The organism is Burkholderia sp. E168m22, assembly GCF_001319805.1.
GTDB classification, from domain to species: Bacteria; Pseudomonadota; Gammaproteobacteria; order Burkholderiales; family Burkholderiaceae; genus Burkholderia; species Burkholderia orbicola.
The window spans coordinates 57,510-169,918 of sequence record NZ_BBSK01000022.1 but is presented as its reverse complement, the minus strand read 5'-3'; the positions used below and the strand labels follow the sequence as shown (position 1 = coordinate 169,918).

Genomic DNA, 112,409 nt, shown 5'->3' with positions numbered 1-112,409 from the left:
CGGCCGCGCGCTGCTGCACTACACGCTTGCCGCGTTCGACGCGTGCAGCGAGTTCGCGCAGACGCTGGTCGTGCTCGCGCCCGACGACTCCCATTTCGATGCACGCCGCTTCGCGGGCCTGCGCTTCGCGGTGCGCCGCTGCGGCGGCGGCTCGCGGCAGGCGTCGGTGCTCAACGGGCTGCTGGAACTGGCCGAATTCGGCGCGACCGACCACGACTGGGTGCTGGTGCACGACGCCGCGCGCCCGGGCATCACGCCCGAGCTGATCCGCACGCTCGTCGCGACGCTTAAGGACGACCCGGTCGGCGGGATCGTCGCGCTGCCGGTGGCCGACACGCTCAAGCGGGTGCCGGCCGGCGGTGACGCGATCGCGCGCACGGAGTCGCGCGACGCCCTGTGGCAGGCGCAGACCCCCCAGATGTTCCGCATCGGCATGCTGCGCGAAGCGATCCTGCAGGCGCAGCGCGAAGGGCACGACCTGACCGACGAAGCGAGCGCGATCGAATGGGCCGGCCACACGCCGCGCGTCGTGCAGGGCAGCCTGCGCAACTTCAAGGTCACGTACCCGGAAGATTTCGCGCTCGCGGAGGCGATCCTCGCGCGCCCCGCGAACGCTTCCTGACTTTCCCCCCATCTCAAACCGGATTACGCATGGATTTCAGAATCGGACAAGGCTATGACGTGCACCAGCTCGTCGAAGGGCGCCCCCTCATCATCGGCGGCGTGACGATTCCGTACGAGCGCGGCCTGCTCGGCCACTCGGACGCGGACGTGCTGCTGCATGCGATCACCGACGCGCTGTTCGGCGCGGCGGCGCTCGGCGACATCGGCCGCCATTTCTCCGACACGGACGCGGCGTTCAAGGGCGCGGACAGCCGCGTGCTGCTGCGCGCGTGCGCCGAGCGCGTGAAGGCGGCCGGCTTCACGATCCAGAACGTCGACAGCACCGTGATCGCGCAGGCGCCGAAGCTCGCGCCGCATATCGACGGGATGCGTGCGAACATCGCGGCGGATCTCGGGCTGCCGCTCGAGCGCGTGAACGTGAAGGCGAAGACCAACGAGAAGCTCGGCTATCTCGGTCGCGGCGAGGGGATCGAGGCGCAGGCCGCCGCGCTGCTGGTCAAGCAGGGCGGCTGACGGGCCGTCGCGGTGTGCGGTTCGCGCCGCGCGCCGGGCGCCGTGCCGCCGAAATGAAAAATGCCACGCGAATGCGTGGCATTTTCGTTTGCAGCAGGCGCGGCTCACGGCCGCGCGGCCGGATCGCTTATTCGCCTTCGGCGGCGATCACCTGCGCGGCGGCGTTGATCACCGACGCGATGCGGCCGACGTCGCGCAGTTGCGTGACGGTCATCCCTTGCTCGTTCTTCAGCAGCGCATAGTGCGACTTCACGCAGAAGTGGCACTTGCCGACGATCGACGCGGCGAGCGCGTACATCTCGAACTTGCGCTTGTCGACGCCGCCGTGCGTCGCATACGCGCCCATCCGCAGTTCGGCGCGCTGCGTCTTCAGGTCGGCGTCGTCGGCCATCTCGACATACGGATACCAGGTGTTGTTCATCCCCATCAGCGCGGCCGCCGTCAGCACGGCGTTCGTCTCTTCGGGCGACAGCACGCCGGCTTCGCGGATCGTCTTCACGAGCACCGTGCTCTTCGCCGCGATGGCCGCCGCCAGCGCCACGCCGACCGCGTCGGTGCCTTCGAGCGACGAGCGCGAGATCGTGCCGTCGAGGTTCAGGCGAATGTCCTTCGCGTAGTCGGGGATACGTGCCTTAATCGAGTCGATGAATTCCATTGATATCTCCTATGGGTTGGCCGTTAAAAAAGCCCGCAGGCAGGACGTGCGCCGCGGGCTTCGTGCATTGCTACGCTTACAGCGTGGCGCCGCCGACTGCGCGGTTGCACGGGCAGAGTTCGTCCGTTTGCAGGCCGTCCAGAATGCGCAGGACTTCTTCCGGGCTACGGCCGACGTTCAGGTTGTTCACCGAAACGTGCTGGATCGTGTTGTCCGGATCGACGATGAACGTTGCACGCAGGGCCACGCCGGCTTCCTTGTCGCGCACGCCGAGCTGGTCGATCAGTTCGCCCTTGACGTCGCCGAACGAGTAGTGGTTCAGCTTGTCGAGATCCTTGTGTTCACGGCGCCATGCGAGCTTGACGAATTCGTTGTCCGAGCTGCCGCCGAGCAGGACGGCGTCGCGCTCTTCGAACTGCTTCGTGAGCTTCGCGAATTCGACGATTTCCGTCGGGCACACGAACGTGAAATCCTTCGGATAGAAGTAGATGATCTTCCACTTGCCCGGGAACGACGCTTCGGTGACGGTCTCGAACGCCGACTGGCCGTTTTCCTCGTGATTATTGAAGCCCGGCTTCGCGGCTACGACGGTGAAAGCTTCGAGTTTATCGCCCACGGTTTTCATGCGGATACTCCTGTGTGAGTTGGGAAGAAGACTGAGTCAAGCTACCTCGGTGCTGCAACGATGATGTGACAGCATGGGTAAAACTATAACACTATTGGCAAGTCGCTTCAATAGATTTTGACTAACGACTCTCATAGCTTTTGTCAACCGCGTCGATAGTGTGACGCGCAAGATGCGTGCGCGAACGCGTCACGCGGTCGCACGCGCCTTGCCGGCACCGGGGAATTCGAGCGTGACTTCGAGGCCGGCGTCCGGGTGGCGGTTGCGCAGGCGCAGCGCGCCGCGGTAGCGGCCGACGAGCCGCAGCACGATCGCCATCCCGAGGCCCGTGCCGTCCGCCTTGGTGCGCGCGGTGTCGACGCGGTAGAACGGCCGCATCACGAGCGGCAGTTGATCCTCGGGGATGCCGGGGCCTTCGTCGCTCACCGACAGCTCGACGCGCGCATGCGACACGCGCGTCTCGAGCGTGATGCGCGAGATGCCGTCCTGCTTGCTCTGGCCGTATTTGCGCGCATTCTCGACGAGATTGCCGATCACGCGGCGCATGTCGGTTTCGTCGGCTTCGATGATCGCGCTCGGCGCGAGCCGCGTGCGGATCTCGACGCCGTCCTCGCCCGACACGCGCGCGGCGACTTCGTGCGCGATCGACGACAGGTCGACCGGCTCAGGCTTGCGCTGCGACGGGCGCGCGTAGTCGATGAAGGCCGCGATGATGCGGTCCATCTGTTCGATGTCGTCGACCATCGCGTCCTTGGTCGCCTGGTCGGACGGGCTCATCTCGGTTTCGAGCCGCAGCCGCGCGAGCGGCGTGCGCAGGTCGTGCGAGATGCCCGCGAGCATCAGCGCGCGATCGGCCTCGAGTTGTTCGAGGTCGCGCACCATCTGGTTGAAGCTGCGGTTGGTTTCGGCCGCGACGCCCATCCCGCGCTCGGGCAGCGGCTCGGGCGCCTGGCCCGAACCGACCTGGCGCGCGGCGAGCGCGAGCCGCGAGAACGGCCGGTTCACGAGGCTCGTGATGAACGCGGAGCCGAACAGCGACAGCGCGAGCGCGAACAGCCCCCAGCCGGCCCACTGCAGGCCCGTGACGTTGTCGAGCTGGTCGCGGTCGAGCGCGACCCAGTAGTCGTCGTCGTCGATCTTGAAGCTGATCCACACGCCGGGAATGTCGTTGACCGACTGCGCGATCACGGTATCGTCGCCGAGACGGCTGCGGATGTCGTGTTCGATCAGGCGATTCAGCGATTCGTCGGGCTGCAGCTTGAACTTGTCGGTTTTCTCGCGCGGGTACACGCGCACGCCCTCGTTGCTCTCGAGATCCTGCAGCAGCGCGCGCCGCAAGTCGGGATCGGAATAGAGCAGGGCGGTGCGCGTGAGCTTCACGACCGCGACGAGCTGCAGCGCGACGCGCTGCGCACGCGGCTCGCGCTCGATCACGCGAAAGCTCTGGAACCACGCGGCGAGACTGACCGAGATCAGCAGCGCGATCAGCAGGAAGGTGCGCCAGAACAGCCCGCCGAACGCGAGCTGCAAAAGGCGCCGGTCGATACGCATGGGACGGGCCGTGGACGGGGCGAAGCCGGGAAGGAAAAAGCTCAGGCGGCGCCGTCCGGGATGAACACGTAGCCGAGGCCCCAGACGGTCTGGATGAAGCGCGGGCTGCCCGGATCGGGTTCGATCAGCTTGCGCAGGCGCGAGATCTGCACGTCGAGGCTGCGGTCGAACACTTCGTATTCGCGGCCGCGGGCGAGCTCCATCAGCTTTTCACGCGACAGCGGCTGGCGCGGATGACGCGCGAACACTTTCAGCACCGAGAATTCGCCGGTGGTCAGCGGAATTTCCTGGCCGGATTTCGTCAGCGTGCGCGTGGCGAGATTCAGCGAGAATTCGCCGAACTCGAACACCTCGGTGGTTTCCGACGGGGCGCCCGGCAGTTCGGCCGGCGCCTGGCGGCGCAGCACCGCGTGAATGCGCGCGACCAGTTCGCGCGGGTTGAACGGCTTCGGCAGGTAATCGTCGGCGCCCATCTCGAGGCCGACGATGCGATCGACGTCCTCGCCCTTCGCGGTGAGCATGATGATCGGCGTGCGGTCGTTGCTGCCGCGCAGCCGGCGGCAGATCGACAGGCCGTCCTCGCCGGGCAGCATCAGGTCGAGCACGAGCAGGTCGAAACGCTCGCGCACCCAGAGCTTGTTCATCGCGGTCGCGTTTTCCGCGACGTAGACGTTGAAACCCTGTTCGCCGAGATAGCGGCGCAGCAGATCGCGCAGGCGAGGGTCGTCGTCGACGACGAGAATCTTGGAGGGGTTTTTCGTTTCCATGATCGGCATCTTATCGCGAATGGGAATTGACGCACGGCCGGGGATTTTCGTGCGTTACAGTCGGTTACAAAATTTACCCGTAGTGTCGCGCCGAGTAAAGGCAGGCTATAGAGATTCCTTTACTCGAAGCCGAAATTCGGTAGATACTCCCCTGCACTCCATCTTTCATCTTTGTACACCCGAATTCCGCAGGGTTTTTCAAGTACCAGAGGTAACCGGTTGCCGCGTGACGAAGGGAACAAATCGACCAAAGAAGCGAGGACGGTCATGCGATCTGCCCGGATTGCACTGATGCTGACGATCGCGCTTGCCGGTCCGTATGCGTCGAACTTCGCGTATGCGCAGCGCCCCGAGCAGGGCGCATCGTCGCGCAAGCTGCCGCGCGGCAAAGCGCCGCAGCCCGATCGCGCCGCCGATATGACGGTCCGTTCCGCCGTGCCTCCCGATCTCGAACAGCGCCGCCGCGACGGGCACATGACGCCCGAAGAGCGGCACCTGTTACGCCAGCACATCGAAGACGCCGTTCGCGAGTTGTACAAGCGCTGACGCGTGCCGTCGTTCGCCTTGCGCGGAAATCTCCGCGCGGAAAGAATTCGTAGCACTTTTTCCGTCAACTTTCGGCTGCCGAATGCCGTTGTACGGGCATCCGCACCGCCGGTGCGTTCCGGGAGTCCATGACGATGAAAGCGAACGCTGCCGCACCGGCGCCGTCGCCTGCCATGCAGTCGCCGCTCGATGCCGACGACGCGCTGTTTTTCCTGAGTCGCACCGGTTTCTCTCCCGCGCCCGCCGAGGTCGCGCGCATCGTCGGCATGACGCGCGCGCAGGTCGTGGCCGACACGCTCGGCAGCGCGCGACACGAACCCGTCACGACGTGGCCCGACTGGCTCGCCGAGCCGCCGCCCACGCGCGCGCAGCGTCAGGCGCTGACGCCCGACATGCGGCGCGACGAGCAGCGCGAGCGCAATCGCCGCTACGATGCGTTGCGGGCGGCCTGGGTCAACGAGATGGTCGCGACGCCGTCGCCGCTCACCGAACGCATGACACTGTTCTGGCATGGGCATTTCACGTCGGGGCAGGACAAGGTGCCGTACCCGCAGACGATGGCCGCGCAGAACGCGCTGTTTCGCCGCGAGGCGCTCGGCAACTTCGGCACGCTGCTGCATGCGGTCGCGAAGGACCCGGCGATGCTCCAGTATCTCGACGGCGCGAGCAATCGCAAGGGGCGGCCGAACGAGAATTTCGCGCGCGAGGTGATGGAGCTGTTCACGCTCGGCGAAGGGCACTACACGCAATACGACGTGACCGAAGCCGCGCGCGCGATGACGGGCTGGACCGTCGATCCCGACACGCTGCGCTTCGTGGTGCGGCCCGAATGGCACGATGCCGGCGACAAGACCATCCTCGGCGAAACCGGGCCGTTCGACGGCGACGACTTTCTCGACATCCTGCTGAAGCGGCCGGGCACCGCGCGCTTCATCGCCGGCAAGCTGTGGCGCGAGTTCGTGTCCGATACGCCGGAGCCCGGCACGCTCGATGCGGTGGCCGAACGGTTTCGCGCGAGCGGCTACGACATTCGCGCGGCGCTCGCCGCGCTGTGGTCGACCGACGCGTTCTGGGATCCGCGCAACCGCGGCGTGCTGGTCAAGTCGCCGGCGGAATTCGTCGTCGGGTCGGTGCGGCTGTTCGACGTGGCGTACGGCGATCCGCAGATGCTCGCGGACACCGTGCGCACGCTCGGGCAGAACCTGTTCTATCCGCCGAACGTGAAGGGCTGGCCGGGCGGCGCGCTGTGGATCAACAGCACCACGCTGCTGTCGCGCAAGCAGTTCGTCGAGCAGCTGTTCCGCGCGACCGAGACGGCCGGGATGCGACCGCCGGCTCGTACGATCGCGCCGCCGCCGAACGCGCGTGCGCATGCGATGCCGGTGGCCGACGCGGCGTCCGGCGCCGGCCCGCGCGGCACGCCCGCGAAGCCCGCGCGCGGCGGACTGCGTTTCGACCTCGAGCGCTGGCTGGCCCAGTATCGGGCGCGGCCGCAGGCGATCGCGGGATTGTCGACCGAACTGCAGTTGCAGCACGCGGTGCTGCAACTCTCGCCGGTCGCGGCGATCGACACGGATTCGACCGGCAGCGCGTATCTCGAGGCGCTGCTGATGGATCCGGCCTATCAACTGAAATGATGCGAACGACGACGAAGCGGACAGTCGCCGCGGCCAACGCGCCGGGCGGCGAACCAGAGGATGTGCGATGAACCGACGTGATTTTCTGACGCTGACGGGCGCCGCGGCGGCGGCCGGTGTGTCGATGTGGCAAGCGCCCGCGATGGCGGCCGCCGCGACGCAGGCGGGGCGCAAGGCCGCGGCCGGGTATGCGAACGTGCTGATCCTCGTCGAGCTGAAGGGCGGCAACGACGGCCTCAACACGGTGGTGCCGTATGCCGACCCGCTGTACTACCAGTTCCGGCGCAGCATCGGCATCAAGCGCGAGCAGGTGCTGCAGCTCGACGCGCAGACGGGGCTGCACCCGTCGCTCGCGCCGCTGATGCCGCTGTGGCGCGACGGACAGGTCGCGATCGTGCAGGGTGTCGGCTATCCGCAGCCGAACCTGTCGCATTTCCGTTCGATCGAGATCTGGGACACCGCATCGCGCTCGGATCAGTACCTGCACGAAGGCTGGCTCACGCGCACGTTCGCGCAGGCGCCCGTGCCGCCCGGTTTCGCCGCGGACGGCGTCGTGCTCGGCAGCGCCGAGATGGGACCGCTGTCGAACGGCGCGCGCGCGATCGCACTCGTCAATCCCGCGCAGTTCATCCGCGCGGCCCGGCTCGCCGAGCCGTCGTCGCTGCGCGAGCAGAACCCGGCGCTCGCGCACATCATCGACGTCGAGAACGACATCGTGAAGGCGGCCGACCGGCTGCGCCCGCGCGGCGGGATGCGGGAATTCAGGACGGCCTTTCCGGCTGGCGCGTTCGGCACGTCGGTCAAGACCGCGATGCAGGTGCTGGCCGCGTGCGAAGCGTCCGGGCCCGGCGCGCAGGATGGGGTCGCGGTGCTGCGCCTGACGCTCAACGGTTTCGACACACACCAGAACCAGCCGGGGCAGCAGGCCGCGCTGCTCAAGCAGTTCGCGGAAGGGATGAGCGCGATGCGCGCGGCGTTGATCGAACTCGGGCGCTGGAACGAGACGCTCGTGATGACGTATGCGGAATTCGGGCGGCGCGTGCGCGAGAACCAGAGCAACGGCACCGATCACGGCACGGCCGCGCCGCATTTCGTGATGGGCGGCCGCGTGTCGGGCGGACTGTACGGCGCGCCGCCGGCGCTCGGGCGGCTCGACGGCAACGGCAACCTGCCGGTCGCGGTCGATTTTCGCCAGCTTTACGCGACCGTGCTTGGGTCCTGGTGGGGGCTCGATGCGACGCGCGTGCTGCAGCAGCGTTTCGACACGCTGCCGCTGCTGAAGGCGTGATGCGGGCCGCTCAGCGGCGACGCGCGGCGCGCCACGCGATCCACAGCTTGCGGATCGGCGTGAGCGCGATGCGCTGGTGCAGCACCTGGTAGCCGTCGCGCGCGATTTCGTCGAGCAGCGCGCCGGCCAGCGCGATTTGTGCCCGCAGTGTGCGCTGCGCGCGGCGTTCGGTGGCGGGAATCGCCGCATCGGCCGCCGCGAGCGCGTCGCGCGCGCGGGTCGTCTGGAATTGCAGCAATTCGGTGAAGGCCGGACTGTAGCGGCGGTTCAGCAGATCGGCCGCGGTCACGTTGTAGCGCTGCAGTTCGTCGATCGGCAGATAGATGCGGCCGTGGCGCGCGTCGTTGCCGAGCTCCTGCACGAATTGCGCGAGCATCAGCGCGCGGCCGACGTCCGCTGCCCACGGCTGCGGGTCGGCCGGGTTCGCCGAGCTGGCGCGCGCGACCAGCGACGCGAAGGTGCCGCCGACCTGCGCGATATAGCGCTGCAGGTTCGCGAAGTCGAGGTAGCGCGCCTGTTCGAGGTCCATCCCGTAACCGTTGACGAGCGTGCGCAGTGCGTCGGCTTCGGCGGCGATCGCCGGATGATGCTGCGCGAGCGCCTTCGTGACCGGGTGCGACGGCTGCCCGTCGGCCAGTGCGGCGAGTTCCTTGTGCCACCACGCGAGCTTCGTGTGTCCGACGGTCGGATCGCTGGTTTCCTTGACGGTTTCCTCGAGTTCGCGGCGCAGCGCGAACAGCGCGGTCAGGCGCGGCTGCGTGGCGAGCGGCGCCTGGCGCAGCGCGTAGTAGACGCTCGAGCCGGCGGGGGCGGCCTTTTGCTGACAGTAGTCGTCGAAGTTCACGGGCGAGATCGGGTGGGGCAGGTTCGGGGGACGCGCGGCGGCGCGCTGCCGAAACGTCGAGCGCGGCATTCTAGCACCGCGGCACGATGGGCGCCGGCGGGGCGAGACAACGCCGCACGGATCGGGTAGAATCTCGCGCTCGCCTGATCGGGCGTGCCGGTTTTCGGGCCGGCGTGAAGTCCCGGGCGCGTGGAGCACGCATCTTGCGTCCCGCGCGATCAGGCGACGGAAATGCGCGTGAGTGGCGAAATTGGTAGACGCACCAGGTTTAGGTCCTGACGCCCGCAAGGGTGTGCCGGTTCGAGTCCGGCCTCACGCACCAGAAGTCGAACGTACCCTGTCAGGGGCCGTTCGCGAAAAAGCGCTGCCGGTCGGCTGACCGCAGCGCTTTTTTGTTGATGCCGGCTTCCTCGCCACACATCCGGACCTCGTCCGAGCAATCGGCCGCGTGTAATATCGTGCTCGCTTTTCATACAAGCAGCACGACGACACCGAGGGGCCACCGATGCAACACACCTTCCGTATCCCGATTTCCATTCTGGCGCTGATGCTGGCCGCGCCGGCCTTCGCCAATACGCCTGCCGACAATATCGCGTGGAGCGCCAAACCCGTGAAGACGGTCGCATCGTCGTCGGCATGCACCGCGTACTCGGGGCGCCCAATATCGGGCAACGGCCAGCCGCTGTCGACCGAGGGCGTGCTGAAAACGCTCGGCACGTTGGCGGCCGGCGCCGCGCTGGGTGCCGTCGCCGGCGGATATCAGGGCGCAGCCCCGAATCCGTGTCCGCTGCCTGGCCTGTGATTCGCTGGCAAGCGGATCGCGGAGCGCGCCGCTTCAGCTGAAGCAAACACGATACGAAGCGCCGCGCGTTGCCTGACCGCGGCGCTTCGTCGTGCCCGGTGCGCCTATTCCCAGAAGCTGCGGATCGCGACGGCCATGATCACCGGTACCGAGAACACCAGCGGAATCGCGAAATACTGCGCTTCGCGATCGACGACCCAGCTGTAGATCACCCACGCCGCACCGATCGCGAACGTGATGAGCCCGACCGTCACGGCGGCGATGTTCAGGACCAGCTTCGACGGCTGGCGGCGCGTTTTGGTGTTGTCGTTGTCGCGCGGGGACGATTTCATCGGAAGAGTGCGGCCTCGTGCCGGAACAGGGGTAAAGACACAGGAAACCCCATCCGCACGGATCGCGCAAGGGCCGGCGCGGGCCGGCCCCGTCACGTCCGTTCCCGCGCGTTACAACCCGAACGACACGGCCAGTTCGTCGAGCAGTGCGCGCTGGAACGCGACGAACCGCGGGCCCGGCTGCTGCGCGATCGCCAGATCGAGCATCGGATCGGCGACCGCGGTGCGGATGCCGGCCAGTTCCTCGACGATCGCGAGCCCGCAGAACGGTACGTACGCCTCCGAATAGCCGCCTTCGTGAACGATCACGAGCCGCCCGCCGCAATGGCGCTGCGCGGCTTCCTTCACCGCGCGCGTCATGAACCGGTAGCTGTCGGTATGCAGCTGCATGCGCGCGAGCGGATCGACCGCGCTCGCATCGAGGCCGCTCGCGATGACGATCAGCTCGGGGCGGAAACGCGCGAGCGCCGGCAGCACGATTCGCTCGAACGCATACCGGTACGCGTCGTCGCCGCTGCCCGCGAGCAGCGGCACGTTCAGGTTCGCGCCGAGGCCCGCGCCTTCGCCGCGATCGTCCGCGCCGCTGTAGCCGGGCGGGAAGCAGCGATCCTGGTGCAGCGAGATCGTCAGCGTATCGGGATCGTCATAGTAGATCGACTGCGTGCCGTTGCCGTGATGCACGTCCCAGTCGATCACCGCGACGCGCTCGATGCCGTGCTTCGCGCGCGCGGCCTCGATCGCGACCGGGATGTTCGCGAGCATGCAGAAGCCCATCGGGCGGTCGCGCAGGCAGTGATGGCCGGGCGGCCGCGACAGCGAGAATGCATTCGACGCGCGCTCGCCGACGACCGCATCGACCGCCGCGATCGCGAGGCCGGCCGACAGCGCGGCGATCTCGTAGCTGCCCTTGCCGAATGGCGCGAGATCGCCGAGGTCGCCGCCGTTCGCGTCGCTCAGCGCGTGAAATGCGTCGAGATAGTGCGCCGGATGAATGCGCAGCAGGTCGGCCGTTGTCGCGGGCTCGGCGCCACGCAGGTCGAGCTGCGCGGCCAGGCCCGACGCCTGCACGAGCGACAGGAAGCGGCGCTTCGAATCGGGCGATTCCGCGTAGCCCGCGCTCGACGGCGGCTGGACCCAGCCTCCGACTGGGAAGAACAGCGCGTGCGTGCCGCCGGTATGCCAGAAAGTGCGTTCGTCGGTGAAGAAGGCAGTGCGATTCATGGATGCGTGACCTGTCACGGTTGGGAGGAAACGGAAGAGCGTGCGCGGCGATCGATGTGGCGCAGCGCGGCGAACGACACGATCGCGACGGCCGTCGCGGCCACGAACAGCGCGCGCATCGAGCCGCCGGCGTCGAGCATCAGGCCGGCCAGCAGCGGGCCGGCGGCGAGCCCCGCGCCGATCACGAAATTGAGCGTCGCGACGAGGCGGCCCGACGTGTCGATCTGCGCGACCGTCGCGAGGATGAACGGCAGCACGAAGGTCCACGCGAACTTGAACGCGAAGATCGCCGCGCCGTAGCCGCCGGTATCACGCATCGCGGCGAGTGCGACGAGCGATGCCGCGAGCAGCGCGTAGCCGGCCGCCAGCATCGCGCGCCGCGCGAGCCGGCCGCCCGCGCACGACGCGAGCGCCGCGCCGGCGATCCCCATCACGCTCGCGATCGCGAGCACGTTGCCGGTCGTCTGCGGGTCGAGCCCAGCCTCGGCCGCCGCGCGGCTCGCGAAGGTCCACACGCTGCCGATCGCGAGATAGAACGTCAGCACCGCGCCGATGGCGAGCACGACGAAGTGTCGCGGCGTGGGCGGCGCGTCGCCGCGCGCGGTGCGCGAGGCTGCCGTCCGCGTGCCGAGCGACGACGGAAAGCCGCGCGACAGCGGCGCCGCGAGCAGCGCGAGCCCGGCGAGCGCGACGTACAGCGCGCGCAGCCCGAACGCGGCGAACACGTGCGGCAACACGAACAGGCCGATCGCGCCCGCGATCAACTGGCCGACGACCCACAGGCCGTACACGCGGTCGCTGTTCTGGCTCGTCGCCGCGCTCGTCATGCAGAGCACCATCAGCGAGCCGCCGCCGAGCGCGGTGACGGCGCGTAGCGCGAGCAGCGCGGCGAAGCCCGGCATCCACAGCGCGGTCAGCAGGTTGCCCGCGCCGAACAACGCGACGGCGAACGCGGCGACGCGGCGCGCGTCGATGCGGCCGAGCCACAGGTACGACGGCACGGTCGCGAGGCTGAACGCACCGAGTTCCACGAAGAAGTAGGTGCCGATCTGCGACGCGGACAAGCCGAGCTGCGTCGCGAGCTGACCGGCGACGGCGGGCGCCACGAGCAGCAACAGCGGCGTGATGGCCGCGAACACGACGAGCGCGACCAGCGTCGAGCGCGCGAACGTCGACGCGCGGCCGTCGGGTGAGAGTGAGGCATCCGGGGACAGGGTCTTCATGGCGGGGTCTCGTTGAAGGAATCAGAACAGGTGGTACATGCCGACCATCGCGCCGAACTGCGACGCGCCGGCGAGCGGCGTGGGGTCGTATTCGTAGACGGTCTGCGAACTCTGGCCGCTGTTGCGCGCATAGCCGAGGTTCACGTAGGCGACGGTGCGTTTCGACAGTGCATACGTGGTGCTTGCGATGAACAGCGTCGGATGGCCGATCGCCGGCGTGTGCGAATCGGTGTGGTAGACGCCCGCGTTCAGGCCGATTCCGTTCGACGTCAGGTAGCGCGCGCCGCCCCAGACGATCGTGCGTGCCGCGTCGAGGTCGCCGGTGAGGCGCTCGACGCCTGCATAGACGGTGAGCGGCAGCGTGGCGAACGCATAGCGCGCGGCGAGCGTGCCGAGTTCGCGACGCCGCGCGGACGCGTCGTCGGCCGCCGATACGTCGCCGTGCGCCTGGTGCAGCACCGCGCCGACCGACAGGCCGTTGCTCGTGTACTGGCCGCCGAGCTCGAGCACGCGTCCGGCGCGCGTATTGCCGGCGACGCCGGCGGTCGCGGCGAGCGCCTCGACGTCGAAGCCGGCGAACGTCGGCGACTGGTATTTGACCGAATGGTCGATGAAGTTCGCGTTCATCGGCACGAGCACGCCCTGGCCGCTGTACGACCCGTACCAGAGCGGGTCGTAGAACAGCGTCTTGTCGAACAGCACGCTGAACTGGCGGCCGAGCGTGACGGTGCCGACCGGCCCCGCGATGCCCACGTATGCGCCGCGAAAGAACGCGTAGCCGGGCACGGTCGCGGTGCCGTCGTTGAGGTTGAGGCCCTGTTCGAGCTTGAACAGCGCGCGCCAGCCGCCGCCGAGATCCTCGTGACCCTTGATTCCGACCTGTGAAGGCAGGATGCCGTAGTTCTGCAACCGCACGGCCGAACGATGCCCGTCGGCGTGCGTCAGGTATTGCACGCCGGCGTCGAGCGCGCCGTACAGCGTGAGGGCGGACTGCGCGTGCGCCGCGGCGCCGCATGCGGCCAGCGTCGCGGCGGCCGCGGCCGTGCGGATGAAGCGGGGTGTCGTCACGAGGGGTTCTCCATACCGTGCTGCATCGGTTTGTCGTTGGTGTTGTCGCGACGCAGTGTCCGCAGCGGGAAAACCGTCGAACAGTCGTCCAGATGAACGGTGCGGAAAACCCGCGGTGCCCGGCATGAACGCGGCGCGATGACGCCGTGCACCGTGCTGCGCAGCAGCAACGTGCGGCGCACCGTTCAAATGGATGGGGTTGGCGAGCGTTCCGGCGCCGTGGCCCGCCAAAAAAGCCGCTGGCTATAATCGGCCGGTGTCGTTGCGCATATCAGCAGCCCGACCGGGCAGGGGAGCGGAAAGTGAGGATCACGACGGATATCGGGCAGGATCTCGACGCGCTGCGCGACGTGCCGGCCGCCATCGTCCTCGACGAATTCGCGTGGCCGCCGCGGCCGTCCCGGCGTGCCGATTTCGACGGCGTCGCGCGCGGCGACGCGCCGCGGCACGAATTCGGGCTGATGCTGCTCGACCTGTACGCGGTGGCCGCGCAGTCCGCCATCGGCGAATTCGAGTGCCGGTTCTTTTCGCTGCTGCAGGCGCTCATTCCGTTCGATGCCGCGTGGACCGGCGTCGCAACCCATGTGCCGACCGGCCCGGTGATGCACAACAGCTTTTTGTACCGGTTGCCGCATGCGTTCTTCACCGACTGGAAGCGCGTGCGCGATTGCGATCCGCTTGCGCACCGCACGTTGCACGGCGCGCACGGCCGCGCGGTGCGGCTGACGGTCGTCGAGCCGGGACTCGATGCGCGGTTTCGCGACTGGTGCGTGAAATACGGGCTCGCGCAGCTGATGTGCGTGTGTACGCTCGATCGCCGTTTCGGCCTGACGACGTTCATGTCGATCTATCGCCAGGGCCTGAACCGGCCGTTCAGCGACGACGACGCGCGGTGTTTCGAGGAAGTGATCCCGCATCTGGCCGCCGCGCTGACGATCAATCGCGCGGCCCAACTCACGCGCGAGCGCGCCGACACGGTCGCGCCGGCGGCGCGTGCGCTGTGCGACAACTTCGGGGTGCTGCACCATGCCGATCACGGTTTCGACGACGTGCTGCGCACCGAATGGCCGTCGTGGGCCGGCGCGCGCGTGCCGGAGCCGCTCGTCGCGCACCTGCGGCGCCAGTCGGGGCAGCCGTTCGTCGGCGACGCGCTGCGCATCCAGTGCGTGCCGGTTGCGGGGCTGTTCCAGATCGAGGCGCGGCCGCGCTCGCTGCTCGACCGGCTGAGCCCGCGCGAACTTGCGGCGATCCGCTATTACGGCGCCGGGCGTTCGCACAAGGAGGTCGCGCAGCAGATGGCAATCTCGCCGACGACCGTGCGTCACTACCTGCGCTGCGCGTACCGCAAGCTCGGCATGCACGACAAGAGCCAGATCGCCGGCGTGCTGGGCGCGACGGGCGGCGCGTCCGACGACGAGGCGATGGAAGCCGGCGGCATGCCGCGCTGACGCCCACGAACGCACGAACGGATGCGGCGCGATGCGCACTGCGTTGCCGGATTGGTTGTGTCCGCAACCATTGAGCGTTATGCTCGTCAGCTTCCAGGAGACGGAATGCCATCATGAACGACACGAATTCAGGGTCGGTGCGCGCGGCGGTGGTCGGCGTCGGCGCGATCGGCGGATTGCTCGCGGCCGCGCTGTCGAGAGCCGGCATGACCGTGAGCGCGTACGCACGCGGCACGACGCTCGACGCGCTGAATACGCACGGCGTGCGCGTGATCGACGAGGCGGGTGCAACCTCGTCGGTGCCGGTGCGGGCAAGCGACGATGCGGCCGCGCTCGGCGTGCAGGACTACGTGGTGATCGCGCTGAAGGCGCAGGCGCTGCCGGCGCTGGCCGCGCGCATCGCGCCGCTGGTCGGCCCCGATACGGTGATCGTCGCGGCGATGAACGGGCTGCCGTGGTGGTTCACGCACGGGCTGGAAGGGGCGATCGACGGCGTGCCGCTCGATGCGGTCGATCCGGCCGGCGCGGTGTCGGCCGCATTGCCGCCCGCGCAGGCGATCGGCTGCGTCGTGCACCTGTCGTCGAGTACCGATGCGCCGGGCGTCGTGCGTCGCGGGCGCGGCAACCGGCTGATCGTCGGCACGCCCGATCCGCGGCTCGAGGTGGCCACCGCGCGGTTCGCCGCGGCGCTCGCGGCCGGCGGTTTCGACGTCGAGTCGACGCCCGCGATCCGGGCCGAGATCTGGACGAAGCTATGGGGCAACATGAACATGAACCCGCTGAGCGCGCTGACCGGTTCGACGGCCGAACAGTTGCTCGACGATCCGTTCACACAGGATCTCGCACTGCGGATGATGGAGGAGGCGGCTGCGATCGGCGCGAAGCTCGGGCTATCCACGGGAATGAGCGGCCCCGAGCGGATCGCGGTCACGCGCAAGCTCGGCGCATTCAAGACATCGATGCTGCAGGATTTCGAAGCGGGGCGCTCGCTCGAGATCGGGCCGATCCTCGGCGTGTTTCCGGAGCTCGGCCGCAAGCTTGGCGTGCCGACCCCGTACTGCGACGCGGTGCTCGGACTATTGCGTCAGCGCGCGGCGAACAGCGGGTTGTAGCGCGTTGCCGGCTGCCGCATACGCGCAGCCGGCAACGCGGCGGTGCGTGCTTCACGCGATGCCGCCGCATGATGCAAAACGGGTCGCCCGAATCGCGCGTGACGCGACTCGGGCGACCCGTCTGATTCGTCGGATCAATGCTGCCCGCGACACTCGGCCGTCCGGCGATGCCGGGGCCGACGCGCGGCTCAGTCGTCGCGCTCGGTTGCGTGCGCGACCACCTTGTCGAGCAGCCGCTCGAACGTCTGGCGTTCGCTGTCGGACAGGCACGCGAGCAAGCCGTCGTTCCACTTGCGCACGATCGGCATGATCTTGCGATGCAGCGCGCGGCCGTCGGTGGTCAGTGCGATCAGCACGATCCGGCCGTCTTCGTCGCTCGCGCTGCGCTCGAGCAGCCCCTGGCGCAGCAGCGCTTCGGCTGCGCGACTGGCCTGACTTTTGTCGAGATTGGTATGGCGCGCGAGATCCATGATCGAGAACGGGCCGAATGCGCCGACGGCGGCGATCACGCGCGCCTCGGGCAGCGAGATGTCGAGCTTGTGCCGGTACACCTCGCCGATCCCGCGGTCGGAGCGCTTCGTGAGCGCATGGAGGCGATAGGTTAGAAACTGATCGAGCCCGGCTTGACGGCCTTTCATGTCGAATCCTGAAGAAAAAGGGCGGGCCCGATTGTTCCTGTATCGCGCGCTCGGGTCAACGGTCAGTGTGCACCGTACTTCAGGCGTGTCAACTGTTCTGCTTCGTTCGCGAGCAGGTTGGCCGCGTCGCGGATCGCGACGTCGAGCGTGATCGGCCCGGGAGCCGGCGAAAAGCAGCCGGAGAAATGCTCGGACAGGCGCGGCAGCGCGGCCGGGTCGATCGCGCCGGACAGCAGCGACGCGCTCACACCGGCGGCCCGCGCGTGCCGGCAGGCGATGAACGGCGCCTTGCCGTGCAGCGTCTGCACGTCCGAGCGGCCTTCGCCGGTGATCAGCCACTCGGCGCCGGCCAGTGCGGCGTCGAGCCCGACCTGGCGCGCCACTACTTCGGCACCGGCCTCGAAGCGTGCGCCGAGCATGTGCAGCGCGAAACCGAGGCCGCCGGCGGCGCCTGCGCCCGGCAGCTCGCGGCCGCGGCGGTCGAGTGCGGCTTCGAGCAGGTCGGCGAAGCGGGCGAGGGCCGCATCGAGCGTCGCGACCTGTGCGGCCGTCACGCCCTTTTGCGGGCCGAACACGGCGGTCGCGCCATGCGCGCCCGTCAGCGGATTGTCGACGTCGGACATGCCGACGAATTCCGTTTCCTTCAGGCGCGGGTCGAGCCCCGACGCGTCGATGCGCGCGATGTCGGCGAGCCGCGACGGCACCGGCTCGACCGGCTGGCCGTCGGCGTCGAAGCACTGCAGGCCGAGGCCCGCGAGCAGCCCGGCACCGGCGTCGTTGGTGCTGCTGCCGCCGAGCGCGACGAAGAAGCGGCGCACGCCGTCGTCGAGCAGCGCGCGGATCGCCTCGCCCATCCCGCGCGTGCTGCGCGCGTCGACCGGCACGCTCATGCCGACCGGGTCGGTAATCCCGACGATCTCGGCCGTCTCGACGATCGCGGTGCGCGCATCGATCACGCCGACCGCCGCATCGCGTGCCGCCAGCGACGCGCCGGCCACCCGCAACGTGCGCCGCGTGCCGCCGCCCGCCAGCATCGCGTCGAGCGTGCCTTCGCCGCCGTCCGCCATCGGGCAGCACCGCACGACCGCGTCGGGCCGGGCGCGGCGAATGCCGGTGGCGATCGCGTCCGCGACCTGCTCGGCGGAAAGCGAGCCTTTGAACGAATCGGGCGCGATGACGACGACAGGCGCGGACGGGTGGTGCGGCATGGTGTCTCCGGAAGGCGTGATTGGTGTGAAGAATAAGTGGTCGAGCCACGAGGGTGGCTCATACGCTATCGGAGCTTACAGGATGGCGGGCCCGGGGTGGATACGCCGTTCGGCATAGCCGCGATCCGCGCGCATGGCCGTGCATCGGGCCGTCGGCAGGGCGGGGACACATGCGTGTCGTGCTGATCTGGCGGTACGAGGAAAATTGTTTGCTAGAATAGTCGATTCTTCCGGCCAAAGCCGTGCTCCGAGCCGCTTGCGCTAGCCATCCGGCGCGTGCAGGGATGGCGTGGCGCTCCGGCGCGGCGTGTGAGTGTGCGCACCTCACGCTGCAGGCAGGCACGGCAAGGAAAACCCGATTCGCTCGAATAATTTTAGGACGATTGAAGCCATGGCTAACGTTGTTGAGAACCTCGGCAAGCTTGAACGCCGTGTGACGATTTCTTTGCCGAAAGACACCGTGCAGAAGGAAATCGATGCCCGCATCCAGAAACTCGCGAAGACCGTGCGCATGCCGGGTTTCCGCCCGGGCAAGGTGCCGCTGAAGATGGTCGCCCAGCAATACGCGGGTCAGGTCGAAGCCGAAGTGCTGAGCGACAAGATCGGCCAGGAATTCTTCACGGTCAGCCGCGCGGAGAACCTGCGCGTCGCCGGCCAGCCGAGCTTCGAGCCGAAGCAGGAGCAAGCCGAGGACGCGTACGCGTTCGACGCGACGTTCGAGGTCTACCCGGAAGTGAAGATCGGCGATCTGGCGACGGCTGAAGTCGAGCGCTCGACCACGTCGATCGGCGACGCCGAAATCGACCGCACGCTGGACATCCTGCGCAAGCAGCGCGTGCACTACCACGCACGCGGCGAAGCCGGCGAGCACGGCGACGGCGGCGCGGACACCGCAGCGAAGAACGGCGACCGCGTGACGGTCGACTTCGTCGGCAAGATCGAGGACGTCGCGTTCCAGGGCGGCACGGCCGAAGATTTCCCGTTCGTGCTCGGCGAAGGCCGCATGCTGCCGGAATTCGAAACGGCGGCGCTGGGCCTGAAGGTCGGCGAACAGCGTACGTTCGACCTCAAGTTCCCGGATGACTACCACGGCAAGGACGTCGCCGGCAAAACGGCGCAGTTCACGGTCACGATGAAGAAGATCGAGTGGCCGCACCTGCCGGAAATCGACGCGGAATTCGCGAAGTCGCTCGGCATCGAAGACGGCGACCTCACGAAGATGCGTGCCGAGATCAAGGAAAACCTCGAGCGCGAAGCGAAGCGTCGCACGCAGTCGATCGTCAAGAACCAGGTGATGGACGCGCTGCTGAAGATTTCCGAACTCGACGTGCCGAAGGCGCTGATCGAGCAGGACCAGCAACGTCTCGTCGAAATGGCTCGCCAGGATCTGGCGCAGCGCGGCGTGCCGAACGCGAAGGACGCCCCGATCCCGGCCGAAATGTTCGCCGAGCAGGCAGAGCGCCGCGTGAAGCTGGGCCTCGTGCTAGCTGAACTCGTGAAGGCGAACGGCCTCGAAGCGAAGCCGGAACAGATCCGCGCGGAAGTCGACGAGTTCGCGAAGAGCTACGAAGACCCGAAGGAAGTGGTCCGCTGGTATTATTCCAACCAGCAGCGCCTCGCCGAGATGGAAGCGTTCGTCGTTGAAAGCAACGTCGTCGATTTCGTGCTGGGCAAGGCCAAGGTGACGGACAAGGAAGTGAGCTTCGAGGCACTCGCGAGCGCATCGGCGCAAGCGTAAGTGTCGCTCTAGCGGCGTGCCGGCTGTCGGAGCGACGGCCCGCACGCCGTTTTTACGTCAAGCGCACGGTTGCCATTAATATGGCGATTGAGCGGGCGGCTTCCTTCCGTTCAATTTTCCATTCGAACAAGGTTCATTGAATGATCACTCGCGCTGAATTGCTGGACATGCTTGCTTCGAACGCGCCGCAGGGTTTCGAGGCGCAAGCGCTGGGGCTGGTGCCGATCGTCGTCGAAACGAGCGGCCGCGGCGAGCGTTCGTACGATATCTATTCGCGTCTCCTGAAGGAGCGCCTGGTGTTCATGGTCGGCGAAGTGAACGACCAGACCGCCAACCTCGTGGTCGCGCAATTGCTGTTCCTCGAGAGCGAGAATCCCGACAAGGACATCAGCCTCTACATCAACAGCCCGGGCGGCTCGGTGTCGGCCGGGATGGCGATCTACGACACGATGCAGTTCATCAAGCCGGACGTGTCGACCCTGTGCATGGGCCTCGCGGCCAGCATGGGCGCGTTCCTGCTCGCGTCGGGTGCGAAGGGCAAGCGCTTCGCGCTGCCGAATTCGCGCGTGATGATTCACCAGCCGCTCGGCGGCGCGCGCGGCCAGGCATCCGACATCGAGATCCAGGCACGCGAGATCCTCTACCTGAAGGAACGGCTGAACAACCTGCTCGCGCAACACACGGGCCAGGACGTCGAACGCATCGCGCGCGACACCGACCGTGATAACTTCATGTCGAGCGAGGACGCGAAGGCGTACGGGCTGATCGACCAGGTGTTGTTGAAGCGCCCGTGAGTTTAAACGGGGTGCCGCCCCGATTCGGGCCGGCGCCCTCAAACGTCCCGAGTGCCCTGAGCATCTGCGGCAAGCGCATCCAGCCGGCTCCGGTCGCGCCCTAGGCGCGGCGTCCGGAGCAATCGGCGTATCATGTCATTTACCTGTCCGGAGGCTCTACATTCATGGCGGACAAAAAAGGTTCGAACAGCGAGAAGCTGTTGTATTGCTCGTTTTGCGGGAAAAGCCAGCATGAGGTGAAAAAACTCATCGCGGGCCCGTCGGTGTTCATCTGCGATGAATGTATCGACCTCTGCAACGAAATCATTCGCGACGAGGCGGCTGCCGCCGGCGTCGAGGCCAGCCTGTCCCGGTCGGATCTGCCGAGCCCGCAGGAAATTCGCGACATCCTCGATCAGTACGTGATCGGCCAGGAGCGCGCGAAGAAAATCCTCGCGGTGGCCGTGTACAACCACTACAAGCGCCTGAAGCATCTCGACAAGAAGGACGACGTCGAGCTGTCGAAGAGCAACATCCTGCTGATCGGCCCGACGGGCTCCGGCAAGACGCTGCTCGCGCAGACGCTCGCGCGGTTGCTCAACGTGCCGTTCGTGATCGCCGACGCGACGACGCTGACCGAAGCCGGCTACGTCGGCGAGGACGTCGAGAACATCATCCAGAAGCTGTTGCAGAACTGCAACTACGAGGTCGACAAGGCCCAGCGCGGGATCGTCTACATCGACGAAATCGACAAGATCAGCCGCAAGTCGGACAACCCGTCGATCACGCGCGACGTGTCGGGCGAGGGCGTCCAGCAGGCGCTGCTGAAGCTCGTCGAGGGCACGATGGCGTCGGTGCCGCCGCAGGGCGGCCGCAAGCACCCGAACCAGGATTTCATCCAGGTCGACACGACCAACATCCTGTTCATCTGCGGCGGCGCGTTCGACGGCCTCGAAAAGGTGATCACCGATCGTACCGAGAAGACCGGCATCGGTTTCGGCGCGACGGTCAAGAGCAAGCAGGAACGCGACGCGGGCGAGGTGCTGCGCGAAACGGAACCGGAAGACCTGATCAAATTCGGTCTGATCCCCGAATTGATCGGCCGTCTGCCGGTGGTCGCGACGCTCGGCAAGCTCGACGAAGCTGCGCTGATGAAGATCCTGGTCGAGCCGAAGAATGCGCTCGTCAAGCAGTATCACAAGCTGTTCGCGATGGAGCGCGTCGAGCTGGAGATCCGGCCGGGCGCGTTGCAGGCAGTCGCCCGCAAGGCGATCCGCCGCAAGACCGGCGCGCGCGGTTTGCGTTCGATCATCGAACAGGCATTGCTCGACGTGATGTACGAGCTGCCGACGATGAAAGGGGTCAGCAAGGTCATCATCGACGAGAACGTCATCGATGGGGACGGCAAGCCCTTGCTGATCTACGAGGACACGCCGAAGGTGGCGGGTTCGAACTGACCGGCTTGCCGACGATGTTCAGCGAAAAAGGCCGTTCATGAGTCCGTGGGCGGCTTTTTTTCGTTTATCTTGTGGGTAACTCTGACTCGACACGCGGTGGTTACTTTCTTACCGAATATTTCCCGCACTTGAAGGCTTGCAATTCGTTGTGGCGGCCTCAATTACCGAACAATTGATTCCACTCATGGGGAAATGAAATGTCAGGCACCCAACTTCTCCCGCCGGAACGCATCACGCTCCCGCTGCTGCCGCTGCGGGACGTCGTCGTTTTCCCGCACATGGTCATTCCGCTCTTCGTGGGCCGGCCGAAATCGATCAAGGCCCTCGAAGCAGCGATGGAAGGCGGCAAGCACATCATGCTCGTCGCCCAGAAAACCGCGGCCAAGGACGAACCGACCGAAAAGGACATGTACGAGGTCGGTTGTATCGCCAACATTCTGCAGATGCTGAAGCTGCCGGACGGCACCGTGAAGGTGCTCGTCGAGGGCCTGCAGCGCGCGAAGGCATTGTCCATCGAAGAACAGGAGACGCAGTTCTCCTGCGAAGTGATGCCGCTCGAGCCCGATCATGCGGATAGCGCCGAAACGGAAGCGCTGCGCCGTGCGATCGTGTCGCAGTTCGACCAGTACGTGAAGCTGAACAAGAAGATCCCGCCGGAAATTCTTACGTCGCTGTCGGGCATCGATGAAGCAGGCCGTCTCGCCGACATGATCGCCGAGCGCCTGCCGCTGAAGCTCGACCAGAAGCAGCACATCCTCGAGATGTTCCCGGTCATCGAGCGCCTCGAGCACCTGCTCGCGCAGCTCGAAGCCGAGATCGACATCCTGCAGGTCGAAAAGCGCATCCGCGGGCGCGTGAAGCGCCAGATGGAAAAGAGCCAGCGCGAGTACTACCTGAACGAACAGGTCAAGGCGATCCAGAAGGAACTGGGCGAAGGCGAGGAGGGTGCGGATCTCGAGGAACTCGAGAAGCGCATCAACGCCGCGCGCATGCCGAAGGAAGCCAAGAAGAAGGCCGACGCCGAGCTGAAGAAGCTGAAGCTGATGTCGCCGATGTCGGCGGAAGCGACCGTCGTGCGCAACTACATCGACACGCTGATCGGCCTGCCGTGGCGCAAGAAGAGCAAGGTCAACAACGACCTGTCGAACGCCGAGCAGGTGCTCGACGAGGATCACTTCGGCCTCGAGAAGGTCAAGGAACGGATCCTCGAGTATCTCGCGGTGCAACAGCGCGTGGACAAGGTCAAGGCGCCGATCCTGTGCCTCGTCGGGCCTCCGGGTGTCGGCAAGACCTCGCTCGGCCAGTCGATCGCCCGTGCGACGAACCGCAAGTTCGTCCGCATGGCGCTCGGCGGCGTGCGTGACGAAGCCGAGATCCGCGGTCACCGCCGTACGTACATCGGTTCGATGCCGGGCAAGATCCTGCAAAGCCTCGCGAAGGTCGGCGTGCGCAATCCGCTCTTCCTGCTCGACGAAGTCGACAAGATGGGCATGGATTTCCGCGGCGATCCGTCGTCGGCGCTGCTCGAAGTGCTCGATCCGGAACAGAACCACACGTTCGCCGACCACTACATCGAAGTCGACTTCGACCTGTCGGACGTGATGTTCGTCGCGACGTCGAACTCGCTGAACATCCCGCCGCCGCTGCTCGACCGGATGGAAGTGATCCGTCTGTCGGGCTACACGGAAGACGAGAAGGTCAGCATTGCCCAGCGTTACCTGCTGCCGAAGCAGAAGAAGAACAACGGGCTGAAGGACGGCGAGATCGAGGTCACCGAGCAGGCGATCCGCGACATCATCCGCTACTACACGCGCGAAGCCGGTGTGCGTTCGCTCGAGCGGGAAGTGTCGAAGATCTGCCGCAAGGTCGTGAAGATGCTGCTGTTGAAGAAGGCATCGGGCGCGATCAAGGTCGATGGCGAGAACCTCGACACGTTCCTCGGCGTGCGCAAGTACGACTTCGGCCTCGCGGCGAAGGAAAACCAGGTCGGTCAGGTGACGGGCCTCGCGTGGACGGAAGTCGGCGGCGACCTGCTGACGATCGAAGCCGCGGTGATGCCAGGCAAGGGCAACGTGATCCGTACGGGTTCGCTCGGCGACGTGATGAAGGAGTCGGTCGAGGCTGCGCGTTCGGTCGTGCGCTCGCGTTCGCGTCGTCTCGGCATCAAGGACGAAGCGTTCGAGAAGCAGGACATCCACATCCACGTGCCGGAAGGCGCGACGCCGAAGGACGGTCCGTCCGCCGGCGGTGCGATGACGACCGCGCTGGTGTCGGTGCTGACGGGTATTCCCGTGCGGGCCGACGTCGCGATGACGGGCGAAATCACGTTGCGTGGCGAAGTGCTGCCGATCGGCGGGCTGAAGGAAAAGCTGCTGGCTGCGCATCGCGGCGGCATCAAGCTCGTGCTGATTCCGGAAGAGAACGTGAAGGATCTCGCGGACATTCCGGACAACGTGAAGAACGCGATCGAGATCGTGCCGGTCCGCTGGATCGACAAGGTGCTGGAGCTCGCGCTCGAGCGTTCGCCGACGCCGCTGCCGCCGGAAGAAGAAGCGAAGGCTGCGGCGCCGGTCGGTGAGGCGGCGAAGGATGCCGGCTCGACGGAAGTCGTCAAGCACTGACCCTGAGCACCGTCGTTGCTGACGGTCGTTCACGAAACCCGCGGCGATGTCCGCGGGTTTTTTTTATGCGCAGCACAATCGTGCGAGCGCGTGGGTTAAAAAAATTCACGCGCAGGCTTGGCAAAATGATCGGGGATGAATTAAACTTGCGGGCTCGCTGATTGTTGATGCGCAAACGCAGATCGCAGTCAGAACGAATCGGAAACGGGTGCTTAGCTCAGCTGGTAGAGCGGCGCCCTTACAAGGCGTAGGTCGGGGGTTCGAACCCCTCAGCACCCACCAGTTTCCCGATTCAGCCAGACCAAGGAGCGGTAGTTCAGTCGGTTAGAATACCGGCCTGTCACGCCGGGGGTCGCGGGTTCGAGTCCCGTCCGCTCCGCCAAACAAACAACAATGCCCGCCTTGTGCGGGCATTGTTGTTTGTGCGTTCGGTTTGCGCCCGCTGCCGGGCGCGTAACTGCGGAGCGGAGGAAGCCGCCTGCTCGGCTTCCGGCGGGACGAGAAGGGCTGCGCTTGCAAGCGCAGCTGCGGCCTGCGGGAGGTAGGCGAGTCCCGTCCACTCCGCCAGAAAATGAAAAAGCCCGCCTTGTGCGGGCTTTTTCATTTGTATCGTCGTGATTCCACTCCGCGCTCGAGCACAGCATTGCCTGCGTTTTATCCCGTCCCACCCCGTATGTTGTAATATCGGTCGTTTTGTCCAATTTTCCCGTCACGCATGCTCGATTTCTTCCGTAATCACCAGCGCCTGATGATGGCGCTCCTGCTCCTGATCGTGTTGCCGGGGCTGGGTTTCGTCGGGATCCAAGGTTTCCGCGGTTTCTTCGACGACAGTGCGAACGTCGCGGCAGTCAACGGGCACAAGATCACGCGGGTCGAATTCGACGGCGCGTTCCGTCAACAGATCGATCAGGCGCGTCAGGCGCTCGGCGGGCAGTTCGACATCAAGATGTTCGACACGCCCGAGCATCGCAAGCAGGTGCTCGACGGGCTGATCCAGCAACGCGTGCTGGCCGACGAGACGCAACGTCTGCACCTGACGGCCTCCGACAACGCCGTGCGCGATGCGCTGATGAGCGACCCGATGATCGCGTCGCTGAAGAAGCCCGACGGCACGATCGACGTCGAACGCTATGCGCAGCTGCTGTCGTTCCAGGGGATGACGCCCGAGCAGTACCAGGAACGGGTGCGTTACAGCCTGTCGCTGCAGCAGATTCCGGCCAGCATCGTGTCGAGCGCGTTCACGCCGAAGAGCCTCGCGCAACGCCTGTCCGAACTCGCCGCGCAGCAGCGTGAAGTGCAGGCGCTCGTGCTGAAGACGAGCGACTTCGCAGCGAAGGTCCAGCCGACCGACGCGCAGCTCACCGCGTACTACGACGCGCACAAGCAGAGCTTCGCGACGCCGGAAACCGCGACGATCCAGTACCTCGTCTATTCGCCGGCCGCAGCGGCTGCGAGCGCGCAGCCGACCGAAGCGGACATCAAGAAGTTTTACGACGACAACCCGACGCACTTCCGTACCGAAGCGCAGGTGCGCGTGAGCCACATCTTCATTGCTGCGCCGGGCAGCGCCAGCGCGGCCGACAAGGCAGCAGCAAAGGCGAAGGCCGAGCAACTGCTCGCCGACGTGAAGGCGCATCCGGACCAGTTCGCGCAGATCGCGCAGAAGAGCTCGCAGGATGCGCCGTCGGCGGCGAAGGGCGGCGACCTCGGCTTCATCACGCGCGGCTCGACCGCGGGCGGCAAGGCATTCGACGACGCCGCGTTCTCGCTCAAGCAGGGCGACGTGAGCGGTATCGTGCAGTCGGATCTCGGTTTCCACATCCTGAAGGCGACCGAAGTGAAGCCGGCGGTCGTCAAGCCGTTCGCGGAAGTGAAGGACCAGATCGCGGTCGACCTGAAGCAGCAGTACGCATCGAAGGCGTTCTCGGACAACGCGGAAGGCTTCACGTCGACCGTCTACGAAAAGGCGAAGACGCTGCAGCCGGCCGCGGACAAGTACAAGCTGACGATCCAGACGGCCACCGTCACGCCGACGCCGAATCCGCAACTGCCGCCGACGAGCCCGTTGAACAATCCGAAGTTCCTGGCCGCCGTGTTCGCGAACGACGCGGTGAAGAACCAGAACAACACGCAGGCGATCGACGTCGGCAACAACACGCTGATCTCGGCGCGCGTGACCGAGCACAAGCCGGCTGCCGTGCCCGCGCTCGACGCGATCAAGGACGTCGTGCGCCAGAAGGTCATCGCCGAGCAGGCCGCGGAACTCGCGAAGAAGGACGGTGCGGCGAAGCTGGCCGAGCTGCAGAAGTCGAAGTCGACCGACGGGTTCGCGGCTGCGCAGAAGGTGTCGCGCACGCAATCGCAGGGCCTGACGCCGGCTGCGCTGAGCGCCGTCTACAAGGTCGATGCGAAGACGCTGCCTGCTTACGTCGGGGTCGACCTCGGCGCGGACGGTTATGCGATCTATCGCGTGAACGCGGTGATCCCGGGTTCGGCGGTCGATCCGCAGCAACTGGCGGCCGCGCAGCAGCAGATGGCGCAGGTCGACGCGCAAAGCGAAGGCGAAGCGTATCTCGCCGCGTTGCGCGATCGTTCGAAGGTCAAGCTGTACGGCAGCACGACGGCCAGCCAGCAGCAGGACGGCGACAACTAAGCCTCGTTTCGCCCGCAACCATCAAAAAGCCCCGCTCGAAGCGGGGCTTTTCGTTTTGCGACGCTCGGCTGCGGTCAGCCGCGCGGCTTGCCGAGCAACGGCTTCAGTGCCGGCCACACATTGTCGAGCAGGATGCCCTGCGCCTGCTGCGCGGGATGCATCTGGTCGGCCTGGAACAGCTCGGGCTTGTTCTCGATGCCGGCCAGCAGGAATGGCACGAGCGGCACGCCGAGGTCTTTCGACAGCCGCGTATAGACCGCGTGGAACTTCTGCGTGTAGTCGGGGCCGTAATTGGGTGGCACGTACATGCCGACCAGCACGACCTTCGCCCGCGCGCGCTGCGCGCTGGCGATGATGTCGCGCAGGTTCTGCTCGGTCGTCGCGAGCGGTACGCCGCGCAGCGCGTCGTTCGAGCCGAGTTCGACGACGACGATCGACGGCTTGAGCCGCTGCAGCACCGCGGGCAGCCGCGCACGGCCGCCGCTCGTGGTGTCGCCGCTGACGCTGGCGTTCGCGACGCTATAATCGATTCGCTCGGTCGTGAGCCGTTGCCGCAGTAACGCCACCCAGCCGGTGTCGCGCGGCAAGCCGTATTCGGCCGAGAGACTGTCGCCGAGGACGACGATCACGGGCGGGCCCGATGCCGGCGCCGTCGCGGCGCGTGCGGGCACGGTGACGGCCAGCAGGGTGCCCAGCAGCGCGGCGGCCGCCGCGCGTCTTTTCCAGCGAAATGTCGTGTCCATGTTCAAGATTACCGATCCGATCATCGAAGTCCATGACGTGTGCAAGCGGGTTGCCGATGCAACGGGCGAGCTGACGATCCTCGACGGCATCACGCTCGCCGTGCAGCCGGGCAGCAGCCTCGCGATCGTCGGCGCGTCGGGGTCGGGCAAATCGACGCTGCTTGGCCTGCTTGCAGGGTTGGACAGCGCGACGAGCGGCACGGTTCGCCTGCTCGGCCGCGCGCTCGACCAGCTCGACGAGGACGAACGCGCGGCGCTGCGCAACGGCGCGGTCGGCTTCGTGTTCCAGTCGTTCCAGCTGATGCCGCATCTGACGGCGCTCGAGAACGTGATGCTGCCGCTCGAACTGCAGGGCGGCATCAGCGCGCGCGATGCGGCCGACCGTGCGCGGGCGCTGCTCGTGCAGGTCGGTCTCGGCGAACGCACCGCGCATTATCCGAAGCTGCTGTCGGGCGGCGAACAGCAGCGTGTCGCGCTCGCCCGCGCGTTCGTCACGCGCCCGGCGATCCTGTTCGCCGACGAGCCGACCGGCAGTCTCGACGCGGCAACCGGCCACGCGGTCATCGACCTGATGTTCGAGCTGAACCGCACGCACGGCGCGACGCTCGTGCTCGTCACGCACGACGCGGAACTCGCGCGCCGCTGCGCAACGACGGTCACCATCGACGCGGGGCGCATCGTCGCGCCGCACGCGGCATCGCGCAACGCGTGAATGGTCGTGCCGGCCGCGCGGCGTCAATCGCACGGCCGGCACGGGCATGACGCCGTCGCGTCAGCGCGTCAACGCTTGAGTGCCGCGCGGGCGCGCTCGATCAGCGCCGTGGTCGACGAGTCGTGCTTCGCCGGATCGACCGATTCGGCCGACAGGTCGCCTTCGACCACCTTGCCGAGAATCTTGCCGAGCTCGACGCCCCACTGGTCGAACGGATTGATGTCCCACACCGTCGCCTGCACGAGCACCTTGTGCTCGTAAAGCGCGATCAACGCGCCGAGCGTGCGCGGTGTCAGCGCATCGACGAGCAGCGTCGTGGTCGGGCGGTTGCCGGGGAACGTCAGGTGCGGCGCGAGCGCTTCCTTGCCGGGCCCGGCGACCTTGCGCGCTTCCTCGAGCGTGCGGCCGAGCATCAGCGCTTCGCTCTGCGCGAAGCAGTTCGCGAGCAGCTTCGGATGATGGCCCGCGAGCGGATGTTCGGGCGTCAGCACCGCGATGAAGTCGATCGGCACGATCGTCGGCCCCTGGTGCAGCATCTGGAAGAACGCATGCTGGCCGTTGGTGCCCGGCTCACCCCACGTGACGGCCGACGTCGGGTAGTCGACGAAGGTGCCGTCGAGGCGCGCGGATTTGCCGTTGCTCTCCATTTCGAGCTGCTGCAGGTAAGACGGCAGGTAGTGCAGCGCTTCCGAATACGGCGCGACGAGATAGCTCTGCGAGCCGAAGAAATTCCGGTACCAGATGCCGATCAGGCCGAGCAGCACCGGGAGGTTGCGCTCGAGCGGCGCTTCGCGGAAGTGGCGGTCCATGTCGTTCGCGCCGGCCAGCAGTTCGTCGAACTGTTCGGGGCCGATCGCGATCATGATCGACAGGCCGACCGCCGACCACAGCGAATAGCGGCCGCCGACCCAGTCCCACATTTCGAACACGTTGTCCGCGGCGATGCCGAACTTCACGACTTCGGCCGGGTTCGCCGACACGCCGACGAAGTGCTTCGCGAGCGCATCCTCGGGGCAGCCGCGCGCGACGAACCAGTCGCGCAGCGAGCGTGCGTTCGTCATCGTCTCGAGCGTCGTGAAGGTCTTCGACACGATGATCGCGAGCGTTTCCTCGGGATCGACCTGTTCGAGCACGCGCGCGAGATCGGCGCCGTCGACGTTCGACACGAAGTGCGTCGAGATCTCGGGCGTCGCGACGTGGTGCAGCGCATGCACGACCATCTTCGGGCCGAGATCGGAGCCGCCGATGCCGATGTTGATCACGTGGCGAATGCGCTTGCCCGTATAGCCCGTCCACGTGCCGCTGCGCACGGCGCGCGCGAACGTCGCCATCTTCGCGCGCTCGGCGCTCACCTGCGCATGGAACGGCGCTTGCGGGTCGGTCGCGCGCAGCGCGGTGTGCAGCGCGGCGCGGCCTTCGGTCGGGTTGACGATCTCGCCCGCGAACATCGCGTCGCGGCGCGCCTCGACGCCGGCGTCGCGCGCGAGCTGCACGAGCAGGCGCAGCGTTTCGTCGTCGATGCGATTCTTCGAGAAATCGGCCGCGAGACCGCCGCCCGGAATCGTGAAGCGTTCGGCGCGGGTCGGCGCGCGATCGTTTTCCGGCGCGAACCAGTCGCGCAGCCGCGCGTGGCGGATCTGTTCGAAGTGGGATTGAAGGGCAGTCCAGGCGGGGAGCGATTTCAGCGTCATGGCGGTTCGAGTGAAGCGTGAATCGGGAGGAATGCCGCGCCGGCTCATCGGGATCGGAAAGCCGGCGGACGAGAAGGCCCGCCGTGCGGCGGGGCAGTCAGTATAGCGGCGTTACGTGTCGGCGCGCGGCGACGGGTAAAAAAGGCGATTGATCAGCGTGCGTACCATCGGCGCGAGCTCGCCGGCGGTGAGCCCGGCCGGGCCGGTGCCGTTCGCGGTCAGCGTGTCGGCCGCGAGACCGTGCAGGTAGACGCCGGCCAGCGCGGCTTCGTACGGCGCGACCCGCTGCGCGAGCAGCGCGCCGATCAGGCCGCCGAGCACGTCGCCGGTGCCGCCCGTGGCGAGCGCCGCGTTGCCGGTCGGGTTGATCGTCACGCGGCCGTCGGGCGCCGCAATCACCGTGCCCGAGCCTTTCAGTACGACGATGGCCGCGTAACGTGCGGCGAGCGCTTGTGCGGCGGCGACGCGATCGCGCTGCACCGAGGCCGTGTCGCCGCCGAGCAGGCGCGCGGCTTCGAGCGGATGCGGCGTCAGCACGCACGGATTGCCGCGCGCGCCGCGCGTGGCGACGGCGGCCGCGAGGTCCGCGTGCGTCGCGACGAGGTTCAGCGCGTCGGCGTCGAGCAGCGTCGCGATGTCGTGCGCGAGTACGTCGCGCACCAGCGTCGCCGCGGCTTCGCGTGTGCCGAGCCCGCAACCGGCCGCGATCGCGGTCATCGCGCCGAGGTCGAGCGTGTCGGCCGGATGCAGCATCAGTTCGGGGAAGGGCGGATCGTACGGCGGCGCGCCTGCGCCGAGGAAGCCGACGTGCACCTTGCCGGCGCCCGCGAACAGCGCGGCGCGGGCGGCGAGGATCGGCGCGCCGCACATGCCGGTATCGCCGCCGAGCACCGCGAGGCTGCCGTACGTGCCCTTGTGGGACGCGAAGGCGCGCACGGGCAGCGCCGCGGCGAACCGCGCGGGCGCATTCAGCACGATGGCCGGCGCGGCGGGTGGCGTGACGTCGAGCGACGCGACGTGGATCTCGCCGGCGAGATCGCGGCCATCGCCCGTGTAGAGGCCGGGCTTCGCGCCGATGAAGGTGAGCGTGTGGGTGGCCGCGACGGCGACGCCCGCGCCGACGATCCGGCCCGTGTCGCTGTCGAGCCCGCTCGGCACGTCGAGCGCCAGCACGCGGCCGCCGCCGCGCGCATGGGCGGCGATGCGTGCGGCCTGCTCGGCGAACGCGCCGTCGAGCGCGCGGCCGAGACCGATGCCGAACAGCCCGTCGACGACCCACGCGTAACCATCCAGCGACGCGGGCGGGGTAGCCGACAGCGGCACGCCGGCCGAGCGCGCGAGACCGAGCGCCCATTGCGCGTCGTCCGGCTTGACCGGTACCGGCATCCACGCATGCGTCGCGACGCCGAGTTGCTGGAGCTGCGCGGCGGCGACCAGTGCGTCGCCGCCGTTGTTGCCGGGGCCGACCGCGAACCAGACGGGGCGATCGTCGCCGGCGACGCGCTCGGACAGCCAGCGCGCGGCGGCGGCGGCGGCGCGGCCCATCAGCGTGTGCGGCGGCAGCGCGGCGGTTGCGTCGGCTTCGGTCGCGCGCAGGTCGGCGACGCGCAAGAGCGCGATCGGATCGGAATCGGGAAGCGGGTGGGTAACGGTCATCGCGGGATCGTGGCGGCTGGCAAGGATGCCGCCACGAGTCGGCCCCGCGGCGGTCAGGTCGTGAAGCGGCCGGCGCTCAGCGCGGCGAGCGTGTCGGCGGGCCAGTGCTGGACGTTGCCGCCCAGATAGTCGGTCACCACTTTAGCAGACCCGCACGCGAGGCCCCAGCCGGCCGGGCCATGGCCGAAATTGACGAACACGCGTGGATGCGGGGTCGGACCCACGACGGGCAGGCCGTCCGGCGACAGCAGTTGCATGCCTTGCCACGACAGCGCGGCCGAAATCTTCGCGGCGCCGGGCACCCAGTCGTGGACGGCCTGGCCGAGCAGCGCGAGCGCGGCCTCGGACAGCGGCTCGGCGAGCGGCTTCGCGGTATCGGCGAGGCTCTGCAGCACGGCGCCGCCGCCGATACGCAACCGCTGGTGGGTACGCGTGATCGAGATGCGCTTGATCGCATCGACGACGCTCAGGTGCGGTGCGTGTTCTTCGTACGCGACCGGCGCGGTGAGCGTATGGGTGCGGACCGGATGCAGCGGCAAGCGCCAGCCGAGCCGTTCGAGCAGCGGGAGGCTGCCCGCGCCGGCGGCGACCACGATCGCGTCGGCGGACATCACGTCGACCTCGCGCGCCTTCGCCGTGTTCCGGTTGCCCGGCGGCACGAGCTCGACCGCCGCGCGGCCGTTGTCGATGCGGATCGCGGTGACGTCCGCGCCGAAGCGGAACTGCACGCCGTGCTCGTCGAGCGTCTGCTTGACCAGTTTCGCGAACAGCGGGCAGTTGCCGGTGCGCTCGGTTTCGAGCAGCACGCCGCCGGCAAAGCCGGGCTCCGCCGGCACCGACGGTTCGAGCGCCGCGCATTCGTCGGCGGTGAGCGTGCGGTACGGCTGGTCGAGCGTGCGCAGCAGGTCGAGCGCGGGCTGCAGCGCGTCCCAGTCGCGCGGATCGCGCACCACGTGCAGGATGCCGGGTTTCTGCTCGAATTCGAGCTCGAGGCGCGCCTCGATATCGGCGAGCGTGTCGCGCGACACGTCGATCAGCGGGCGCAGCCGCGCGTACTGCGCGGCGAACACGTCGGGCTCGCGCAGCGTGCCGAGCTGCTTGACGAAGCGGCGCACGCCGCCGTTGAAGCCCGGCTTGTAGACGATGCCGCTGTCGCGCGGCTGGCGCTGGCGCATGAACGTCGGGCCGAACCAGACGTCGAGCGGGCTCGGCAGCAGCGCGCCGCCGTCGCCGTAGGTCGCGCCTTGCGCGACGGTCGCGTGGCGTTCGACCACGCACACGCGATGGCCGGCCGCGCGCAGCTGGTAGGCGGTGGCGACGCCGCTGATTCCGCCGCCGATGACGATGACATCCATGGATTGCTTCGATGACGGGCGGCGCGCACGCCGCCCGGTGAGAATTCGCTGAGGGCCCGGGCCCGGTGAACCCGGAATGATAGCGCCAAAAGTGCGCGAGCCGGCGCCGGCCGAGCATGGGTCGTGCGGTTGCGCGACGGCGGCCGGCGTGCGACCCGCGCAGGCCGGTCCGGCGGCCGGCCGTGCGCGCCCCGCGCCCGGGCACCGGTGCGGTGCAGGCGGACTACCGATCGGCCGGTCTTGGGCGGCCGACTTCCGGGTATAATTACGGCCTTCCTTTCGCCCCACGTCGCCACCTCGCGCGACTCATCGACGTCAGTCCAGCCCATGGCTCACTTCTCGTGTTTTCCCGGCGCTTCGGCCCTCTCCGATTTCCGTCAAACCCGTCTGCTCGACACGCTCAGGCAAATCGACGCCAACATCGTCGCGGTGCGCGGCCAGTTCCTGCACTTCGTCAATGCGGCCGAGCCGCTGTCGGTCGACGACAGCGCGCGCATCGATGCGCTGATGCACTACGGCGAGCCGTTCCAGCCGGCGGGCGAGAAGGGCGCGACCGAGACCTTCGTCGTGCTGCCGCGCTTCGGCACGGTCTCGCCGTGGGCGAGCAAGGCAACCGACATCGCGCAGCACTGCGGTCTCACGCAGGTGCGCCGCATCGAGCGCGGCGTCGAATTCACGGTCACGCTGAAGTCGGGCCTGCTCGGCGGCAAGAAGGCGCTGTCGGACGACGCGCGCGCGGCCGTCGCGGCTGCACTGCATGACCGGATGACCGAAAGCGTGGTCGCGGCGCGCGACGACGCGAAGCACCTGTTCGACGAACTGCCGGCCAAGCCGCTCGCGAGCGTAGACGTGCTGGGCGTCGGCCGCGGCGCGCTGGAGCGCGCGAACGCCGAGCTGGGCCTCGCGCTCGCCGACGACGAGATCGACTACCTGGTCGACGCGTTCCGCAAGCTCGAACGCAACCCGACCGACGTCGAACTGATGATGTTCGCGCAGGCGAACAGCGAACACTGCCGCCACAAGATCTTCAACGCGCAGTGGACGATCGACGGCGAAGCACAGGACATGTCGCTGTTCGCGATGATCCGCAACACCGAGAAGCTGAGCCCGCAGGGCACCATCGTCGCGTATTCGGACAACTCGTCGATCATGGTCGGCGCCGAAGCCGAGCGCTGGTTCCCGCGCAAGGCCGGTGCGGCCGGCGAGCCGGGTGAGCGCTACGACCGCCACACCGAGCTCACGCACACGCTGATGAAGGTGGAGACGCACAACCACCCGACGGCGATCTCGCCGTTCCCGGGGGCGGCGACCGGCGCGGGCGGCGAAATCCGCGACGAAGGCGCGACGGGCCGCGGCGCGCGTCCGAAGGCCGGCCTCACGGGCTTCACCGTGTCGAACCTCGACCTGCCCGACGCCCGCCAGCCGTGGGAAAACGCGCGCGACGCCGCGCAGCCGGTGGCCGAGCGCAACCCGAACGAGCAGCACGGCCCGTACGGCCGTCCGGACCGCATCGCGTCGCCGCTGCAGATCATGATCGACGGCCCGCTCGGCGGCGCCGCGTTCAACAACGAATTCGGCCGCCCGAACCTCGGCGGCTATTTCCGTGTGTACGAGCAGAACGTCGGCGGCACGGTGCACGGCTATCACAAGCCGATCATGATCGCGGGCGGCCTCGGCAACATCGCGGATCAGCACACGCACAAGCACGACGTGCCGGCCGGCTCGCTGCTGATCCAGATTGGCGGCCCCGGCATGCGGATCGGCATGGGCGGCGGCGCCGCGAGCTCGATGGCGACCGGCGCGAACACGGCCGAACTCGACTTCGACTCGGTGCAGCGCGGCAACCCGGAAATCGAGCGTCGCGCGCAGGAAGTGATCAACGGCTGCTGGCAGCTCGGCGCGGAAAACCCGATCCTGAGCATCCACGACGTCGGCGCGGGCGGCCTGTCGAACGCATTCCCCGAAATCGTCGACGGCGCGGGCAAGGGCGCGCGCTTCGAATTGCGCAAGGTCGCGCTCGAGGAATCGGGCCTGTCGCCGCGCGAAATCTGGTCGAACGAGGCACAGGAGCGCTACGTGCTGGCGATCGCGCCGGCCGACCTGCCGCGCTTCGAGGCGATCTGCGCGCGCGAGCGCTGCCCGTTCGCGGTGGTCGGTGTCGCGACCGACGAACGCCAGTTGAAGCTCGTCGACGACGAAGCGACGGGCGCCGACGAATACCCGGTCGACATGCCGATGGAAGTGCTGCTCGGCAAGCCGCCGCGCATGCACCGCGACGTCACGCGCGTCGCGACCGAGCGAGCGCCGGTCGACGTGACGGGCATCGCGCTGTCGGCCGTCGCGCTCGACGTGCTGAAGCACCCGACGGTCGGCAGCAAGTCGTTCCTGATCACGATCGGCGACCGTTCGGTCGGCGGTACGTCGGTGCGCGACCAGATGGTCGGCCCGTGGCAGGTGCCGGTGGCCGACTGCGCGATCACCGCGCTCGACTACGCGGGCTTCAAGGGTGAGGCGATGACGATGGCCGAGCGCACGCCGCTCGCCGTGATCGATGCGCCGGCATCGGGCCGCATGGCCGTCGGCGAAGCGATCACGAACATCGCGAGCGCGCCGATCGCGTCGCTCGACAAGCTGAAGCTGTCGGCGAACTGGATGGCCGCGTGCGGCACGGCCGGCGAGGACGCCGCGCTGTTCGACACGGTCAAGGCGATCGGCATGGAGCTGTGCCCGGCGCTCGGGATCGGCATCCCGGTCGGCAAGGACTCGCTGTCGATGAAGACGAAGTGGGACGAGCAGGGCGTCGCGAAGGAAGTCGTGTCGCCGGTGTCGCTGATCATCTCCGCGTTCGCGCCGGTCGAGGACGTGCGCCGTCATCTCACGCCGCAACTGCGCCGCGTCGCCGACGCGGGCGACACCGTGCTGATCGCGATCGATCTCGGCCGCGGCAAGAACCGGATGGGTGGCAGCATCTTCGCGCAGGTCACGCAGCAGGTCGGCGACACGACGCCGGACGTCGACGACGCGGAAGACCTGAAGCGCTTCTTCAACGCGATCCAGTCGCTCAATGCGCAGGACAAGCTGCTCGCGTACCACGACCGCTCGGACGGCGGCCTGTGGGCGACGGTGTGCGAAATGGCGTTCGCGGGCCATGCGGGCGTGTCGCTGAACGTCGACATGCTGACGCTCGACCCGAACCACGAATCCGACTACGGCGACGCGAAGGACTGGGCGAAGCAGACGAGCGGCCTGCGCGACGACCGCACGCTGCGCGCGCTGTTCTCCGAAGAGCTCGGCGCTGTCGTGCAGGTGCGCGCATCCGACCGCGATGCGGTGCTCGGCGCGCTGCGCGAATTCGGTCTGTCGACGTGTTCGCACGTGATCGGCTCGGTCAACGATCGCGACGTGATCGAGGTGTACCGCGACGCGAAGAAGATCTTCGATGCGCCGCGTGCCGAACTCCATCGCGCATGGAGCGAAGTGAGCTGGCGCATCGCGCGCCTGCGCGACAACCCGGCCTGCGCGGATGCCGAATACGACGCGCTGCTCGACGCGGCCGATCCGGGCCTCTCGCCGGTGCTCACGTTCGACCCGGCCGACGACATCGCCGCGCCGTTCATCGCGACGGGCGCGCGGCCGCGCGTCGCGATCCTGCGCGAGCAGGGCGTGAACTCGCATCTGGAAACCGCGTACGCGTTCGATCGCGCAGGCTTCGATGCGCACGACGTGCACATGAGCGACCTGCTCGCCGGCCGCGCGACGCTGGCCGATTTCGCGGGTGCGGTCGCGTGCGGTGGCTTCTCGTACGGCGACGTGCTGGGCGCGGGCGAAGGCTGGGCGAAGACGATCCGTTTCAACGCGAACCTTGCCGACATGTTCTCGGCGTTCTTCGCGCGTCCCGATACGTTCGCCCTCGGTATCTGCAACGGCTGCCAGATGCTGTCGAGCATCGCGTCGATGATCCCGGGCGCGGAAGCGTGGCCGAAGTTCACGCGTAACAAGTCCGAGCAGTTCGAGGCGCGCTTCTCGTTCGTCGAGGTGGAGAAGTCGCCGTCGATCTTCTTCGCGGGGATGGAAGGCTCGCGGATTCCGGTCGCGGTCGCGCACGGCGAAGGCTACGCGGACTTCTCGCAGCAGGGCGACATCGATCGCGTCGCGGTCGCGATGCGCTACGTCGACCACCGCGGCGAAGCGACCGAACGCTATCCGTTCAACCCGAACGGGTCGCCGGCCGGCATCACGTCGGTCACGACGGCCGACGGCCGCTTCTCGGTGCTGATGCCGCACATGGAGCGTGTGCATCGTACGGTCACGATGAGCTGGCACCCGGAAGGCTGGGGTGAAGCGAGCCCGTGGCTGCGCGTGTTCCGCAACGCGCGCCGCTGGATCGGCTGATCGGATGATGTTCGACCCGAACGCGCCGGTCGAGGTCGTCACGCTGCGTGACGAACGGGCGAGCGAGGCCGATGCGATCGGCCGCGTGATCCGGGCGGCGTTCGCGGGCGAGCCGCAGGGCGGCGAGTTCGAACAGCGCATCGTCGACACGCTGCGCACGGACGGGGCGCTGAGCGTATCGCTCGTCGCGGAGCGCGACGGGCGTATCGTCGGGCACGTCGCGTTCTCGCCCGTCGCGATCGGCGGCGAGCCGGCCGGCAGCCAGCAGTGGTACGGGCTGGCACCGCTCGCGGTGCGGCCCGATTGCCAGCGGCAAAGCATCGGCGCGGGGCTCGTGCGCACGGGGCTCGACGCGTTGCGGCGGCTCGGCGCGCGTGGCTGCGTGGTGCTGGGCGAGCCCGCGTATTACACGCGTTTCGGGTTCGAACCGCACGGCGACATCGTGTTTCCAGGCGTGCCGCCCGAGTATTTCCTCGCGCTGCCGTTCGACGAATCGGCGCCGCTGCCGGCGGGCGACGTGCGTTATCACGACGTGTTCTATCCCGCCGCGTAGCGAACGCCGCAGGCGGGTAACACCTGGTATGGGAAAGCCGCTCTTCGGAGCGGTTTTTTATTGCGCGTCGGCCACGCACCATCGCGTCGCGCTACATCTGTTTCGTGCACGTCAAAAGAAAAAGCCGCTCCGAAGAGCGGCTTTTCGATGCGCGTATGACGCGCGCCGGCGTTACTGGATCTTCGCCTGCTGACGCAGACCTTCCTCGAACGCCTGCAGCTTCTGCTGCACGAGCTGCTGCGCGATCTGCGCCTTCACCTGGTCGAACGGCGGCGGCGCGATGTCGCGGATGTCGTCGACGCGGATGATGTGCCAGCCGAACTGCGTCTTCACCGGCGCGTCGGTCATCTGGCCTTTCTGCAGCTTCTGCGCGGCTGCCGCGAATTCCGGCACGTACGCCTTCGGGTCCGACCAGTCGAGATCGCCGCCGTTCTTGCCCGAACCCGGGTCCTTCGAGTATTGCTTCGCGAGGTCCTCGAACTTCGCGCCGCCCTTGATCTTCGCGATCAGGTCCTTCGCCTGCTGCTCGTTGTCGACGAGGATGTGGTGCAGGTGGTACTCGCGGTTGCCGCCCACGCCCTTGACGAGTTCGTCATAGCGCGCCTTCACTTCGGCATCGGTCGGCTGGTTCTTCTTCAGGAAGCTCTCGATCATCGAGCGCAGCACGACGGTCTGCTGCGCGACGGCGACTTGCGCCTTCACGTCCGGACGATTCGGGATGCCTTCGCGGATCGCTTCCTGCATCAGGATTTCGCGGTTCACCAGTTCCTGGCGCACGGCCTGCTGCAGTTGCGGGCCGTCGGTCTGGCCTTGCTGGACGAGCTGCGCGACCATCGCGTCGGCGCGCGACTTCGGAATCGGCGTGCCGTTGACGACGGCGATGTTCTGGGCGAATGCCGGTGCCGCTGCAAAAGCAGCCGCCGCGACCCACAGGCGGGGGGATTTCAGGATCATCGGGAATTCCTAATGAGACTAGATTGAAGATTCGTTGAATTCTTCGGGCGTGTAAGCCACGATCGCGAGCGCGTGAATGCCGCGCTGCATCGCATCAGCGAGCGCATCATACACCAGCCGGTGCCGCGCGACGCGCGGCTTGCCCGCGAACGCGGACGAGACGATCGTGACCGTGAAATGGCCGCCGGAGGCCGCGCCCGCATGGCCCGCGTGCTGCGCGCTGTCGTCGCGCACGGTGAGCGACAGCGGCGCGAGCGACGCGGTGAGGCGCGCTTCGATCAGCGCGATGCGTTCGTCGGCGGAGGCGTGGAGAAAGGCGTCGCTCATGTCATTCGTCCTTCAGGTACTTCGTGAGCCACAGGCTCTGCAGGATGATGAACACGACCATCGCGCCCGTCGTACCGAACAGCTTGAAGTTCACCCATTGCGATTCGGTGAAGTTGTGCACCACGTACAGGTTCGCGACGCCGAGCACCGCGAAGAACAGCGCCCAGGCGACGTTCAGCTTGTCCCACACGGGCACGGGCAGCGTGAGCTGCTTGCCCATCATCTTCTCGATCAGGTTCTTGCCGAACGCATAGCGTGCGGCGAGCAGCCCGATCGCAAACAGCCAGTACAACACAGTCGGTTTCCATTGAATGAATTTCTCGTCATGCAGGACGAGGGTGGCGCCACCGAACACGACGATCACGCCGAGGCTGACCCACAGCATCGTGTCGACCTTCCGGTGCCGGAAGGCGACCCAGGCGACCTGGGCCAGCGTCGCGACGATCGCGACGGCGGTGGCGGTGAAGATGCCCCAGACCTTGAAGGCGACAAAAAACAGGATGATCGGAAACAGATCGAACAGGAATTTCATGGCGCTCGCAGCTGCGTGACGGGCCGCTGGCGCGGCCCGTCACCGTTGTAGGGACCCGCCAGGCATCGCCGTCGCGGATCGGGGGCGGGCCGCCCCGGGCTGGCTGCCTCGGCGATCCGCCCGGCGCCGCTCATTCGTTTTCGGGTCGGGACTCGAAGTTTAACGCAGCCGAATTGATGCAGTACCGCAAACCGGTCTTGTCGCGCGGGCCGTCCTCGAACACGTGGCCCAGATGCGCGCCGCAATTGTTGCAGCGCACTTCGACGCGCACCATCCCGTGCGAGTAGTCGACCTTCTCGTCAATCACCTCGCCGTTGAGCGGCTTGAAGTAGCTGGGCCACCCGCAGCCGGAGTGGAACTTGGCGCCGGATTCGAACAGCGGCGTGCTGCAGACGACGCACTTGTAGATGCCGGCGTCCTCGGTGTCGGTGTATTCGCCGGTGAACGCGCGCTCGGTCGCCGCGTGCTGCGTGACCTCGTACTGCATCGGCGTGAGCCGGCGGCGCAGTTCGGCGTCGTCCTTCTGGTACGGGAAGGTCTTGTCGTCGGAATCGTGGGACATGGGGGTTCTCCTGATCGGTCGGTCGAGATGCGCGGGTTGCGGGCTCAGGACGAGCAGCTCACTTCGAGCGAGCCGGCCCAGTCGGGCGGCAACGCCGCGTACGCTTCATGCTCCGGTTGTTCGTCGAACGGACGGCGCAGGATCTGCGCGAGCCGCTCGACTTCCGAAAAATCCTTTTCCTTCGCGCGCCGGATCGCGACTTCGGCCAGATGGTTGCGAAGCACGTATTTGGGGTTCGCGCGGTTCATTGCAACCGCGCGCGCCGCGTCGTCGCGCGTTTCCTCGGACAGCCGCGCGCGGTAGAGGTTCGCCCAGGCGTCGAATGCTTCACGGTCGATGAAGAGGTCGCGCACGGGTGCGTCGCGGCTCGCGTCGTGCTTCGAGATCTGCGCGAGCCGGCGGAACGTCAGCGTGAAATCCGCGTGGCTCGCATGCATCGTCTCGAGCAGCTTGTTCGCGAGTTCGGCGTCGCCCTCGCGTTCGAGTTCGAGGCCGAGTTTCGCGCGCATCGCGCGTTCGAGCGCGGGGCCGAAGCGCTCCGGAAACTTCGCGAGCACGGCCTGTGCGTCGTCCACCGCGCGCTCGGCGCGCGCATCGTCGTCGGCGATGCCGTGCTGCAGCCCGATCAGCGGCAGCAGCGCCTGCGCGAGGCAGTAGCAGTTCCAGTGCGCGATGCGCGGCTGCATCCGGTACGCATAGCGGCCGCTGGTGTCCGAGTGGTTGCAGATGTGGTTCGCATCGAACGCATCGACGAAGCCGAACGGACCGTAGTCGATCGTCACGCCGAGAATCGACATGTTGTCGGTGTTCATCACGCCGTGGCAGAAGCCGACGGCCTGCCATTGCGCGACGAGGTCGGCCGTGCGCAACGTCGCCGCTTCGAGCAGCGCGAGGTACGGATCGTCCGCGTCGCGGCAGGCCGGATAGAAGCGGTCGATCACGTGGTCGGCAAGCTGGCGCAGCAGGTCGGGGCGATCGTTCGAAAAGAAGTGCTCGAAGTGGCCGAAGCGCACGAAGCTTTCCGACACGCGGGTGACGACGGCCGCCGTCTCGATCTCCTCGCGCACCACCGGCTGGTCGGAGCCGATCACCGTCAGCGCGCGCGTGGTCGGGATGCCGAGGTGATGCATCGCTTCCGAGCACAGGAATTCGCGGATCGACGAGCGCAGCACCGCGCGGCCGTCGCCCATGCGCGAATACGGCGTGCGGCCGCCGCCCTTGAGCTGCAGTTCGTAGCGCCGGCCGTCGGTGCCGGGCAGTTCGCCGATCGTCAGCGCGCGGCCGTCGCCGAGCTGGCCGGCCCACACGCCGAACTGATGGCCGGAGTAGACCGACGCGTACGGCATCGCGTGCGCGGGCCAGTCGCGCGTCGGGTTGCCGGCGAACAGCTCGGCGAAACCCGGCTGCGCGGCGATCGAGGGCGGCAGGTCGAGCAGTTGCGCGACGTCGTCGGAAAAGCCGACGACGTACGGCGCGGCGAGCGGCGCGGCCGGCAGCCGCGTATGAAACGCGTCGCCGAGCGTGACGAACGCGCGTTCGGCGGGCGCGCCGAGCGTCGCGGCGAGGTCGGGCAGGGTGTCAGCCGCATCGGCTGCGCTTCGGGAAAACGACATATTGAGCGCCTCTGGGTAAGCCGATATTGTAAGGCGGCGCCGCGCCGCCCGCATGGCGGCCCGCGCACCGTGCGCCACGCCCGTCCGGGGCCGCTGACGGGCGCACACCGGGATGGCTTCCGTACGGAAACCGTCCCCTGGCTGGTCACCGATTCGCATCCTCAGGGAGAACAAGACGATGGGTAAGCCGTTGCTGGGCCAGATGATGGATGTGCCGCTGCTGGTGTCGTCGCTGATTTCGCATGCCGCGCGGCACGCCGGCGACACGGAGATCGTGTCGAAGCGCGTGGAAGGCGACCTGCATCGCTATACGTACCGCGATTGCGAACGCCGCGCGAAGCAGCTGGCGCAGGCGCTCGCGCGGCTCGGCGTCGGGACCGGCGACCGCGTCGGCACGCTGGCGTGGAACGGCTACCGGCACCTGGAAGCGTATTACGGGATCGGCGGGATGGGCGCCGTGTGCCACACGATCAACCCGCGCCTGTTTCCCGAACAGATCGCGTACATCGTCAATCACGCGGAAGACCGCTACGTCTTCTTCGACATCAATTTCGCGCCGCTCGTCGATGCGATCGCGCCGCAATGCCCGCACGTGAAGGGCTGGATCGCGATGACGGACGCCGCGCACCTGCCGTCCGGCGCGACGCCGTTCCTCTGCTACGAAACGCTCGTCGAAGCCGAGGACGGGCGCTACGACTGGCCGCGGCTCGACGAGCAGCAGGCGTCGGGGCTCTGCTACACGTCGGGCACGACCGGCAACCCGAAGGGCGTGCTGTATTCGCATCGCTCGACCGTGCTGCATGCTTACGGCGCCGCGCTGCCCGACGCAATGAACCTGTCCGCGATGGACGCCGTGCTGCCCGTCGTGCCGATGTTCCACGTCAACGCGTGGGGGCTGCCGTACGCGGTGCCGCTGACGGGCGGCAAGCTCGTGCTGCCCGGCAAGGATCTCGACGGGAAATCGCTGTACGAGCTGATGGAGGCCGAGCGCGTGACGTTCTCCGCGGGCGTGCCGACCGTGTGGCTCGGCCTGCTGAACTACATGCGCGAGGCCGGCGTGCGTTTCTCGACGCTGAACCGCACGGTGATCGGCGGCTCCGCGTGCCCGCCCGCGATGCTGCGCACGTTCGAGGACGAATACGGCGTGCGCGTGATCCATGCGTGGGGGATGACCGAACTGTCGCCGCTCGGCACGCTCGCGAAGCTCAACTGGGCGCAGTCGCAGCGGCCGCTCGACGCGCAGCGCCGGCTGCTCGAGAAGCAGGGGCGCGTGATCTGCGGCGTCGACATGCGGATCGTCGGCGACGACGGCCGCGAGCTGCCGTGGGACGGTGTCGCATTCGGCGAACTGCAGGTGCGCGGGCCGTGGGTGATCGACCACTACTTTCGCGGCGATGCGTCGCCGCTGTCGGACGGCTGGTTTCCGACCGGCGACGTCGCGACGATCGACCCCGACGGCTTTCTGCAGATCACCGACCGCAGCAAGGACGTGATCAAGTCGGGCGGCGAGTGGATCAGCTCGATCGACATCGAGAACGTCGCGATCGCGCATCCCGGGGTGGCCGAAGCCGCGTGCATCGCGTGTGCGCATCCGAAATGGACCGAGCGGCCGCTGCTCGTCGTGGTGCCGCGCGAAGGCGCGAACCTGACCCGCGACACGCTGCTCGCGTTCTACGAGGGCAAGGTCGCGAAATGGTGGATTCCGGACGACGTCGTGTTCGTCGAATCGCTGCCGCACACCGCGACCGGCAAGCTGCAGAAGCTGAAGTTGAGAGAGACGTTCCGCGATTACGTATTGCCCACCGCGGTGTGCGCGCCGTAAGGCCTAAACCCGGGTCGCCGCCACCCCGCGCATCGGTCGCCCGATCCGTCCCCGGATCGGGAGCAAAATTCAAATTGAACGACCGTGCTTTTTCGTTGTATGCTGCCTCCGTTCATCCGGACATGCGGCCGTTCGACCGCGCACAATGAAAGCGCAGCCAATCCGGCGCGCGATGCATGGAGGCAGGCAGATGGCAGTGGATTACTCGACTCGCGACGGCGTGGCCGTCATCACGCTCAACAATCCGCCCGTCAACGGGCTCGGCCTGTCGACCCGCCAGGGCGTCATGGACGCGCTCGATCGCGCCGCGCGGGACCCGTCGGTCACGGCCATCGTGCTGACCGGCGCGGGCCGCGCGTTCTCGGGCGGTGCCGACATCACCGAATTCAATACGCCCAAGGCCTTGCAGGAGCCGACGCTGCACACCGTGATCCGCGCGGTGGAGGCGAGCGCGAAGCCGGTCGTCGCGGCGCTGCACAGCGTCGTGATGGGCGGCGGCCTCGAGCTTGCGCTCGGCGCGCATTACCGGGTCGCCGCGCCCGGCGCGCAGGTCGCGCTGCCCGAGGTGAAGCTCGGGCTGCTGCCGGGCGCGGGCGGCACGCAGCGCCTGCCGCGCGCGGTCGGGCTCGAAACCGCGCTGAACATGATCGTGTCGGGCGCGCCGGTGCCGTCGGAGCAGCTCGCGAAGAGCGGGCTGTTCGACGAAATGGCCGACGGCGACCTGCTCGACGCGGCCGTCGCGTTCGCCCGCAAGGTCGGCGCGCAGAAGGGGCCGCATCCGCGCGTGCGCGATCGCAAGATCGTCCACGAGAACGCGGCGGGCTTCATCCAGTTCGCGCGCAATTCCGCGCGGGCCGCCGCGCCGAATTACCCCGCGCCGCACAAGTGCATCGACGCGATCGAGGCCGGCGTGCTGAACGGCTTCGACAAGGGCAGCGTCGCCGAGCGCGAAGGGTTCGTCGCGCTGATGATGACGCCGGAAAGCCGCGCGCTGCGCCATGCATTCTTCGGCGAGCGGGCGGCGAGCAAGATTCCCGACGTGCCGGCCGATACGCCGCTGCGCGAGATCCGCCGGGTCGGCGTGATCGGCGCGGGCACGATGGGCGGCGGGATCGCGATGAACTTCATCAACGCGGGGCTGCCCGTCACGCTGCTCGAGACGAAGCAGGATGCGCTCGAGCGCGGCCTCGCGACGATCCGCAAGAACTACGACGCGCAGGTGAAGAAGGGCAAGCTCACGCAGGAGAAGCTCGATGCGCGCCTGGCGCTGATCACGCCGACGCTGTCCTACGACGACCTGAAGGAGGCCGACCTGATCGTCGAAGCCGTGTTCGAGGAACTCGGCGTGAAGGAGCAGGTGTTCAGGAAGCTCGACGAAGTCGCGAAGCCGGGCGCGATCCTCGCGTCGAACACGTCCACGCTCGACGTCGACAAGATCGCCGCGTTCACGAAGCGTCCGCAGGACGTGGTCGGCATGCACTTCTTCAGCCCCGCGAACGTGATGAAGCTGCTCGAGGTCGTGCGCGGCGCGCAGACCGCGAAGGACGTGCTCGCGACCGTGATGGCGGTGGCGAAGAAGATCCGCAAGACGGCGGTGGTGTCGGGCGTGTGCGACGGCTTCATCGGCAACCGGATGATCGAGCAGTACATCCGCCAGGCGCTGTTCATGCTCGAGGAAGGCGCGCTGCCCGCGCAGGTCGATCGCGCGATCGAGAAGTTCGGCTTCGCGATGGGGCCGTTCCGGATGAGCGACCTCGCCGGCAACGACATCGGCTGGGCGATCCGCAAGCGGCGCTACGTCGAGCAGCCCGATCTGCAGTATTCGAAGATCGCCGATCGCCTGTGCGAACAGGGCCGCTTCGGCCAGAAGACGGGCGCCGGCTGGTACGACTACGTGCCGGGCGACCGCAAGGCGAAGCCGTCGTCGCTCGTCGACGAGATGGTCGTCGCGTATTCGAAGGAGCGCGGCGTCGAGCGGCGCAAGATCGGCGACGACGAGATCGTCGAGCGGCTGGTGTTCGCGCTCGTCAACGAAGGCGCGAAGATCCTCGAGGAGAAGATCGCGTCGAAGGCGTCCGACATCGACATGGTCTACCTGACCGGCTATGGCTTCCCGCTGTGGCGCGGCGGGCCGATGCTGTACGCGGATACGGTCGGCCTCTATAACGTCGAGCGCGCGATCCGCCGCTATGCGGCCGCACCGAACGGCGACGCGTGGCAGCTCGCGCCGTCGATCGCGGAACTGGCGAAGGCCGGCCGCGGGTTCAACGGCTGACGCCGCCGCATCGCATCGCGGCGCGACCGATCCTGTCTGGAGACACGCAATGAAACGCACCGACGACGTCCTGCTCGTGATCGACGTGCAATACGACTTCATGCCGGGCGGCGCGCTCGCGGTGCCCGACGGCGATGCGGTCGTGCCGGTGATCAACGCGCTCGCGCAACGCTTCGACCAGGTCGTGCTCACGCAGGACTGGCACCCGCGCGAGCACGTGTCGTTCGCGGCGAACCATCCGGGCCGCGAGCCGTTCTCGACGCTCGCGCTGCCGTACGGCGAGCAGGTGCTGTGGCCCGTGCACTGCGTGCAGGACACCGACGGCGCGGCGCTGCATCGCGACCTCGACATCCCGCACGCGCGGCTCGTGATCCGCAAGGGCGGCGACGCGCAGGTCGACAGCTATTCCGCGTTCGTCGAAGCCGACCGCACGACACGCACGGGGCTCGCGGGCTATCTGCGCGAACTCGGGGCGAAGCGCGTGTGGTGCTGCGGGCTCGCGACCGACTATTGCGTCGCGTGGTCGGCGCTCGATGCGCGCGCGGCCGGTTTCGAAGCCGCGGTGATCAACGATGCGTGCCGTGCGATCGACCTGAACGGGTCGCTCGCGCACGCATGGCAGCAGATGCAGGCAGCGGGCGTCGTGCATGCGACGTCCGCGGGCGCGCGCCCGGCGGCGTAGCGCATTTCCCATCCGAATCAGCAGGACCGAAGGAGACTCGCATGACCGAAGCCGTAATCGTATCGACCGCACGCACGCCGCTGGCGAAATCCTGGCGCGGTGCCTTCAACATGACGCACGGCGCGACGCTCGGCGGCCACGTGGTCGCGGCCGCGCTCGAACGCGCGAAGCTCGACCCGGCGCGCGTCGAGGACGTGATCATGGGCTGCGCGAACCCCGAAGGCGCGACGGGCGCGAACATCGCGCGGCAGATCGCGCTGCGCGCCGGCTTGCCGGTCAGCGTGCCGGGGATGACGGTGAACCGTTTCTGTTCGTCGGGGCTGCAGACCATCGCGCTGGCCGCGCAGCGGATCATCGCGGGCGAAGGCGAGGTCTATGTGGCCGGCGGCGTCGAGTCGATCTCGTGCGTGCAGAACGAGATGAACCGGCACATGGTCCAGGAAGGCTGGCTCGTCCAGCACAAGCCCGAGATCTACTGGAACATGCTGCAGACCGCGGAAAACGTCGCGAAGCGCTACGGGATCTCGAAGGAGCGGCAGGATGCCTACGGCGTGCAGTCGCAACTGCGCGCCGCGGCCGCGCAGGAAGCCGGGCGTTTTCGCGACGAGATCGTGCCGATCACCGTGCTCGCGGGCATCGCCGACAAGGCGACGGGCCGCCTGTTCACGCAGGAAGTGACGGTCTCGGCCGACGAAGGCATCCGCCCCGACACGACGCTCGAAGGCGTGTCGAAGATCCGTTCGGCGGTGCCGGGCGGCGTGATCACCGCGGGCAATGCGAGCCAGTTCTCGGACGGCGCATCGGCATGCGTGGTGATGAGCGCCGAGGCCGCGCAGCGCGAAGGGCTGCAGCCGCTGGGCGCGTTCCGCGGCTTCGCGGTGGCCGGCTGCGAGCCGGACGAAATGGGCATCGGCCCGGTGTTCGCGGTACCCAGGCTGCTGAAGCAGGCCGGGCTGAACGTCGACGACATCGGCCTGTGGGAGCTGAACGAGGCGTTCGCGGTGCAGGTGCTGTACTGCCGCGACACGCTCGGGATCCCTGAGGACCGCCTGAACGTCAACGGCGGCGCGATCGCGGTCGGCCATCCGTATGGCGTGTCGGGCGCGCGCCTGACGGGCCATGCGCTGATCGAGGGCAAGCGGCGCGGCGTAAAGTACGCGGTCGTCACGATGTGCATCGGCGGCGGGCAGGGCGCGGCCGGCCTGTTCGAAATCCTCTGATCTTTGACCGGCGGCGGCCGCGGTGGCGCTTTGGCGTTACCGCCCGCCGTCGCAGCGAATCGGCGCGGCGCGCGCGCCATTCGCAACCACCGGGAAGCACAAGGCATGCACCCGGCAATGCCGTTTCCCCGGACTTGTCAAACGAATTGCCCCACCTATACTTGCTCTGACATTTGCCTTTCGGCACGATGGGCCAGATCGCGCGTCGCGTGATCCGTGCCGAGACGATTCGAACCAACGCAGCAGACCGACCGGGGACCGAATGAGTACGACCTATGCAGCCGGGGAACCGCCGCGCGTCGTCAGCGCGGCCGCGAGGCTCTACGCGAAATGCCTGCTGGTCGGATTCGCGTTGCTGCCCGCCTATCTGATTGCCTATCTGTGGTTCTTCAGCGACCGGGGCGTCGTGTTCGAGAACCACGCTTTCCATGAAATCGCGATCGCGGCGGCGACGCTCGAAGGCGCGTTCGTCACCTACGTGACGTGGGTGTGCTACCGGTCGTCCGGCGAGCCGCTGCTGCGCTGGCTGACGCTCGGGTTTCTCGGCTTCGCGATGATCTATGCGCTGCACGGGGCGTTCACCGGGATGGCGCACCACAATATCTGGCTGTTCCTGCTGTACGGGCCCGCGTCGCGGTTCGTGATGTCGGCGCTGCTGCTCACGGGCCTGCTGTCGTATTCGCGTCCGCCCGACCGGCTCGACAAGCGCACGAGCGTGCGGACGTGGTTGCCGTGGATCGTGTTCTTCCTGATCGTCAACGTGGCGGTCGCGTACATCGCCTATTCGCCGGTCGCGGGCGCGCTGGGCACGCGGCTGTCGATGGAAGGCGGCGCGCTGGTGTTCTCGCTGCTGAACGTGTGCCTGCTGCTCGCGCGGCGCATCCGCTCGCCGCTGATGGTGATCTACGGCGTGTCGATCATGGCGTTCGCGCTGTCGTCGCTCGCGTTCATCCTCGGCAAGCCGTGGAATCACATGTGGTGGCTCGCGCATGCGATCTTCGCGGGCGGATTCTTCCTGCTCAGTTACGGCGTCGTGCAGGCGCTGCAGACGACACGCTCGTTCTCGGCGATCTACAGCCAGGAAGACCTGATGAGCCGGCTGTCGGAATCGATGGCGCGTACCGAGAGCGCGCTGCAGGAACTGCGGCGCACGAACCAGAAGCTCGAATACATGGCCGCGACCGACCCGATGACGGGCGCGTCGAACCGCCGGCAGTTCATCGCGCAGGTCGAGCGCGAGATCGTGCGGGCCGAGCGCGACGGCACGCCGTTCTGCCTGCTCGCGCTCGATCTCGACAATTTCAAGAACATCAACGACGCATACGGGCACCAGATCGGCGACGAGGTGCTGCGCGGCGTCGTGCGCCAGTGCCTCGAGGCAATTCGGCCGGCGGGCGCGCTCGCGCGGGTCGGCGGCGAGGAGTTCATGGCGCTCTTGCCGGAGATGCCGCTCGAAGGCGCGCGGATGACCGCCGAGCGCGTGCGTTCGTCGATCTCGAGTTCGCCGTTCGGGCTCGACTTCAAGCGCGTGCAGGTGACGGTCAGCGTCGGCGTCGCGCAATACGGCGTCGACGGCAGCACGGTCGATGCGCTGCTGCGGGTGGTCGACGAGCGGCTGTATCAGGCGAAGCGGGAAGGGCGCAACCGCGTGGTGTCGCGCTAACCGGATTTGCACCGAAAGCCCCGGCGGCGGGAGTGCCGCCGGGGCTTTCGCGGGCCGGTGTCGGTATCGGCCTGCTCACGCGCGGCGACGCGCTAGCGTGACGCCACCGCCGTCGCCTGCTTCGACTGGTCGTCCTGCATCGACTGCGACGCCTGCCACCAGTACTTGCCCGCGCGCTGCTGCGGATCGCGGATCGCGAGATACGTCGTACTCCAGAGCTGCGCCGCGTTGGCTTCGGTCGCATCGGCGCTGCGCGTGCCGAATGCGTCGGTCTGGTACTTGCCGTTCACGTAGGACCACGTCCACATTTCCGACGTGCGCATGTCGCGTCCGTTCGAGATCACCTGCCAGATCGTCTGCCGCGCCTGCGTGAGCAGCGTGCGCGTCGCGGCCGACAGGTCCTGACGCGCCAGTTGCCGATCGAGCCCGGCCACCCACATCGCCTGCTGCCACGACCAGATCACCGTGCCGTGATACGCGGAGCTCGTGAACTTCGGCCACAGCGACGAGCTCGCATACGCGGGGTTCGCGATCAGCATCCCGACATCCGTCACGAGCCCGGTCGGGAACGGCCGCGTGACGTCACTGACGATCCGCTGGAGCTGATCGTCCGGCGGCGTACCGAACAGCAGCGCGAAACCGCCGTCCGAATTCATCACCGGAATCGGGTTGCCCTGCTGGTCGAGCGACAGCGCGTAGAAGGCCAGCGGTGCGTTGGGCGCGGCGCCGGCCGGCACGCCAGCGGACGGCGCATAGGCCGACACGTCGGTGGCCGCCTGCGCGGCCGGCACGCTGACCTGGAACAGCGGCGGCGCCTGCGTTTCCCACGTGACCGCCTGGTTCGCCGTGTTGGCGAGCGTCGCGCGTTGCTGGGCATCGAGGTACGGATCGAGCAGGCCGCGGGCGAGGAACGCGTTCGCCGCGCGCAGCGCGGCCGGCACGAGCACCGCGTTCACGTCGTACGGGTACACGCCGCCGCCGAGACCGTCGGTGCTGTCGCGCCAGTTGCCGACGATTTCGCCGGGCCGCAGGTGGATCAGGTTCGCGACCGACGGCTGCTGCGCGAACGGTTGCGCGGTCGTCGCGACGTGCAGCAGATTGACGACGAGGCGGCTGCCGTTGGTCTGCCCGTCGCTGCCGCGCTGCGCCAGATACGCGGCGGCGCGGGCCTGGCCGCGCGCATCGTCGATCAGCCACGCGGCCGCGATCGGTGCGAGCAGGTAGTCGCTGTCGATCATCTTGTAGTCGTAGGTCGGTGTCGCATCGTTCGGCCGCCCGTTCTTCTGGTTGTCGACCAGCGCGAATTCGCCGATGCCTTCCTCGTGCGCGACCTTGCCGTCGGCCGACAGGCGGCTCAGCACCGACGACAGGCCGGCCTCGATCGCCGCGGGTTCGAGCACGGGCATCAGCATGCGGACCGAGATCAGCGTGTCGCGGCCGAAGTACGTGTCGTACTGCCACGAGCCGGCCAGCAGCTTGTCGTTGAAGCTCAGGAATTCGAGCACGTTCTGGCTGACCGGGTCGGGATTTACCGACGGTGCGAACAGGTCGGCGTGCGTGATCGGCGACAGCGGCGTCTCGCCCGATAGCGCATCGATGTGCAGCTTCAGCGTGTGCGAACCCGCGGGTGCGTTGAGCACGAGCTTGCCGCCCGCTGCCGGCGCGATGCTGCCGCCGTCGCGCAGCGTGATGCGCAGCGCATAGCCGGGCGCGCCGTCGAGCCGGTCGCGTTGCCATTGTGCGGTGCTGCCCTGGACCGTCGGCGCGGTGAGGATCTGCTGCGGGATCGTCGCGCCGCCGTTGAAGTCGCGCAGGAAGCGCACGTTGCTGAGCACGCCCTGCCGGATCGTCAGCGTACCGGTGTCGACCGACACGTCGGCGCCGATGCCGTACAGCGGGCGGCCGTGCGTGTCCGGCGCCGACAGCGCCGACGGCGGCGTGTCGAGGGTCCAGTTCACCGGCTGCGCGGTGTCGTCGAACCACAGCCCGGTGCCGCTGTTGCCGGCGGGGAACACCACCAGCAGGCGCGGCTTCGTCGACGAGCGCACCAGCAGGTGCGCGGCGACCTTGTCCTGCCGGTAGAACGCGTTGATCTGGCCGCCGGTGTCCATGCGGAACGACAACGCGGCGGTGTTCGATGGCGGGGTGGTGGACTTGACGTCGTCGTCGTTGCAGGCCGACAGCAGGCCGGCGCAGACGAGCCCGAGACACAGCGACTTCGCAAGGCGATGCATGTTGATGTCCCTCCTGATGACTGGCGATTTTTTATCTGGATGTTCTAAGCGGCGGATCTTTTGTCCGTTTGGTCTCGCTTTGTATTCACTCTGCCGAATAATCGAAATGAATCGGGGTGTTGCGCTTCTTCGAAAGGAAAATAGGTTGGCAAATTAACAGAATGGCTGATAAATGCCGAACGCTGAAAACGACAGGGGCGAGCGTCGATTTCCTACGGGAAGGCCGATACGAAGGGCCTTCGCGCAGGTGAGCTGCGAATCCGGAGCGGCGAGGAAAACGATACGTAAGCCGTCGTAGGCGATTCTAAATTTACGGGAAAGTCGAAGTCAATAATGTTTTGTTTTTCGCGTATTGAATTGGAAAATTGGTCGCAATTATTACCCGCATCGCCGGTAAAACTTGCGATTTGACGAATTAGGAATTAACGCACTCCGGATATCCGGTGACAAAACGATCGGCAATACTCCATCGGGCCGGCGATTGATGCCGGACAGGAAACGAATCGCCGCGTTATGTCGGTCGGTGTCGTGACGGGCCGACATGTGCCGCAACCGCGCGGGCGACCTTCTCAGCAATCCGTGTTCCTGCGTCTGTCCGTAGTGCGAGGCGTCGTCGTCTGATCTCAAACCGGCCGCTGGCGGACGCAGTACGGCGGGCCGTCGCCTTCGGAGCCGCGCCGGCAGAAGCCGCTTGCCGAAGAGAACGCGAAGCTCGCGCGGCTCGTTCGTGGCCGATCCGTCGCCCGAAGCCCGCTACGAGCGGGCAATTTCTCGCACTCGGTATTTATAATCGCGCACGGCGGAGCCCTTCCAATCGCAGTGAGCGCGAATATCGGCCCAACTGATTTAGTATGAGCAATCTGCGCTCGGCGGGAGGGGCGCTCATTCCCAGTGAGGAGACCCATGCACCCCCGTCGGACTGCCCCTTACGTCATCGTGGCAATTGCTTCCATGATCGCGTGCGCGCTCATGGCGCTATGCGTGCTGCAACTCTTGCAGAGCCGCGACGACGCGATGGAGCGTGCAAGGGAAACGTCACGCAACCTCGGACTTGTCGCCGAGCGCGACATCGAACGCAATTTCGAGTTGTACGACCTGTCTTTGCAGGCCGTCATCCATGGGTTGCAGCGCCGCGATGTGATGGACGCTTCGCCCAGCTTGCGCCGTGCCGTGCTGTTCGATCACGCGATGACCGCGGAATTTCTCGGTTCGATGCTCGTGATGGATGCAGGCGGCAATATCGTCCTGGATTCGGGCTATGACGAGCCGCGCAAGGGCAATTTCGCCGATCGCCGATACTTCACGATCCACCGCGACAATCCGAACGTCGGACTCTATGTCAGTGACCCATTCGTATCCCGTTTGCGGGGAGGCATGCTCAGTATCGCGCTTACGCGGCGGATTTCGAACCCCGATGGATCGTTTGGCGGCATTGCCGTTATTGCGGTCAATCTTGAATATTTTCATCAGCTCTTCGCCGGGCTTTCGCTTGGCAAACATGGCTCGATTTCGCTGATCGGCGAAGACGGCAAGATGGTGATGCGTCAGCCGTACGATGTGCATACCATCGGCCGCGACCTCAGCAAGGCCGCAACGTTCCGGCGTTTCCAGACCGCGCGAGAGGGCTCCTTCTCTGAAACCTCGTCGATCGACGGCGTGCGCCGCCTCTACTACTTCAAGCATTTGCCGAAACTGCCGCTGATCATCATGGTCGCGGAGGCCGAGCAGGACATTTACGCCGCCTGGCGGCAACGTGCGATCACGATCGGCGGACTGGTCGCGACGTTCGGGGTGGCGTTCATCGCGCTGTCGCTGCTGCTCGGTTCGCAGCTGCGGCGCCGTATGCGAGCCGAGTCGGAACTCGTGCTGCTCGCCCGGACGGACGGTCTCACCGGCCTGAGCAATCGCCGCAGCTTTGGCGAGGTACTGGACAACGAGTGGCGTCGCGCCCGGCGTGCGCGTTCCGTTTTCTCGCTGCTGTTCGTGGATGTGGACCGGTTCAAGGCTTACAACGACACGTACGGTCATCAGGCCGGGGACGATGCGTTGGCGGCGGTCGCGCGGTGCATCGGCGAGAACATTCGCCGGCCGGCCGATACGGCGGCTCGTTATGGCGGGGAGGAGTTCGTCGTGTTGCTCCCCGACACGTCGCAAACCGGCGCGGCGCAGATCGCCGAGCGGATTCGTGCGGCCATCGACGAGTTGGCCCTCGAGCACGCTGGCAGCGAATACGGGCGTGTTACCGCGAGCATTGGCCTGGCGAGCTGGACGCCCGATCAGGAAGGGCAGCCTGATGCCGTGATCAAGGCGGCTGATGAGGCGCTGTACTACGCGAAGGCGACTGGTCGGAACAAGGTCGCCGCGTTGCAGCCGGCGGAGTGAGGGGGCTGCATCGTGCGTGCCGTCAGACGCGTGCCAGCGGTGACCGAACCCGACGGACGCACCTCAAGAACAGTCCATTGCCGTCGGTAAGTTTGGTAGGCTTGTTGCCTGCCTTCGCTTGTCGGATCTTGATGTCGGTAAGTGGCATGGTGAAAAAAGCGGGTATCGTCCCGGAAGATTTCAAACGATGCCCGCTTTTTTCGACCGGGTGCGATTCCGAGCGAACGAGAGCGAACGGCAGGCGGGCGCAAGGTGCCCGACTGGCAAGGGTTCAGGCCAATCGCCGACCCAACACGAACAGGAGCAACCGAAGTGATCAGACATATCGTCATGTGGAAGTTGAAGGAATCGGCCGAAGGCGCGACGCGTGCGCAGAACGTGCTGAAGCTGAAGGAAAAGCTCGAAGGCTGCCGCGATCTCGTGCCGGGCACCCTGCAGATCGACGTCGGCCTGGCGACGCCGGGCCTCGACGCGACCGCCGACATCGTGCTCGTCTCCGATTTCACCGACAAGGCCGCGCTCGACGCATACCAGGTGCATCCGGTTCACCAGGAAGTGAAGAAATTCGTCGTCGCGGTGGCCGAATCGCGCGAATGCGTCGACTACATCGTCGACGTCGCACGATGAGCGACGCGGCAACCCCGACGGAAGGCCCGTCGATCGAAAGCCCGTTCGTCGATCTGCTCGGCGTGCAACTCGTGTCCGCGAAGGATGGTGCGAGCGAGATCGTGCTGCCGCTCGAGGAGCGCCACATGAACACGTGGAGCATCGCGCACGGCGGCGTGACGATGACGCTCGCCGATATCGCGCTTGCGATGGCGGCGCGCAGCCTGACCGACGACGGCGTCGGTGTCGTCACGGTCGAGATGAAGGTGAACTTCATGCAGCCGGGCCGCGGCGAGCTGCGCGCTTACGGGCGCGTGATGCACCGCTCGACGACGATGGCCTACTGCGAAGGCGAAGTGCGCGACAGCGACGGCAATTTCGTCGCGAAGGCGCTCGGTACCTTCAAATACATGCGGCGGCTCGCGGTCGGCCGCGACATCAAGCGGCAACGCTCGCGCACGGCGCCGGACGCGCAGCCCGGCCCGAGCGACGCGTAAACGCTCCCGCCATGCACGGCCCTGTCTCTTCGATGAGGCAGGGCCGTTTCGTTTTGCAGCCCGGATGCCGGCACACCGTGCGCCGCCGGTCCGGCCCCCGCGTGGCATCATGTCACGCTTGTCCGCTTTGTCCGTTCACGGTGCCACGCCGGCGCCGTCCACACCGATGCCGCTGAATCCGAAGATCGCCCAGGTGCTCGACATGATCGAGCGCGCGAAACGTCCGTCGTATCACCATCAGACGCCGCAGCAGGCCCGCGCCGCATACGAGAAGAGCGCGCCGATCCTCGACGTCGCGCCGGCGCCGATGCATTCGGTGGAGGAATGCGTCGTGCCGACGCGCGACGGCCGCACGATCGGCGCGCGGCTCTACTTGCCGGTCGCGCCGAGCCTGGCGGAGCCGCTGCCCGCGCTCGTGTACTACCACGGCGGCGGCTTCACGGTCGGCAGCGTCGACACGCACGATGCACTGTGCCGGATGTTCGCGCACGATGCGCAATGCGCGGTGCTGTCGGTCGGCTACCGGCTCGCGCCCGAACACAGGTTTCCGACCGCGGTGACCGACGCGGACGACGCATTGCAGTGGCTGCATCGCGAAGCCGCCACGTTCGGTATCGACGCCGCGCGGCTGGCGGTCGGCGGCGACAGTGCGGGCGGGACGCTCGCGACGGTCTGCGCGGTGCTCGCGCGCGACGCGGGCATTCGTCTTGCGCTGCAACTGTTGATCTATCCGGGCGTGACGGGTCACCAGGACACCGAATCGCACGCGCGGCTCGCCAGCGGCTACCTGCTGACGCAAGACACGATCCAGTGGTTCTTCACGCAGTACGTGCGTGATCGGGCTGATCGCGACGACTGGCGTTTCGCGCCGCTCGACGGCACGCGCGATGCGCCGTCGTTCGCGGGCGTCGCGCCGGCTTGGATCGCGACGGCCGAATACGATCCGCTGAGCGACGAGGGTGCCGCATACGCGGACAAGTTGCGCGCGGCCGGCAACGCGGTCACGCTGGTCTGCTATCCGGGGATGATCCACGAATTCTTCAAGATGGGCGGCTACGTGCCGGAGGTGCGGGCCGCGCATGCCGATGCGGTCGCGGCGCTAAAGGCTGCATTCGACGAGGTTTGACGGCGAGCGCCCGAAGGCGCACCCGCCGCGGGAGGATGGCGATGACGAATGGCGCGGGCGGGGTGGAAACGGGCGACTGGACGGTACTGGGCGGCGATGCTGCACGCATCCGCGACGCGGTGTTCGTGCGCGAGCAGCAGATTCCGCCGGAATGGGAGCTCGACGACGACGATCCGCTGTCGCTGCATGCGGTCGCTTACCGGACCGACGCGGCGACCGGGCTGCGCCGCGCGGTCGCGACGGGGCGGCTGCTGCCGTCCGGCACGATCGGCCGCGTCGCGGTGCTGGCCGACATGCGCGGGCAGGGTGTCGGGTCGGCCGTGCTGAATGCGCTGCTGGACGCCGCGCGCCGCCGCGGCGAAGCCGTCGTGCGGCTGTACGCACAGGATTCGGCGGTGTCGTTCTATCTGCGGCACGGCTTCGCGGCGGTCGGTGAACCGTTCGTCGAAGCCGGCGTGCCGCACGTCGAGATGACGCGCGCGCCGTAGCGCGCACCGCGTGCGTTCAGCGTGGCCGCGCCGCGTCGATATCGAACGTGAACGCGCGCTCGAATGCGCCCGGGCGGACGGTGCGGTGCGAGCCGTCGTCGTCGCTGCGCTCCTTGACCTCGACCGTCAGCCGCACGCCTTCCTTCATCGTGACGCGCAGCGCGGTGGTGCCGCGCGTGCCGTATTCGGGCGTCTCGATGAACGCGGCCGACAACGCGCGCTCGCGCTCGATCGGAATGCCCGTGTGCGGCAGTGCATCGTCGTCCGCGACGTGCGGGTCGCGCAGCAGCGCGATCAGTTCGTCGAGCGACGGGGTCGGATTGTCGGTCAGCAGCGTGCCGAGCTCCGCGCGCTTGCGCACCACTTTCGGCCAGGGCGTATCGAGCCGTGCATTCGACAGCGCATGCACGCCCGGCGCGATCGCCACGGGCGCGGCGACACGGCTTTCGCCCTCGGGGGCGCGGTTGCAGAACCACGCGAGCTCGCGCCGGCGCCAGTCGCCGACGAGCAGGTTGAAGCCGTTGTACACGGCCGCATGCTCGGCGAGCTGCGCGAGATAGTCGAGCGGCGCGACGGACGTGCCGCCGAGAAAGTCGGAGACCAGCTTGCCGCGGGTCGGTGCGCCCGCGCGGATGTCGAACGGCGCGCGGTAGTTGGTCAGCGCGGCGAAACGGCCGTCGCGCGATACGCCGAGCCACGTGCCGCCCGCTTCGAGATCGCGGCCGGCGAGTACGCCCGGCACGTCCTCCCACCACGAGAGCGGCGCGCTGGTCCGGCGAAAGAACTCGTCACGATTCGCGACGAGGGTAAAGACGGGACCGGCGGCGGCATCGGGCTGCCAGTCGAAGGCAATCAGACACATCGGGCGAATCTCTCGCAGGAAACGTCGGGCGCCGGCTGCGACTCGCGAGCCGGCGCCCGAACGGGTTGTCAGTGCATCAGGCTTCGGTCGGCCACGCGTACGGCAGCGCGTCGAACGCGAGCGCCGGGCCGTCGGCCGAACCGAGGTGCACCGTGCCGCCATCGAGCGCGGCGAGCTTGATCTCGACGAGCGCGTCGACGCCGCCCGCCGGCGCGGCCGCCGCGTTGACGATCATCCCGCACGGCTGGCCCGGGTCGTCGCTGTGGAACAACTCGACGCCGGCATGCACGTTATCGGTTTCGCCTGCGACATGCGCGAGCGCGGTGCGGCGCTTGATCGTGCCGCGGTATTGACTGCGCGCCACCACTTCCTGGCCCGGGTAGCACCCTTTCCTGAAGTTAACGGCACCGATCACGTCGAAGTTGACCATTTGCGGTACGAACTGTTCGACGGCCGGCTGCGTGATGCGCGGCTCGCCCGCGCGAACGTCGAGCCAGTCCCACACGGCGGGCGACACGACCGGCAACGTGCCGGCCAGCGCGGCGAGGCGCGCGTCGACCTCGGCGCGCGGGCCGATCCACAGATAGCGCTTGCGGCCAGCCGCATCGGGCACGCGGATCAGCGCGCCGGCCGGGCCGTCGACCTTCACGTGCACGCCGTCGGGCAGCGCATCGAAGATGCTGGACAGCGCGTCGCGCACGTCGCCCGCGAAGCCGACCACCGCGAGCGTGTCGCTCGCGTCCGTCAGCTTCGCCTTCGCGCGCAGCACGAACATCGACAGCCGCTTCTGCACGGCCGGCTGCACGTCCTTCGATACGAGCAGGCGCACATCGTGGCCGGCGCGCCACGTGAGGAACGACGCGAGCAGGCGGCCCTTCGGCGAGCAGTACCCGGACAGCCGGGCGCTGCCGGCATCGAGATGCTCGATGTCGTTGGTGAGCTGGCTATGCAGGAACGTCGCAGCATCGTCGCCGGCCACGTCGATCACGCCGAATTGCGGCAGCGGCATGCAGGCGGCCGGCGCATCGAAATCGGCGGCGGACGGGCGGGGGAAAACGGGGAGCGAGGCAGATGCGGCCTGGGCAGCCGGTGAAGCGAACGGTGTGCTCATGGAATGAGGGAACAGTCAACCCTGACTTTGACGGAGGCGAGCAAGTATTATATGGGTCTTACCTGAGTCACGTTTCCATGTCCCTACTGAAGAAATGCGCCGCGACGATCGTGGCGCTGGCCGTCGTCGTGGCCGCTGCCGGTGCGGGCGGCGGGTATTACTGGGCAACCCGGCCGCTGTTGCTGGGCTCGGCATCGCTCGACGTCACGATCAAGCCGCGCAGCAGCGTGAAGAGCGTCGCGCTGCAGCTCAAGCGCGGCGGCGTGCCGGTCGAGCCGTTCGCGTTCGTCGCGATGACGCGCGTGCTCGGGCTGTCGAGCCGGCTCAAGTCGGGCAACTACGAATTCAAGACCGGCATCACGCCGTACGACGTGCTGCAGAAGATCGCGCGCGGCGACGTGAACGAGTACGTCGCGACGGTCATCGAGGGCTGGACCTTCAAGCGGATGCGCGCCGAGCTCGACGCGAACCCCGATCTGGCGCACGCGACGGCCGGCATGAGCGACGCCGAGCTGCTGCGCGCGATCGGCGCGTCGGACGGCGCCGTGCAGCGCGGCAGCGGCGAGGGGCTGTTCTTCCCCGATACCTACCTGTTCGACAAGGGCACGAGCGACCTGAACATCTACCGGCGGGCATACCGCCTGATGCAGACGCGCATCGACGAGGCGTGGGCCGCGCGCACGCCGGGGCTGCCGTACAAGACGCCTTACGAAATGCTGACGATCGCGTCGATCGTCGAGAAGGAAACCGGCCACGCGGCCGACCGCGCGTTCGTCGCGGCCGTGTTCGCGAACCGGCTGCGCATCGGCATGCCGCTGCAGACCGATCCGTCGGTGATCTACGGGCTCGGCGACGCGTACGACGGCCGGCTGCGCAAGCGCGACCTGCAGGCCGACACTCCTTACAATACCTACACCCGACGCGGGCTGCCGCCCACGCCGATCGCGTTGCCGGGTGTCGCCGCGCTGCAGGCGGCGATCAATCCGGCCCCGACGAGCGCGCTCTATTTCGTCGCGAAGGGCGACGGCACGAGCGTGTTCTCGGACACGCTCGGCGACCACAACAAGGCCGTGGATAAATACATACGAGGTCAATAATGGCGAGCGGTAAATTCATCACGTTCGAAGGCATCGACGGGGCGGGGAAGACCACCCACCTGCAATGGTTTTGCGAACGTCTCCAGGGCCGGCTGGCGGCGGCCGGCCGGCAAGTGGTCGTCACCCGCGAGCCGGGCGGCACGCAGCTCGGCGAGAAACTGCGTGAAATCCTGCTGAACCAGCCGATGGATCTCGAAACGGAAGCGCTGCTGATGTTCGCTGCGCGGCGCGAGCACCTCGCGCTCGTGATCGAGCCGGCGCTCGCGCGCGGCGACTGGGTCGTGTCCGACCGCTTCACCGACGCGACGTTCGCGTACCAGGGCGGCGGCCGCGGGCTGCCGCGCGACAAGCTCGAGACGCTCGAGCGCTGGGTGCAGGGCGGGTTCCAGCCCGACCTCACGGTGCTGTTCGACGTCGCGCCGCAAGTCGCGAGCGAGCGCCGCGGCGCCGCGCGCATGCCCGACAAGTTCGAAAGCGAGTCCGACGCGTTCTTCTCGCGTACACGGGCCGAATACCTGCGGCGAGCGGAAGAGGCGCCGCACCGCTTCGCGATCGTCGACGCGACGCGATCGATTCCCGAGATCCGCCAGCAGCTCGAACGCGTGCTCGCCGCGCTGTAACCCGCAAGGAACGCACCACATGATCTATCCGTGGCAAACCGACGACTGGAACCGCCTGCAGCAACTGCGTGCGCAATGGCCGCATGCGCTGCTGCTGCACGGCCAGGCCGGGATCGGCAAGCTGCAGTTCGCGCAGCATCTCGCGCAGGGTTTCCTGTGCGAATCGCCGCAGCCGAACGGCGAGCCGTGCGGCACCTGCGCGGCCTGCAACTGGTTCTCGCAGGGCAACCATCCCGATTACCGGATCGTGCTGCCCGAGGCGCTGGCGGGCGAGGCGCCGGGCGCGGCGGACGACGCGAAGCCGGCCGACGCGGACGAAGGCGGCAAGAAGACCCGTGCGCCGAGCAAGGAAATCAAGATCGAGCAGGTGCGCGCGCTGCTCGACTTCTGCGGGGTCGGTTCGCACCGCGGCGGCGCGCGCGTCGTCGTGCTGTATCCGGCCGAGGCGCTCAACGTCGCTGCATCGAACGCGCTGCTGAAAACGCTGGAGGAGCCGCCGCCCGGCGTCGTGTTCCTGCTCGTGTCGGCGCGCATCGACCGCCTGTTGCCGACGATCATCAGCCGTTGCCGCCAGTGGCCGATGACGGTGCCGGCGCCGGAGGCCGCCGCCGCGTGGCTCGCGGCGCAGGGCGTCGACCACGCCAGCGCGCTGCTCGCCGAAGCCGGCGGCGCGCCGCTCGCCGCGCTGGCGCTCGCGAGCGACGAGAACCGCCCGCTGCGCGACTACACGCTCGGGCAACTGGCCGCCGGTGCGGCCTGCGATCCGTTCGCCTGCGGCGAGACGCTGCAGAAGCTGCCGGTGCCGCTGGTGCTCGGCTGGCTGCAGCGCTGGCTGTACGATCTGCTCGCGCAGCGGATGGCCGGCGCACCGCGCTACTTCCCGACGCACGCGGCGGCCCTGGCGCGCTGCGCGGAAGCGGTCGACGCGAACGCATTCGCGCGCTTCATGAAAGCCGTGACGCGGCAGCGGACGGTCGAGAACCATCCGCTCAACGCGCGGCTCGTATTCGAGGAATTATTTCTCGGATATCGGGAAATATTCGCTTGATCCTGCATTGTTTCCGATGGGTTGCGAAACGATGAACGGATCACGCGGGGGCGCGACCGTGGCCGGCCGGCCCGCCCACCTTGCCCGGTGCCGCATGCCGGCGGGCGCATGAGCGCCCGTCTCACGTATTCAGGAAACACGATGTTCGTCGACTCTCACTGCCACATCAATTTCAAGGGCCTGGCCGACCGCCTGCCGGCCGTTCTCGAGAACATGCGCGAGCACGACGTCACGCATGCGCTGTGCGTGTCTGTCGATCTCGAGACGCTGCCCGAGGTGCTTGCGATCGCCGAAGCGCACGACAACGTGTACGCATCGGTCGGCGTGCATCCCGATCACGAGGACATGCGCGAGCCGACGCTCGCGGAGCTGGTCGAGCTGGCCGCGCACCCGAAGGTCGTCGCGATCGGCGAAACCGGCCTCGACTACTATCGCCTCGAAGGGCGCTCGATCGCCGACATGGAATGGCAGCGCGAACGTTTTCGCACGCACATTCGCGCGGCGACCGCGACGATGAAGCCGCTGATCATCCACACGCGTTCGTCGTCGGAAGACACGCTGCGGATCATGGCCGAGGAGCGCGCGGACGTGCCGGGCGGCGTGATGCACTGCTTCACCGAGCCGTGGCCGGTCGCCGAGCAGGCGCTCGCGCAGAACTTCCATATCTCGCTGTCGGGCATCGTCACGTTCAAGAACGCGACCGACGTGCAGGACGTCGCGCGGCGCGTGCCGCTCGACCGGCTGCTGATCGAGACCGACTCGCCGTACCTCGCGCCGGTGCCGTATCGCGGCAAGCCGAATGAACCTGCGTACGTCAGCCATGTCGGACGCTTTATCGCATCTGAGCGCGGTGTCGCCGTCGAGGCGCTCGCCGATGCGACGACGCAGAACTTTTTCCGGCTGTTCAAGATCGCCCGCTAACGACGGGCGCGCAGCCGACAACCCAGGGAAGGAGCCCACAACAATGACGAAGCCGACCAACCATCTGCCCAAACGCGCACTCGTTGCCGCCGCATTCGTCGCGAGCGGGCTGTTCGCCGCCGCCGGCGCGCACGCCGAGTCGCTCGACGCGATCGTCAAGGCCGTCAAGTTCGACGACATCGCCGATATCGGCAAGCAGCTCAAGAGCGGCAAGCTCGATCCGAACACGCTCGCGCCGAACGGCGACCCGATCCTCGTGATCGCCGCCCGCGAGAAATCCGACAAGGTCGCGGCCGCGATCGCCACGACGCCGAACGTCGATCTCGAGAAGGAAGACAAGGCCGGCGAAAACGCGCTGATGCTCGCGTCGCTGAACGGCGACCTCGGGCTCGTCAAGCTGCTGATCGACAAGGGCGCGGAAGTCAGCAAGAAGGGCTGGGCGCCGCTGCATTACGCGGCGACCAACGGCCAGGACGCGGTCGTCAAGGTGCTGCTCGACCACGACGCGTATATCGACACCGCATCGCCGAACGGCACGACGCCGCTGATGATGGCCGCGCGCGGCAACCATGCGTCGACGGTCACGCTGCTGCTCGACCAGGGCGCCGATCCGCAGGTGAAGAACCAGCTCGGCATCACCGCGCTCGAGTTCGCGAAGCACTACAACGCGCCGGACGCGATCGAGATCCTGAGCAAGCGGACGACGCGTATCGGTGCGGCGACGCCGGCAGATGCGCAAAAGAGTGCAAAATAACGTTTTTTGGTGCGGCGGCGCCTGTCCGCCGGGCCGGCTTCCGGCCGGCGCCGGGCATTCGGCGCCGCACCAGCCAGGGCAGCGGGCGGTCTCGGGCCGCATTGACATAAGAAGGAACACCATGTTGCGCGCAATGTTTTGTGCCGCGGCGTTTGCCGTGCCGTTGTCGGCGGCGGCTTTCACGGGCGCGGATCTCGACCGGCTGTGCGCGAAGACGGACGTCAAGTCGCGGGCGTCGTGCGCGGCCTATATCGAAGGCGCCGCCGACGGCGTCTACAACACGATCGATGCGATCGGCGGCACCACGGGGCCGCGCGTCGGCCAGTACTTCTGCCTGCCGCCCGACATCCGGGCGCAACAGATGACGGACGCGGTGCGCAAGTACATCGCCGAGAATCCGAAGCTGGCCGACTACAACGCGAGCACCGCGGTGTCGCTCGGTCTCGGCAAGGCGTTTCCCTGCAGGAACGGCAACTGATCTGACGCCGTGTCCGGGCGCGTGCATGGCCCGGACGTCGCCGACGCATCCAGGACGAAGCCTGTGCGCTTCATCACTCGAGGGCGCCGATGATTTCAATCGAGGAACTGCAGCGCATCGCCGATGCGCCGTTGCATTCGTGGCTCGGCACGCTGGGTGTGTCAGTCATCGTCATACTGGTCGTCGCGGTCGTGCACCGCCTCGGCGCACGTATCGTCAAGCGCATCGCGCAGCCGTATCCGCTGATGAGCGCGATCCTGCGCTACATCGACAAGCCGTCGCTCGTCGTGCTGGCGCTGCTGGCGCTCGAATTCGTGTGGGTCCAGGCGGACGACGGCATGTCGTTCGTGCGCGGCATGCGCACCGCGGCCGCGGTCGGCTCGATCGTGTCGCTCACGTGGCTGCTGGTACGGCTCGCGGCCGGCGTCGGCGACGCGATCATCCAGGCCCATCCGATCGACACGGCCGACAACCTTCAGGCACGGCGTGTCCATACACAGGCCAAGGTGCTCGTGCGGACCGTGATGGTGCTGATCGTGATCATCGGCACCGGCGCCGCGCTGATGACGTTCCCCAACGTGCGCCAGGTCGGCGCGAGCCTGCTGGCATCGGCCGGTGTGGCAGGGCTGGTCGCCGGTATCGCCGCGCGGCCGGTGCTCGGCAACCTGATTGCCGGGTTGCAGATCGCGCTCACGCAGCCGATCCGGCTCGACGACGTGGTCGTGATCCAGGGCGAGTGGGGGCGCATCGAGGAAATCACCGGCTCGTTCGTGTCGGTGCGGCTGTGGGACCAGCGGCGCCTCGTCGTGCCGCTGCAGTGGATCATCGAGAACCCGTTCACGAACTGGACGCGCAGCAGCGCGGAGATCATCGGCACCGTCTACCTGTCGGTCGACTACCGCACGCCGCTTGCGCCGCTGCGCGAGGAACTCGCGCGGCTCGTCCACGCCGCGCCCGAGTGGGACGGTCGCGTGCAGGTGCTGCAGGTGACCGATGCGACGGAGCGTACGATGCAGTTGCGCGCGCTCGTCAGCGCGGCCGATTCGTCGTCGTGCTGGGATCTGCGCTGCCGCGTGCGCGAAGGGTTGATCGCATATCTGCAGCACCGCTATCCGCAATGCCTGCCGCGCAGCCGGATGGAACTGTATCCGCACGAATCCGCGCCGGACGCACCGAATCCCGAACGGCCGCACGCGCGGTCGCCCGCCGCCAGCACGGCGGCCAACACCGCAGCCGACCCGCAGGCCGTCGACGGCCGCTGAACGCGGCTCGGCGCCTGCGCCATTCCCTGTTTCCCATTGTCATGACCGCGCTGAAGACGCTCGCCATCGCCAATTACCGCTCGCTGCGCGAGCTGATCGTGCCGCTCGCGGCGCTCAACGTCGTGACGGGGCCGAACGGCAGCGGCAAGTCGAGCGTGTATCGCGCGCTGCGGCTGCTCGCCGACACCGCGCAGGGCCGCGTGATCCCGTCGCTCGCACGCGAGGGCGGCTTGCCGTCGACGTTGTGGGCCGGCCCCGAGCGCTTCTCGCGCGCGATGCTGGCGGGCGACGTGCCGGTGACGGGCACCGTGCGCAAGGGGCCGGTGAGCCTGAAGCTCGGCTTCGCGTGCGACGATTTCGGCTATGCGATCGATCTCGGCCTGCCGCTGCCGAGCCGCTCACAGTTCGCGCTCGATCCGGTGGTCAAGCGCGAATGCATCTGGGGCGGCGCGTTGCTGCGCCCGTCCACGCTGCTGGTCGACCGGCAGGGCGCGCAGATCCGTGCGCGTACCGCGTCGGGCGACTGGCGGACGATTCCGCAGCCGGTCGCGAGCTTCGACAGCATGATGACCGAGTTCGCCGATCCGACCGGCGCACCCGAGATGATCGCGGTGCGCGAACGGATTCGCTCGTGGCGCTTCTACGACCATTTCCGGACCGATGCGCAGGCGCCGGCGCGCCAGTCGCACATCGGCACGCATACGCCGGTGCTCGCGGACGACGGGGCCGACCTGGCCGCCGCGCTGCAGACGATCCGCGAAATCGGCGACGCGGCGGCGCTCGACGCGGCGATCGACGACGCGTTTCCCGGCGCGTCGGTCGAGATCGACAACCCGGGCGGCCGCGGCCGCTTCGACGTATCGATGCGCCAGCCGGGGCTGCTGCGGCCGCTGGCGGCGGCCGAGCTGTCGGACGGCACGCTGCGCTACCTGCTGCTCGCGGCCGCGCTGCTGACGCCGCGGCCGCCGGCGCTGATGGTGCTGAACGAACCGGAGACGAGCCTGCATCCCGATCTGCTGCCGGCGCTCGGCCGCCTGATCGCGCAGGCCGCCCGGCGTTCGCAGGTGCTGGTCGTGTCGCACGCGGCGCGGCTCATCGCGACGCTCGAGCGCGAGGCCGGCTGCGAATCGCTGGTGCTCGACAAGCAGCTCGGCGCGACCGCGCTCGTCGATGCCGATTCACGCGACCTGCCGCCCTGGAAGTGGCCGTCGCGTTGACCGCCTGATTGCGTGCTCGAGGCCCCATTCGGCGCCAAGCGGCGCCGAATGGGGCCGGCCGGGCGCGAGACGAGGCGTCCGCGCTCGATCGGCCGAATGTATCCGGTCTGTAACAACCCCCAAAAAATGAAAGACCTGCGGTTCCGCTCATCGGGATCGCGAATAATAATGAGATATCCGGCGGGTGCCATGCCGGCCGGCGCTGCATGGACGCAGGGCGGGCTCGCATGAGCGAGTCCTCCGCCGCCGTGCCGCAACGGACAGGACACAGGAGACGTGGACCATGAGAATTGCCCAGATCGCCCCGCTGACCGAATCCGTGCCCCCGAAGCTGTACGGCGGCACGGAGCGCGTCGTGTCCTACATCACCGAGGCGCTCGTCGACCTCGGCCACGACGTGACGCTGTTCGCGAGCGGCGATTCGACGACGCGGGCGAAGCTCGAACCCGTGTGGCCGCGCGCGCTGCGGCTCGATTCGTCGATCCGCGACCGGGTCGCGCCGCACATGCTGCTGATGGAGACGGTCGCGCGCCGCGCGAAGGATTTCGACGTGCTCCATTTCCACATGGACTACTACTCGTTCTCGGTCTTCAACCGGCAGGAAACGCCTTACGTGACGACGCTGCACGGCCGGCTCGACCTGCCCGAGCAGCAACCGGTGTTCGACACGTTCAATACGGCGCCGGTGATCTCGATTTCCAATGCGCAGCGTCAGCCGTTGCCGCAGGCCAAATGGCTGACGACCGTCTATCACGGGCTGCCCGATACGCTGTACATGCCCCAGCCCGTCGAGCCGCGCTATCTCGCGTTCCTCGGCCGCATCTCGCCGGAAAAACGCGTCGATACCGCGATCCGCATCGCCCGCCAGTGCGGGCTGCCGATCCGGATCGCCGCGAAGATCGACGCGGCCGACCAGGAATACTTCGACCGCGAGATCAAGCCGCTTTTCGCGTTGCCGCACGTCGAATACATCGGCGAGATCGCCGATCACGAGAAGGCCGAATTCCTGTCGGGCGCGCATGCGCTGCTGTTTCCGATCGACTGGCCGGAGCCGTTCGGCCTGGTGATGATCGAGGCGATGTCGTGCGGCACGCCGGTGATCGCGTTCAACCGCGGCGCGGTGCCCGAAGTGGTGGACGAGGGCGTGTCGGGGTTTATCGTCGAGGATGAAATCAGCGCGGTGGCCGCCGTGAACCGGCTGCACCTGCTGCCACGGGCGCGCGTGCGGCAGCGCTTCGAGGAGCGCTTCACGTCGCGCCGGATGGCGCAGCAGTACGTCGACGTGTACCAGTCGGTGATCCGCGCGCAGAAGCGCTCGCGCTTCAAGGTGATCGATTCGACGACCTGATCGTCCCGATGCAGAAGGGCGGCGGATAAAAAAAACGGCGATGCCCGCAAGGACATCGCCGTTTGCGCATGGTCCGCGCTCAGCGCGCGCGGGCAGTGCGTCGACGTCAGATCTTGAGCTTCGTGACCTTCGTGCCGTTGATCGACACGTCGCCCATCAGGCCGGCGTTGGTCAGCACGACGACCTGGATCGGCGCGGTGGCCGTGTTGGAGTCGACCGCGCCGTTCGCGCCCATCTTCACGAGCGCGACCGATGCGCCGGCGCCGGCGGCCCAGCCGTCCGAGCCGCGGAATTCGTCGAGCGCCTGCTGCGTCATGAACAGGAACACGATCGCCTTCGACTGCGCACCGGCCTGCAGGCCGACCGACAGCGACGACGTGTTGTAGTAGCCGACCGTGCTGCCGCCGACGCGCAGCGCGCCGTTGCCCGACTGGCCGCCGACGATGAAGCCGGCCTGGAGCACTTCGGGGAAGACCAGCACGCCGCGCGATTTCGCGACGAGCTCGCGCGAACCCTTGACGGTGGAGTACATGCGCGACAGCGTGGCGTCGACGCTCGCGTCGATCGACTGACGCTTCGACGCGTTGGTCGCGGCGTTGTCCGGCTTGTCCGGCGTGGTGGTGCAACCGGTGAGCGCGAGGCTACCGACGATGAGCGCAGCGGCGGCTTTCAGCACAAGATTCCGTTTTTGCATCGTTGTTCTCCATCGGATGATGTTCGGAGTGAGTCTCGCTCAGGGAGCGGATCACGTCGGCAGTTATATCACAGCGGATCAGGGGCTCTTTTCGTTGGCGCGTGAAAAAGCGTCAAATCGCGCGAGGGTGTCGCGGCGCGCCAACGGATGAAATGTCGCGCACGCGCCAGGCGCGCGTGGCGCGTGGTCGGCGTGCGGGGAACGCGGCGCTCGAGCAGCGGGCGGCGGCGCCTGCGGCGTGCGTCGGTGTCAGTGTGTGACGGGGGGAACGGGGGGCTTGATCGGCGGGCGGCGCAGCGCGCGGCGGATCAGCGCGATCACGACGCCGCATGCGAACAGGAACGCGGCCGGGACGACCCAGTAGCCGACGAACGCATGCCACAGATAGCCGGCGAGCGTATTGCGGCGCACCACGTATTCGTCGCGGGCCGCCTGCTGGCGCGGCGCGTTGGCGGCGAGCACGTCGGCCGGACAGCCGGCCGCGCGCGCCTCGTCAGGATCCCCGTGGCACTTCGCGGCGGCGCCGGCGGCCTGTTGCGCGTCGGTGAGCTGCCAGGTGGTCAGCGCGAGTTGCAGGTCCGCCTTGTTGTAGGCCATTTCCTCGCGGATCTCGCGCACGGCGATGATCGCGACGGGCACCGCCCAGAACACGATCACGATCAGCCAGCGGCGGAACCAGCGGTGTTGTCTCCATGCCATCCAAGCCTCCGTTTGACGCGCGTGCGCGTCCGTCTCGAGGGCGGCCCGATGGCGCTTCTTGGTCTTGGGTGGGCCGCGTTGCAGCCATCATAGAAGAAAACGCGGCGAATTGCCGCACCATGTGGCGGCACCGGAGCGGCGGGCCGGAAAAACGGGGCGGGAAAAGGCGGGCATGCGGGCGGGCATGCGGCTGGCACGCGCGTGTCGATGCGCGTGCAACGAAAACGAAAATGCCGCGCCCGCCGAAGCGGGGCGCGGCATTCGAGGCGGGAGCGCCGAACTCAGGCGGCCGGCTGGTTGCTCAGGCAGCTCTTCATGAACGCCTTGCGATCGTCACCCTTCTTGCCGGTGGCCTGCGTGTTGCACGCCTTCATCTTTTCCTGCTGCGTCATCGCCTTCGCGGGCTTCGCCGACAGGCAGTCCTTCATGAACGCCTTGCGTTCGTCGCCCGTCTTGCCGGCTGCCTGGGTGTTACAGGCCTTCATCTTGTCCTGCTGGCTGTTCGCCGCGAATGCGGGGGAAGCCAGCATGCCGCCGAGAAGCACTGCGGCTACGAGCGATTGGATTTTCATTTCGACACTCCCATGGGGTGAATTGCGTTTTATATCGACGCCGTCACGAAGCCCGGCGCGACGTGAACAGGGTCGCATCGCGCCGCGCGCTCCGATTATGGCAAATCAATGTGAAAACACCAAAACGGCATTTCTATAACGCAGTGGGCGGCATGGCCGTTGACGGCGTGCACGCGCCGGCGATCGGGACAAACCATGACACGGGGTCGCGCCGCGCGCGTTCGCGCCGGACCTACCGGACGCCGGCCGCGAGCCATTACAATCGCGGCCATGAATACACCGAACACCGCATCCCCTTCGTCCGCGCCGGCGCTGCCGCGCATCGCCGTACTCGCCACCGGCGGCACGATCGCCGGCGCCGCGCCCGACGCGGCCAGCACGGCCGGCTACCAGGCCGGCGCGCTCGGCGTCAATTTCCTGGTCGACGCCGTGCCGGCGCTCGCGTCGGTCGCGCGCATCGATGCGGAGCAGGTCGCCAGCATCGACAGCAAGGATCTCGCGCTGCCGCTGTGGAACACGCTCGCCGCGCGGATCGACGCGTTGATGGCCGACCCGGCGATCGACGGCATCGTGATCACCCACGGCACCGATACGCTCGAGGAAACCGCGTATGCACTGCATCTGGTCGTCCGGGGCGACAAGCCGGTCGTGCTGACGGCCGCGATGCGGCCGGCGACCGCGCTGTCGTCCGACGGCCCGCTGAACCTGCTGAACGCGGTGACGGTGGCCGCCCATCCGGCCGCGCGCGGGCAGGGCGTGCTGGTCGCGTTCAACAACCGGATCCACGGCGCGCGCGACGTCGTGAAGACGAGCACCTATGCGGTCGACGCGTTCCAGTCGCCGGAGCTCGGCGCACTCGGCTGGGTGCAGGACGGCCGCGTCGAATTCGCCCGTCGTGTCACGCGCACGCGCGACACGCAGCTGGCGATCGCGCCGACCTGGCCGCCGGTCGAAGTCGTCGCGAGCTATGCGGGCGTGACGCGCACGGCCGTCGACGCGCTCGTCGCGGCCGGCGTGCGCGGCCTCGTCGTCGCGGGCACCGGCAACGGATCGATCCATGCGACGCTGCAGACGGCGCTCGCCGATGCGGTGAACGCGGGCGTGGCGGTGGTTCGTGCGTCGCGCGTCGGTTCGGGGCACGTGATGCGCAACGGCGCCGCGAGCGACGATGCGCTCGGTTTCGTGAGCGCGGGCTCGCTGCACCCGTTCAAGGCGCGCGTGTTGCTGATGCTCGCGCTCGCGAACGGCATGCACGATCGAGACGCACTGCAGCGCGCATTCGACACGCTGTAACGGGTGGCCGCCGCTCGGGCGGCACACGGCGCGCATAAAAAAATGGCAGGCCAATGGCCTGCCATTTTTGCGTCAGTGCTGCGCGAATGCTCAGGACTGCGGCGGAATCACGAGCTTCTGGCCCGGGTAGATCCGGTCCGGGCTCGACAGCATCGGCTTGTTCGCTTCGAAGATCACCGGATACTTGTTCGCATCGCCGTACACTTCCTTGGCGATCGCCGACAGCGTGTCGCCCGGCTTCACGTCGTGGTACTGCACTTCCGGATCGTCCGGCTGCAGATCGTCATCGTTGACGCCCGCGACACCCTGCACGTTGCCGGCCGCGACCTTGACCTTCGCCTTCGTGTCGAGATCGGCGACGCTGCCCGACAGCGTGACGGTGCGCGATGCGCCGTCGAACGCGACGGTCAGGTTCGACGTATCGAGACCTTGCGAGCTGATGTAATTCTTGATTGCGTCGGCCGCAGTCTGGTTCGCGGCATTCGGATCTTCCGCTGCTTGCGCATCGGCGTGACCCAGCAGTTTTTCACCCGCCTCTTTAATAAACGAAAGAAGACCCATCGTTGCACTCCTTAGGTGGTTGAAAAGAAAACGCGCCGTGAAGTGGCGAAAAAAACACCGCGCTGGGTGCGGACCCCGGAAGGGGCGCGCAAGCGCGGCGGTTTTCTCGAAAGGCGTGGCGAAAGTGTAGGCGTTCAACGCGACGATTGCATGAAAAATCGCACGCTCGAACGTAAAGAAATGTAATACGCGAAATCCGACAGGCGGACACCCGACGACGACGTCTGACCGACCAAGGCTTCCCCGGCGCCGCCGGGTGCCGCTGCGGACCCCACCACGCCGCTCTCAGCCCAGAGCGGCGTTTTTCGCCCCGTCCCGCATGCCGTTGGCGATGCGGGGCGGGGCGCCCCACCGTGATGCGCGCGTGCATCGCGCATCGATGCGACCGGCCGCGGCCGAATCGCGTGTATGCGTCGCGCGCGTCCGCGATCGCAGCACAAACGCGCGTTGCGGCATCCGCGTTACGCGGCCGGCGTCTGGCCGATCTCGAAGTTCGACATGATCTCGAGCGCGCGCACGAGTGCCGAGTGATCCCATGCCTTGCCGCCGTGCGATGCGCACACGCTGAACAGCTGCTGCGCGCTCGCGGTGTGCGGCAGCGCGAGGCCGAGCTTGCGTGCGCCGTCGAGCGCGAGGTTCAGGTCCTTCTGGTGCAGCTCGATGCGGAAGCCCGGATCGAACGTGCGCTTGGTCATCCGCGCACCGTGTACTTCGAGGATGCGCGACGCTGCGAAGCCGCCCATCAGCGCCTGGCGCACGCGCTCCGGATCGGCGCCCGAGCGGGCGGCGAACAGCAGCGCTTCGCCGACCGCCTCGATGTTCAGCGCGACGATGATCTGGTTCGCGACCTTGCAGGTCTGGCCCGCGCCGTTGTCGCCGACGAGCGTGATGTTCTTGCCCATCTTCTCGAACAGCGGCTTCGCGCGTTCGAACGCCTTCTCCGGGCCGCCGACCATGATCGTCAGCGTCGCTTCGCGGGCGCCGACTTCGCCGCCGGACACCGGCGCGTCGAGGTAGTCGCAGCCGAGCGCGTTGATCTGCTTCGCGAACGCCTGCGTGTCGAGCGGCGAGATCGAGCTCATGTCGATCACGAGCTTGCCGGCCGTCAGGCCTTTCGCGACGCCGTCGTCGGCGAACAGCACGTTACGCACGTCCGGCGTGTCCGGCACCATCGAGATGATGATGTCCGCGTGCTGCGCGACTTCGGTCGAGTTCGCGACGACCTTCGCGTTCCCGCGCAGGTCGTCCGGAATCGGGAACGCGCCGTTCACGACGAGTTGATGATCGCCCTTGAGCAGGTTGCGCGCCATGTGCGCGCCCATGATGCCGAGGCCGATGAAACCGATGGTTGCCATGTGAAAGTCTCCTATGGGGCTGAAAACGGGAAGGGTGCGATTCAGGCGGCGCGACGCGCCGAGGCCGGTGCGCAGCCGGCCACGCTTTGCAGCCAGCCGAGGCCTTCCGTCGTGGTGGTACGGGGCTTGTATTCGCAGCCGACGTAGCCGGCATAGCCGAGCCGGTCGAGCAGCGCGAACAGGAACGCATAGTTGATCTCGCCGGTGCCCGGCTCGTTGCGGCCCGGGTTGTCCGCGAGCTGGACGTGGCCGATCGACGCGAGATTGCGTTCGATCGTCGCGGCCAGTTCGCCTTCCATGCGTTGCATGTGATAGATGTCGTACTGCAGGAACAGGTTGTCCGAGCCGACCGCGCGGATCACGTCGAGCCCTTCCGACGAGCGGTTCAGCGCGAAGCCCGGGATGTCGAAGCTGTTGCACGGCTCGACGAGCAGGCGGATGCCTTCGCGCTTCAGTGCGTCGGCGGCGAAGCGCAGGTTGTCGACGATCGTCACGAACGTCTTGTCGCGCGCCGTGCTCGCCGACGGAATGCCGACGAGGCAGTTCAGCTGGGGCACCTTCAGCGCCTTCGCGTACTCGATCGCACGGCCGACGCCTTCCTGGAATTCGCCGACGCGATCGGGCAGGCACGCGATGCCGCGCTCGCCCTGGTCCCAGTTGCCGGCGGGCAGGTTGTGCAGCACGAGGCGCAGGCGATGCGTCTCGAGCCGCTCGGCGAGTTCCTCTTTCGCGTACGGGTACGGGAACAGGAACTCGACGGCGTCGAAGCCCGCGTCCGCGGCCGCCTTGAAGCGGTCGAGGAACGGCACTTCGTTGAACAGCATGGTCAGGTTTGCAGCAAACTTCGGCATGAGCTAAGCCTCTTCGGTCGGTCAGTCAAAAAAGTCGTGCGGTTCAGTCGGTTCAGTCGGTTCAGTCGGTTCAGTCGGTTCAGTCGAGCATCGAGATCGCGGTCGGGGCGTGCTCGGCCTTTTCGGCGAGATCCTCGAACTCGTTGATCGCGTCGATTTCGGTGCCCATCGAGATGTTCGTCACGCGCTCGAGGATCACTTCGACGACCACCGGCACGCTGAATTCTTCCGCGAGCGTTTGCGCCTGGCGCAGCGCCGGCTCGATCTCTTCCGGCTTGAACACGCGCAGCGCCTTGCAGCCGAGGCCTTCCGCGACGGCCACGTGGTCGACGCCGTAACCGTTCAGTTCCGGCGCGTTCACGTTGTCGAACGCGAGCTGCACGCAGTAGTCCATGTCGAACGCGCGCTGCGCCTGGCGGATCAGCCCGAGGTACGAGTTGTTCACGACGACGTGCACGTACGGCAGCTTGAATTGCGCGCCGGCCGCCAGCTCCTCGATCATGAACTGGAAGTCGTAGTCGCCGGACAGCGCGACGATCGGGCGGCTCGGGTCGGCTGCACGCACGCCGAGCGCCGCGGGGATCGTCCAGCCGAGCGGGCCGGCCTGGCCGCAGTTGATCCAGTTGCGTGCCTTGAACACGTGCAGGAACTGCGCGGCGGCGATCTGCGACAGGCCGATCGTGCTGACGTAGCAGGTATCGCGGCCGAACACCTTGTTCATCTCTTCGTACACGCGCTGCGGCTTGACCGGCACGTTGTCGAAGTGCGTCTTGCGCTGCAGCGTGCGCTTGCGCGCCTGGCAGTCGGCGACCCACGCGCTGCGGTCCTTGAGCTTGCCGGCGGCCTTCCATTCCCGCGCGACCGCGACGAACAGTTCGAGTGCCGCCTTCGCGTCGGACACGATGCCGAGGTCCGGGCCGAACACGCGGCCGATCTGCGTCGGCTCGATATCGACGTGCACGAACTTGCGGCCCTTCGTATAGACCTCGACGCTGCCCGTGTGGCGGTTCGCCCAGCGGTTGCCGATGCCGAGCACGAAGTCGGATGCGAGCAGCGTCGCGTTGCCGTAGCGGTGCGACGTCTGCAAGCCGACCATGCCGGCCATCAGCGGGTGGTCGTCGGCAATCGCGCCCCACGACATCAGCGTCGGGATCACCGGCACGCCGACCGTTTCGGCGAACTGCACGAGCAGGTCTTCGGCCGCCGCGTTGAGCACGCCGCCGCCCGACACGATCAGCGGCTTGTCCGCGTCGTTGAGCATCGCGAGCGCCTTCTCGATCTGCGCGCGGGTGGCCGCGGGCTTGTAGACCGGCAGCGGTTCGTACGTGTCGATGTCGAATTCGATTTCGGCGAGCTGCACGTCGATCGGCAGGTCGACCAGCACGGGGCCCGGGCGGCCCGAGCGCATCAGGTGGAACGCCTGCTGGAACACGCGCGGCACGAGCGCCGGTTCGCGCACGGTGACGGCCCACTTCGTGACCGGCTTCGCGATCGATTCGATGTCGACGGCCTGGAAGTCTTCCTTGTAGAGACGCGCGCGCGGTGCCTGGCCGGTGATCGCGAGGATCGGAATCGAGTCGGCGGACGCGGAATAGAGGCCGGTGATCATGTCGGTGCCGGCGGGGCCCGACGTGCCGATGCAAACGCCGATGTTGCCGGGGGCGGCACGCGTGAAGCCTTCGGCCATGTGCGATGCACCTTCGACGTGGCGCGCCAGCACGTGGCTGATGCCGCCCGACTTGCGCATGGCCGAGTAGAACGGATTGATCGCGGCGCCCGGCACGCCGAACGCGGTCTGGATGCCTTCCTTCTCGAGCACGAGTACGGCTGCGTCGACGGCTCTCATCTTGGCCATGAATGTCTCCTTGGATAGTTGAATCTTGCGAATCGGTCTGTTGAGGACACTTTAGGGATGCAGGAAAGGTTTGATAAGATCAGCCGAAGTCGCTTATTTCGAAACTAAAAGTATGGAATGACGGCCGGACGGGGCTTCCCGCCGGTGTCGGAGCCGGGACGGAGACAGGGGATGGATCGTTTCAAGCAGATCGAGACGTTCGTGCGGGTGGCCGATGCCGGCAGCCTCGCGGCGGCGGCGTTGGAGGAAGGTGTGTCGCCAGTGGTGCTCGGGCGGCGCATCGACGCGCTGGAGAAGCGCCTCGGCGTGAAGCTGATGTACCGCTCGACGCGGCGGCTGGTCGTCAGCGAGGAGGGCGCCGCGTTCCTCGAGCGCTGTCGCGGGCTGCTGTCCGAATGGGATCAGGCCGAGAACGAACTGGCCGCCGGTCGGCGCGCGGTCAGCGGCCACCTGATCGTGTCGGCGCCGGCCGCGTTCGGGCGCAAGCACGTCGCGCCGCACGCGCCGGGCTTCCTCGCCGACAAGCCGGAGATGCAGCTGTCGTTCAACCTGACCGACCGCGTCGTCGATCTCGTGCGCGAAGGCTACGACCTGTCGATCCGGATCGGCGGCGCGGTCGATCCGAATTTCGTCGCGGTGAAGCTCGCGTCGAACCGGCGCGTGGTGTGCGGCACGCCCGACTATTTCCGCCTGCACGGCCGGCCGAAGTCGCTCGACGACCTGCTGAAGCACAACTGCCTGGCGTTCAACCTGCAGGGCGGGCAGAACCGCGGCTGGTATTTCCAGCGCCACGGCAAGATCGCGACGATGCGCGTGACCGGCAATCTCGACTGCAACGACGGCGAGCTGCTGCACCGCTGGGTGGCCGAGGGGCTCGGGCTCGGCTGGCGCTCGACGTGGGAAATCGCCGCGCAACTCGAAACGGGCGAGCTCGAGACCGTACTCGACGACTATGCGCTGCCGGACTACGACATCCTCGCGGTCTATCCGCAGCAGCGCTACGTGCCGGCGCGCGTGCGCTACTTCATCGACTACCTGCGCGAAGCGTATGCACGCCCCGGCTACTGGAGCACCACGCCGTAACGGGCGGCCCGCCTGGCCGTCCGGCGATTTTTTTACGCTTCATGCGTGCCGCGCGGGAATAAACTCGACGCAGCGGCGGTAAGGTCATCGAGCGCGCACGTTGCCGGTCTGTCCGGGCGCCGTGCGCGGAACGGGCGCGGCGTCGGCCGCCGGGACCAGGGAGGCCATGTGGGGCAAGCCGGACAGGCGGTCGATGAACGGGCGGCGGACGATGCGCTCGCGCGCGGCGAGCGGTTTCGCGCGCTCGTGCTGCCGCATCTCGACGCCGCCTACAACCTCGCGCGCTGGCTGAGCGGCAGCGCCGGCGATGCGGACGACGTCGTCCAGGACGCGTGCATGCGAGCGCTGCGCTTCGTCGATTCGTGTCGCGGCGACAACGCGCGGCCGTGGCTGCTGACGATCGTGCGCCACACCTGGTACACCGAATGGCGGCGGCGCACGCATGCGCACGAGGTCGCGCTGCCCGACACGCTCGACGATGCCGACGTCCCGGACGACTGGCAGCCGGCGACGGAGGACCCGCTCGCGCACCTGCTTCGCGGCGAGAACGTGCGGCTCGTGAATGCGGCGCTCGCGAAGCTGCCGCCCGAATACCGCGAGGTGCTCGTGCTGCGCGAGATGGAGGACCTGAGCTACCGCGAGATCGCGGCGATCGCGGACGTGCCGGTCGGCACGGTGATGTCGCGGCTCGCGCGCGGCCGGCGCAAGCTTGCCGCGCTGCTGGGCGGCGTGCCGGCGACCGAAGGCCGGCCGGGCCGAGCGCCGGCGGGCGGAACCGCATCGGAGGCTATCGATGGACTGTAACGAAGCGCGAGCGTTGCTGGACGCGGACGTCGACCGCGAGCTGTCGGCGCCCGATGCGTTGCGGGTCCAGCAGCATGTCGAAGGGTGCGACGCGTGCCGCCGCGAACGCGCGCGGATCGTCACGCTGGTGCAGGCCGTGCGGCAGGCCGATTATCACCGCGCGCCGGACGCGCTGCGGGCGAGCATCCTCGCGAGCCTGCCGGCAGCGGCCGACGCGCCTGCTCACGAGCCGTCGCGGGCTGAGCCGCGGCCTGAGTCCCGGCCTGAGCCGCGGCGGCCGCGCGGCCGCGACTGGTTTTCCTGGCTGACCGGGCGCGGCGGGTCGGCCCGACCGGGGCCGGCCGGCACCGGCACCAGGCCGCGCGTGGCCGCGTTGCCGGGGCTCGGCTGGGGTGTCGCGTTGCTGATGGCGGTCGCGGCGGCCGGCGGAATGGCATGGTCGGCCCGCCACGCCGACACCGACCGAACGGTCGACGAACTGGTCGCGAGCCACGTGCGGGCCGACCTGTCGGCGCGCGACATCGACGTGATCTCGACCGACCAGCACACGGTCAAGCCGTGGTTCAACGGCCGGCTCGACTATGCGCCGCCGGTCGAGGATCTCGCCAGGAGCGGCTTCGCGCTGGTCGGCGGCCGGCTCGACTATGTCGGGCGACGCCGCGTCGCGGTGCTCGTCTACCGCCACCGGCAACACGTGGTCGACGTCTACGTACAGCCGGCCGGAGAGCGGCCGGCGGCCCCGTACACGACCGTGTCGCAGGGCTATGCGCTCGACCGCTGGAACGCGGCCGGGATGACGTGGTGGGCCGTGACCGACGCCGAGCCGGCGGCGCTCGCGGCGTTCCGGACGGCGCTCGACGCGCGGCTCGCCGGCACGCCCAGCGAATGACCCCAGCGGCGGCGGGCGGGCGCGTTGATGTTTCGACCCCGCCCGCCGAGAGGCCGAGCGGAGGGTGCGTGCCCCGACGGACCCGTTCAAGTCTTTGAAAACACGGCCAGAATCCGGTGACCAATCGTCGATTGGCCTTGCATGCACCCCGTAACCGGGTTAGAATCTTCGGCTTCTCACTTGCCACACCGGTTCAGACGCCCGGGTGGCTTTAATCCACAAGGAGTGTGTAATGCGTCATTACGAAATCGTATTCATCGTGCACCCGGATCAAAGCGAGCAGGTGCCCGCGATGATCGAGCGTTACAAGACCACGATCACGACGCACGGCGGCCAGATCCACCGTGTCGAAGACTGGGGCCGTCGCCAGCTGGCCTACATGATCGAGAAACTCGCGAAGGCTCACTACGTCTGCATGAACATCGAGTGCGACCAGACGACGCTCGACGAACTCGAACACGCGTTCAAGTTCAACGACGCCGTGCTGCGTCACCTCATCGTCAAGATGAAGAAGGCCGAAACCGGCCCGTCGCCGATGATGAAGGAAGTTCAGCGCGAAGAAGCCAAGAAGGCGGCTGCAGCTCAGCCGGCCGAAGCGCAGGCTTAAGTTCGTCACTCATTAAGCCATCAAGGAGCGCGCCACTCACGTGAACAGGTTGCAATTGACGGCGAGCGTCGTCGAACGCGCACCGGTGCGATATACGCCGGCAGGTGTTCCGATCGCAAGCGCCACGTTGCATCACCGCACGGAAGTCGTCGAAGCAGGCATTCCCCGTCAGGTCGAAATGACGATCGAGGCGGTGGCGGCCGGTGAGGCGAGCGGCAAGCTGGAAAGTCGTGAAATGGGCGTCGAAACGCTGTTCACGGGCTTCCTGGCCAAGAAAAGCCGCAACGCGAGAACCTTGGTGTTTCACATCACTGCATTGCAGGACACAGGAAAGGACTGAAATCATGGCCCGCCCGACTGGTAAGAAATTCGACAAGCGTCGTCAGCAACAAAACCCGCTCTTCAAGCGCAAGAAGTTCTGCCGTTTCACGGCTGCCGGCGTCGAGCAGATCGACTACAAGGACACGGAAACGCTGAAGGACTTCATCGGCGAAAACGGCAAGATCACGCCGGCTCGTCTGACGGGTACGAAGGCGCACTATCAGCGTCAGCTGGATACGGCCATCAAGCGTGCGCGTTTCCTCGCGCTGCTGCCGTACACCGATCAGCACAAGGCGTAATCAGGCGACGCAATAAGGAGAATTCGAATGCAAATCATTCTGTTGGAAAAAGTCGCCAATCTGGGCAACCTCGGCGATATCGTCAAGGTCAAGGACGGTTACGCTCGCAACTTCCTGATCCCGAACCGCAAGGCTCGCCGTGCAACGAAGGAAGCGATCGCCGAATTCGAAGTGCGCCGCGCTGAACTCGAAAAGATCGCCGCTGAAAAGCTGGCCGCATCGCAGGCAGTCGGCGAGAAGCTGAACGGTCAGTCGTTCGAAATCACGCAGAAGTCGGGCGTCGACGGCCGTCTGTTCGGCTCGGTCACGAACGGCGACGTCGCTGAACTGCTGAAGAAGGCAGGCTACGAAGTCGAGAAGCTGCAAGTGCGCATGCCGGAAGGCCCGCTGAAGATGATCGGCGAGCACAACGTGCAAGTCGCGCTGCACACGGACGTCGTCGTCGACGTCACGATCAACGTGATCGGCGACCACGCGTAAGCGTAGACGCAAGCTTGCCGGGCGGCTTCCGCCGTCCGGACAAGGGCAGGCGCCCGGGTAACCGGGGCCTGCCTTTTTTATTGCCCGCTCGCCGGCAAGCGGTGGTAGCGCTGCCGCCATCTATTCGCGATAATCCCAACCCATGAACGCGCCGCAAGATCCCCAAATCGAATCGCTGAAAGTCCCGCCGCATTCGGTCGAAGCCGAGCAGTCGGTGCTCGGCGGCCTGTTGCTCGACAACGCGGCATGGGACCGGATTGCCGACTTCCTGTCGCAGGGCGACTTCTACCGCTACGACCACCGGATCATCTACGAGCACATCGGCCGCCTGATCGCGTCGACGCGCCCGGCCGACGTCGTGACCGTGTACGAAGCGCTGACCACGTCCGGCAAGGCCGACGACGTCGGCGGGCTCGCGTACCTGAACGCGCTCGCGCAGAACACGCCGAGCGCGGCGAACATCCGCCGCTACGCGGAAATCGTGCGTGATCGCGCGGTGCTGCGCCGGCTCGTGTCGGTCGCCGACGAGATCTCGGCCGACGCCTTCAACCCGCAGGGCAAGGAAGTCCGCCAGCTGCTCGACGAAGCCGAGTCGAAGGTGTTCTCGATCGCCGAAGAGGGCGCGCGCGGCAACCAGGGCTTCCTCGAGATCGGCCCGCTGCTCACGCAGGTGGTCGAGCGCATCGACACGCTGTACCACACCGCGAACCCGAGCGACGTCACCGGCACGCCGACGGGCTTCGTCGACCTCGACCGGATGACGTCCGGGATGCACGGCGGCGAACTGATCATCGTCGCGGGGCGCCCGTCGATGGGTAAAACGGCGTTCTCGATGAACATCGGCGAATACGTCGCGGTCGAGTATGGATTGCCGGTCGCGGTGTTCTCGATGGAAATGCCGGGCACCCAGCTCGTGATGCGTATGCTCGGCTCGATCGGCCGGCTCGACCAGCACCGGATGCGCACGGGCCGCCTGACGGACGAGGACTGGCCGAAGCTGACGCACGCGGTGCAGAAGATGAGCGAGGCACAGCTCTTCATCGACGAGACGGGCGGCCTGAACCCGATGGAATTGCGCTCGCGCGCTCGGCGTCTGGCGCGGCAGTGCGGCAAGCTCGGCCTGATCATCGTCGACTACCTGCAGCTGATGTCGGGTTCGTCGCAGGGCGAGAACCGCGCGACCGAAATTTCCGAAATCTCGCGATCGCTGAAGAGCCTCGCGAAGGAACTCGACGTGCCGGTGATCGCGCTGTCGCAGTTGAACCGCGGCCTCGAACAGCGCCCGAACAAGCGTCCGGTGATGTCGGATTTGCGCGAATCGGGCGCAATCGAACAGGATGCGGACGTGATCCTGTTCATTTATCGCGATGAGGTCTACAATCCGGACAGCCCTGACAAGGGGACGGCCGAAATCATCATCGGCAAGCAGCGTAACGGTCCGATCGGGCCCGTTCGGCTCACGTTCCTGGGGCAATACACGAAGTTCGACAATTTTGCCGGGGCGCAGACCTTCTACGGCGAGTAAAGCCGGTTGTAAACACCTATTTCGCCAAATGTTGTATCCAATCCCGGCGTGCGCATATGCGCACGTCGCGTCGCGACCGAAACCGGTACAATGTCGCCCGTTTTCGTGACAGTAGTTTGACAATCTCTCAGGAATCCCATGTTCGGTCGATTCATGCCCACCGAGGGCAAGTTCTTTGAACTCTTCAACGCGCACGCGAAGCACATCGTTTCCGGTGGCCGCGAGCTCGAACTGCTGATCGACAATCTCGCCGACGCCGAGATTCACAAGCAAAACGTGCAAATCGCCGAGAAGGCCGCCGACAAGCTCACGCACGAGGCGATCGATCTGCTGCACAAGACTTTCATCACGCCGCTCGATCGCGACGAGATCCACAAGCTGATCACGACGATGGACGACATCCTCGACCTGATGGAAGACGTCGCGACGGCCGTGTCGCTGTACGACGTGCAGTCCGTCACGTCCGAGGCGAGCCAGCTCGCGCACATCGTCACCCAGTCGGCGCAACACGTGCAGCAAGCCGTCGGCTTGCTGTCCGACATGAAACAGTCGGCGCAGATCCTCAAGCAATGCGAGGAAATCGACCGCTGGGAATCGGAAGCCGACCGCGTGCTGCGCGCGGCGATGTCGAAGCTGTTCCGCGAAGAAGACGACGTGAAGACGCTCATCAAGCTGAAGGCGATCTACGAGCTGCTCGAAGAGATCACCGACAAGTGCGAGGACGTCGCGAACATCATCGAAGGCATCGTGCTGGAAAACGCCTGAGCGGACCACGATGCATTCGATACAACTCGCCCTATGGATGGTCGCGGCACTGGTGCTCGTCGCGCTCGTATTCGACTTCATGAACGGCTTTCACGACGCGGCGAACTCGATCGCCACCGTCGTGTCGACCGGGGTGCTGAAGCCCCAGCAGGCCGTCGTGTTCGCGGCCGCGTTCAACGTGATCGCGTACTTCATCTTCCACCTGAAAGTCGCGCAGACCGTCGGTAAAGGCACGATCGACCCCGACATCGTCGACCATTACGTCATATTCGGCGCGCTGGTCGGCGCGATCGGCTGGAACGTGATCACCTGGTACTACGGGATTCCGTCGAGCTCGTCGCACGCGCTGATCGGCGGGCTCGTCGGTGCGGCGCTCGCGAAGTCGGGCTGGAGCTCGCTGAACATCGACGGGCTGCTGAAGACGATCGCGTTCATCTTCATTTCGCCGCTGCTCGGTTTCATCCTCGGTTCGCTGTTCATGCTCGGCGTGTCGTGGCTGTATTTCCGTACCGCGCCCAGCAAGGTCGACCGGCGCTTCCGCCGGCTGCAGCTGCTGTCGGCCGGGCTGTACAGCCTGGGCCACGGCGGCAACGACGCACAGAAGACGATCGGTATCATCTGGATGCTGCTGATCGCGAGCGGCTACGCGTCGGCGACCGCCGATGCGCCGCCGGCGTGGGTGATCGGCGCGTGTTACCTGTCGATGGGCCTCGGTACGCTGTTCGGCGGCTGGCGCATCGTGCGCACGATGGGCCAGAAGATCACGAAGCTCAAGCCGGTCGGCGGTTTCTGTGCGGAAAGCGGCGGGGCGATCACGCTGTTCGTCGCGTCGTTCCTCGGCATTCCCGTGTCGACCACGCACACGATCACCGGCGCGATCGTCGGTGTCGGCGCCACGCAGAAGCTGTCGGCCGTGCGCTGGGGTGTCGCCGGCAACATCGTGTGGGCGTGGGTGCTGACGCTGCCGGCGGCCGCGCTGTTCGCGGCCGGCGGGTGGTGGCTCGGGCACCAGATCTTCTGATCGCCGACGCCGCCTGATCGACGCGAAATGCGCCGCGAGCCGAAAGGCCGCGGCGCATTTTCTTTTGGGGGGGGGCGGAAGGTTGCGGCGAAGCGGCAGCGGATACCGTCGACGTCACCGTCGCCCGGCAAGCAACAATCGATCAGTAACTGCCGGTCGCAAACCGTGCTATCGGATCGTCCGCCGTACTCGTGCGCGGGCTGACGGGTGCAGATTGCGTCGACGCACGCAATACCTGCACGGGCGCGGGCTCGATACTGCGTGCCGGCGTCGACGCGGTGGCGGGCGGCGGCTCTGCATCGAAGGCGGCAGCCTGGGCGGCCGTCAGCGCGGTCGTCGGAATCTGCGTGCCGACCTCCGCCGACGCGGCCGGTCCTGCATTGGCCGCCATCGCGGTTGCGCCGTCATTCACCGACGTGGCTTGCTGCTGGGCCGCCTGCATCCTCGGTGGCGGCGGTTCATACGGATCGGCGGCCGGTGCTGCCGGTGCAGCTGCGGCGGCCGTCACGACCGGCGTGCTCGGGATGGCCGGTGCCTGTGTCTGCGTTGCTCTTGCTTGCGACGACGCATACGCGGGCTGCCGCTGTGCGACGGCAGCCGTCACGACCACCGGAGCGGCCGCGACCACCGGCGGATTACGCGGCTCGTCACGCTTGGCCTCGTAAGTCGGCGCATCGAACGGCGTCGGGGCCGAGCGCGGCGGCGCGACGCGGCGAATGCCGTCGAATCGCTTGGCCCAGTACGGGTTCGTCAGGTAGTCGAGCCGTACGGTGCCGCCCGTCGACGGCGCGTTGACGAAGCGCAGCTTGCCGACATAGATGCCGACGTGCGAATGCGGCCGTCCGGTCGTATTGAAGAAAATCAGGTCGCCCGGCGCGATCTCGTCGGGTTCGACCGATACGCCGCGGCCGCTCATGTCGGCAGTCGTGCGCGGCAGGTTCACGTCGGCCGCGCGGCCGATCACGTAGCGCACGAGCCCGCTGCAGTCGAAGCCGCTCGTCGGCGTGTTGCCGCCCCAGCGATACGGGACGCCGACGAGGCTCATCGCCTGGATCGAGATTTCTTCCTGGCCGACGCTGTGGTCGACGAATTTCGGGAAATTGGCGGGCGCGGGGAATGCGCGCGGCGTCGTGATCTTCATCCCCGAAGCGGAACGCGATGCCGACTGCGGCGGCACGCTGGAACAGGCCGCAAGCAGGGAGACGACGGCGACGGGAACCCAGATTCGAAGCATGGCAAGGCGGGCGAGCGCGGCGCGCTCGCGAATCGTATGACAACAGATAGGCCCGATGGTAGACGCTCCAGCGGGGCTTAGGCAACCATTCTTGAGAATTTACTTGAAGTTTCGCGCGTAAACTGCGTTGTTGCGTGACGGGGCATTACCTTCGTTTTCGACCCCAAATAAAAACGGCGCTCCGGAAACGGAGCGCCGTGTGGCGTCGAAAGCCGGCCGGTCGGCCGGCGTGCGCGTTACAGAATGTCCGACGCGTAGTCGGCGAGCCGCGAGCGTTCGCCGCGTGCGAGGGTCACGTGGCCGCTGTGGCCCCAGCCCTTGAAGCGGTCGACGACGTAGGTCAGGCCCGAGCTGCCTTCGGTCAGGTAAGGCGTGTCGATCTGCGCGATGTTGCCGAGGCACACGATCTTCGTGCCGGGGCCCGCGCGCGTGACGAGCGTCTTCATCTGCTTCGGCGTCAGGTTCTGCGCCTCGTCGATGATCAGATACTTGTCGACGAACGTGCGGCCGCGCATGAAGTTCATGCTCTTCACCTTCAGGCGCGAGCGGATCAACTCCTGCGTCGCGGCACGGCCCCATTCGCCGGCCGCGTCGTCGGTCTTCTGCAGCACTTCGAGGTTGTCGTCGAATGCACCCATCCACGGCTGCATCTTCTCTTCCTCGGTGCCGGGCAGGAAACCGATGTCCTCGCCGACGGGCACGGTCGCGCGCGTCACGATGATCTCGTTGTAGCGCTTGTCGTCGAGCACCTGCGCGAGGCCGGCCGCGAGCGCGACGAGCGTCTTGCCGGTGCCGGCCTGACCGAGCAGCGTGACGAAGTCGATCTCGGGGTTCATCAGCAGGTTCAGCGCGAAGTTCTGCTCGCGGTTGCGCGCGGTGATGCCCCACACGTTGTTCTTGTGGTGGCTGTAGTCGCGCAGCGTCTGCAGCAGCGCCGTCTTGCCGTTCAGCTCGCGGACGATCGCGTGGAACGTCGGCTCGCCGTTCTGCGGCTCGAGATAGACGAACTCGTTGACGAGCATCGACGCGACGAGCGGGCCGGTCACGCGGTAGTACGTGGTGCCCGTCTTCGTGTCCTGCCAGCTCTCCATGCCCTTCGCATGCTTGGTCCAGAAGTCCTGCGGCAGTTCGCGCACGCCGTTGTACAGGAGATCCGAATCCTCGAGGACCTGGTCGTTGAAGTAGTCTTCCGCGGGCAGGCCGAGCGCGTGCGCCTTGATCCGCATGTTGATGTCTTTCGACACCAGCACGACCTGGCGGTCGGGCCGGTCGCGCTGCAGCGCGCGCACGACGCCGAGGATCTGGTTGTCGGCCTTGCCTGCGGGCAAGCCTTCGACCGGCGCGATGTCGGCGAGCTTCGTCTGGAAGTACAGGCGGCCGACCGCCTCGCGGCTGCCGAGGCGCGACAGCGGGATGCCGTCCGAGATCGGGCCGCCGTCGGCGACCAGCGCGTCGAGCGTGCGGCTGACCTGACGGGCGTTACGCGCGACTTCGGACATCCCCTTCTTGTGGTTGTCGAGTTCCTCGAGCGTCATCATCGGCAGATAGACGTCGTGTTCCTCGAAGCGGAAGAGGCTGCTCGGGTCGTGCATCAGCACGTTGGTGTCGAGCACGAACAGTTTCTGCTGTTCGACTTCGGCGGGCTTGCGGCTGCGCGACTTCGTCGCGGCGCCGGCATCGCGCGCGGGCGCGGCGGCCGGTTTCCCGGTGGCCGGCTTGTCGTTGCGTGCAACGACCGGTGCCGCGGGGGCCGCAGGCGCCTGCAGCGGCTGCAACAGCGCGGCCGTCTGTCGGGTCTTGCGGCCTCGCGCGGGCGCGCTCGCGGCATCGGGCGCCGAAGACGCGACGGCACGCAGCGGCGCGGCCGTGTTCGCGGCTTCGATCATCGGTTGGGCCACGCTGGCCGGACCATAGTCACCGGCTGTGGATGCGTCCCCTTCGGCGGATTTCTTCGCGGCTTTCGCGGGCCGCGCTTTCGCCTTGTATTCGTCGGGCGGCAGCAGGCTGCCGAGCTTGCTGGGGGGAGTAGGCAAAGGCATGGTGTCCCTCGGGAGGAATCGTGTCGCATGGCGTGCGCCGCTGATCGCATCCTGCGTGACGTAGACGCATGCAGTTTGCGCGCGGTGGCGCACAGGAATTTCGTCTAGCCGGTTCGCCTAAGTGTCGATCAGCTCCTCGATGCGGTAAGGGCCGGACCGGGGAGGGCCGGCGCGCGTTCCATAAAAAAAGCCGCTGCCCCGTCGACAGGGACATGCGGCTCGGCTGATGCCGTCGTGCGCGTCAGGTGCCGGGAAGCATTGCAACGGGCACGGGCGCAGCTACGAGAAATATGGGGCGAACTGGCATTCATTGCGGCCCAATATAACGCGCCTCAAAGCGCTTGTACAGCCTTTAGCACGTCGTCCACGTGACCCGGTACCTTGATGCCGCGCCATGCCTGGCGAAGCACGCCGTCGGCGTCGAGCAGGAACGTCGAGCGCTCGATTCCGCGCACTTCCTTGCCATACATTTTCTTCATCTTGATGACATCGAACAGCGCGCACAGTGCTTCGTCGGCATCGGAAATCAGCGGGAACGGCAGTTCGAGCTTGGCCTTGAAATTGTCGTGCGAGCGCAGGCTGTCGCGCGACACGCCGATGACTTCCGCACCGGCCTTCTTGAACTTCGGATAGAGATCGCGGAACTGCAGCCCTTCGGTCGTGCAGCCCGGCGTGTTGTCCTTCGGATAGAAGTACAGCACGAGCTTCTTGCCCTTCAGGTCGGACAGCGAAACGTCGCCGCCCGTGGCCGGTGCGGTGAAATCGGGAACTTGACGGTCAACTTCGACAGACACGTGTTTCTCCTGTTGTTATGGAAGGGCGCCGCCGCGGCGGCGCGGTTCGGCGGGGCGTCGCGGCAGCGCGCCGCAAGGGCGGAGCGGCGACGCCGGCTCGCGCGCGAACTCAGTCGGGCTGGACGATCAGTTCGCCGGAGCGGCCGGGGATTTCGCCCCACGTGACAGGGTACGATGGCAGCGAGTCGCGGTCCAGCGTCGCGTGGTAGTCGCCCATCGTCGCGAACGTGTGGCCTTGCGCGCGCCAGCCGGCGAGCAGTTGCTCGAACACGGGCGCGAGCTTCTGGCCTTCCAGCTCCGCATGCAGCGTGAACACCTGGTCGTGCGGATTGGTTGCGGTGAACGCGAGGATGTGCGCGGCGACGTTGTGCGTGTCGACGCCGTCGATGCCGAGTACTTCGTCGAGCGTCGGCAGCGTGGTCGGCATTTGCACATGCGACAGCGTGCGGCCGCCGACGACGGGCAGGTACGGCGAGTGGCCGCGGCCGTCGGATGCGTAGCGCATCCCCCACGCGTCGATCTGCTCGAACGCGGCATCGTTCATCTGCCAGCCGGCCGCGCCGTGCGTGACGGGCGGCGCGCCGAAGATCTCGATGAAGCGCGCGTGACTCTTCTGCATTTCACGCGCGGTCCAGTCGCGGTCGCGTACGCGCACGTTGTCTTGCCAATACACGTGATCCCACGTGTGGATCCCGCATTCGAAGCCGGCCTCGTGAATCGCGCGCATGTCGGCGATCGCGCGGCGGCCGATGTCGGGACCGGGCAGCAGCACGCCGTACATCAGCTGCTTCACGCCGTAGTGTTCGACCACCGACGTGCGCGACACCTTCTTCAGGAAGCCCGGGCGGAACACGCGCCGCAGTGCCCAGCCGGTGTGATCCGGGCCGAGGCTGAAGAGGAAGGTCGCGCGCGCATTGAAGCGATCGAAGATGCGCGCGAGGTTCGGCACGCCTTCGCGCGTGCCGCGCAGCGTGTCGACGTCGATCTTGAGGACGATACGAGCCAAGCGAACGTCCCGGTCAGCCTTGCTGTTCGACGAGCGCGCGCGCGTCGGCGACGTGGCCGCGATACGCTTCGAAGATGTTGCGCAGCGCGTCGTCGAACGTCGCCTGCGGCGCCCAGCCGAGCTCCTGCATCGTATTGTCGATCTTCGGCACGCGGTTCTGCACGTCCTGGTAGCCGTTGCCGTAGTAGGCGCCGGACGTCGTTTCGACGAGCTTCACCTGCTTGGCCGAATCGGCGTACTCGGGGAATTCTGCGGCCAGTTCGAGCATCTTGTGCGCAAGCTCGCGAACCGAGAAGTTGTTCTTCGGATTCCCGATGTTGTAGATCTTGCCCGACGCGACGCCGCCCTTGTTCTCGATGATCTTCATCAGCGCGCTGATGCCGTCGCCGATATCGGTGAACGCGCGCTTCTGCGAACCGCCGTCGACGAGGCTGATGTTCTCGCCGCGCACGATGTGGCCGAGGAACTGCGTGACCACGCGCGAGCTGCCTTCCTTCGGCGTGTAGATCGAGTCGAGGCCCGGGCCGATCCAGTTGAACGGACGGAACAGCGTGAAGTTCAGGCCTTCCATCCCGTAACCCCAGATCACGCGGTCCATCAGCTGCTTCGAGCACGCGTAGATCCAGCGCGGCTTGTTGATCGGGCCGTAGGTGAGCGCCGACGCGTCCGGGTCGAACTGCTCGTCCGAGCACATGCCGTAGACCTCGGAGGTCGACGGGAACACCAGGTGCTTGCCGTACTTGACGGCCGAGCGCACGATCGGCAGGTTTGCCTCGAAGTCGAGCTCGAACACGCGCAGCGGCTGCTGGACGTAGGTGGCCGGCGTAGCGATCGCGACGAGCGGCAGGATCACGTCGCACTTCTTCACGTGATACTCGACCCACTCCTTGTTGATCGTGATGTCGCCTTCGAAGAAATGCATCCGCTCGTGGTTGACGAGGTCGCCCAGCCGGTCGGTCTGCATGTCCATGCCGAACACTTCCCAATCGGTGGTTTCAAGAATGCGTTTCGACAGGTGATGGCCGATGAAGCCGTTCACACCCAGGATCAGGACTTTTTTTGCTTTCATGAATGACGGGAAGAATGAATGAACTGCGCGAATTCCGCGGGCGTCACGACGGTTTCGCTGCCGTCGCGCTGCTGCCGGAGTTCGAGAATGGATAGGGCGCGGCTGTCGCCGCAGACGCCGAATAGCGCATTATCGCTTACGTGCAGGCCGGGCGGCAAATCCGCCGCGGCGGCCGCTGCCGCGCTGCCGGGCGCCGCGAGGCGCGCCCGCGCGATCACGAAGCGCGCGCCGTCGACGTCCGTGAATGCGCCCGGATACGGGGGCGCGACCGCGCGCACCAGGTTGTAGACCTGCGCGGCCGGCTTCGACCAGTCGACGCGGCCGTCCTCGGGCTTGCGCCCGCCGTAGTAGCTGCCGGTCGCGAGATCGTTCGGCAGGTGCGGCGCCTCGCCCGCGAGCAGCGCGGGCAGCACGCGCCACAGCGTCTGCTCGGCAGCCACCGTGACTTTGTCGAACACCTGCGCAGCCGTGTCGTCCGGCAGGATCGGCACCGCGGTCTGGGCGATGATCGCGCCCGCGTCGGGCTTGGCGGCCATCTCGTGCAGCGTCGCGCCGGTCTCGGTCTCGCCGTTCAGCACGGCCCAGTTGGTCGGTACCCGACCCCGGTATTTCGGCAGCAGCGAACCGTGCATGTTGTACGCGCCGCGCGGCGCGATCGCGAGCAGGTCCACCGGCAGCATGTGGCGGTAGTAGAACGAGAAGATGAAATCGGGCTGCGCGTCGGACACCGCGCGGCGCAGCGCCGGATCGGCGGGATCGGCCGGCGTGAGCACCGAAATGCCGTGCTCGGCCGCGACGGATGCGACGCTGCCGAACCAGATGTTCTCGTTCGGATTGTCCTCGTGCGTGACGACCAGCGCGACGTCGACGCCGCGTGCGAGCAGCACCTGCAGGCACCGCACGCCGACGTTGTGATACGCGAAGACGACCGCGCGCGGCTTCATTGCGCGGCTCCCGGGCGGTTCGCGGCGGCCGGCACCGGCGGCACGCCGTCGTGCTGCTCGAGCACGGCCTGGATCAGGTAGCGGGGACGCGCGCGCACCTGCTGGTAGATGCGGCCGACGTATTCGCCGAGCAGGCCGAGCGCGAAGATGATCACGCCGAGCAGGAAGAACGTGATCGCGAACAGCGTGAACACGCCTTGCACTTCCGCGCCGACGATGAAGCGGCGCACGAGCAGCAGCACGAACAGCGCGGCGGAGCCGAGCGACAGGATCACGCCGATGAACGACAGCCACTGCAGCGGCACGACCGAGAAGCCCGTCACGAGGTCGAAGTTCAACCGGATCAGGCTGTACAGCGAATATTTCGATTCGCCCGCGAAGCGTTCCTCGTGCGCGACCTCGATTTCGGTCGGCCTCTGCGCGAACGTGTACGCGAGCGCGGGGATGAATGTGTTGACTTCACCGCACACGTTGATCGTGTCGATGATGCGGCGGCTGTACGCGCGCAGCATGCAGCCCTGGTCGGTCATCTTGATGCGCGTGATGCGCTCGCGCAGCCGGTTCATCATCTGCGACGCCTTGCGCCGCCACAGGCTGTCCTGGCGCTGCTTGCGGATCGAGCCGACGTAGTCGTAGCCCTCGCGCATCTTCGCGATCAGCTTGCCGATTTCCTCGGGCGGGTTCTGCAGGTCGGCGTCGAGCGTGATGACGATCTCGCCGCGCGACTGCGCGAAGCCCGCGAGGATCGCCATGTGCTGGCCGTAGTTGCCGTTGAGCAGCACGATGCGCGTCGTGTCGGGCCGTACGTGGAACTGATCGGCGAGCATCGCGGCCGAGCGGTCGCGGCTGCCGTCGTTGATCAGGATCACTTCGTACGACGTGTCGAGTGCGTCGAGCGCCGGATACAGCCGCGCGAACAGCGCGGCGAGGCCGTCTTCCTCGTTGTACACGGGGATGATGACCGACACTTCCGGCCGGCCGGCGTCCAGATGCGCGGCGCCCGGATGCCCGGCGCGTGCTTCAAGGTGACTCATGTACGCTTATTTTCCGTATTGTTCGCAAATCTGATTGACGGCGTCGACCACGCGACGCACGTCGCCTTCCGTCATCTGCGTAAACAGCGGCAGCGTGACGGTCGACGCGCCGTACCGTTCGGCGTGGGGGAACATGCCCTCCTTGAAGCCGCGCGCACGATACAGCGTGAAAAGATGGATCGCCGGGTAGTGGATGCCGGTGCCGATGCCGCGTTCCTTCATTTGCGCCATGAATTCGGCGCGCGTGATCGTCAGCCGCTCGAGCGGCAGCGTGACCAGGAACATGTGCCAGTTGCCGTTCTCGAATTCGGCGACCGGCAGGCCGAGGCCCAGCTTCACGGCCGCGCCGCCGTCGAACGCGGCGAAATACGCACGGGCGAGCGCGCGGCGCTGCGCGGTGAAGCGCTCGATGTGCGGCAACTGGCCGAGGCCGACGCGCGCGGCGACGTCGGTCAGGTTGTACTTGCCGCCGAGCACGTCGCAGTCCATCCCGTCGAAGCCGGTGCGCGTGATGCCCTGCAGCCGATACTTCTGCGCGAGCGCCGCTTCGTCCTCGTTGTTCAGCACGAGCGCGCCGCCTTCGATCGTCGTCAGGTTCTTGTTCGCGTGGAAGCTGAACGACACGATGTCGCCGATCGCGCCGATGCGCTTGCCGTTCCACGTCGAGCCGAACGCCTGCGCGGCATCCTCGATCACGCGCAGCTTGTGCGCGCGGGCGATCGCGTACAGGCGGTCCATGTCGACCGGCAGGCCGGACAGGAACACGGGGATGATCGCCTTGGTGCGCGGCGTGATCGCCTGCTCGAGCTTGTCGAGGTCGATGTTGCGCGTGACGGGGTCGATGTCCGCGAACACGGGCGTCGCGCCCGTCTCGATGATCACGTTGCTGGTCGAGACCCACGACGCCGGCGTCGTGATCACCTCGTCGCCGGGGCCGACGCCGGCGATGCGCAGGCCGATCTCGAGCGTACAGGTGCCCGAATTGAAGGCGCGAACCGGACGGCCGCCGCAGTACTCGGACAGCGCGGCCTCGAATTTCTGGCACTGCGGGCCGGTGGTGATCCAGCCCGAGCGCAACACGTCGACGACGCCCTGGATGGTTTCCTCATCGATCTCGGGGCGGGTGAACGGCAGAAACGGAGCGGTAGTCTGGCTCATGAACGCGTTGGGCCTGTAATGGCGTGTAATAAAAGGGTCGGGCGATCCGCCCGAAACCGGCATTAAACACCGGTTGGCGGATTCGTACCGTGATTTTTTGTAGGCGGACGCTTAACGGCGCGGGCCGCGCTCAGCTGCGCGCCAGCACGAGCACACCGATCAGGATGATGCCGATGCCGACGAGCTTCTGGACCGACAGCACCTCGCCGAACAGGTACCACGCCGCGAACGCGTTGACGACGTAGCCGAGCGACAGCATCGGATACGCGATCGACACGTCGACCCGCGACAACCCGACGATCCACACCACGACGCTCAGTACATAGCAGCCGAGGCCGCCGATGATCGGCAGCTGGGTCGCGATCTTCAGGCCGACCGGGAGGATGTTCGCACGGCTGAATTCGAAGTGTCCAACGGCGTTGACGCCGGCTTTCAGCAGAAGTTGCGCACAGGCGTTGAGCATCACGCCGGTGACGATGCAGACGAACGAAACGGGGTTCATGCGGAGGACGTCCTTACGATTGCGGTTTCTCGACGATCACGCGGCGGTTGTCGCGCGCGATCACGCGCATCGGCACGCCTTCCTTGACCAGCGCGTCGTACTGGCCGGGCGGCATGATCGCGAGCGCATGGGTGTCCTGCTTCCAGCGCGTGATCCATTCGCCGACGGTCGGGACCCACTTGTTCGGCTCGACCGAGATCCCGAACGCGAGCTCGTCCTGGCGCTGGACCATGATCGTCGTGTGGCCCATGTAGAACGGGAACGTGTGATCGAGCATTTCGATCGAGTAGAACGGCGTATCGGGCGGCAGCTTCGCCAGTTCGGCGCGCACGGCCGGTGCGAGCAACGCGCCCGAGCTGTAGCGGCCGAACTCGTCGTGTCCGGTACCGCCGATCGTGCCGAACGCGAGCCACGCGGCGCCGAACGCCGCGAGCGCGGCGGCCACGCCCGCGCGGCGGTTCAGCCAGGCGGCCGCGAGCGTCAGCGCGGCCGAGACCGCGAGGCCGGCGTACAGCCACATCTGAAACGCCCGGTACAGCGCGTTCGGCGTGCGGGCGTCGCCCTGATACGCGAGGAAGATGATCCCGAACGCCGCGGCGACGAAGAACACGAGGTAGCCGAGCAGGTGGCGGCGGAAGCGCTCGGCCGTCATCAGCGGCAGGTACGCGCCGATGATCAGCGCGAGCGCCGGCGCGACCGGCAGCACGTACGAGATCAGCTTCGAATGCGACGCGCTGAAGAACAGGAAGATGAACGCGCTCCAGATCAGCAGCACGAGCATCGGCGAGAAGCCGTTCGGCTGGCGCGGCATGCGCAGCGCATGGCGGATGCTCTGCCACGCGACCGACAGCCACGGCAGGAAGCCGACCAGCAGCACGGGCACGAAGTAGTACAGCGGGCCCGGGCGGTTCTGTTCCGGGGTCAGGTACCGGCGGAACTGCTGGACGACGAAGAAGAAGTTGAAGAATTCGGGGTTGCGCTGCTGGACGAGCACGAACCACGGCGTGACGATCGCGAAGAAGATCACCAGGCCGCTGACGAGATACAGGCGCTTCCACAGCGCCCAGTCGCGCGCGATCAGTGTATACAGCACGAGCACGGCGCCGGGCAGGATCAGCCCGACGAGGCCCTTGGACAGCACCGCGAACGCCATCGCGGCCCAGCACGCCCACATCCAGCCGCGTACCGCGGCCGGGCGCAGCCCGGGCCGCTGCGCGAGCAGCAGCGAGCAGAGCGACAGCGCCATCCAGAACGCGAGCCCCATGTCGAGCGCGTTGAAGTGGCCCATCAGGTTCCAGTACGGCGCGCTGGCGAGCACGACGGCCGCGAGGAAGCCCGACAGCGGGTTGAACAGGCGCGCGCCGGTGTAGCCGACGAGCAGCACGCCGGCGAAGCTCGCGACGGCCGTGTAGAGGCGCGCCTGCCATTCGCCGATACCGAACCACGCGAACGTCAGCGCGTTCAGCCAGGTCTGCAGCGGCGGCTTCTCGAAGTACTTGTAACCGTTGTAGCGCGGCGTGATCCAGTCGCCGGTGACGAACATCTCGCGCGCCATTTCCGCGTAGCGGCCTTCGTCGCTCGGGATCAGGTGGCGCAGCCCGAGTGGCGCGAACCAGACGATCGCGAGCGCGACGAGCAGGAGGACGAGCGTGATGCGATTGAGCGGTAGCCTCGACGGCGTATCGTTCATGGGTTTTCAGCCTGTTGGTTGTTGTGACGGGGCCGCCGGCGGGCAGCGCCGGGGCGGGCGGCCTGGCCGGGCCGATCGGGGGATCGACCCGCTGCGCCGGCCCGAGTTTTACCGCATCGGGGATTAACGTTCAATTAAGAGCGCGGCGGCGACTTTGCGGCCCTCGGCCATCAGGATGTTGTAGGTGCGGCAGGCGGCCTGGAAATCCATCGTCTCGACGCCGATCCGCTTCGCGGTGAGCGCTGCGACGAGGCGCGGGTGCGGAAAGCGCAGCCGCGCGCCGCTGCCGAAGATCACGAGTTCGGGCGTCGGGTCGAGCAGCATCGCGAAATGCTCGGGCGCGAGCGCGTCGAACGACGACACGGGCCAGGCCTGGACCGGCGCGCCGGGCAGCACGATGACGCTCGTTTCATGGCGTTCGAGATTGACGTCGACATAATCGGGGCCGTAGCCGGTGACGGTGTTGAGCGCGCCGCTCGTGTCCTGGTGCAGTTTCAAATCGGTATTCCGCGGTTCCGTAGGGGAATGGATTGGCCGGGCCGCAGGGGCCCCGCTGGCCGGTTTCGCGCGGCCGGGCACGCGCGGACGCCCGACGGCGCGGGCCCGGCGCGGCTATGGTGCATTGCGAAAGTCGGCCAAAATCCGCTAAATTATAACTTTTTGGTCGCCCCCGGGCGCCACTTGCGTCGTGCGTCGCCACAAGCCGCGTCCGACCGCCGCTTTTTCCCAGTCTAGACAGCGCGCACAGACCGGCCGCTTTCCAGTTTTGATCCCGTCCCCCCGGCCGCAAGGCCAACCCAGGAACCGTGTCGTCGTGAAACCGATTCAGAAGTCGAACAAGCTGCTCAACGTCTGCTACGACATCCGTGGCCCGGTGCTCGAGCACGCGAAGCGCCTCGAGGAAGAAGGCCACCGCATCATCAAGCTGAACATCGGCAACCTCGCGCCGTTCGGTTTCGACGCGCCCGACGAGATCATCCAGGACATGATCCGCAACCTGCCGGCGTCGTCCGGCTATTCGGATTCGAAGGGCGTGTTCTCGGCGCGCAAGGCGGTGATGCACTACACGCAGGAAAAGGGCGTCGTCGGCGTCGGCCTCGACGACATCTACATCGGCAACGGCGCGTCCGAGCTGATCGTGATGGCGACCCAGGCGCTCCTGAACGACGGCGACGAAGTGCTGCTGCCCGCGCCCGACTACCCGCTGTGGACGGCGGCCGTGAGCCTGTCGGGCGGCACGCCCGTGCACTACGTATGCGACGAGCAGAACGCGTGGATGCCCGATCTCGACGACATCCGCAGCAAGATCACGCCGAACACGAAGGCGATCGTCGTGATCAACCCGAACAATCCGACCGGCGCGCTTTATTCCGACGAATTGCTGCTCGAACTGCTCGAGATCGCGCGCCAGCACGGGCTGATCGTGTTCGCCGACGAGGTCTACGACAAGATCGTCTACGACGGCCTCGAGCATACGGCGCTGGGTTCGCTGTCGGAGGACGTGATCACCGTCACGTTCAACAGCCTGTCGAAAAGCTATCGGTCGTGCGGCTATCGCGCGGGCTGGATGGCCGTGTCCGGCCTCGGCGGCGACAACCGCCGGCGCGCGAAGGACTACCTCGAAGGGCTCGGCATCCTGTCGTCGATGCGTCTGTGCGCGAACGTGCCCGGCCAGTTCGCGATCCAGACGGCGCTCGGCGGCTACCAGAGCATCAACGAGCTGATCGTGCCGAACGGGCGCCTGTACAAGCAGCGCGAACTCGCGTATGACATGCTGACGTCGATCCCGGGCGTGACCTGCGTGAAGCCGCAGGCCGCGCTGTACATGTTCCCGCGCCTCGACCCGAAGCTCTACCCGATCCAGAACGACCAGCAGTTCATTCTCGACCTGTTGCTCGAGGAGCGCGTGCTGCTCGTACAGGGCACGGGTTTCAACTGGGCGACGCCGGACCACTTCCGCGTGGTCTTCCTGCCGAACCTCGACGACCTGGCCGATTCGATCAACCGGATCGCACGCTTCCTCGACGGCTACCGCAAGCGCCATTCGGTCTGAGCGGGCAGGGCCACACGGAACTCACTACTTCTTACTCATCGATCACACGCAGCATGGAACCGATCAAAGTTGGCCTGTTGGGCTTCGGCACCGTCGGCAGCGGCACCTTCACGGTGTTGCACCGCAACCAGGAAGAAATCAAACGACGCGCGGGGCGCGGCATCGAGGTCGCGCGCATTGCCGTGCGCAACCCCGCCAAGGCGCAGGCCGCGCTCGGCGGCAACGCCGGCACCGCGCAGATCACCGATGATTTCAATGCGGTCGTCGACGATCCGTCGATCGCGATCATCGCCGAGATGATCGGCGGCACGGGCATCGCGCGCGAGCTCGTGCTGCGCGCGATCGCGAACGGCAAGCACGTCGTGACGGCGAACAAGGCGCTGCTCGCGGTGCACGGCACCGAGATCTTCGAAGCCGCGCGCGAGAAGGGCGTGATGGTCGCGTTCGAGGCGGCCGTCGCCGGTGGCATCCCGATCATCAAGGCGCTGCGCGAAGGCCTGACCGCGAACCGCATCCAGTACATCGCCGGCATCATCAACGGCACGACGAACTACATCCTGTCGGAAATGCGCGACCGCGGGCTCGACTTCGCGACCGCGCTGAAGGCCGCGCAGGAGCTCGGCTACGCGGAAGCCGATCCGACCTTCGACATCGAAGGCGTCGACGCCGCGCACAAGGCGACGATCATGAGCGCGATCGCGTTCGGCGTGCCGGTGCAGTTCGACCGCGCGTACGTCGAGGGCATCAGCAAGCTCGACGCGACCGACATCCGCTATGCGGAAGAACTCGGCTACCGGATCAAGCTGCTCGGCATCGCGCGCCGCGCCGCCAACGGCATCGAGCTGCGCGTGCACCCGACGCTGATCCCGGAAAAGCGCCTGCTCGCGAACGTCGAGGGCGCGATGAACGCGGTCGTCGTGCACGGCGATGCAGTCGGCACGACGCTGTACTACGGCAAGGGCGCGGGCGCGGAGCCGACCGCGTCGGCCGTCGTCGCGGATCTGGTCGACGTCACGCGCCTGCACACGGCCGATCCCGAGCATCGCGTGCCGCACCTCGCATTCCAGCCGGACAGCCTGTCGAACACGCCGATTTTGCCGATCGAGGAAGTGACGAGCGGCTACTACCTGCGCCTGCGCGTGGCCGACCAGACCGGCGTGCTCGCCGCGATCACGCGCATCCTCGCCGAATCGGGCATCTCGATCGACGCGCTGCTGCAGAAGGAGTCGGAGCAGATCGACGGCGCGAACGGCGAGACCGACATCATCCTGATCACGCACGAGACGGTCGAGAAAAACGTCAACGCGGCGATCGCGCAGATCGAGAGCCTGGCGACGGTGGTCTCGAAGGTAACGAAGCTGCGCATGGAAGCGCTGAACTGAGGCTGACGACATGAACTACATCTCCACGCGCGGCGCCGGCATCGGCGAGCGCCATACGTTCTCCGACATCCTGCTCGGCGGTCTCGCGAAGGACGGCGGCCTCTACCTGCCGGCCGAGTATCCGAAGGTGTCCGCCGACGAGCTCGCGCGCTGGCGCACGCTGTCGTACGCGGATCTCGCGTTCGAGATCCTGTCGAAGTTCTGCGACGACGTGCCGGCCGACGACCTGCGCGCGATCACGCGCCGTACCTACACGGCTGCCGTGTACAGCAACACGCGCCACGGCGAGAACGCATCCGACATCACGCCGCTGAAGACGCTCGGCACCGAGCACGGCACGGCGCTGTCGCTGCTCGAACTGTCGAACGGCCCGACGCTCGCGTTCAAGGACATGGCGATGCAGTTGCTCGGCAACCTGTTCGAGTACACGCTCGCGAAGCACGGCGAAGCGCTGAACATCCTCGGCGCGACGTCGGGCGACACCGGCAGCGCGGCCGAATACGCGATGCGCGGCAAGGCCGGCGTGCGCGTGTTCATGCTGTCGCCGCACAAGAAGATGAGCGCGTTCCAGACGGCGCAGATGTTCAGCCTGCAGGACCCGAACATCTTCAACCTCGCGGTCGAAGGCGTGTTCGACGACTGCCAGGACATCGTGAAGGCCGTGTCGAACGATCACGCGTTCAAGGCGCAGCAGAAGATCGGCACCGTCAACTCGATCAACTGGGCGCGCGTCGTCGCGCAGGTCGTGTACTACTTCAAGGGCTATTTCGCGGCGACGCGGTCGAACGACGAGCGCGTGTCGTTCACGGTGCCGTCGGGCAACTTCGGCAACGTCTGCGCGGGCCACATCGCGCGGATGATGGGGCTGCCGATCGCGAAGCTGGTGGTCGCGACCAACGAGAACGACGTGCTCGACGAATTCTTCCGCACCGGCGCGTATCGCGTGCGCAGCGCCGAGCACACCTATCACACGAGCAGCCCGAGCATGGACATCTCGAAGGCATCGAACTTCGAGCGCTTCGTGTTCGACCTGCTCGGCCGCGATCCGGCGCGCGTGATGCAACTGTTCCGCGACGTCGAGGAGAAGGGCGGCTTCGATCTCGCGGCGAGCGGCGATTTCGCGCGCGTGGCCGAATTCGGTTTCGTGTCGGGCCGCAGCAGCCACACCGACCGCATCGCGACGATCCGCGACGTGTTCTCGCGCTACGACACGATGATCGATACGCATACGGCCGACGGCGTGAAGGTCGCGCGCGAGCATCTGGAGGCCGGCGTGCCGATGGTCGTGCTCGAGACGGCGCAGCCGATCAAGTTCGGCGAGACGATCCGCGAAGCGCTCGATCGCGAAGCCGAGCGGCCGGCCGCCTTCGACGGGCTCGAGGCGCTGCCGCAGCGCTTCGAGGTCGTGAAGGCCGACGCGCAGCAGGTGAAGGACTTCATCGCCGCCCATACGGGCGCATGACGCACGGCCGGGCCCGCGGGCCCGGCGGCGCAGGACGGCCGGAATGCCGATTCGTCGAACGGATCGGGGTTCCGGCCGTTTCGTTTGGTACTCAGGTTTGGCACGCGGCCATCGTCCGTCGCGCGAAACAAGTGCCAGACCCGTGCGTTCGCGCCGATTACAGTCTTCGCATGTTCGCCATATCGCGCGTCCGCGTGACGGCGTCGCTACAATGACGTATTGATTCCAACGATCCCCGATTCCATCGATGTCGAACCCGAATCCCGCGGCGCCGCGCGCGCCGATGCTGTCGACCGCCGAGGCGCTCGCCGCGCTGCTCGACGCCGCGAAGCCGCTGCCCGGCGCCGAAACCGTCGCCACGCTCGACGCGCTCGGCCGCGTGCTGGCGGCCGACGTGAGCTCGCCGCTCGACGTGCCGCCGATGCATACCAGCGCGATGGACGGCTATGCGGTGCGCGTCGCCGATTTGTTGCACGGCGATCGACGGTTGCCGGTTTCGCAGCGCATCCCGGCCGGCCATCCGGCGCAACCGCTTGCGGCCGGCACGGCCGCGCGGATCTTCACCGGCGCGACGGTGCCGCCCGGCGCCGACGCCGTCGTGATGCAGGAGCAGGCAGCGGCCGACGGCGACGCGGTCGAGATCCTGCACACGCCGAAGGCCGGTGAATGGATCACCGCGCAGGGCGCGGACATCCGCCAGGGTGCGGTGATCCTCCCGGCCGGCACGCGGCTCACGCCGCAGGCGCTGGGTCTCGCCGCGTCGGTCGGCTGCGCGCGGTTGTCGGTCGCGCGGCGGATTCGCGTGGCGGTGTTCTTCACCGGCGACGAACTGACGATGCCGGGCGAGCCGCTGAAGCCCGGCGCGATCTACAACTCGAACCGCTTCACGCTGCGCGGGCTGCTCGAGCGGCTCGGCTGCCACGTGACCGACTACGGGATCGTGCCAGACTCGCTGGCCGCGACGCGCGACACGCTGCGCGCGGCCGCCCGCGATCACGACGTGATCCTGACGAGCGGCGGCGTGTCGGTCGGCGACGAGGATCACGTGAAGCCGGCCGTCGAGGCCGAAGGGCGGCTCGCGCTGTGGCAGATCGCGATGAAGCCCGGCAAGCCGCTCGCGTACGGCGCGGTGCGGCGCGGCGACGAGCGCGCCGATGCGCACTTCATCGGGCTGCCCGGCAACCCCGTCTCGAGCTTCGTCACGTTCCTGCTGTTCGTGCGGCCGTTCCTGCTGCGCCTGTCCGGCGTGCGCGACGTCGCGCCGCGCGCGTTGTCGCTGCGTGCCGATTTTTCGCAGAGCAAGGGCGACCGGCGCAACGAATTCCTGCGTGCGCGCGTCAACGCAGCCGGCGGTCTCGACCTGTTCCCGAACCAGAGCTCGGCCGTGCTGACGTCGACGGTCTGGGGCGACGGCCTGATCGACAATCCGCCGCAGCATGTGATCAGCGCAGGCGAGACCGTGCGTTTCATCCCGTTTTCCGAATTGCTGTCGTAACGCGACGGCTTCCCGAACCATGAAGATTCAACTGAAATTTTTTGCAAGCGTGCGCGAGGCGCTGGGCGTGGCCGATGAAGAAGCCAACGTGCCGGACAGCGTGACGACCGTCGGCGACGTGCGCGCATGGCTGCGCGTGCGCGGTGGCGCGTGGGCCGATACGCTCGCCGAAGGGCGCGCGTTGCGCATGGCGTGCAACCACGAGATGACCGATCCCGACACGCGGCTCACCGAGGGCTGCGAGGTCGCGTTCTTCCCGCCGGTGACGGGTGGTTGAGGCGGCTGTCATGGCGACGATACGAGTCCAGACCGACGATTTCGACCTGAATGCCGAAGTGGCGGCATTGCGTGCGCGCAACCCGAAGATCGGTGCGCTCGCGTGCTTCGTCGGCACGGTGCGCGACCTGAACGAAGGCGATGCGGTCGCCGCGATGGAGCTCGAGCACTATCCCGGCATGACCGAGAAGGCGCTCGAGCGGATCGCGGCCGAGGCCGGCCGGCGCTGGCCGGGCATCGACGTCGCGATCGTGCATCGCGTCGGCAGGCTGCTGCCGCTCGACCAGATCGTGATGGTCGCGACGGTCGCGTCGCACCGCGGCGATGCATTCGCGTCGTGCGAATTCGTGATGGACTATCTGAAGACCGAAGCGCCGTTCTGGAAGAAGGAAACGACGCCGGACGGCGAGCGCTGGGTCGATGCGCGCAGTACCGACGACGCCGCGCTCGCGCGCTGGGGCGTCGAGTCGGGCAACACGCCGCGCTGAGCTGAGCGCGGCGCGCGGGCGGTGCGGCGATGTGTCGCATGCGCGCCGGTGTCGCACACGACGGGCGTTACGCGTCCGGGTCGATGCCGCGCCCGATGATCTTCGTCGGAAACGGCTCGCCGCGGGCGCGCGACGGCAACGCGTGCGGATCGTCGCCCGCGTCGCGGCGGCGCGGCGCGATCGCGTCGAGCAGCGCCTGCTGCTCGGGCGGAATCCGGTAGTCCCAACCGAACCGGCTCAACTGCAGGCTCTGCGCGATCCGCAGCGCGGGCTCCATGAAGCGGATCGCCGCGGGCGGCGCGTAGCGCGCTTCGACCGTTTTCAGGAACAGCGACAGCCAGCGGCTGAAATGGGCCGGCTCGACCCCGTCGAGCGGCTGGTGCGCCTGTTGCACGTTGCCGCGATAGCCCTTGGTGCCGAGCACGAGGCTCGACCAGAACGTCACCATCTTCGGCAAATGATCGTCCCAGCGGCCGGCGAGCTTCGCGTCGAACACCGGCCCGAGCAGCGGATCGGCGCGCACGCGGTCGTAGAACGCGTAGACGAGATCGCGGATATTGTCTTCGGTCGGCTCGGCGTCGCGGGGGCGGGCCGATGCGGGTTGGGTCGAGGCGGGCAGGGCAGTCATGACAAAAAGGGCCGGTAGATCGGAGCAGCGGCGGGACAGCAGCGGGGCGGGCGGCGCGGGTGACGAGCAGGACGCCGGCCGGATTTTGACGCAAAATAGCGTCCAACAACCCCTGGAAAACGTGTGGATGTCACGCATCTTATTGCGCGCCCGCGATCCCGGCAACCCGGGGCCGCGCAACGGCGCCATCGATCGGCCCGGTTCACATAATCGGGATACGATCGATATTTTCCGTATTCGCTCATGAGACTCACCGACTACACCGACTATTCGCTGCGCGTGATGCTGTACCTGGCGGTGCGCGGCGAAGGGCTCGCGACGATCCAGGAGATCTCGGACGCCTACGGCATCTCGAAGAACCATCTGATGAAAGTCGTCCAGCAGCTCGGCGAGCTGGGCTGGGTCGACACCGTGCGCGGCCGCAACGGCGGGCTGCGGCTGTTCGCCGATTCGCTGCAACTGACGGTCGGCGAGGTCGTGCGGGCCACCGAAAACGACTTCGCGCTGGTCGGCTGCTTTTCGGCCGACGGCGTCGAGTCGCGCGGCTGCGTGATCGAGCCGCAGTGCCGGTTGAAGGGCGTGCTGGCGGCCGCGCGCGATGCCTTCTTCGCGGAGCTCGATCGTCATACGCTCGGCGAACTGGCCGAGCCTGCATCGCCGCTCGCGTCGCTGCTCGGCATCCGTCCGGCCGTGCTCGTGCGTGCCGCGCCGGTGCAGGACGAAGCGCAGGCAGCCGAGCCGGCGTCCAAGACCCACTGACACGCGGGCGTCCCGCGCGCCCATCCCGTCGCGCCCTCCGGACCGTTTTCAGGCGATCCGGCAATTTTTGCGCTGAATCAACCCGAATTTCGCTTGAAAGCCGCATAACCATCCTCATCTTGGTGTTAATCGAAAATTGGAGGTCTCGACTAAATGAGAATCGACAAGCTCACCACCAAGTTCCAGGAAGCACTCGCGGACGCGCAAAGCCTCGCGGCAGGCCGCGACAATCAATACATCGAACCCGTTCACGTGCTCGCGGCACTGGTCGCGCAGCAGGACGGCTCTGCCCGCTCGCTGATGTCGCGCGCGGGCGTTCACGTGCAGGCGCTGCAAGGCGCGCTGAACGAAGCCATTTCGCGCCTGCCGCAAGTGACGGGCACGGGCGGCGACATCCAGATCGGCCGTGAACTCGCCGGGCTGCTGAACCAGGCCGACAAGGAAGCGCAGAAGCTCAACGACACGTTCATCGCGAGCGAGATGTTCCTGCTCGCCGTGTCCGACGACAAGGGCGACGCCGGCAAGCTCGCGCGCCAGCACGGCCTCACGCGCAAGTCGCTCGAAGCCGCGATCGCCGCGGTGCGCGGCGGCTCGCAGGTGCACAGCCAGGATGCGGAAAGCCAGCGCGAGGCGCTGAAGAAATACACGGTCGACCTGACCGAGCGCGCCCGCGCGGGCAAGCTCGATCCGGTGATCGGCCGCGACGACGAAATCCGTCGCTCGATCCAGATCCTGCAGCGCCGCACCAAGAACAACCCGGTGCTGATCGGCGAGCCGGGCGTCGGCAAGACCGCGATCGTCGAAGGGCTCGCGCAGCGGATCGTCAACGGCGAAGTGCCCGAGACGCTGAAGGGCAAGCGCGTGCTGTTGCTCGACATGGCCGCGCTGCTCGCCGGCGCGAAGTATCGCGGCGAGTTCGAGGAGCGCCTGAAGGCGGTGCTCAACGACATCGCGAAGGACGAAGGCCAGACGATCGTCTTCATCGACGAAATCCACACGATGGTCGGCGCGGGCAAGGCCGAAGGCGCGATGGATGCAGGCAACATGCTGAAGCCGGCGCTGTCGCGCGGCGAACTGCACTGCATCGGCGCGACCACGCTCGACGAATACCGCAAGTACATCGAGAAGGACGCCGCGCTCGAACGGCGCTTCCAGAAGGTGCTCGTCGACGAGCCGAGCGTCGAGGCGACGATCGCGATCCTGCGCGGGCTGCAGGAGAAGTACGAACTGCACCACGGTGTCGACATCACCGACCCGGCGATCGTCGCCGCGGCCGAGCTGTCGCATCGCTACATCACCGACCGCTTCTTGCCCGACAAGGCCATCGACCTGATCGACGAAGCCGCTTCGAAGATCAAGATGGAAATCGATTCGAAGCCCGAAGAGATGGACAAGCTCGACCGTCGTCTGATCCAGCTGAAGATCGAGCGCGAAGCCGTGAAGAAGGAGCAGGACGAAGCGTCGCAGAAGCGCCTGCAGCTGATCGAGGAAGAGATCGACCGCCTCGGCCGCGAATATGCGGACCTGGAAGAGATCTGGACCGCCGAGAAGGCCGCGGTGCAGGGCAGCGCGCAGCTCAAGGAAGAGATCGAGAAGGTGCGGGCGGATATCGCGCGCCTGCAGCGTGAAGGCAAGCTCGAGAAGGTCGCCGAGCTGCAGTACGGCAAGCTGCCGCAGCTCGAGGCCCAGCTGAAGCAGGTCACGCAGGCCGAAGAGCAGGAGCAGCACAACCCGACGCGTCCGCGCCTGCTGCGCACGCAGGTCGGCGCCGAGGAAATCGCGGAAGTCGTGTCGCGTTCGACGGGCATTCCCGTGTCGCGGATGATGCAGGGCGAACGCGAGAAGCTGCTGCACATCGAGGAAAAGCTGCACGAGCGCGTGGTCGGCCAGGACGAGGCGATCAGCGCGGTGGCGGACGCGATCCGTCGTTCGCGCGCGGGTCTCGCCGATCCGAACCGTCCGTACGGCTCGTTCCTGTTCCTCGGCCCGACGGGGGTCGGCAAGACCGAGCTGTGCAAGGCGCTGGCGTCGTTCCTGTTCGATTCGGAAGAGCATCTGATCCGCATCGACATGAGCGAGTTCATGGAGAAGCACAGTGTCGCGCGGTTGATCGGCGCGCCGCCGGGCTACGTCGGCTACGAGGAAGGCGGTTACCTGACGGAAGCCGTGCGTCGCAAGCCGTACAGCGTGATCCTGCTCGACGAGATCGAGAAGGCGCATCCGGACGTGTTCAACGTGCTGCTGCAGGTGCTCGACGACGGCCGCATGACGGACGGGCAGGGGCGCACGGTCGACTTCAAGAACACGGTCATCGTGATGACGTCGAACCTCGGCTCGCAGGTGATTCAGGCGATGACGGGCGCGCCGCAGGACGAGATCAAGGACGCGGTGTGGCTCGAGGTGAAGCAGCATTTCCGCCCCGAGTTCCTGAACCGGATCGACGACGTCGTGGTGTTCCATGCGCTCGACCGCAGCAACATCGAGTCGATCGCGAAGATCCAGCTGGCGCGCCTGCACGACCGGCTCGCGAAGCTCGACATGGCGCTCGACGTGTCGCCCGCGGCGCTCGAACAGATCGCGAAGGTCGGCTACGATCCGGTGTTCGGTGCGCGGCCGCTGAAGCGCGCGATCCAGCAGGAGATCGAGAACCCGGTCGCGAAGCTGATCCTCGCCGGCCGCTTCGGTCCGAAGGACGTGATCCCGGTCGACGTCAACGACGGCCAGTTCGTGTTCGACCGCGTCGTGCACTGATCGCCTGCCATCGGCAGCGTGCCCGGTTCGCACCGGGCGCAAAAACAAACACCCCGCCTCGGCGGGGTGTTTGCATATGGAGCGGCCGAAACCGCTATGCCGGATGCCGGCCGCTGCGCGGCGGGCTTACGCCTGCTTGTTGCCGCCGAACATGCCGGCAAGCTGCGTGAGCGTGCCGAGCACGTTCGACGTGTCCACCTGGCCGCTGGCCGGCACTTCACCGTTCGGCGTCGCGCCGTTGACGACGTGCGGCAGCACCTGCGCGAGGATCGACGACGCCTGCGACGGATCGATGCCGACCTTGCTCGCGAGCGAGCCGACGACGTCCGAGCCGAGCACGTTCTGCAGCGTGTCCGGCGAGATCGGCTGGTTTTCGCCGGTGCCGACCCACGAACCGATGATCTCGCCGGCGCCGCCGGCCTTGAACTTCTCGATCAGCCCGTTCAGGCCGCCCGGCTGGTTGTTGATGAATTCGAGCGCGGTCGTGATCAGCGCGCTTTGCGAGTTGCCGCCGGCCTGGCCGCCGATCAGACCGCCAACGATGTCGAGGAGACCCATGGTTCTTCACCTTCACTGAAAAGGGCGCCGTGACGACGGCGCCCGTTGAACGAATGCCGCGCGCACGCCGTCGCGCGCGCGGCGCACATCAGGCGCCCGACGCCGCGGCGGCGGAGGCTGCCTTGTCCTTCTTGCTCTTCTTCTTCGAACCCTTCGTTGCCTTCGTGGACGACGCGGCCGCCGGTGCGCTCGCACCCGCGTCGGCGGATGCCGCTGCCGCCGCTGCCGCCTTTTCCTTCTTCGACGCGCGCTTGGTCTTGGCCGGCTTGGCGGCCGCGTCCGGTGCACTAGCCGCCGGCGCGGGCGCCGCGGTCGTCGTGCCGGCCGTCGCGGTCGTGGACGTCGCGGCGGTGCCTGCCGACGTCGTGGTCGACGTGGTCGCGGACGTCGTCGCGGCCGGTTTCGACAGCTTCACACCCTTCGGCGGCGTCGACGCGCCGCCGATCGTCAGGCCGTTTTCCTCGAGATGCCCGACCGACTTGGTACCGAGGCCCTTCACGCGGTTCGCGAGATCGTCGGCGTCCTTGAACGGGCCGTTCTTGGTGCGTTCGTCGATGATCGCCTTCGACTTCACGGGCCCGAGCCCCTTCACGGATTCGAGCGCGGCCTGGTCGGCCGTGTTGACTTCGACGGCCGCGGCAAGGCCTGCGGCAAGCGACAGCGATAGCGCGACGAACAGCATCAGCAGCTTTTTCAGCATGGCAAAGGCTCCCTGGTTCTGACGGATGAATGGTTGTTGCAACGGACGGCGACGTGCGAGTTGGCCGGGCGTCGCGTTAAGCATAGGACAAATGCGTGCCCTTTTTGAGACAGGCTGACCGAATCTTGCTGAAGGCTTGCGGTGCTGTAAAGGCCGAACCCGATGCCGGGCGCCGATTTTGACGATTCTTTACGGTGTCGCCGGCGTATTGCGAGGGGCGCGCGGAAAAACGCCGCACTGGCCGTCAGACAATGCTTGACTTAGAGTGAACTCTAACTCCTAACCTTGTTCCTGCCATGTCGAAAACCGTATCCCAACCCTCCGCCGCCGGTCCGCTGACGATCGGGCAAGTCGCCGAACTGACGGGCGTGTCGACGGACACGCTGCGGTATTACGAGCAGGCCGGGCTGCTGCGCGCGATCTCGCGCACGGCGGCCGGGCACCGGCTCTATGCGCCGGCCGACCTTGACTGGCTGGCCTTCGTGATGCGCCTGAAGGCGACCGGCATGCCGATCGCGCAGATGCAGGCGTTCGCGGTGCTGCGCGAGCAGGGCGAGTCGACGTTCGGCGCGCGGCGCGACTTGCTGGTCGCGCATCGCGACGCGGTGCGTGCGCATATCGCGGAGCTGCAGGCGAGCCTCGACGCGATCGGCGACAAGATCGCGTACTACGAGGCGCGGGAACGGGAAACGGAACGACGGGCGAAACCTTCTCACTCTTTATCGGAACAGGACGGACACGATGGAACGACTCGTTGAGGATCGCTACACGCGCGGCTGGAACAAGCTCAAGGAAATCGACGGCGAAGCGGGCGAACGCGTGATCGCGGCGCTCGCGCCGATCGCGCCGGACTTCGGGCGGCTCCTGGTCGAATTCAGCTTCGGCGACATCTACAGCCGGCCGCAGCTCGACCTGAAGGCGCGCGAAATCGCGACGATCGCCGCGCTGGCCGCGCTCGGCAACGCGCAGCCGCAACTGAAGGTGCATATCGAGGCCGCGCTGAACGTCGGCTGCACGCGCGACGAGATCGTCGAGGTGTTCATGCAGATGGCCGTGTATGCGGGGATGCCCGCCGCGCTCAACGCGTTGTTCGCCGCGCACGAGGTGTTCACGCGGCGCGACGAAGCGGCCGGCGTGACGGACCACCCGAACGAAGCGGCCGGGCAGCCCGCATGACCAGGCATGCGCCCGTGCGTCACGCGCGGTGCGGCGCGACGATCCGGTACTTCGCGATGCGCCGGTACAGCGTCGCGCGCGACATGCCGAGCGCCCGGGCGGCCGCGTCGGGCCGCCAGCGGTGCATGGTGAGCGCGGCGACGATGCGGCTGCGTTCGTCGTCGGGCAGCGCGCCCGCCGGCGCGCCGCCGAGTTGCGCGGCGAGGTCGGTCGGCAGGTCGCGCCGCGTCACGCGCGCGGCGTCGCACACCGCGCACGCATAGCGCAGCACGTTGCGCAGTTGCCGCACGTTGCCCGGCCATGGATACGCGGCGAGCTGTTCGGCGAGCGTCGCGTCGAGCGTGAGCACGTGGCCGGTCGCTTGCGCTTCCTCGGCGAACACGGCGGCGATCACGTCGCGCACGTCCGCGCGTTCGCGCAGCGGCGGCAGGTCGAACGTCGCGCCGCTCAGCCGGTAGTACAGGTCTTCGCGGAACGTGCCGTCGGCCACCATCCGCCCGAGATCGCGGTGCGTCGCGCAGATCACGTCGAGATCGACGCGCACGGGCGTATCGCTGCCGAGCGGCACGACCTCGCCGTCGGCCAGGACGCGCAACAGGCGCGTCTGCAGCGCGAGCGGCATGTCGCCGATTTCATCGAGAAACAGCGTGCCGCCGTCGGCGAGCGCGATCTTGCCGCGCGCGCCGTGCTTGCGTGCGCCGGTGAACGCGCCGGCCGCATAACCGAACAGTTCGCTCTCGATCAGCGCTTCCGGCAGCGCGCCGCAGTTGACGGCGATGAACGGCCGCGCGCGCCGTGCGCCGGCGTCGTGGATCGCGCGGGCGAACACTTCCTTGCCCGCGCCGGTTTCGCCGAGCACGAGGATAGGCAGCCGCTTGCTCGCGACGCGCAGCGCGAGTTCGGCCTGTTGCGCGATGCGCGCGTCGCTGCTGTGCAGGAACGGCGTCAGCGCGCCGACGTGACGCGGCGCGGTGGTGCCCGGGCGGCGCGATGCAGCGGCCGGTTCACGGCCGGCGCGTCGTAGCGGCGCGCGCAGCCGCGCGTAGAGCGGTGCGCCGGTCGCGCGCACCCGCAGCGCGACGATGGCATCGAGCCGCGCCGCATCGCGCAGCGGCATCTCGGTCGCGTCGAAGATCTCGTCGATATGGCGCGGCTCGCGCAGCGCCGGCAGCGCATCGCGCGCGTGCCGGTTCGCGGCGACGATGTTGCCGCATTCGTCGAACGCGATCAGCCACTCCGGTTGCGCCTCGACGTAGTGACGGTTCGGATGCCCGAACAATATCCAGTGCTGCGCGGTGCTGTGCACGAAGTAGCCGTCCTCGATCAGCGCCGCGCTCTGCCGCACGAGCTGATAGACGAGGCGCTGGCTGTCGCGGCCGTCGGGCGAATGCACGGCCGACGCGTCGAGCACGCCGATCAACTCGCCGCCCGGCGAGAAGATCGGCGCCGCGCTGCAGGTGAGCGTCGTGAACGCGGCGCGAAAGTGATCGGTCTTGTGCACGGTGATCGGCGCGAGATCGGTCAGCACGCTCGCGACACCGCAGGTTCCTTCCTCGCTTTCCGACCAGCACGAGCCGATGTGCAGCCCCGCGTGACGGAAGTCGTTGCGGCGTTCGCGGTCGATCCGGTAGTCGATCGTCACGCCGTGCGCGTCGGTCAGCATCACGCAGTAATCGGCGACGCGGATCATGTCGTGCAGCCGCGTCAGGCACTGGCCCGACGCGCGCAGGAAGGCTTCCTCCTTGTCGCGCACTTCGCGCAGTTCGGCCGCGGTCAGCACGCGCGGGCCGATCGACGAAGCGGGGTCGAGACGGTAGCGCTCCAGCGATCGTTGCCACGACGACACGAGACGCGCGGAATCCGCCGGCGCGGGCAGGCGTCCGGCGAGCGCGCCGAGGACACGATCGGCGTGCTGGGCCTGGGGGACGGCGTAGGGCATGGTCGGCTCCGGTTCCGTACGGCGGGGATGTCGCTGTTCTTGTAGCACATCCGGTCCTGCGGATCACATTGCATCGCAGCACGCGGCGCGCGTGAGACGGTCGTCTCACCGGTGTCGCGCCGTGTCTCGCGCGGTTGAGACGGCCGCATGCGTGGCGTGCGGCGCTCGGCCGGCGCGGCGCTGCATGCGCGGCGCCGCGCGAACGCGGGGTTGGCGGGCGGAATGCCGGGCAGGCGCGGGTGCCGCGACGACCACGTCGCCGTATCGACGACGTGAGACGCCGCGGCGAATTCGATGTGTGCTGCGTCGTCACGGCCAAGCATCCCGAATTCGCGTGTGCCCGCCGCGCCAGTGCGGACGCGGGTTTCGTGGCCATCGCACGCGCGATGGCACGCTGCTTGCAGAGATGACGGGCAAGCCGGTGCGATTGCGTCGGCGACGACGATCCGCCGCCCGTCGATGGCAGCGGACGAAACAGGCAGGGCCGATGCGTGCGCCAATGCGCCGGCCCCGCCCACTGGATGGAGACAAATCCGTGACGACGCCCGTTACCGTCGGCGTGATCGCGAACCCCGCTTCGGGGCGCGACATCCGCCGCCTCACGACGCATGCATCCGTGTTCCCGACCGCGGAGAAGGCGAACATGATCGTGCGCCTGCTGGCCGGCCTTGGCGCGATGGGCGTCGAGCGCGTGCTGACGCTGCGCGACCGCACGGGTATCGCGACGCTGCTGCTGCGCGCGATCGACACGCATCGCGCGGTCGCGCCGCACGAGCGCTGGCCGCAGGTCGAATTCGTCGACTTGCCGATCACCGATTCCGTCGCCGACACGCAGGCCGGCGCGGCCTATCTGCACCGGATGGAAGTGGCGCTGATCGTCGTGCTCGGCGGCGACGGCACCCATCGCGCGGTGGCCGCGCATTGCGGCGCGACGCCGCTCGTCGCGCTGTCCACCGGCACCAACAACGCGTTTCCCGAACATCGCGAGGCGACCGTCGCCGGCGTCGCCGCAGGGCTTGCCGCGACCGGCGCCGTGCCGGCCGAGGTCGCGTTCGTGCGCAACAAGCGGCTCGTCGTGCGCTGCGTCGCGGGCGCGCAGCCGGGGCGCGAGGAGATCGCGCTCGTCGACGTGTGCGCCGCGCGGCAGCGCTTCATCGGCGCACGCGCGATCTCCGGCTCCGACGACATCGATTCGCTCTACCTGACGTTCGCGGAACCGGACGGCATCGGCTTGTCCGCGCTCGGCGGCGCGTGGGCGCCGCTCGAACGCAGCGCGCCGCACGGGCTCGCGATGCGCTTCGCGCAAGCCGGCAACGCGGCCGGCACGCCGCTCGTCGCGCCGATCGCGCCGGGGCGCGTCGACCGTGTCGTGATGCGCAGTTGCGAGCGGCTCGAGCCGGACACGTGGCACGCGATCCCGTTCGAGCGCGGCACGCTCGCGTTCGACGGCG

Annotated in this window: 105 protein-coding genes, 3 tRNA genes and 1 pseudogene (2 of these 109 cut by a window edge); 63 read left to right on the top strand and 46 right to left on the bottom strand. The window is 67.3% G+C overall.

Annotated elements, in window-relative coordinates; translation table 11 throughout:
* Both ispD and ispF read left to right on the top strand, forming a co-directional pair.
* On the top strand, window positions 1-622 hold the 3' portion of the coding sequence (gene ispD, locus AP428_RS07300) for a 2-C-methyl-D-erythritol 4-phosphate cytidylyltransferase (protein WP_006478560.1). Its footprint begins 89 nt before the window's first position; the window shows 622 of its 711 coding nt (coding positions 90-711); its start codon lies beyond the left edge, outside the window; its stop codon occupies window positions 620-622.
* A gap of 29 nt (window positions 623-651) precedes the next feature.
* Complete coding sequence (gene ispF, locus AP428_RS07295; protein ID WP_006488015.1) at window positions 652-1,137, top strand: 2-C-methyl-D-erythritol 2,4-cyclodiphosphate synthase; 486 nt, start codon at window positions 652-654, stop codon at window positions 1,135-1,137.
* Between the two features lie 127 nt (window positions 1,138-1,264).
* Here ispF and AP428_RS07290 read toward each other — a convergent pair whose 3' ends face one another.
* The 4 genes from AP428_RS07290 to ompR all read right to left on the bottom strand — a co-directional run bounded on the left by AP428_RS07290 (window position 1,265) and on the right by ompR (window position 4,744).
* On the bottom strand, window positions 1,265-1,792 hold the full coding sequence (locus tag AP428_RS07290; RefSeq protein ID WP_006478562.1) for a carboxymuconolactone decarboxylase family protein: 528 nt from the start codon (window positions 1,790-1,792) through the stop codon (window positions 1,265-1,267).
* Between the two features lie 76 nt (window positions 1,793-1,868).
* Entirely contained in the window at window positions 1,869-2,417 is a 549-nt protein-coding gene (locus tag AP428_RS07285) for a peroxiredoxin (protein ID WP_006478563.1), read from the bottom strand.
* Between the two features lie 189 nt (window positions 2,418-2,606).
* On the bottom strand, window positions 2,607-3,968 hold the full coding sequence (locus tag AP428_RS07280) for an ATP-binding protein (protein WP_011549598.1): 1,362 nt from the start codon (window positions 3,966-3,968) through the stop codon (window positions 2,607-2,609).
* Between the two features lie 41 nt (window positions 3,969-4,009).
* On the bottom strand, window positions 4,010-4,744 hold the full coding sequence (gene ompR, locus AP428_RS07275; RefSeq protein WP_006478565.1) for a two-component system response regulator OmpR: 735 nt from the start codon (window positions 4,742-4,744) through the stop codon (window positions 4,010-4,012).
* 258 nt (window positions 4,745-5,002) lie between these two features.
* On the opposite strand from ompR, the gene AP428_RS07270 reads away from it, so the two are divergent.
* From AP428_RS07270 to AP428_RS07260, 3 genes are all read left to right on the top strand, one after another.
* The gene (locus tag AP428_RS07270) at window positions 5,003-5,281 is read left to right on the top strand and encodes a hypothetical protein (protein ID WP_006478566.1); all 279 of its coding nucleotides are present in this window, start codon (window positions 5,003-5,005) and stop codon (window positions 5,279-5,281) included.
* 134 nt (window positions 5,282-5,415) lie between these two features.
* Window positions 5,416-6,918, top strand: a complete 1,503-nt coding sequence (locus AP428_RS07265) for a DUF1800 family protein (RefSeq protein ID WP_011549599.1) — start codon at window positions 5,416-5,418, stop codon at window positions 6,916-6,918.
* Between the two features lie 67 nt (window positions 6,919-6,985).
* On the top strand, window positions 6,986-8,206 hold the full coding sequence (locus AP428_RS07260) for a DUF1501 domain-containing protein (RefSeq protein ID WP_011549600.1): 1,221 nt from the start codon (window positions 6,986-6,988) through the stop codon (window positions 8,204-8,206).
* Window positions 8,207-8,216: 10 nt separating this feature from the next.
* Here the strand turns inward: AP428_RS07260 and hpnD are convergent, their stop codons facing one another.
* The gene (hpnD, locus tag AP428_RS07255) at window positions 8,217-9,050 is read right to left on the bottom strand and encodes a presqualene diphosphate synthase HpnD (RefSeq protein ID WP_027810329.1); all 834 of its coding nucleotides are present in this window, start codon (window positions 9,048-9,050) and stop codon (window positions 8,217-8,219) included.
* Window positions 9,051-9,285: 235 nt separating this feature from the next.
* Here hpnD and AP428_RS07250 point away from each other — a divergent pair.
* Both AP428_RS07250 and AP428_RS07245 read left to right on the top strand, forming a co-directional pair.
* Window positions 9,286-9,372, top strand: a tRNA-Leu gene (locus AP428_RS07250).
* 183 nt (window positions 9,373-9,555) lie between these two features.
* Window positions 9,556-9,852, top strand: a complete 297-nt coding sequence (locus AP428_RS07245) for a hypothetical protein (RefSeq protein WP_011549602.1) — start codon at window positions 9,556-9,558, stop codon at window positions 9,850-9,852.
* Window positions 9,853-9,956: 104 nt separating this feature from the next.
* On the opposite strand, the gene AP428_RS07240 is transcribed toward AP428_RS07245, so the two are convergent.
* From AP428_RS07240 to AP428_RS07220, 5 genes are all read right to left on the bottom strand, one after another.
* Entirely contained in the window at window positions 9,957-10,184 is a 228-nt protein-coding gene (locus AP428_RS07240) for a hypothetical protein (RefSeq protein ID WP_054927917.1), read from the bottom strand.
* Between the two features lie 111 nt (window positions 10,185-10,295).
* Window positions 10,296-11,405, bottom strand: coding sequence for a class II histone deacetylase (locus AP428_RS07235; RefSeq protein ID WP_054927916.1), 1,110 nt, complete (start codon window positions 11,403-11,405; stop codon window positions 10,296-10,298).
* A gap of 14 nt (window positions 11,406-11,419) precedes the next feature.
* The gene (locus AP428_RS07230) at window positions 11,420-12,628 is read right to left on the bottom strand and encodes an MFS transporter (RefSeq protein ID WP_054927915.1); all 1,209 of its coding nucleotides are present in this window, start codon (window positions 12,626-12,628) and stop codon (window positions 11,420-11,422) included.
* 21 nt (window positions 12,629-12,649) lie between these two features.
* Window positions 12,650-13,696 carry a porin gene (locus AP428_RS07225; protein ID WP_054927914.1) on the bottom strand — a complete coding sequence of 349 codons (1,047 nt, stop codon included), beginning with the start codon at window positions 13,694-13,696 and terminating at the stop codon, window positions 12,650-12,652.
* Complete coding sequence (locus tag AP428_RS07220) at window positions 13,693-13,866, bottom strand: hypothetical protein (RefSeq protein ID WP_231691689.1); 174 nt, start codon at window positions 13,864-13,866, stop codon at window positions 13,693-13,695. Before AP428_RS07220 ends, AP428_RS07225 begins: the two co-directional genes overlap by 4 nt.
* Before the next feature lie 132 nt (window positions 13,867-13,998).
* On the opposite strand from AP428_RS07220, the gene AP428_RS07215 reads away from it, so the two are divergent.
* On the top strand, window positions 13,999-15,144 hold the full coding sequence (locus tag AP428_RS07215; protein ID WP_054927912.1) for a helix-turn-helix transcriptional regulator: 1,146 nt from the start codon (window positions 13,999-14,001) through the stop codon (window positions 15,142-15,144).
* Between the two features lie 113 nt (window positions 15,145-15,257).
* Window positions 15,258-16,256, top strand: a complete 999-nt coding sequence (locus tag AP428_RS07210) for a 2-dehydropantoate 2-reductase (protein ID WP_054927911.1) — start codon at window positions 15,258-15,260, stop codon at window positions 16,254-16,256.
* A 188-nt stretch (window positions 16,257-16,444) separates the two neighbouring features.
* Here AP428_RS07210 and AP428_RS07205 read toward each other — a convergent pair whose 3' ends face one another.
* Window positions 16,445-16,894: a MarR family winged helix-turn-helix transcriptional regulator gene (locus AP428_RS07205; protein WP_006478574.1), complete on the bottom strand. Its 450-nt coding sequence runs from the start codon at window positions 16,892-16,894 to the stop codon at window positions 16,445-16,447.
* Window positions 16,895-16,956: 62 nt separating this feature from the next.
* Window positions 16,957-18,102, bottom strand: coding sequence for a glycerate kinase (locus tag AP428_RS07200; RefSeq protein WP_011549608.1), 1,146 nt, complete (start codon window positions 18,100-18,102; stop codon window positions 16,957-16,959).
* 391 nt (window positions 18,103-18,493) lie between these two features.
* On the opposite strand from AP428_RS07200, the gene tig reads away from it, so the two are divergent.
* The 7 genes from tig (at window position 18,494) to AP428_RS07165 (ending at window position 27,344) form a co-directional block, all read left to right on the top strand.
* Window positions 18,494-19,840: a trigger factor gene (tig, locus tag AP428_RS07195; RefSeq protein WP_011549609.1), complete on the top strand. Its 1,347-nt coding sequence runs from the start codon at window positions 18,494-18,496 to the stop codon at window positions 19,838-19,840.
* 140 nt (window positions 19,841-19,980) lie between these two features.
* Entirely contained in the window at window positions 19,981-20,634 is a 654-nt protein-coding gene (gene clpP / locus AP428_RS07190) for an ATP-dependent Clp endopeptidase proteolytic subunit ClpP (RefSeq protein ID WP_006496351.1), read from the top strand.
* Window positions 20,635-20,798: 164 nt separating this feature from the next.
* A complete protein-coding gene (gene clpX / locus AP428_RS07185; RefSeq protein WP_006489345.1) occupies window positions 20,799-22,070 on the top strand; it encodes an ATP-dependent Clp protease ATP-binding subunit ClpX in 1,272 nt (423 codons plus the stop codon).
* 197 nt (window positions 22,071-22,267) lie between these two features.
* On the top strand, window positions 22,268-24,691 hold the full coding sequence (gene lon, locus AP428_RS07180; RefSeq protein ID WP_011549610.1) for an endopeptidase La: 2,424 nt from the start codon (window positions 22,268-22,270) through the stop codon (window positions 24,689-24,691).
* Window positions 24,692-24,897: 206 nt separating this feature from the next.
* Window positions 24,898-24,973, top strand: a tRNA-Val gene (locus AP428_RS07175).
* A gap of 23 nt (window positions 24,974-24,996) precedes the next feature.
* Window positions 24,997-25,073: transfer RNA gene (locus tag AP428_RS07170), tRNA-Asp, on the top strand.
* 333 nt (window positions 25,074-25,406) lie between these two features.
* Window positions 25,407-27,344, top strand: coding sequence for a SurA N-terminal domain-containing protein (locus AP428_RS07165; RefSeq protein WP_053525024.1), 1,938 nt, complete (start codon window positions 25,407-25,409; stop codon window positions 27,342-27,344).
* A 74-nt stretch (window positions 27,345-27,418) separates the two neighbouring features.
* On the opposite strand, the gene AP428_RS07160 is transcribed toward AP428_RS07165, so the two are convergent.
* The gene (locus AP428_RS07160) at window positions 27,419-28,087 is read right to left on the bottom strand and encodes an arylesterase (protein WP_011694307.1); all 669 of its coding nucleotides are present in this window, start codon (window positions 28,085-28,087) and stop codon (window positions 27,419-27,421) included.
* Here AP428_RS07160 and AP428_RS07155 point away from each other — a divergent pair.
* On the top strand, window positions 28,086-28,799 hold the full coding sequence (locus tag AP428_RS07155; RefSeq protein ID WP_011549613.1) for an ABC transporter ATP-binding protein: 714 nt from the start codon (window positions 28,086-28,088) through the stop codon (window positions 28,797-28,799). The genes AP428_RS07160 and AP428_RS07155 overlap by 2 nt on opposite strands.
* A 68-nt stretch (window positions 28,800-28,867) precedes the next feature.
* On the opposite strand, the gene pgi is transcribed toward AP428_RS07155, so the two are convergent.
* The 3 genes from pgi to AP428_RS07140 form a co-directional block, all read right to left on the bottom strand.
* Window positions 28,868-30,490 carry a glucose-6-phosphate isomerase gene (gene pgi, locus AP428_RS07150; protein WP_041489543.1) on the bottom strand — a complete coding sequence of 541 codons (1,623 nt, stop codon included), beginning with the start codon at window positions 30,488-30,490 and terminating at the stop codon, window positions 28,868-28,870.
* A gap of 111 nt (window positions 30,491-30,601) precedes the next feature.
* Complete coding sequence (locus AP428_RS07145) at window positions 30,602-32,146, bottom strand: NAD(P)H-hydrate dehydratase (RefSeq protein ID WP_054927910.1); 1,545 nt, start codon at window positions 32,144-32,146, stop codon at window positions 30,602-30,604.
* A gap of 53 nt (window positions 32,147-32,199) precedes the next feature.
* Entirely contained in the window at window positions 32,200-33,501 is a 1,302-nt protein-coding gene (locus AP428_RS07140) for an FAD-dependent oxidoreductase (protein WP_011549616.1), read from the bottom strand.
* Between the two features lie 327 nt (window positions 33,502-33,828).
* Between AP428_RS07140 and purL the strand changes: the two genes are divergently transcribed.
* Together purL and AP428_RS07130 are read left to right on the top strand one after the other, a co-directional pair.
* Window positions 33,829-37,893, top strand: coding sequence for a phosphoribosylformylglycinamidine synthase (purL, locus tag AP428_RS07135; RefSeq protein WP_011549617.1), 4,065 nt, complete (start codon window positions 33,829-33,831; stop codon window positions 37,891-37,893).
* A 4-nt stretch (window positions 37,894-37,897) separates the two neighbouring features.
* Window positions 37,898-38,446, top strand: coding sequence for a GNAT family N-acetyltransferase (locus AP428_RS07130; RefSeq protein ID WP_011694305.1), 549 nt, complete (start codon window positions 37,898-37,900; stop codon window positions 38,444-38,446).
* A gap of 171 nt (window positions 38,447-38,617) precedes the next feature.
* On the opposite strand, the gene AP428_RS07125 is transcribed toward AP428_RS07130, so the two are convergent.
* The 5 genes from AP428_RS07125 to AP428_RS07105 all read right to left on the bottom strand — a co-directional run bounded on the left by AP428_RS07125 (window position 38,618) and on the right by AP428_RS07105 (window position 42,434).
* Entirely contained in the window at window positions 38,618-39,400 is a 783-nt protein-coding gene (locus tag AP428_RS07125) for a peptidylprolyl isomerase (RefSeq protein WP_011549619.1), read from the bottom strand.
* A gap of 18 nt (window positions 39,401-39,418) precedes the next feature.
* Complete coding sequence (locus AP428_RS07120) at window positions 39,419-39,727, bottom strand: BolA family transcriptional regulator (RefSeq protein WP_006478588.1); 309 nt, start codon at window positions 39,725-39,727, stop codon at window positions 39,419-39,421.
* Window position 39,728: 1 nt separating this feature from the next.
* A complete protein-coding gene (locus tag AP428_RS07115) occupies window positions 39,729-40,259 on the bottom strand; it encodes a septation protein A (protein ID WP_006478589.1) in 531 nt (176 codons plus the stop codon).
* Window positions 40,260-40,389: 130 nt separating this feature from the next.
* Window positions 40,390-40,821 carry a peptide-methionine (R)-S-oxide reductase MsrB gene (msrB, locus tag AP428_RS07110; RefSeq protein ID WP_011549620.1) on the bottom strand — a complete coding sequence of 144 codons (432 nt, stop codon included), beginning with the start codon at window positions 40,819-40,821 and terminating at the stop codon, window positions 40,390-40,392.
* 44 nt (window positions 40,822-40,865) lie between these two features.
* Window positions 40,866-42,434 (bottom strand): YdiU family protein, encoded by a 1,569-nt coding sequence (locus AP428_RS07105; RefSeq protein WP_011549621.1) that lies wholly within the window; start codon window positions 42,432-42,434, stop codon window positions 40,866-40,868.
* Window positions 42,435-42,612: 178 nt separating this feature from the next.
* Between AP428_RS07105 and AP428_RS07100 the strand changes: the two genes are divergently transcribed.
* The 5 genes from AP428_RS07100 (at window position 42,613) to AP428_RS07080 (ending at window position 50,096) form a co-directional block, all read left to right on the top strand.
* Window positions 42,613-44,256: a 3-(methylthio)propionyl-CoA ligase gene (locus tag AP428_RS07100; protein WP_054927909.1), complete on the top strand. Its 1,644-nt coding sequence runs from the start codon at window positions 42,613-42,615 to the stop codon at window positions 44,254-44,256.
* Between the two features lie 190 nt (window positions 44,257-44,446).
* A complete protein-coding gene (locus AP428_RS07095; RefSeq protein ID WP_054927908.1) occupies window positions 44,447-46,531 on the top strand; it encodes a 3-hydroxyacyl-CoA dehydrogenase NAD-binding domain-containing protein in 2,085 nt (694 codons plus the stop codon).
* Between the two features lie 49 nt (window positions 46,532-46,580).
* Window positions 46,581-47,213: a bifunctional nicotinamidase/pyrazinamidase gene (gene pncA, locus AP428_RS07090; protein WP_023475610.1), complete on the top strand. Its 633-nt coding sequence runs from the start codon at window positions 46,581-46,583 to the stop codon at window positions 47,211-47,213.
* Between the two features lie 41 nt (window positions 47,214-47,254).
* Window positions 47,255-48,433: an acetyl-CoA C-acyltransferase gene (locus tag AP428_RS07085; protein WP_054927907.1), complete on the top strand. Its 1,179-nt coding sequence runs from the start codon at window positions 47,255-47,257 to the stop codon at window positions 48,431-48,433.
* Window positions 48,434-48,695: 262 nt separating this feature from the next.
* On the top strand, window positions 48,696-50,096 hold the full coding sequence (locus AP428_RS07080; protein ID WP_006478595.1) for a sensor domain-containing diguanylate cyclase: 1,401 nt from the start codon (window positions 48,696-48,698) through the stop codon (window positions 50,094-50,096).
* A gap of 92 nt (window positions 50,097-50,188) precedes the next feature.
* Here AP428_RS07080 and AP428_RS07075 read toward each other — a convergent pair whose 3' ends face one another.
* A complete protein-coding gene (locus AP428_RS07075; protein WP_054927906.1) occupies window positions 50,189-52,330 on the bottom strand; it encodes a hypothetical protein in 2,142 nt (713 codons plus the stop codon).
* A gap of 903 nt (window positions 52,331-53,233) precedes the next feature.
* On the opposite strand from AP428_RS07075, the gene AP428_RS07070 reads away from it, so the two are divergent.
* The 5 genes from AP428_RS07070 (at window position 53,234) to AP428_RS07050 (ending at window position 57,429) form a co-directional block, all read left to right on the top strand.
* Entirely contained in the window at window positions 53,234-54,712 is a 1,479-nt protein-coding gene (locus AP428_RS07070) for a sensor domain-containing diguanylate cyclase (protein WP_011549628.1), read from the top strand.
* A 312-nt stretch (window positions 54,713-55,024) separates the two neighbouring features.
* Window positions 55,025-55,339, top strand: a complete 315-nt coding sequence (locus tag AP428_RS07065) for a Dabb family protein (protein WP_054927905.1) — start codon at window positions 55,025-55,027, stop codon at window positions 55,337-55,339.
* Complete coding sequence (locus AP428_RS07060; protein ID WP_006483907.1) at window positions 55,336-55,815, top strand: PaaI family thioesterase; 480 nt, start codon at window positions 55,336-55,338, stop codon at window positions 55,813-55,815. The genes AP428_RS07065 and AP428_RS07060 overlap by 4 nt, the downstream gene beginning before the upstream one ends.
* Before the next feature lie 166 nt (window positions 55,816-55,981).
* Window positions 55,982-56,941: an alpha/beta hydrolase gene (locus AP428_RS07055; protein ID WP_054927904.1), complete on the top strand. Its 960-nt coding sequence runs from the start codon at window positions 55,982-55,984 to the stop codon at window positions 56,939-56,941.
* Between the two features lie 41 nt (window positions 56,942-56,982).
* Window positions 56,983-57,429 (top strand): GNAT family N-acetyltransferase, encoded by a 447-nt coding sequence (locus AP428_RS07050; RefSeq protein ID WP_011549631.1) that lies wholly within the window; start codon window positions 56,983-56,985, stop codon window positions 57,427-57,429.
* Between the two features lie 16 nt (window positions 57,430-57,445).
* Here the strand turns inward: AP428_RS07050 and AP428_RS07045 are convergent, their stop codons facing one another.
* Complete coding sequence (locus AP428_RS07045) at window positions 57,446-58,291, bottom strand: NRDE family protein (RefSeq protein WP_012328681.1); 846 nt, start codon at window positions 58,289-58,291, stop codon at window positions 57,446-57,448.
* Window positions 58,292-58,367: 76 nt separating this feature from the next.
* Window positions 58,368-59,402, bottom strand: a complete 1,035-nt coding sequence (locus AP428_RS07040; RefSeq protein WP_054927903.1) for a folate-binding protein YgfZ — start codon at window positions 59,400-59,402, stop codon at window positions 58,368-58,370.
* Window positions 59,403-59,479: 77 nt separating this feature from the next.
* Here AP428_RS07040 and mltG point away from each other — a divergent pair, with 77 nt between their 5' ends.
* From mltG to AP428_RS06995, 9 genes are all read left to right on the top strand, one after another.
* On the top strand, window positions 59,480-60,499 hold the full coding sequence (gene mltG, locus AP428_RS07035) for an endolytic transglycosylase MltG (RefSeq protein WP_011549633.1): 1,020 nt from the start codon (window positions 59,480-59,482) through the stop codon (window positions 60,497-60,499).
* The gene (tmk, locus tag AP428_RS07030) at window positions 60,499-61,119 is read left to right on the top strand and encodes a dTMP kinase (RefSeq protein WP_006478605.1); all 621 of its coding nucleotides are present in this window, start codon (window positions 60,499-60,501) and stop codon (window positions 61,117-61,119) included. The genes mltG and tmk overlap by 1 nt, the downstream gene beginning before the upstream one ends.
* A gap of 19 nt (window positions 61,120-61,138) precedes the next feature.
* A complete protein-coding gene (locus tag AP428_RS07025; protein WP_054927902.1) occupies window positions 61,139-62,167 on the top strand; it encodes a DNA polymerase III subunit delta' in 1,029 nt (342 codons plus the stop codon).
* Window positions 62,168-62,308: 141 nt separating this feature from the next.
* On the top strand, window positions 62,309-63,088 hold the full coding sequence (locus AP428_RS07020) for a TatD family hydrolase (RefSeq protein ID WP_006478607.1): 780 nt from the start codon (window positions 62,309-62,311) through the stop codon (window positions 63,086-63,088).
* Between the two features lie 43 nt (window positions 63,089-63,131).
* Window positions 63,132-63,842, top strand: a complete 711-nt coding sequence (locus tag AP428_RS07015) for an ankyrin repeat domain-containing protein (RefSeq protein WP_006478608.1) — start codon at window positions 63,132-63,134, stop codon at window positions 63,840-63,842.
* 121 nt (window positions 63,843-63,963) lie between these two features.
* Window positions 63,964-64,320 (top strand): Rap1a/Tai family immunity protein, encoded by a 357-nt coding sequence (locus tag AP428_RS07010; protein WP_011549636.1) that lies wholly within the window; start codon window positions 63,964-63,966, stop codon window positions 64,318-64,320.
* A gap of 89 nt (window positions 64,321-64,409) precedes the next feature.
* The gene (locus AP428_RS07005; RefSeq protein ID WP_006478610.1) at window positions 64,410-65,582 is read left to right on the top strand and encodes a mechanosensitive ion channel family protein; all 1,173 of its coding nucleotides are present in this window, start codon (window positions 64,410-64,412) and stop codon (window positions 65,580-65,582) included.
* A gap of 41 nt (window positions 65,583-65,623) precedes the next feature.
* Window positions 65,624-66,799: an AAA family ATPase gene (locus tag AP428_RS07000; RefSeq protein WP_054927901.1), complete on the top strand. Its 1,176-nt coding sequence runs from the start codon at window positions 65,624-65,626 to the stop codon at window positions 66,797-66,799.
* A 283-nt stretch (window positions 66,800-67,082) separates the two neighbouring features.
* Window positions 67,083-68,147, top strand: a complete 1,065-nt coding sequence (locus AP428_RS06995; RefSeq protein WP_023475621.1) for a glycosyltransferase family 4 protein — start codon at window positions 67,083-67,085, stop codon at window positions 68,145-68,147.
* Between the two features lie 106 nt (window positions 68,148-68,253).
* On the opposite strand, the gene AP428_RS06990 is transcribed toward AP428_RS06995, so the two are convergent.
* The 3 genes from AP428_RS06990 to AP428_RS06980 all read right to left on the bottom strand — a co-directional run bounded on the left by AP428_RS06990 (window position 68,254) and on the right by AP428_RS06980 (window position 70,112).
* Window positions 68,254-68,841: a YSC84-related protein gene (locus tag AP428_RS06990; protein WP_006478613.1), complete on the bottom strand. Its 588-nt coding sequence runs from the start codon at window positions 68,839-68,841 to the stop codon at window positions 68,254-68,256.
* 249 nt (window positions 68,842-69,090) lie between these two features.
* Window positions 69,091-69,540 carry a membrane protein gene (locus tag AP428_RS06985; RefSeq protein WP_012328676.1) on the bottom strand — a complete coding sequence of 150 codons (450 nt, stop codon included), beginning with the start codon at window positions 69,538-69,540 and terminating at the stop codon, window positions 69,091-69,093.
* 281 nt (window positions 69,541-69,821) lie between these two features.
* On the bottom strand, window positions 69,822-70,112 hold the full coding sequence (locus AP428_RS06980; protein WP_011549641.1) for a PsiF family protein: 291 nt from the start codon (window positions 70,110-70,112) through the stop codon (window positions 69,822-69,824).
* A gap of 270 nt (window positions 70,113-70,382) precedes the next feature.
* Between AP428_RS06980 and AP428_RS06975 the strand changes: the two genes are divergently transcribed.
* On the top strand, window positions 70,383-71,405 hold the full coding sequence (locus AP428_RS06975; RefSeq protein WP_027807607.1) for an asparaginase: 1,023 nt from the start codon (window positions 70,383-70,385) through the stop codon (window positions 71,403-71,405).
* A gap of 90 nt (window positions 71,406-71,495) precedes the next feature.
* On the opposite strand, the gene lysM is transcribed toward AP428_RS06975, so the two are convergent.
* Window positions 71,496-71,966, bottom strand: a complete 471-nt coding sequence (lysM, locus tag AP428_RS06970; RefSeq protein ID WP_006478617.1) for a peptidoglycan-binding protein LysM — start codon at window positions 71,964-71,966, stop codon at window positions 71,496-71,498.
* A 15-nt stretch (window positions 71,967-71,981) separates the two neighbouring features.
* On the opposite strand from lysM, the gene AP428_RS37125 reads away from it, so the two are divergent.
* Complete coding sequence (locus AP428_RS37125; protein WP_166488141.1) at window positions 71,982-72,152, top strand: hypothetical protein; 171 nt, start codon at window positions 71,982-71,984, stop codon at window positions 72,150-72,152.
* A gap of 275 nt (window positions 72,153-72,427) precedes the next feature.
* On the opposite strand, the gene AP428_RS06965 is transcribed toward AP428_RS37125, so the two are convergent.
* The 3 genes from AP428_RS06965 to gcl all read right to left on the bottom strand — a co-directional run bounded on the left by AP428_RS06965 (window position 72,428) and on the right by gcl (window position 76,027).
* Window positions 72,428-73,321 (bottom strand): 2-hydroxy-3-oxopropionate reductase, encoded by an 894-nt coding sequence (locus AP428_RS06965; protein ID WP_011549643.1) that lies wholly within the window; start codon window positions 73,319-73,321, stop codon window positions 72,428-72,430.
* 41 nt (window positions 73,322-73,362) lie between these two features.
* Window positions 73,363-74,172: a hydroxypyruvate isomerase gene (hyi, locus tag AP428_RS06960; RefSeq protein WP_011549644.1), complete on the bottom strand. Its 810-nt coding sequence runs from the start codon at window positions 74,170-74,172 to the stop codon at window positions 73,363-73,365.
* Window positions 74,173-74,251: 79 nt separating this feature from the next.
* Window positions 74,252-76,027 (bottom strand): glyoxylate carboligase, encoded by a 1,776-nt coding sequence (gene gcl, locus AP428_RS06955; protein WP_006478619.1) that lies wholly within the window; start codon window positions 76,025-76,027, stop codon window positions 74,252-74,254.
* 171 nt (window positions 76,028-76,198) lie between these two features.
* On the opposite strand from gcl, the gene AP428_RS06950 reads away from it, so the two are divergent.
* From AP428_RS06950 to AP428_RS06905, 10 genes are all read left to right on the top strand, one after another.
* The gene (locus tag AP428_RS06950) at window positions 76,199-77,110 is read left to right on the top strand and encodes a LysR family transcriptional regulator (protein WP_006478620.1); all 912 of its coding nucleotides are present in this window, start codon (window positions 76,199-76,201) and stop codon (window positions 77,108-77,110) included.
* A 168-nt stretch (window positions 77,111-77,278) separates the two neighbouring features.
* Window positions 77,279-77,914: an RNA polymerase sigma factor gene (locus tag AP428_RS06945; RefSeq protein WP_011549646.1), complete on the top strand. Its 636-nt coding sequence runs from the start codon at window positions 77,279-77,281 to the stop codon at window positions 77,912-77,914.
* On the top strand, window positions 77,904-78,803 hold the full coding sequence (locus tag AP428_RS06940) for an anti-sigma factor (RefSeq protein ID WP_011549647.1): 900 nt from the start codon (window positions 77,904-77,906) through the stop codon (window positions 78,801-78,803). Before AP428_RS06945 ends, AP428_RS06940 begins: the two co-directional genes overlap by 11 nt.
* A gap of 232 nt (window positions 78,804-79,035) precedes the next feature.
* The gene (gene rpsF, locus AP428_RS06935; RefSeq protein WP_011549648.1) at window positions 79,036-79,410 is read left to right on the top strand and encodes a 30S ribosomal protein S6; all 375 of its coding nucleotides are present in this window, start codon (window positions 79,036-79,038) and stop codon (window positions 79,408-79,410) included.
* Window positions 79,411-79,450: 40 nt separating this feature from the next.
* Window positions 79,451-79,750 carry a primosomal replication protein N gene (priB, locus tag AP428_RS06930; RefSeq protein WP_011549649.1) on the top strand — a complete coding sequence of 100 codons (300 nt, stop codon included), beginning with the start codon at window positions 79,451-79,453 and terminating at the stop codon, window positions 79,748-79,750.
* 4 nt (window positions 79,751-79,754) lie between these two features.
* The gene (gene rpsR / locus AP428_RS06925; RefSeq protein WP_004193360.1) at window positions 79,755-80,030 is read left to right on the top strand and encodes a 30S ribosomal protein S18; all 276 of its coding nucleotides are present in this window, start codon (window positions 79,755-79,757) and stop codon (window positions 80,028-80,030) included.
* Window positions 80,031-80,057: 27 nt separating this feature from the next.
* A complete protein-coding gene (gene rplI, locus AP428_RS06920) occupies window positions 80,058-80,510 on the top strand; it encodes a 50S ribosomal protein L9 (protein ID WP_006486256.1) in 453 nt (150 codons plus the stop codon).
* A 142-nt stretch (window positions 80,511-80,652) separates the two neighbouring features.
* Complete coding sequence (locus tag AP428_RS06915) at window positions 80,653-82,035, top strand: replicative DNA helicase (RefSeq protein WP_006486249.1); 1,383 nt, start codon at window positions 80,653-80,655, stop codon at window positions 82,033-82,035.
* 138 nt (window positions 82,036-82,173) lie between these two features.
* Window positions 82,174-82,800: a DUF47 domain-containing protein gene (locus tag AP428_RS06910; RefSeq protein WP_006478627.1), complete on the top strand. Its 627-nt coding sequence runs from the start codon at window positions 82,174-82,176 to the stop codon at window positions 82,798-82,800.
* 10 nt (window positions 82,801-82,810) lie between these two features.
* On the top strand, window positions 82,811-83,821 hold the full coding sequence (locus tag AP428_RS06905; protein ID WP_006478628.1) for an inorganic phosphate transporter: 1,011 nt from the start codon (window positions 82,811-82,813) through the stop codon (window positions 83,819-83,821).
* 142 nt (window positions 83,822-83,963) lie between these two features.
* Here the strand turns inward: AP428_RS06905 and AP428_RS06900 are convergent, their stop codons facing one another.
* Window positions 83,964-85,055: a C40 family peptidase gene (locus AP428_RS06900; protein ID WP_011549650.1), complete on the bottom strand. Its 1,092-nt coding sequence runs from the start codon at window positions 85,053-85,055 to the stop codon at window positions 83,964-83,966.
* A 236-nt stretch (window positions 85,056-85,291) separates the two neighbouring features.
* On the bottom strand, window positions 85,292-87,094 hold the full coding sequence (locus tag AP428_RS06895; RefSeq protein WP_011694301.1) for a PhoH family protein: 1,803 nt from the start codon (window positions 87,092-87,094) through the stop codon (window positions 85,292-85,294).
* Here AP428_RS06895 and AP428_RS37385 point away from each other — a divergent pair.
* A pseudogene (locus tag AP428_RS37385) lies at window positions 86,990-87,231 on the top strand (hypothetical protein); the annotation flags it as partial. The gene AP428_RS06895 and the pseudogene AP428_RS37385 overlap by 105 nt on opposite strands.
* 195 nt (window positions 87,232-87,426) lie before the next feature.
* On the opposite strand, the gene AP428_RS06890 reads toward AP428_RS37385, so the two are convergent.
* From AP428_RS06890 to AP428_RS06850, 9 genes are all read right to left on the bottom strand, one after another.
* The gene (locus AP428_RS06890; protein WP_011549652.1) at window positions 87,427-87,888 is read right to left on the bottom strand and encodes a peroxiredoxin; all 462 of its coding nucleotides are present in this window, start codon (window positions 87,886-87,888) and stop codon (window positions 87,427-87,429) included.
* 109 nt (window positions 87,889-87,997) lie between these two features.
* Window positions 87,998-88,894, bottom strand: coding sequence for a polysaccharide deacetylase family protein (locus tag AP428_RS06885; protein ID WP_011549653.1), 897 nt, complete (start codon window positions 88,892-88,894; stop codon window positions 87,998-88,000).
* A gap of 13 nt (window positions 88,895-88,907) precedes the next feature.
* Window positions 88,908-89,963: a bifunctional UDP-4-keto-pentose/UDP-xylose synthase gene (locus tag AP428_RS06880; RefSeq protein ID WP_006478632.1), complete on the bottom strand. Its 1,056-nt coding sequence runs from the start codon at window positions 89,961-89,963 to the stop codon at window positions 88,908-88,910.
* Entirely contained in the window at window positions 89,960-90,907 is a 948-nt protein-coding gene (locus AP428_RS06875; protein WP_011549654.1) for a formyltransferase, read from the bottom strand. Before AP428_RS06875 ends, AP428_RS06880 begins: the two co-directional genes overlap by 4 nt.
* Window positions 90,904-91,941: a glycosyltransferase gene (locus AP428_RS06870; RefSeq protein WP_011549655.1), complete on the bottom strand. Its 1,038-nt coding sequence runs from the start codon at window positions 91,939-91,941 to the stop codon at window positions 90,904-90,906. The genes AP428_RS06875 and AP428_RS06870 overlap by 4 nt, the downstream gene beginning before the upstream one ends.
* A gap of 6 nt (window positions 91,942-91,947) precedes the next feature.
* Entirely contained in the window at window positions 91,948-93,099 is a 1,152-nt protein-coding gene (locus AP428_RS06865) for a DegT/DnrJ/EryC1/StrS aminotransferase family protein (protein WP_041489547.1), read from the bottom strand.
* 130 nt (window positions 93,100-93,229) lie between these two features.
* The gene (locus AP428_RS06860; protein ID WP_006478635.1) at window positions 93,230-93,601 is read right to left on the bottom strand and encodes an EamA family transporter; all 372 of its coding nucleotides are present in this window, start codon (window positions 93,599-93,601) and stop codon (window positions 93,230-93,232) included.
* Window positions 93,602-93,614: 13 nt separating this feature from the next.
* Window positions 93,615-95,291, bottom strand: a complete 1,677-nt coding sequence (locus AP428_RS06855; protein WP_011549657.1) for a glycosyltransferase family 39 protein — start codon at window positions 95,289-95,291, stop codon at window positions 93,615-93,617.
* Between the two features lie 123 nt (window positions 95,292-95,414).
* Window positions 95,415-95,789 (bottom strand): Mth938-like domain-containing protein, encoded by a 375-nt coding sequence (locus AP428_RS06850; RefSeq protein WP_012328660.1) that lies wholly within the window; start codon window positions 95,787-95,789, stop codon window positions 95,415-95,417.
* Between the two features lie 316 nt (window positions 95,790-96,105).
* Between AP428_RS06850 and AP428_RS06845 the strand changes: the two genes are divergently transcribed.
* The 6 genes from AP428_RS06845 (at window position 96,106) to AP428_RS06820 (ending at window position 102,447) form a co-directional block, all read left to right on the top strand.
* Window positions 96,106-97,344: a pyridoxal phosphate-dependent aminotransferase gene (locus AP428_RS06845; protein ID WP_027809476.1), complete on the top strand. Its 1,239-nt coding sequence runs from the start codon at window positions 96,106-96,108 to the stop codon at window positions 97,342-97,344.
* 53 nt (window positions 97,345-97,397) lie between these two features.
* Window positions 97,398-98,726: a homoserine dehydrogenase gene (locus AP428_RS06840; protein ID WP_006478639.1), complete on the top strand. Its 1,329-nt coding sequence runs from the start codon at window positions 97,398-97,400 to the stop codon at window positions 98,724-98,726.
* Between the two features lie 10 nt (window positions 98,727-98,736).
* Complete coding sequence (gene thrC / locus AP428_RS06835) at window positions 98,737-100,188, top strand: threonine synthase (protein WP_011549660.1); 1,452 nt, start codon at window positions 98,737-98,739, stop codon at window positions 100,186-100,188.
* Window positions 100,189-100,435: 247 nt separating this feature from the next.
* The gene (gene glp, locus AP428_RS06830; RefSeq protein ID WP_011549661.1) at window positions 100,436-101,683 is read left to right on the top strand and encodes a gephyrin-like molybdotransferase Glp; all 1,248 of its coding nucleotides are present in this window, start codon (window positions 100,436-100,438) and stop codon (window positions 101,681-101,683) included.
* Window positions 101,684-101,702: 19 nt separating this feature from the next.
* Complete coding sequence (gene moaD / locus AP428_RS06825; RefSeq protein ID WP_006478642.1) at window positions 101,703-101,960, top strand: molybdopterin converting factor subunit 1; 258 nt, start codon at window positions 101,703-101,705, stop codon at window positions 101,958-101,960.
* Between the two features lie 10 nt (window positions 101,961-101,970).
* Window positions 101,971-102,447, top strand: coding sequence for a molybdenum cofactor biosynthesis protein MoaE (locus AP428_RS06820; protein ID WP_011549662.1), 477 nt, complete (start codon window positions 101,971-101,973; stop codon window positions 102,445-102,447).
* A 67-nt stretch (window positions 102,448-102,514) separates the two neighbouring features.
* Here the strand turns inward: AP428_RS06820 and AP428_RS06815 are convergent, their stop codons facing one another.
* Entirely contained in the window at window positions 102,515-103,075 is a 561-nt protein-coding gene (locus tag AP428_RS06815; RefSeq protein WP_011549663.1) for a group III truncated hemoglobin, read from the bottom strand.
* On the opposite strand from AP428_RS06815, the gene AP428_RS36645 reads away from it, so the two are divergent.
* From AP428_RS36645 to clpB, 3 genes are all read left to right on the top strand, one after another.
* On the top strand, window positions 103,074-103,322 hold the full coding sequence (locus AP428_RS36645; RefSeq protein ID WP_125380627.1) for a hypothetical protein: 249 nt from the start codon (window positions 103,074-103,076) through the stop codon (window positions 103,320-103,322). The genes AP428_RS06815 and AP428_RS36645 overlap by 2 nt on opposite strands.
* Entirely contained in the window at window positions 103,319-103,834 is a 516-nt protein-coding gene (locus tag AP428_RS06810) for an Rrf2 family transcriptional regulator (RefSeq protein ID WP_011549664.1), read from the top strand. The genes AP428_RS36645 and AP428_RS06810 overlap by 4 nt, the downstream gene beginning before the upstream one ends.
* A 153-nt stretch (window positions 103,835-103,987) precedes the next feature.
* On the top strand, window positions 103,988-106,585 hold the full coding sequence (gene clpB / locus AP428_RS06805) for an ATP-dependent chaperone ClpB (protein WP_054927900.1): 2,598 nt from the start codon (window positions 103,988-103,990) through the stop codon (window positions 106,583-106,585).
* A 126-nt stretch (window positions 106,586-106,711) separates the two neighbouring features.
* On the opposite strand, the gene AP428_RS06800 is transcribed toward clpB, so the two are convergent.
* Window positions 106,712-107,143 (bottom strand): YidB family protein, encoded by a 432-nt coding sequence (locus tag AP428_RS06800; protein WP_006478647.1) that lies wholly within the window; start codon window positions 107,141-107,143, stop codon window positions 106,712-106,714.
* 88 nt (window positions 107,144-107,231) lie between these two features.
* A complete protein-coding gene (locus AP428_RS06795; RefSeq protein ID WP_011549666.1) occupies window positions 107,232-107,843 on the bottom strand; it encodes a helix-hairpin-helix domain-containing protein in 612 nt (203 codons plus the stop codon).
* A gap of 296 nt (window positions 107,844-108,139) precedes the next feature.
* Here AP428_RS06795 and AP428_RS06790 point away from each other — a divergent pair, with 296 nt between their 5' ends.
* Both AP428_RS06790 and AP428_RS06785 read left to right on the top strand, forming a co-directional pair.
* On the top strand, window positions 108,140-108,601 hold the full coding sequence (locus AP428_RS06790; RefSeq protein WP_054927899.1) for a MerR family transcriptional regulator: 462 nt from the start codon (window positions 108,140-108,142) through the stop codon (window positions 108,599-108,601).
* Window positions 108,585-109,019 carry a carboxymuconolactone decarboxylase family protein gene (locus AP428_RS06785; protein ID WP_011549667.1) on the top strand — a complete coding sequence of 145 codons (435 nt, stop codon included), beginning with the start codon at window positions 108,585-108,587 and terminating at the stop codon, window positions 109,017-109,019. The genes AP428_RS06790 and AP428_RS06785 overlap by 17 nt, the downstream gene beginning before the upstream one ends.
* 19 nt (window positions 109,020-109,038) lie before the next feature.
* Here AP428_RS06785 and AP428_RS06780 read toward each other — a convergent pair whose 3' ends face one another.
* The gene (locus AP428_RS06780; RefSeq protein ID WP_011549668.1) at window positions 109,039-110,958 is read right to left on the bottom strand and encodes a sigma-54-dependent Fis family transcriptional regulator; all 1,920 of its coding nucleotides are present in this window, start codon (window positions 110,956-110,958) and stop codon (window positions 109,039-109,041) included.
* Window positions 110,959-111,493: 535 nt separating this feature from the next.
* Between AP428_RS06780 and AP428_RS06775 the strand changes: the two genes are divergently transcribed.
* Window positions 111,494-112,409: the 5' portion of an ATP-NAD kinase family protein gene (locus AP428_RS06775; RefSeq protein WP_054927898.1), read on the top strand. It continues 143 nt past the right edge of the window; the window shows 916 of its 1,059 coding nt (coding positions 1-916); the start codon lies at window positions 111,494-111,496; its stop codon lies off the right edge, out of view.

Excerpts from the sequence above, each read along its gene's own strand:
- AP428_RS07050 (WP_011549631.1), top strand. The coding sequence starts at position 56,983 with ATGACGAATGGCGCGGGCGGGGTGGAAACGGGCGACTGGACGGTACTG.
- clpB (WP_054927900.1), top strand. The coding sequence starts at position 103,988 with ATGAGAATCGACAAGCTCACCACCAAGTTCCAGGAAGCACTCGCGGAC.
- AP428_RS07140 (WP_011549616.1), bottom strand. The coding sequence starts at position 33,501 with ATGGATGTCATCGTCATCGGCGGCGGAATCAGCGGCGTCGCCACCGCC.
- glp (WP_011549661.1), top strand. The coding sequence starts at position 100,436 with ATGTCGAACCCGAATCCCGCGGCGCCGCGCGCGCCGATGCTGTCGACC.
- mltG (WP_011549633.1), top strand. The coding sequence starts at position 59,480 with ATGTCCCTACTGAAGAAATGCGCCGCGACGATCGTGGCGCTGGCCGTC.
- rplI (WP_006486256.1), top strand. The coding sequence starts at position 80,058 with ATGCAAATCATTCTGTTGGAAAAAGTCGCCAATCTGGGCAACCTCGGC.
- AP428_RS06780 (WP_011549668.1), bottom strand. The coding sequence starts at position 110,958 with ATGCCCTACGCCGTCCCCCAGGCCCAGCACGCCGATCGTGTCCTCGGC.
- AP428_RS06940 (WP_011549647.1), top strand. The coding sequence starts at position 77,904 with ATGGACTGTAACGAAGCGCGAGCGTTGCTGGACGCGGACGTCGACCGC.
- pncA (WP_023475610.1), top strand. The coding sequence starts at position 46,581 with ATGAAACGCACCGACGACGTCCTGCTCGTGATCGACGTGCAATACGAC.
- AP428_RS06820 (WP_011549662.1), top strand. The coding sequence starts at position 101,971 with ATGGCGACGATACGAGTCCAGACCGACGATTTCGACCTGAATGCCGAA.
- AP428_RS07005 (WP_006478610.1), top strand. The coding sequence starts at position 64,410 with ATGATTTCAATCGAGGAACTGCAGCGCATCGCCGATGCGCCGTTGCAT.
- AP428_RS07080 (WP_006478595.1), top strand. The coding sequence starts at position 48,696 with ATGAGTACGACCTATGCAGCCGGGGAACCGCCGCGCGTCGTCAGCGCG.
- AP428_RS07245 (WP_011549602.1), top strand. The coding sequence starts at position 9,556 with ATGCAACACACCTTCCGTATCCCGATTTCCATTCTGGCGCTGATGCTG.
- AP428_RS07155 (WP_011549613.1), top strand. The coding sequence starts at position 28,086 with ATGTTCAAGATTACCGATCCGATCATCGAAGTCCATGACGTGTGCAAG.
- lon (WP_011549610.1), top strand. The coding sequence starts at position 22,268 with ATGTCAGGCACCCAACTTCTCCCGCCGGAACGCATCACGCTCCCGCTG.
- AP428_RS07100 (WP_054927909.1), top strand. The coding sequence starts at position 42,613 with ATGGGTAAGCCGTTGCTGGGCCAGATGATGGATGTGCCGCTGCTGGTG.
- AP428_RS07280 (WP_011549598.1), bottom strand. The coding sequence starts at position 3,968 with ATGCGTATCGACCGGCGCCTTTTGCAGCTCGCGTTCGGCGGGCTGTTC.
- AP428_RS07085 (WP_054927907.1), top strand. The coding sequence starts at position 47,255 with ATGACCGAAGCCGTAATCGTATCGACCGCACGCACGCCGCTGGCGAAA.
- AP428_RS06855 (WP_011549657.1), bottom strand. The coding sequence starts at position 95,291 with ATGAACGATACGCCGTCGAGGCTACCGCTCAATCGCATCACGCTCGTC.
- AP428_RS06895 (WP_011694301.1), bottom strand. The coding sequence starts at position 87,094 with ATGCCTTTGCCTACTCCCCCCAGCAAGCTCGGCAGCCTGCTGCCGCCC.
- AP428_RS06800 (WP_006478647.1), bottom strand. The coding sequence starts at position 107,143 with ATGGGTCTCCTCGACATCGTTGGCGGTCTGATCGGCGGCCAGGCCGGC.
- AP428_RS07125 (WP_011549619.1), bottom strand. The coding sequence starts at position 39,400 with ATGATCCTGAAATCCCCCCGCCTGTGGGTCGCGGCGGCTGCTTTTGCA.
- AP428_RS07045 (WP_012328681.1), bottom strand. The coding sequence starts at position 58,291 with ATGTGTCTGATTGCCTTCGACTGGCAGCCCGATGCCGCCGCCGGTCCC.
- AP428_RS07025 (WP_054927902.1), top strand. The coding sequence starts at position 61,139 with ATGATCTATCCGTGGCAAACCGACGACTGGAACCGCCTGCAGCAACTG.
- AP428_RS07070 (WP_011549628.1), top strand. The coding sequence starts at position 53,234 with ATGCACCCCCGTCGGACTGCCCCTTACGTCATCGTGGCAATTGCTTCC.
- lysM (WP_006478617.1), bottom strand. The coding sequence starts at position 71,966 with ATGGGTCTTCTTTCGTTTATTAAAGAGGCGGGTGAAAAACTGCTGGGT.
- AP428_RS07265 (WP_011549599.1), top strand. The coding sequence starts at position 5,416 with ATGAAAGCGAACGCTGCCGCACCGGCGCCGTCGCCTGCCATGCAGTCG.
- AP428_RS07200 (WP_011549608.1), bottom strand. The coding sequence starts at position 18,102 with ATGCCGCACCACCCGTCCGCGCCTGTCGTCGTCATCGCGCCCGATTCG.
- AP428_RS06875 (WP_011549654.1), bottom strand. The coding sequence starts at position 90,907 with ATGAAGCCGCGCGCGGTCGTCTTCGCGTATCACAACGTCGGCGTGCGG.
- AP428_RS07260 (WP_011549600.1), top strand. The coding sequence starts at position 6,986 with ATGAACCGACGTGATTTTCTGACGCTGACGGGCGCCGCGGCGGCGGCC.
- rpsR (WP_004193360.1), top strand. The coding sequence starts at position 79,755 with ATGGCCCGCCCGACTGGTAAGAAATTCGACAAGCGTCGTCAGCAACAA.
- thrC (WP_011549660.1), top strand. The coding sequence starts at position 98,737 with ATGAACTACATCTCCACGCGCGGCGCCGGCATCGGCGAGCGCCATACG.
- AP428_RS07060 (WP_006483907.1), top strand. The coding sequence starts at position 55,336 with ATGAGCGACGCGGCAACCCCGACGGAAGGCCCGTCGATCGAAAGCCCG.
- AP428_RS07205 (WP_006478574.1), bottom strand. The coding sequence starts at position 16,894 with ATGAAAGGCCGTCAAGCCGGGCTCGATCAGTTTCTAACCTATCGCCTC.
- AP428_RS07000 (WP_054927901.1), top strand. The coding sequence starts at position 65,624 with ATGACCGCGCTGAAGACGCTCGCCATCGCCAATTACCGCTCGCTGCGC.
- AP428_RS06980 (WP_011549641.1), bottom strand. The coding sequence starts at position 70,112 with ATGAAAATCCAATCGCTCGTAGCCGCAGTGCTTCTCGGCGGCATGCTG.
- AP428_RS06990 (WP_006478613.1), bottom strand. The coding sequence starts at position 68,841 with ATGCAAAAACGGAATCTTGTGCTGAAAGCCGCCGCTGCGCTCATCGTC.
- AP428_RS06910 (WP_006478627.1), top strand. The coding sequence starts at position 82,174 with ATGTTCGGTCGATTCATGCCCACCGAGGGCAAGTTCTTTGAACTCTTC.
- AP428_RS06785 (WP_011549667.1), top strand. The coding sequence starts at position 108,585 with ATGGAACGACTCGTTGAGGATCGCTACACGCGCGGCTGGAACAAGCTC.
- AP428_RS07105 (WP_011549621.1), bottom strand. The coding sequence starts at position 42,434 with ATGTCGTTTTCCCGAAGCGCAGCCGATGCGGCTGACACCCTGCCCGAC.
- tmk (WP_006478605.1), top strand. The coding sequence starts at position 60,499 with ATGGCGAGCGGTAAATTCATCACGTTCGAAGGCATCGACGGGGCGGGG.
- rpsF (WP_011549648.1), top strand. The coding sequence starts at position 79,036 with ATGCGTCATTACGAAATCGTATTCATCGTGCACCCGGATCAAAGCGAG.
- AP428_RS07270 (WP_006478566.1), top strand. The coding sequence starts at position 5,003 with ATGCGATCTGCCCGGATTGCACTGATGCTGACGATCGCGCTTGCCGGT.
- AP428_RS07075 (WP_054927906.1), bottom strand. The coding sequence starts at position 52,330 with ATGCATCGCCTTGCGAAGTCGCTGTGTCTCGGGCTCGTCTGCGCCGGC.
- AP428_RS06795 (WP_011549666.1), bottom strand. The coding sequence starts at position 107,843 with ATGCTGAAAAAGCTGCTGATGCTGTTCGTCGCGCTATCGCTGTCGCTT.
- AP428_RS06790 (WP_054927899.1), top strand. The coding sequence starts at position 108,140 with ATGTCGAAAACCGTATCCCAACCCTCCGCCGCCGGTCCGCTGACGATC.
- pgi (WP_041489543.1), bottom strand. The coding sequence starts at position 30,490 with ATGACGCTGAAATCGCTCCCCGCCTGGACTGCCCTTCAATCCCACTTC.
- AP428_RS06975 (WP_027807607.1), top strand. The coding sequence starts at position 70,383 with ATGAATACACCGAACACCGCATCCCCTTCGTCCGCGCCGGCGCTGCCG.
- AP428_RS07040 (WP_054927903.1), bottom strand. The coding sequence starts at position 59,402 with ATGAGCACACCGTTCGCTTCACCGGCTGCCCAGGCCGCATCTGCCTCG.
- AP428_RS06905 (WP_006478628.1), top strand. The coding sequence starts at position 82,811 with ATGCATTCGATACAACTCGCCCTATGGATGGTCGCGGCACTGGTGCTC.
- ompR (WP_006478565.1), bottom strand. The coding sequence starts at position 4,744 with ATGCCGATCATGGAAACGAAAAACCCCTCCAAGATTCTCGTCGTCGAC.
- msrB (WP_011549620.1), bottom strand. The coding sequence starts at position 40,821 with ATGTCCCACGATTCCGACGACAAGACCTTCCCGTACCAGAAGGACGAC.
- AP428_RS06950 (WP_006478620.1), top strand. The coding sequence starts at position 76,199 with ATGGATCGTTTCAAGCAGATCGAGACGTTCGTGCGGGTGGCCGATGCC.
- AP428_RS06965 (WP_011549643.1), bottom strand. The coding sequence starts at position 73,321 with ATGGCAACCATCGGTTTCATCGGCCTCGGCATCATGGGCGCGCACATG.
- AP428_RS06915 (WP_006486249.1), top strand. The coding sequence starts at position 80,653 with ATGAACGCGCCGCAAGATCCCCAAATCGAATCGCTGAAAGTCCCGCCG.
- AP428_RS06865 (WP_041489547.1), bottom strand. The coding sequence starts at position 93,099 with ATGAGCCAGACTACCGCTCCGTTTCTGCCGTTCACCCGCCCCGAGATC.
- AP428_RS06995 (WP_023475621.1), top strand. The coding sequence starts at position 67,083 with ATGAGAATTGCCCAGATCGCCCCGCTGACCGAATCCGTGCCCCCGAAG.
- AP428_RS07160 (WP_011694307.1), bottom strand. The coding sequence starts at position 28,087 with ATGGACACGACATTTCGCTGGAAAAGACGCGCGGCGGCCGCCGCGCTG.
- AP428_RS07115 (WP_006478589.1), bottom strand. The coding sequence starts at position 40,259 with ATGAAATTCCTGTTCGATCTGTTTCCGATCATCCTGTTTTTTGTCGCC.
- gcl (WP_006478619.1), bottom strand. The coding sequence starts at position 76,027 with ATGGCCAAGATGAGAGCCGTCGACGCAGCCGTACTCGTGCTCGAGAAG.
- AP428_RS06815 (WP_011549663.1), bottom strand. The coding sequence starts at position 103,075 with ATGACTGCCCTGCCCGCCTCGACCCAACCCGCATCGGCCCGCCCCCGC.
- AP428_RS07120 (WP_006478588.1), bottom strand. The coding sequence starts at position 39,727 with ATGAGCGACGCCTTTCTCCACGCCTCCGCCGACGAACGCATCGCGCTG.
- AP428_RS07055 (WP_054927904.1), top strand. The coding sequence starts at position 55,982 with ATGCCGCTGAATCCGAAGATCGCCCAGGTGCTCGACATGATCGAGCGC.
- ispF (WP_006488015.1), top strand. The coding sequence starts at position 652 with ATGGATTTCAGAATCGGACAAGGCTATGACGTGCACCAGCTCGTCGAA.
- AP428_RS07020 (WP_006478607.1), top strand. The coding sequence starts at position 62,309 with ATGTTCGTCGACTCTCACTGCCACATCAATTTCAAGGGCCTGGCCGAC.
- moaD (WP_006478642.1), top strand. The coding sequence starts at position 101,703 with ATGAAGATTCAACTGAAATTTTTTGCAAGCGTGCGCGAGGCGCTGGGC.
- AP428_RS06870 (WP_011549655.1), bottom strand. The coding sequence starts at position 91,941 with ATGAGTCACCTTGAAGCACGCGCCGGGCATCCGGGCGCCGCGCATCTG.
- AP428_RS07290 (WP_006478562.1), bottom strand. The coding sequence starts at position 1,792 with ATGGAATTCATCGACTCGATTAAGGCACGTATCCCCGACTACGCGAAG.
- AP428_RS07015 (WP_006478608.1), top strand. The coding sequence starts at position 63,132 with ATGACGAAGCCGACCAACCATCTGCCCAAACGCGCACTCGTTGCCGCC.
- AP428_RS07010 (WP_011549636.1), top strand. The coding sequence starts at position 63,964 with ATGTTGCGCGCAATGTTTTGTGCCGCGGCGTTTGCCGTGCCGTTGTCG.
- hyi (WP_011549644.1), bottom strand. The coding sequence starts at position 74,172 with ATGCCGAAGTTTGCTGCAAACCTGACCATGCTGTTCAACGAAGTGCCG.
- AP428_RS06860 (WP_006478635.1), bottom strand. The coding sequence starts at position 93,601 with ATGAACCCCGTTTCGTTCGTCTGCATCGTCACCGGCGTGATGCTCAAC.
- AP428_RS07130 (WP_011694305.1), top strand. The coding sequence starts at position 37,898 with ATGATGTTCGACCCGAACGCGCCGGTCGAGGTCGTCACGCTGCGTGAC.
- AP428_RS06810 (WP_011549664.1), top strand. The coding sequence starts at position 103,319 with ATGAGACTCACCGACTACACCGACTATTCGCTGCGCGTGATGCTGTAC.
- clpP (WP_006496351.1), top strand. The coding sequence starts at position 19,981 with ATGATCACTCGCGCTGAATTGCTGGACATGCTTGCTTCGAACGCGCCG.
- AP428_RS06985 (WP_012328676.1), bottom strand. The coding sequence starts at position 69,540 with ATGGCATGGAGACAACACCGCTGGTTCCGCCGCTGGCTGATCGTGATC.
- AP428_RS06880 (WP_006478632.1), bottom strand. The coding sequence starts at position 89,963 with ATGAAAGCAAAAAAAGTCCTGATCCTGGGTGTGAACGGCTTCATCGGC.
- AP428_RS06900 (WP_011549650.1), bottom strand. The coding sequence starts at position 85,055 with ATGCTTCGAATCTGGGTTCCCGTCGCCGTCGTCTCCCTGCTTGCGGCC.
- purL (WP_011549617.1), top strand. The coding sequence starts at position 33,829 with ATGGCTCACTTCTCGTGTTTTCCCGGCGCTTCGGCCCTCTCCGATTTC.
- tig (WP_011549609.1), top strand. The coding sequence starts at position 18,494 with ATGGCTAACGTTGTTGAGAACCTCGGCAAGCTTGAACGCCGTGTGACG.
- clpX (WP_006489345.1), top strand. The coding sequence starts at position 20,799 with ATGGCGGACAAAAAAGGTTCGAACAGCGAGAAGCTGTTGTATTGCTCG.
- AP428_RS07285 (WP_006478563.1), bottom strand. The coding sequence starts at position 2,417 with ATGAAAACCGTGGGCGATAAACTCGAAGCTTTCACCGTCGTAGCCGCG.
- AP428_RS36645 (WP_125380627.1), top strand. The coding sequence starts at position 103,074 with ATGACAAAAAGGGCCGGTAGATCGGAGCAGCGGCGGGACAGCAGCGGG.
- AP428_RS07240 (WP_054927917.1), bottom strand. The coding sequence starts at position 10,184 with ATGAAATCGTCCCCGCGCGACAACGACAACACCAAAACGCGCCGCCAG.
- AP428_RS07235 (WP_054927916.1), bottom strand. The coding sequence starts at position 11,405 with ATGAATCGCACTGCCTTCTTCACCGACGAACGCACTTTCTGGCATACC.
- AP428_RS07210 (WP_054927911.1), top strand. The coding sequence starts at position 15,258 with ATGAACGACACGAATTCAGGGTCGGTGCGCGCGGCGGTGGTCGGCGTC.
- AP428_RS06840 (WP_006478639.1), top strand. The coding sequence starts at position 97,398 with ATGGAACCGATCAAAGTTGGCCTGTTGGGCTTCGGCACCGTCGGCAGC.
- AP428_RS07145 (WP_054927910.1), bottom strand. The coding sequence starts at position 32,146 with ATGACCGTTACCCACCCGCTTCCCGATTCCGATCCGATCGCGCTCTTG.
- AP428_RS07165 (WP_053525024.1), top strand. The coding sequence starts at position 25,407 with ATGCTCGATTTCTTCCGTAATCACCAGCGCCTGATGATGGCGCTCCTG.
- AP428_RS07095 (WP_054927908.1), top strand. The coding sequence starts at position 44,447 with ATGGCAGTGGATTACTCGACTCGCGACGGCGTGGCCGTCATCACGCTC.
- AP428_RS07230 (WP_054927915.1), bottom strand. The coding sequence starts at position 12,628 with ATGAAGACCCTGTCCCCGGATGCCTCACTCTCACCCGACGGCCGCGCG.